This is a genomic window from Pararhizobium sp. DWP1-1-3 (assembly GCF_049896125.1).
In the GTDB taxonomy this organism is placed as follows: domain Bacteria; phylum Pseudomonadota; class Alphaproteobacteria; order Rhizobiales; family Rhizobiaceae; genus Pararhizobium.
Map to the genome: position 1 here is coordinate 115,344 of NZ_JAFCTR010000006.1, position 112,808 is coordinate 228,151.

Consider the following 112,808-nt stretch of genomic DNA (forward strand, 5'->3'; position numbering starts at 1 on the left):
GATGCCGGGCTTCAGCGCTGCGGCAATCGCATCGACATCCGGCAGAAAACCGCTGCCTGCATCGCAGGGCACCAGCTCGATGCCGATGCCGAGCATCGCGAGCGTCGTCTGCTGGTTGAAATAGAAAGGATTGGTCATCAGGACCGTATCGCCCGCACCGGCAATCGCCATGACCGTGCAGATGAAGGCCTGGTTGCAGCCGGACGTGACGTGGATGTTGCCGGTTTTGACCGAGGCGCTGTAGAGGCCGGAGACATGCTCGGCATAAGCATTGCGCAACACCTCTTCGCCTTCGATCGCGCCATAGCCGGTGAAGGCGGGGGAGGCGGCTGCCTCGCCCAGCCATTGCAGCATATCCGGATGGGCAGGATAGCCGGGTACGGCCTGGCTGAGATCGATCAGCGGTCCGCGCGAACCGTCATAGGCCTTGGCCCAGGCGAGCACGGACGGCACGGGCGGCGGCGAGAGCTTGGCGATCAGCGGATTGAAATGCGGCATCGGCTTGTCCTGTGGTTCTAAGGCTTCGGCGGTTCTTACGATTTGGTTCGGCGTTTCGGCGCCGGCTCCGGACGCCTGGTGCGGGCGGGAGAGGAGACGGGCTGGAAGCTGTCCTTGGCGGGTAGGCGTTCGGGGGCGCTGACCTTGTGGGTCCGGGCGCGGATGATGGTGCGTGCCGAGGTCTGTAGCTCCGGCATGGGGTCGTTTTCAAGGGCTGAAAACAGCCAGTCGATGAAGACCTTGACGATCGGTGCCGCACGGACCTCGTTGCGGCAGGCGACGTAGAAGGCATCGTTGGCCGGAACTGTCAGATCGAACGGCGCAATCAGTTCGCCCTTGGCGATCAGGCTGCCGGCGGTGATCGTATCGCCGAGCGCCACACCCTGATTGTGCAGGGCTGCCTCCGTCGATAGCCGGGCGTCGCTCATGAAATGCTGGCGGCCGCGCTGGATGCCAATGCCGTCGGCGGCGGCAAGCCAGGTGTTCCACTCGCGCCCGTCATCGCCATGCAGGATGACGTGGTCGCGCAGGTCGCGCAGCGAACGTAGCGGCCGCATGTTGAGCAGCGTCGGGCTAACGACCGGAAACAGTTCAAGCCGGCTCCACAAACGCGCCCAGCAGTCCGGCCAGTTTCCGTCGCCATAGAGCAGGCAGATATCGACATCGGCGGAAAACAGGTTGGCCGCATCGTTGGAGGCGATCAGCGTCAGCTGAACGTCCGGAAATTGCTCAGTGAACTGGTGCAGGCGCGGGATCATCCAGAAGGACAGAAGGGCGGGCACGCAGACGATGCGCAACTCGCCGCTGGTGGTCGGCCGTGTCATTGCAGCGGTGGCGGCGGCAATGCCTTCGAATGCGTGGGTGACGGCGGGCAGAAGCAGGGCGCCCTGCGAGGTCAGCTTCAACCGCTTGCCGCCACGCTCGAACAGGGCGGCGTTGAAGGAGAGTTCCAGCGCTCTTATCTGATGGCTGATCGCCCCATGGGTGACGTTGAGTTCGCGGGCTGCAGCCGAAACCGAACCGCGCCGGGCGGTCGCCTCGAAGGCGCGCAAGGGGTTGAGCGGGGGCAGGCGGCTGGACAAGCAATGCGCTCCATGGGTCAACATCGATGTTAGTTTTTCTCACATCAAACGCTATAACAATGTCAATTGATTTTCCAATCAATTTGTTTGCTAATAGGATCAACAAAGGCAAAAGCCTGGGGAACATGCATCCGGTACCATCTCTGGCAAACAGGGGCGGTTTTCCGGCTTTTGGCGGCAAGAGCATCTCACTTTACGCTCGACAACCACCCAAAATCGCACGTCTTCCCGGGCCAACATGAGGTCAAGCGGACATGGCGTGGGATGACAGCAAGCTCAACGAACTGAAGGCGAAGTACGGCGAAGCCCATGGCGGCGAGATGTTCGACCCGACCTTCCGCAAGGTTGCCGACAAGATCTTCTCCAAGAACGGCACGCGCCTTGCCCCTTATTCCGGCATTCCAACATTCCTGATGGCGCCGTATGTGCCTGTCGATGCCAGTGAGCCGGATTTCGGCAATCTGCAGGTCGCCATCGTCGGCATACCGATGGATCTCGGCGTCACCAACCGTCCAGGCTCGCGTTTCGGGCCACGCGCCATGCGCACCATCGAACGTATCGGTCCTTATAATCACGTGCTGGGTTGCGCTCCGGTGCATGACCTGCGCGTCGCCGATATTGGTGACGTGCCGTTCCAGAGCCGCTACCGGCTGGAACTCAGCCATGACGATATCGAAAAGCGCATCAACCAGATCGTCGATGCTGGCGTGGTTCCGTTGTCGGTCGGCGGCGACCACTCGATCAGCCATCCGATCCTCAAGGCCGTCGGCAAGAAGCGGCCGGTCGGCATGATCCATATCGACGCCCATTGCGATACCGGCGGCGCCTACGATCTGACCAAGTTCCACCACGGCGGCCCGTTCCGCAACGCGGTGCTCGACGGCGTGCTCGATCCGACCCGCACGATCCAGATCGGCATTCGCGGCTCCTCGGAATATCTCTGGGAGTTCTCCTACGAGTCCGGCATGACCGTCATTCATGCCGAGGAAGTCACCGGCATGGGCATTCCGGCGATCATCGAGAAGGCCAAGAAGATCGTCGGCGACGGCCCGACCTATCTGTCCTTCGACATTGATAGCGTCGATCCGAGCTTTGCGCCGGGCACCGGCACGCCGGAAATCGGTGGTCTCACCACCCGCGAAGTGCTGGAGCTGATCCGTGGTTTGAAGGGCCTGAACCTGGTCGGCGGCGATGTCGTCGAAGTCGCGCCACAGTATGATTCGACCACCAACACAGCGCATGTCGGCTCGCAGGTCCTGTTCGAAATCCTCAGCCTCATGGTGTTCAGCCCGTTCGTCAACGGCACGCGGGACTAAGGGGGCGGTTACTTCCCTTCTCCCCGCCGGGGAGAAGGTGGCCCGAAGGGCCGGATGAGGGGGCGGGCGGCTCGATACTCGATGCACAGCCCCCTCATCGCCTCGCATGCGCTCGGCACTTCTCCCCGCCGGGGAGAAGAGGCAGCAACCAATATTTTCTTCGTCCCGCTTATGGGGTGAGGAGCAAAAGCCACATACTCCGCCGTGCCTATCGCAAACACCAAAATCGACAAGGGGAATACAATGGCCAAACTCTCAAGCTTCAAATCCGGTCTTACCGCCGCTCTCATGCTCAGCGGTGCCGTTCTCGGGTTCGCATCTGCCGCCAATGCCGATGCCATCGACGACATCACCAAGGCTGGCGTGCTCAATGTCGGCGTCTTCGCCGACTTCCCGCCCTTCTCCTCGGCCAGCGCCGACATGAGCCTCAAGGGCTATGACATCGACGTCGCGCAATACATCGCCGACGCCCTCAAGGTGAAGCTGGTTCCGGTGCCGGTTACTGGCCAGAACCGCATCCCGTATCTGACCGAAAAGCGCGTCGATATGCTGGTCAGCGTCGGCTTCAGCAAGGAACGCGCCGAAGTGATCGATTTCGCCGCTGCCTATGCGCCTTACTACATCGCCGTAATCGGCCCGGCCGCCATGGAAGTGAAGGGTAAGGAAGACCTTGCCGGCAAGAGCATCGCCGTCAATCGCGGCACACTGGAAGACACGTCGCTGACGGAAGCAGCCCCCAAGGATGCCGACATCAAGCGTTTCGACAACTACAACTCGGTGATCCAGGCCTTCATCTCCGGCCAGACCGAACTGATGGTCGTCGGCAACGATGTCGGCGCACAGGTTCTCGCCCGTCAGGAAGCCCTGAAGCCGGAACAGAAGTTCCAGCTCCTGACGTCGCCGTCGCATCTGGCGCTCAACAAGGGCGAAGACCGGCTGAAGGCGGCGATCAACGACGCGGTTGCCAAGATGCTGGCCGATGGCAAGCTGAACGCAAGTTCGGAAGCGTGGCTGAAAGTGCCGCTCAATCCTGAAAACCTGAAGGATTGATCCTTTGGGCTATGTGCTCGAGTTCGGCTGGCTGAGCGACGCGGTCTCGCTGATCGCCAGCGGTGCAGCCATGACGGTGTTCCTGATCGCGGTGTCGGCTGTTGCCGGCATCGTCCTCAGCGTTCTGGGTGCCGCCGGGCGGCGCAGCCGCCATGCGTGGCTGCGCCGTGCCATCGCCGGCTATGTCGAGCTCATCCGCAACACGCCGTTTCTGGTGCAGCTGTTCTTCATCTATTTCGGCCTGCCGAGCCTCGGCATCCGCCTCGACCCTGTCGTTGCCGCCATCCTGGCTATGACCCTGAACATGACCGCCTATACGACGGAAATCGTCGGCGCCGGTCTCGATGCGGTGCCGAAAGGGCAGAAAGAGGCAGCGCTTGCCCTCGGCTTGCGGCCGCGCCAGGTGTTCATCAAGATCGTGCTGCCGCAGGCGCTGAAGGTGATCTTCCCGGCGCTCACCAGCCAGATCGTCATCATGATGCTGGAATCGGCCGTCGTCTCGCAGATCGCCGTGCGCGAACTGACCTATGAGGCCGATCTCCTGCAGGCCCGGACGTTCCGCGCCTTCGAGACCTATTTCATCGTCACGCTCGTCTATCTCGCCTTAAGCATCGGCCTGCGCCGTCTGCTTGTCGCCAGTGGCAACCGTTTCCTTTCCGGAGGCGTGTCGTGATCGAATTCACCCTCTGGGACATCATCCGCAATCTGCTTCTGGCGGCGCGCTGGACCATCCTGCTGTCCGCAGTCGCCTTTGCCGGCGGCACCATCGTCGGCCTGCTGATCCTGTTCATGCGCATTTCCAAGCGGCGCTGGGTACAGCGGTTCGCCGAATATTACATCGGCCTGTTTCAAGGCACGCCGCTTCTGATGCAGCTGTTCCTGCTGTTTTTCGGCCTGCCGCTGCTCGGTCTGCGCATCGAACCCTGGACGGCTGCGGTTCTGGGCTTGACGCTCTGCGCCAGCGCCTTTCTGGCGGAAATCTGGCGTGGCGGCGTACAGGCCGTGCCGCTTGGGCAATGGGATGCCGGCAGCAGTCTGGGATTGCATTATCTCAAGCAATTGCGGCTGATCATCCTGCCGCAGGCCTTTGCGATGACGCGGGCGCCGACGGTCGGCTTTCTGGTGCAGCTGATCAAGAGCACAGCCTTGACATCGATCATCGGATTTGAGGAACTGGTCCGGACTTCGAATGCGATCAACAATGCAACCTTCGAGCCGTTCAAGGTCTATGGCTTCGTTGCGCTGATCTATTTCGCCTTGTGTTTTCCGCTGACGCGTTACGCCAAGATGCTGGAGCTTCGCGCGCTAAAACACTGATCAATCCGTAGTCCGGGGCTTGCAAGCCGGACTAAAACTTGGGAACAGACCGGGAGCCATAAACGCGGCACCGGCATAAACAGGAGAACCACGATGACAGACTTTCTGAAACAGAATATCGGCCGCCGCGCCGTGCTTGGTGCGGGCCTTGCCGGTGCATCGATGCTGGCCATGCCGTCGATCCTGCGCGCGCAGGAAAAGTCGCTGAAGGTCGGCGTCTATGGCGGTTATTTCAAGGATTCGTTCGACAAGAACATCTTTCCTGATTTCACCAAGGCGACCGGCATTGCCATCGAAGCGATTGCCGAGCCGACCGGAGAAGCCTGGCTGGTGCAGCTCGATCAGGCCGCCAAGGCTGGCCAGGCTCCGGCCGACGTCTCGATGATGTCGCAGGTGGCGATGCTGAAGGGGCAGGCGACCGATCTCTGGGCGCCGCTCGACATGTCCAAGATCCCGAACGGCTCCAACCTCATCGACCGTTTCGTCAACAAGTATCCGGACGGCCGCGTTGCCGGTATCGGTGCCGTTTCCTGGTACATCACGCTGGTCACCAACACCGACGTCTACAAGGAAGCGCCGACCTCCTGGCAGGCATTCTGGGATCCGGCAAATGCCGACAAGCTCGGCCTCCTGGCGCTGGTCTCCAACTCCTTCCTGCTCGAAGTGACGGCAAAGACGTTCTTCGGCGGCACCAATGCGCTGGATACGGAAGAAGGCGTCCAGAAGGCGTTCGACAAGCTGGCCGAAGTCAAGCCGAACGTGCGGCTGTGGTATCGCGACGAGGCCCAATTCGAGCAGGCGCTGAAGTCGGGCGAAATCCCGATGGGCCAGTATTACCATGACGTCACTGGCCTGGCCGCTGCCGACGGCAACCCCGTCCGCTCGACCTTCCCGAAGGAAGGCGGCATTCAGGATAGTGGTTGCTGGGCGTTGTCGCGCGCTTCGACCAAGGTTGCTGAGGCCCATGAGTTCATCAACTATATGAGCCAGCCGTCGATCCAGGCGATCCTGTCGCGCAAGGTCGGCACCTCGCCGACGGTCAAGCGCGAGCTGACGGACCTGACGGATGCGGAATTCGCCGCCGTGTCGTCCGACATCGAGCCGATCATTCCGCGCTACGATCTCTACCAGACGAAGTCGGATTGGCTGAACCAGAAATGGACCGAACTGATCGTCGGTTGATCTGGGCTCAGAGGGTGGACTACCCCCCTCTGTCGGCGACGCCGACATCTCCCCCTCAAGGGGGGAGATTGGCCGCTTGCACTGTGCTTCCCTTACTCAATGGCAAAAAGGGAAAAGAATGATCTCCCCCCTTGAGGGGGAGATGTCACGAAGTGACAGAGGGGGGGGTGGTCCCCACTCGGTGGGCTTTTTGAGACGCAATAAGGGAAACTCATGTCAGGCCTCGTCCTCAACAATGTCACGAAGGAATTCGGGACTTTCACCGCGGTCAACAATGTCGAACTGACGGTGCCGCATGGCACGTTCGTCTGCATGCTGGGACCATCCGGGTGCGGCAAGACCACGCTTTTGCGGATGATCGCCGGCCTCGACCTGCCGACCGGTGGCACGATCCAGCTTGACGGCGAAGACATCACCCATGTTCCGACCCACAAGCGCAATCTCGGCATGGTGTTCCAGTCATTGGCGCTGTTTCCGCATCTGACTGTCGGCGAGAATATCGCCTACCCCTTGCGCATTCGCGGCGCCCCGAAGGAAGACCAGAAGAAGCGGGTCGACGAGCTTCTGTCGATGATCCATCTTGGCGGTTATGCCGACCGGCCGGTCTCCAAACTTTCCGGCGGCCAGCGCCAGCGCGTGGCGATCGCACGGGCATTGGCGATCTCACCGAAACTGTTCCTGCTCGACGAACCGCTCTCGGCGCTCGATGCTAAGCTGCGCGAGGCGATGCAGGTGGAATTGCGCCAATTGCAGCAGCAGCTCGGCATCACCACCATCGTCGTCACCCATGACCAGCGCGAGGCTATGACCATGGCCGATACGGTCGTGGTGATGAAGGGCGGCGAAATTCGCCAGGCCGCGTCACCGATCGAGATTTACCGCCGCCCGGCCGATACGTTCGTTGCCGACTTCATCGGTTCTACCAATCTGCTTGAGGCCGAAGCCGACAGCACCGGCCACGTTACGGTGCTCGGCCAGCCGGTTTCCGGTGTGTCCCTTGGCGCCGGTACCCGCAAGGCGACGCTGTCGATCCGGCCGGAAGACGTGCATCTGACGGCGCCCGGCAATGGCGCGCTGTCCGGTACCGTCACCTTCGTGCGCGATCTCGGCGGCACGATCGAAACCTTTGTCGATATTGCCGGCCGCCAGATCGTCGCGGTCTCGACGCCGCGCGCCCGGCCCGACGTCACCGTCGGCCAGCCGGTCGGCGTGGTGCTTTTGCCAGACGTCTGCGTGGTGCTGGCCAAATGAGACGCGAAGCCCCGCAAAAACTGGGCGATTACGGCCCGCTGTTCTTCCCGGCGATGATGCTGATCGTCTTCTTCGTCGTGCCGTTCGCGACGATGATCGCCGTCTCGTTCTTCCAGCGCCAGCAAGGCGGTTTCTACGTGCCGGCCTTCGAGCTTGCCAACTACCAGCGGTTCCTCAGCCTGTTCTTCGCCAATGTGCTGGGCTTCTCGCTGATGCTCGCGGTGACGGTGGCGATCTGCTGCATCGTGCTCGCCGTCCCCTTCACCTATCTGCTGACGCGGATGACGCGGAAGGTGCAGATCGTCTGGCTGGTGGCGCTGCTGTCGGTTCTGTCGCTGTCTGAGGTCATTATCGGCTTTGCCTGGTCGACGCTGTTTTCGCGTACCGCCGGGATCACCAATCTGCTTGTCATGGCGGGCATCATGAGCGAGGCAAAGGCGCTGCTGCCGAGTTTTGGCGCGGTGCTGACCGGCATGGTCTATCAGGCCTTTCCCTATACGGTTCTGGTGCTTTATCCCGCGCTCGTCCGGCTTGATCCGACGCTGACGGAGGCGGCCCGCACGCTCGGCGCTTCGCCCATCAAGGCGTTCTTCACGGTCGTCATTCCCGCCCTTCGCAACACCATTACGGCGACGCTGATCATGGTGTTCATCTTCGCGCTCGGTTCCTATCTGCTGCCGCAGCTGCTCGGCCGGCCGCAGCATTGGACGCTGTCGGTGCTGATCACCGATCAGGCGATCTACCAGTCGAACATGCCATTTGCAGCGGCGATGGCGGTGTTCCTGGTGCTGGTGACGCTTGGGCTGGTGGCGTTGACTGTTCTTGCCGGACGCAAGGGAGAAACGGCATGACCGGTGCGCTCAGCAAAGTCTATTTCTTCCTGATCGGCCTGTTCCTGGCCGCCCCCATGATCGTCGTTGCCGGCGTCTCGGTGAATGCCAAGCAGACGCTGGCTTTTCCGCCGAAGGGTTTTTCGCTCTCCTGGTACGGCGAGATCTTCCTCAATCCGGAATGGCGCAACGCGTTGTTTGCCTCGCTGACGCTGGCCATCCTGTCGGCCGCGCTGGCCGTTGCCATTGCCTTGCCGCTCGCCTGGTTTCTGTGGCGTCGGATTGCGCCATGGGCCAATATCTTCCAGCTTCTCGGCATTGCTCCGTTCACGCTGCCACCGGTGATCACCGCCCTTGGTTTGCTGACCTTCTGGGCAACGACCGGTTTTTACGGCCAGCCTTGGACGGCCGTCGTCAGCCACGCGATCTTCTTCGTGACGCTGCCGCTGGTCACGCTGTCGCTCGGCTTTACCGCGATCGACCGGTCGCTGGTCGAGGCTGCGGCAACGATGGGCGCCGATGACCGGACGATCTTCCGCACCGTCGTGCTGCCATTGATCCTGCCCTATATCGTCTCGGGTTATGCATTTGCCTTCGTGCTGTCGCTCAACGAGTATATCGTTGCCTACATGACCGTCGGCTTCACCATGGAAACGCTGCCGATCAAGATCTTCAACGCGTTGCGCTACGGCTACACACCGACCATGGCATCGGTGACCATTCTTTTCGTCGCAACGGCGGCGGTCATCTTTTCCCTTGTCGCGCGGTTCGGCGATCTGCCGAAACTGCTCGGCGCCATGTCATCGGACGATACATGATCACGCTCGCCGCCCTGCAGATGAAATCGGAAAGCGGCGATACCGCCGCCAATCTCGCCCGCATCGAACAGGCGGCGCGGGAGGCTCAGGCCAAGGGCGCAAGCCTTTTGATCACGCCGGAACTCGGGCTGACCGGCTATGGCGCCGGTGACATCATCCGCGAACTGGCGGAGCCTGCGGATGGTCCGCTGGTCAAGCAGTTACAGCATATTTCGACTGAAACCGGCATTGCTGTTATCGCCGGCTTTGCCGAGAAGGCGGATGGCACCATTTTCAACAGCGCCGTTTATGTGGATGGTTCGGCTGCGCCCGTAATTTACCGCAAGTCCAATCTTTACGGTGATTACGAGCGGGGGCTGTTTTCGGCTCCTGAACCGGGCACCGTCTTGTTCGATCACCGTGGTGTAAAATGCGGCATGCTGATCTGCTACGATGTCGAGTTCCCGGAAAACGTCCGGCGCCTGGCGCTTGCCGGTGCCGATGCCGTGCTGGTGCCGACGGCGCTGCCGGCCGGCTATTCCGGAACCTTTATTTCCGATCATATGATCCAGACGCGCGCCTTCGAAAACCAGGTGTTCGTCGCTTATATCAACCATTGCGGCGCCGACGAGCGGTTTACCTTTGCCGGGTCGTCGCGGATTGCCGCGCCCGATGGCAGCCTTCTGGCCAATGCGCTTCCCCATGGCGAAACGTTGATGGTCGTTACCATCGACCCGGCCGATTTCAAGGTTTCCAGAAGCGAGAATACCTACCTGACGGACATGCACGTTTCCGCGTAAGTGCCACCGCGATGTGCTCTGCAGTTCGCTTTTTGGATGGCTGAGGAAACCATCCGGCCTGAGAAATCGTATCTCTCCAAACACAAGGAGAGAATGATGAAACGGTTTCTGGCAGTGCTTGTTGTTCCGTTGGCTCTGTTTTCGGCCATGCCGGCATTCGGGCAGGACACGATGATGGAGCGGTTCTTTCGCGGCAAGGTCACGGCCACTGGATCGTTTTCCGCCATCAACGGTGTCAAACGGCAGTTCGACGTGGTTTTGACCGGCCGGGTGCGGGGCGATACCCTGACCGTGCGCGAGGATTTCGTCTATTCCGACGGCGAGCGTGACCGCAAGACCTGGCGTTTCGTGCGCACTGGCCCTGCCACATATTCGGGAACGCGCGAAGATGTCGTCGGCACGACGACGCTGCGGGTCGATGGCAATACGGCGCGGTTCACCTATCTCGTCGATCTGGAGCCCGGCCCAGGCAAAAACATAGTCCGTTTCTTCGACAGGATGGTTCTTGCCGACGATGGCCGCAGCATCACCAATACGGCGACGGTGTGGAAATATATCTTCCCGGTGGCGCGGGTGAAGGTCGATTTCAAGCGTTGACGGTCACTGCGAAAAGCGCCAGAGCGGCGGTTCGGTGATATGCCGGGCAAGGTGATCGACAAAGGCCCGTACCTTCGGCGAGATGTGCCGTGTCGGTGGATAGACCGCCTGGATCGTATAGGGCACGGGGCTGGCGTCCAGCGGCACGGCGATCAGCAGACCCTTGCGCAGGCTATCGGCAACGATGAACATCGGCAACAGCACGAGGCCGAGACCGGCGATCGCCATATCGCGCATCGCCTCGCCATTGTTGGCGACGATGCGGCTGCGGATCGATATCGAGACGGGCGCGCCGCCTTTTTGGCCGTTCTGGAACTGCCAGAGACGGGCCGCGTGAACATTGGCGTAGTCGAGGCAATCATAATCGGACAGTTCCGCCACGGTCCTGGGCAGTCCCTTGGTTGCGGCGAAATGCGGGCTGCAGCAGACAATGCGCGGGTCGGAGCAGAGCTTGCGGGCAATCAGGCTCGAATCCGCCAGCGTGCCGATGCGCAGGCCGACATCGAAACCGCTGCCGGTAATATCGCTCATCTGGTCGTCAAACTCGATGGCCACCTGCAGGTTGGGATGGGCAAGGGCGAAATCGGCGATGATACGGCTGAGATACATCGTGCCGAAGCTCATCGGAGCGGCAATCCGCAATCGGCCCCTCAACCCTGTTTGCCTTTCCGAGACACCATCCGTGACATCGATGATCTCTCGGACAAGCGGCTGGATACGTTCGGCAAAGCTGCCGGCGCTTTCCGTCGGTGTTAGCTTGCGCGGCCCACGCTGGAAAAGTTCCACGTCAAGCGCCTGTTCAAGATCGGAAATCCGTTTGCTGACGACGGACTTGGACAAGTTCAGCCGGGCCGCCGTCGTGGTGATGCTGCCGCTATCCATCACGTCAAGGAAGGTCATCAGATCGTCGAAACGCCAGTCCATGCTGGGACACCCATCAGTTTTGCGTGGTCATGGTTCCAAATTGTCGAACTCGGCGTTCGTTTGATGCCGTCTTTATAGAACCATGCAGATGAACGATATTCCGGTCAACAGAGACATTCACCTCAAGGAGGCATCTATGAGCTTGCAACTGACAGGAATTCACCACCTCACCGCGATCACCGCCAATGCCAAGGAGAACCTGCGTTTCTACACGCAGGTGCTCGGCATGCGGCTGGTCAAGAAAACTGTGAATCAGGACGATACCACCGCCTATCACCTGTTCTACGCCGACGGCGAGGCGACACCGGGCACGGACCTGACCTTCTTCGACTGGCCCGTCAACCGGGAGAGCCGCGGAACCCACAGCGTTTCGCGCACCGGCCTTCGCGTCGGCAGCCCGGAAAGCATCGAATGGTGGAAGGCCCGGTTTGGCGAGTTGAGCATTGCGTCCGGCGATGTCATCGAGATCGACGGCCGCCTGTCGCTCGATTTCGAGGATGGCGAAGGCCAGCGGTTCCGGCTGATCGACGATGGCGGGCTTGCGCCGTCGCATCCGTGGGGCCGCAGCCCGGTTCCCGCCGAACACCAGATCAAGGGGCTTGGCCCGATCACGATGAGCGTTCCGGACATCACCAATACGCAATTGGTGCTGGAGCAGGTGATGAACATGACCAAGCAGCGCCAGTACCCGTCGCCGGATGGCAATGGCGAGGTGCATGTGTTCTCGATGGGTGAGGGTGGTCCGGCCGCCGAACTGCATGTTGCGGTTCAGCCCGGCCTGCCGGCAGCCCGCCAGGGTGCCGGGGCCGTTCATCACGTCGCGTTCCGCGCTCCGGATGAGGCTGCGTTGCACGCATGGACCGAACGGCTGGAGGGTTTCCGGCTGCCTTCGAGCGGCGAGGTCGAGCGGTTTTACTTCCGCTCGCTCTATTTCCGCGAGCCGAACGGCATCCTGTTCGAAATCGCCACCGACGGTCCCGGCTTTGCCGTGGACGAGCCGATGGAAACCTTAGGCGAAGGCCTGTCGCTGCCGCCGTTCCTAGAGCACAAGCGCGTCCAGATCGAGGCACGGCTGAAGCCGCTGATCTGACCATTGAAACCAAGCCGGGAGCACAACTCCCGGCTTTTTTGTCTGTACTTTTCCGTATTTCGCACCATTCTTCCGGCAAAGCAAAAGGAACACTTGCGCATGACAAAACTGATCGGAATTTCCGGAAGCCTGCGAAAGGCATCGTTCAACACCGCTCTTTTGAAAACAGCCATGACGCTTGCGCCTGATGGTGTGACGTTTACATCCGGCACCATCGAGGGCATTCCGCTCTATAATGCCGATGTTGAGCGCGAAGGCGTGCCGGAGGCCGTGCAACTGCTGAAGGACCAGATCGCCGCTGCCGATGGGGTCATCCTGTTCACCCCGGAGTACAACAATTCGATGCCAGGCGTGTTCAAGAACGCTATCGATTGGGTGAGCTCGTCGATGACCGGTGCGCCGAATGTGTTTGCCGGACGCGCCTTCGCCATTGCCGGGACATCGCCGGGCCCGTTCGGTACGCTTCTCAGCCAGAACGCCTGGCTGTCCGTTTTGCGCACGCTCGGTGCCGACCTCTGGTCCGGAAAAAGGCTGATCCTGCCGAAAGCGGGCTCGCTGTTCGACAAGGACGGTCATCTGATCGACGAAGAGGCCAAGGCGAGGCTGAAGGCCTTTGTCGATGCTTTTGCAAGTTATGTTGCGGAAAGATCCAAGTAAGGTTTTGCGGGGGGCGTCAGTCTTCGCTGAAGGCTGGCAAACCGCAATCTCTGCAGATTCACTCTCTGCTTATTATTTTTGGCACCCAATTTCCTCCGTCATGCTCGCCCTTGTGGCGGGCATCCAGCCAGTTCAAGTCCTTGAACTGAAATGGTCGTTTGACCCGACGGACGTCGGGTCGCTGGATCCCCGCCACAAGGGCGAGGATGACGGAGAGTGGGGTGTCGCTCTCGCCAGATAATCGTTTCAGGGTTCGTTACCGGTCTTTACGGGGTCAGTCGGCGATTGTTCTCAGCCATTCCCGCACAGCGTCGGCATCCATGGGGCCGATCTCGTGTCCGGCATTCAGGGTGACGGTCGAAAGTGTTGCGCCCGCTCCGCGCAACACGCCTTCCAGCGGCGCTGCATAGCGGGAATAGCCGTCGGTCTTTCCCGTTACCAACAGGATGTCGGTGCCGGAAAGATCTGCTTCCGGCACGGTGTCCAGCGGGTTCATCATCCGCAACAACGCCGCCTGGCGGATCAGCCCGGGATGCAGCAGCATGGTGGCGATCAGCATGTTGGCGCCGTTGGAATAGCCGACGAAAACCATCTTGTCGCGGTCAAGGCCATAGGCCGAAACAGCCCCGTCGATCATCGCAACGAAGGCTTCCACTTCCGACGCAATATCCTTCTGGTCGAAGGTAACGGGCGTGAGCCTGCGGAAGAACCGCGGGTGACCTTCCTCGGTGCTGCGGCCTCTGAGGCTGAGCAGCAAGGCATTCGGCGCGATCTGGCGGCCGAGCGGCAACAGGCTGGTTTCGTTGGCGCCGCTGCCGTGCAGCAGGACCAGCGTGGTGCCGTCTGGGTTATCCGCCTGGTGCAGGCGGTGGATGAACGGCAGGTCGCGCTCTGTGAAGCGCTCCTCGCCGGGCAGTCCGAATTGCGGCAGCATGACGAGATTGTCTTGCAAATTGCCGCCGAAATGCTCGGGCACGAACAGTTTCGTTCCCAGCGTCTGCGGGCTTTCATCGACCGTCATGCCGGGCGCATCGGTGGCGAATTCGAACAGTGTTCCGCCCGGCTCGCGGACGTAGAGCGAATAGAAATATTTGCGGTCATGAGCGTTGATCTCGCCTGCATCTTCCGCCTCGAGCTGCGTGCGCAGATCCTTGACCGCTGCCTCGCTGGTGGCGCGGAAAGCGATATGATCGATGGTGCCGGTACCGGGCGCCGCCGTCCAGAAACCACCTGCATCGCGCACGTCGATGATATCGCCGGACTGCGAGACAAGGCGCCGGATCGCATCCGCCCTGTCTGCCTCGGCAAAGCCGAAATGCCGGGTGACGAAAGCGGCCGTGCCGTCGGGCGTCGCCGTCAGGATCGTTGCGCCGCGCAGCCGCCGGATCGCATCTTTCTGCGGAATGTCGCTGGTCGCATGGAGGGCAGGGGTGGCCACGGCGTCGCTGCCGACAAGCTTGACGATGACGCCGTCCGGATCCTTCAGCCGGATGACGGGCTCGCCGAATTCATGCGTCGGGCCGGTCGCCGTGACATTGTAGCGCAGCGCCCGGGTGAGCCAGAAGCCGATGCTTTCAGGCGCAATGGCAAAGGCGACCTCGCTCGGCTGGCCATGGCCGACGCGGCCGGGCGCTCCATCTTCCCAGACCAGGAACGATATCAGCGATCCCGGTGAGCCTGCGTCATCGCCGTAGAAGAGATGCAGCTGTGCCGCATCCTCGAAACCCGCCGTCCGCTTGACGAGCCGAAGACCGAGAAAGCCGGCATAGAAATCGACATTCGGCTGCACTTTGCGGGTGATCAGGGTGATGTGGTGGATGCCGCTTGTCATGTCTTCAAATCCATTGCTTTGACTGCACAGAAGCAGCAAACAGAGTGCTGCGCCAGCGCTTCTGCGTGAACAGATTGTCCACCGTATAAATGCTCCAACGGTCAACCGTCGCAGCCGCTCTCAGCTGATGTCCGGTCTATCCTTTGCAAGGAATGCCTTGAATGCATCGGCGTAGTCCGGATGCCAGCGCGATAGTGGCGGACGGTTTTCGATGATATCACCGGCGGCCCAGAGGATGCGCTTTTCGTCAATCGGACGCGCAACGTCATTGTCCGGACAAAGAATGTAGAAATCGCCGTCTTCAAGGCTTCGCATCATGAAATCGACCGTCTCCTGCGCGGTCCAGGCGGCATCCGGCTTTTCGGTGCGGCCGTTTGCGGTCAGCCCGGTATAGACGAAGCCGGGGATCAGCAGATGGGCGGTGATGTTGCCGTCGGGCGTATTGCGCAACTCGTGCTGCAGCGCTTCGGTAAAGGCTTTGACGCCGGCTTTTGCGACATTGTAGGCGGGATCGCCGGGCGGGGTGGTGATGCCCTGCTTGGAGCCGGTGTTGATGATCAGACCGGTCTGGCCGTGGGCAATCATCGCGGGTGCAAAGATGCGCGAGCCGTTGATGACACCCCAGAGATTGACCGCGAACACTTTTTCCCACGCATCCTGCGAGCCGAAAACCGCACTGCCGGGTTGGATGCCGGCATTGTTCATCAGCACATGCACAGGGCCGAAGCGTGCGGTTGCCGCAGCTTCCAAAGCCTTGAGAGAATCGGTGCTCGATACATCCGTCGCGATCGCAACAACGCTGCCGGGGCCATGCGGTGAGATGGCTGCCGTTTCCCGGGCGGCTTTGTCCAGACGCTCACCCGGCAGGTCAGCAAGAACGACGTTCATGCCCAGTCCGGCAAAGCGCCTGGCGGCGGCAAATCCTATCCCGGATGCTGCTCCGGTCACGACGGCGACATGGTAATTGGCGAAGGCTGGATGATTCATTTGCTCTTCCGTCTCGTTCATGCGCTGATGATCGGGCTTGTCGGCCCGAGCTTGAGCGGAAAACTAGGCGCGCGATGCGGATAAGTCTACCGCTGCCTTGAAAACGCCCCTTGCCGGAACCCGACGAGGCTGTAATTTTCTTGAGAAATCAACGCTCTGATTTCCTGCCCCGAATCATGCATAGAGGATCCGAATGGCCGCGCCTAAAACCCGGAACAACCGACAAACGCCATGCGAACAATGTCCTTTGCGTGCCCTCCCACATTTCCGCGAGTTCAAGCCGGATGAACTGGAGTTCGTTTCCAACTTCAAGACCGGCGAACTGGCCGTCGATGCGGGAACAACGATCCTGGTGGAGGGATCGCACAGCGCTCATCTTTTCACGGTTCTGTCCGGTTGGGGCTTCCGCTATAAAATGCTCGATGACGGACGCCGGCAGATCCTCAACTACATGATGCCGGGAGATCTGATCGGGCTGCAGGGCAGCCTGATGGGCGAGATGCAGCATTCGGTCGAGGCGCTTTCGCCGGTGACATTGTGCGTTTTCGAACGCGACAAGCTCGGTACGCTCTACCGGAACTATCCCGACCTTGGCTACGATCTCACCTGGATTGCCGCCCAGGAAGAACGCATCCTCGATGAAAATCTCCTCAGCATTGGGCGGCGCTCTGCGCTCGAACGCGCAGCTTATCTGCTGGCCTTTCTCTATCAACGTGCCAGGGCATGCAACCTCTTCAAGGGCGAACGCGTGTCCATTCCGATCACGCAGCAACATGTGGCCGATACGCTCGGGCTTTCCATTGTTCACACCAATAAGACTCTGAAGAAACTTGGTGAGCGCAAGCTGATTCGCTGGGCCGACCGGGGGTGCGATATCCTGGATGACGAGGGGTTGATGAAAATATCGGGCTGGGAGGGATATCGCGAAAAGCTCCGCCCCTTCATATGAGGTTCGGGCGGCATATGAGGTTCGGGCGGCGCGGATCACTATCGTCGCGGGACGTGTCTTATTTAAATGCCCTCTCCGCCTTCTTGTCATACTTGTCGCTCTCAAGGCCTGCGCTCGAACCGTGCAGGGCGATTTTCGGACAGGAGCCCTACCGGTGACGCCCAAGGAAATCCCAGTGTCGATCAAACGTGTCCTGGTGCTGGAAGACAATTTCATCATCGCCATGGAAGCCGAGGATATTCTGAAATCGATCGGCATCGACCATGTCGAGATTGCCGTCAATATTGCCGAGGCGCAGGCTCTGATCGAGAAACAGTCTTTCGATTTTGCCTTTCTGGATGTCAATCTGGGTTCGCAAACAAGCTTCGACTTCGCCGGAAGCCTGATCGAACATGGCGTAGCCTTCGGTTTTGTCAGCGGCTATGGCGACGACTTCACTTTTCCCGCAACCTTGCGCGACATATCCCGCATCACCAAGCCTTTCAACGAAAGCTCGATGGCCGGTCTGCTTGCCACGGCGAGCGCCAGCCGGCTTTAAGCCGCCGTCCCCGCAGATGTTTTCCAGCACGGCCGTCCGGTTGAGCCTTCTATCGCTCAACCTGCGGTTTTCGCTATGCTTATGGAAGAAATCCGCATAGCTTCCTTTTGCCGCCAATGCGGTGAGGGGCACATTTGCTCATCTTGTAACGAATGATTTCCGTCAAACCCAACCGCTTGTCATCGGTGCGGTGTGCGTATATTGAGGGGCCACAATAAATGGTTCAGCTTGAATATCGGAATGAGCGGACTGAGATGGATAAAAAACTAAAGCCCCATTGGTCCGGCTGGTGGCTGGTTTCGTTCGCAGCCCTGGCCCTCACTTCTTGCGAGGGCGAGACCAAGCCCGCGGAAACGGTCAAAACGACTGTCCGGGCGCAGAACGCCGAATTTGTCGATCACCGGCAGACGGTGACGCTGACCGGTGAGATCGTTGCCCATGTCCAGACCAATCTCTCCTTTCGCGTCAGCGGCCAGATAACGGAATGGCTGGCCGATGTCGGTTCGCATGTGACAGCCGGGGAGGTTTTGGCCCGGATCGATCCCAGCGAACAGAAAGCCGATGTCGAGGCGGCCGAGGCGGCGGTGCGGGCTGCAGAAGCGCAGGTCACGCAGGCTTCCGCGTCATTCGAGCGGCAGAAGTCGCTGCTGGCGAAGAATTCGACAACACAAGAAGCCTTCGATCAGGCGCAGACGGCTTTGCAGACGGCCCAGGGATCGCTCGAATCGTCGAAGGCATTGCTGGGTACCGCCCGCGATGCGCTCTCCTATACGGAACTGAAGGCCGATGCCGATGGCATCGTCACCGTGCGCAACGCCGAAACGGGCCAGGTGGTTCAGGCAGCGCAAACCATGTTTTCCGTCGCACGGGACGGGCCTCGCGATGCGATCTTCGATGTTTACGAATCGCTGCTGTTCGAAAAGCCGGCCGAGCCGAAAATTCAGCTGGCGCTGGTCAGCGATCCCTCGGTCAAGACAGAAGGAGTGATCAGCGAGGTCTCGCCGACGATCGATACCACGACCGGAACCGTGCGCGTCAAGATCGCCATGGATACGACGCCCGATCGCATGACGCTCGGCGCCCCGGTGACCGGATTTGCCAGCTCCAAGCCGGCCAAGCTGATCATCCTGCCCTGGACCTCGCTGTCTGCACTGGATGGCCGGCCAGCAGTCTGGGTCGTAGACGGCAAGGATGGCACGGTCAGCCGCAAACCCGTGAAAGTGGCCTCCTACGAGACGGGCCGTGTGCTTATTTCCGAAGGCATTGCCAAGGGTGAAACCGTCGTGATCGAGGGCGCCAAGATGCTGCGCCCCGGCCAGTCAGTCGATGTCATCAAGGAGCAGGCGCAATGAACCGGATCCTGCTGGGGCTGCTGTCCGTACCAGTCATGCTTCTGATCCTTGCGGGGTGCCAGAAAAAGGAAGAGAAGGGCGAACCGGTCATTCGCCCGGTTCTGTCGCAAATCGTGGTTCCCCAGCGCCTGCCAGCGCCCAGTTTTGCCGGAACGGTACAACCGAAGGTCCAGACAAATTTCGGGCCGCGTGTGACGGGCCTCCTGGTCGCTCGCGATGTCGATATCGGCGATACCGTCACCCGCGGCCAGCTTCTGGCGGCACTCGATCCGACAGCGCTGGAATTGGCCGTCGGATCGGCGCGGGCTGATCTGGCCAATGCGCAAGCGACGCTTGCCAATGCCGTTTCGGTCGAGCGGCGCACGAAAGCGCTGTTCAAGATCGGCACGGAAACGCAGGCATCGGTGGAAAGTACCGAACAGGCGAGCGCTGCGGCCGAAGCGTCGGTCGTCCAGTCGCGCGCGGCTTTGTCGAAGGCCGAAGAGCAGCTTTCCTACGCCAAGGTCAAGGCCGCCTTCGACGGTGTGGTTACACAGACAGGGGCGGAAGTTGGCCAGGTGGTCGCAGCCGGCGCCACTGTCGTAGCTGTTGCCCGGCCGGATGCAAGGGACGCGGTGGTGGATGTTCCGGATGGCAATGCGCTTTTGCCGGTGGGTACGCCGTTTCTGGTGTCCCTGCAGATCGACCCGGCCATCACGGTCGACGGCGTGGTTCGCGAGGTCGCACCGGCAGCGGATCCTGCAACGCGAACGCGCCGCGTCAAGATCGCGCTGGAAAACCCACCAGCCGCTTTCCGGCTCGGAACAACGATCACCGCCACTCTCAAGCAGACCATCGTCGAGCAGCTGGTTCTGCCGTCAACCGCGATCCTGGTGCGCGACGGCAAATCCTATGTGTGGGTGGTCGATGAGGGGGGCGCGACGGTCAAGACGCGCGAAGTGGTCACCGGGCCGCAGGCCGGCAACGGGATCGTCATCACGTCCGGCATCGAGGCCGGTGTTCGGGTTGTGACGGCCGGTGTTCATAGCCTCGAGGACGGCCAGAAGATCAAAGTCGAAGACGAGGCGCAGTCATGAAGAAATTCAACCTGTCGGACTGGGCGCTCGATCACGCATCGATGGTCTGGTATTTCATGATCGTCTTCGGCCTGCTCGGCTTTTTCTCCTACCTGAGCCTTGGCCGCGAAGAGGATCCGTCCTTTACCATCAAGACCATGACGATCTCGGCGCAATGGCCGGGCGCCTCGGTCGAGGAAACCACCCTTCAGGTGACTGAGCGGATCGAGCGCAAGCTCGAGGAACTGGAATCGCTCGATTACACGCGCAGTATCACCACGCCGGGCCAGACGCTCGTCTTCGTCAATCTGAAGGATACGACGAAGGCGCGGGATGTCGCCTCGATCTGGCTGACAGTGCGCAACATGATCGGCGATATTCGCGGAGAGTTTCCCTCCGGTGTCGTCGGGCCATCCTTCAACGACCGCTTCGGTGACGTATTCGGCAATATCTATGCGTTTACCGCCGATGGTCTGACCCAGCGGCAATTGCGCGATTACGTCGAGACCGCGCGCCGCGAAATCCTGACGGTCCCGAATATCGGCAAGGTCGATATCGTCGGCGCGCAGGACGAGGTGATCTATCTCGAATTTTCGACCCGCCAATTGGCGGCTCTCGGCATCAACCAGAACGATGTGGTTGCCACGCTGCAGGCCCAGAACGCGATTGCGCCTTCGGGCGTCGTGCAGGCTGAGGGCGAGCGTGTCAGCGTTCGCGTCAATGGCCAGTTCTCGTCGGAGGACAGCCTGAGGGCCGTCAATCTGCAGGTCAACAACCGCTTTTTCCGCCTTACCGATATCGCCACCATCAGCCGAGGCTATACCGATCCGCCGTCGGCTTTGTTCCGGTACAATGGCCAAGCGGCAATAGCCCTTGCCATCGGCATGAAGCAGGGCGCCAATCTTCTGGATTTCGGCGATCACGTCGAGGCAAAGATAAGCCAGGTGGAAGCCGAGCTGCCTGTCGGTGTCGGGGTGCATCTGGTCTCCGACCAGCCGGTGATCGTCGAGGAAGCGGTATCCGGCTTTACCCGTGGCCTCGCTGAGGCCGTCGTCATCGTTCTTCTCGTCAGTTTCGTCAGTCTCGGCGTGCGGGCGGGCCTCGTGGTTGCCCTGTCGATCCCGCTGACACTGGCCATAACCTTCGTCGTCATGTCCTATTTCGGCATATCGCTGCAGCGGATTTCGCTCGGGGCGCTGATCATTGCGCTCGGGCTTCTCGTCGATGATGCGATGATCGCCGTTGAGATGATGGTGGCGCGGCTGGAAACGGGCGATTCGCTGCGCAAGGCGGCGACTTATGTCTACACGTCAACGGCGTTTCCGATGCTGACGGGTACATTGGTCACCGTTGCCAGCTTCATTCCCGTCGGCCTCAACAACAGCGCCGCCGGCGAATTCACCTTCACGCTCTTTGTCGTCATTGCCGTCTCGCTTGTGGTCTCCTGGATCGTCGCGGTGGTTTTTGCGCCGCTGCTCGGCGTGACCATCCTGCCCAAGACGATGAAGCAGCACTATGACCAGAAAGGCCGGGTTGCGCGGATGTTTTCCCGTGTGCTCGGCTGGTGCATGCGCTGGAAATGGACGACGATCGCCTTGACGGTGGTGGTCTTTGCCATCTCGCTGTTCGGCATGACCCGCGTCCAGCAGCAGTTCTTCCCGTCGTCTGACCGGCTTGAGCTGATCGTCGACTGGTCTCTGCCGCAAAACGCCTCGATTACCGATACCGACGCGCAGATGGCGAAGTTCGAGCAGGACAAGCTTGTCGGCAATCCCGATGTCGAGCGCTTTTCGACCTATGTCGGGCAGGGTGCGGTACGCTTCGTTCTCTCGTTCGATGTCCAGCCGCCGGATACGTCGTTCGGCCAGACGATCATCGTCACCAAGAGCTTGGAAGTCCGCGACAGGCTGCGGGCCGATCTGCAGAAATATCTGAAGGAAACCTTCGTCGGCACCGATGCCTATGTGAAGCTGCTCGACATCGGCCCGCCAGTCGGACGGCCGGTGCAGTACCGGGTCAGCGGACCGGATATCGGCAAGGTGCGCGAGCTGGCGCTGGAATTCGGCAGCGTGCTTGGCCGCAACCCGCTGCTCGGCGATGTCGTCTACGACTGGAACGAGCCGGCCCGCGTCATCAAGGTCGATGTCTTGCAGGACAAGGCCCGCCAGCTGGGCGTCACCTCGCAGGATATCGCTTCGGCTCTCAACGGCATCGTCGGTGGAACGACGGTGACGCAGGTTCGCGACGATATCTATCTGATCGACGTCGTTGCCCGAGCCAAGGCGTCCGAGCGGCAGTCGATCGAGCTGCTGCGGGACTTGCAGCTGCCCGGAACCAACGGCAATTCCGTGCCTTTGGCAGCTGTTGCAAGCTTTCGCTACGAAATGGAACAGCCGGTCGTCTGGCGCCGGTCGCGATTGCCGACGCTGACCGTCAAGGCCGGCATTGTCGATGCAACGCAGCCGGCGACGATCGTCGCGCAGCTGTCCAAGGACGTGAACGTCTTTGCCGAAAAACTGCCGGCCGGATACAAGATTGATGTCGGCGGCAGCGTCGAGGAAAGCGGCAAGAGCCAGGCGCCGATCGCCGCCGTCGTGCCGCTGATGCTGTTCGTGATGGCAACGATCCTGATGATCCAGCTGCAGAGTTTTTCGCGACTGTTCCTGGTCTTTGCCGTGGCACCGCTGGCGCTGATCGGGGTGGTGGCGGCACTGCTGTTCAGCAATTCGCCGATGGGCTTCGTCGCCATTCTCGGCATCCTGGCGCTGATCGGCATTCTCATTCGAAACTCGGTAATCCTGGTGGTGCAGATCGAACATCTGCGCACCGAAGGTTTAGCGCCGTGGCAAGCGGTGCAGGAGGCGACCGAGCACCGGATGCGGCCGATCATGCTGACGGCAGCGGCCGCCAGCCTGGCGCTGATCCCGATCGCCCGGGAAATCTTCTGGGGGCCGATGGCCTATGCCATGATGGGCGGCATCATTGTCGGTACCGTCCTGACACTGCTCTTCCTGCCGGCGCTGTACCTCGCCTGGTTCCGCATCAAGCCGCCGGAAAAGACCGAGGAAGTCACGCTCGAAGGATCGGCAGTCGCGACCACGGATGACTCCGTGCCGGTCTGACACGGCGTTTCTGCTTCGCCTACAGCATCACCACCGTCAGTTCCGTCTTGTCATAGGCGAAATCGAGCGGTGTGGTTCCGGTGTGTTCCAGCACCAGCCAGTCGTTGGCATTGAGGATCGCCATGCCGATGGCGCAATTGCCGTAGGAGGCGGAGGCTGCATCGTTGTCGTTGATGCTGGCAATGACCGTCGTGCCGTTGACCTTGACGGTGACGGAAAAGGCGCCGGTTGGATTGGCCTCAATGCCAAGGCAGATCAGATAGGGGCCTGCGATCGGGACGATCAGGCGGCTGCCGCCGCCCGCCACGGCGGCACCCAGCGCGAAACCGCCCTGGTTGATGCTCAAGGTGGAAAAGCCGGTCTGCGAGCCGGAAGCGGGCGTCAGCACGCCGCCGCCGCGCGTGGCGCGTACCAATGGCCGCTGCGGCATGCGGACATGGCCCTGCGCGGTGATGCTCAACGCCGATTTCCAGGACGCACCGTCAGCACTGACCTTGACACCGAACTCGTCCGAGCCGGTCAGGCCCATTTCCGCGCGGCCGGACCAGCCCGTCTGGAACAAAAGGCTTGCCGTATCGCCTGCCGCCGCCTTGTTGACCTTGATCTGATGCCCGCTCCCGTCATGGCTCAACAGCGTGGCGGCGGCTGCGACAGCGAGCCGGTTGGTGCTGTCGGCGGTGGTGTTGATACCGAGAAACGCCGGCGTGCCGATCGCGTCAAAGACGGCCCAGTCGCTGCCGTTGTGAACTTTCAAGCGGTCCTCGGCCGCAAACCAGCCGCGCCAGCCGTCCTTGGGCGTGATGAAGATCCAGTCACCGTCCTGGCGGAAGGCAAGCTTGCCGCTCTTTCCCACCCAGGCGGCGACCGGGGACGCCGTGACATTGAAACACGTTCCTTCCTGCGGATCGGATGGCGGGGTCGAGAGCGAGGCGGTGATCGTCAACTGGGTCAGCGCATCGAGCCGCTGCAGGGCTTCATTGTGGGTGACGTGCTTCTGCGCCTGGGACGGCAGGATATAGGGCAGTTCCAGGTTGACGGTTGTTTCGCTCATCGGGTCCGTTCTCCTTTGCGGGTGAGGAGAAGGGTAGACGCTGGCGGAGCAGAGGGGACGGCCGGTTCGCTCGGCCGTTGTTTTTCAAAGGGGAATGACGCTGCTCTTGCCCGTCAATCCCCGGCTGCCATCGAGATTTGCCACCGGCAACGGCCGCTGATGGTCAGTCCTTGCCACGTGAGACGAAAAAGGGATTGGCGAAATCGACGTCGGATGTCTGGTTGCGCTTGCCGTAGATGAGTGGATTGCCATCCATCGTCAGCGTTTCGCCGCCGGCCGCGCGCAAGACGGCGTCGCCGGCTGCGGTATCCCATTCCATCGTGCGGCTCAGCCGCGGATAGATATCGGCCAGTCCCTCGGCGAGCAGACAGAATTTCAGCGACGAGCCGATGGATTCGTAATCGGTGATGCCGTGCTCAGCGAGATAGGTCATGGTTTCCCGGCTGTTGTGCGAGCGGCTAGCCAGTGCCACCAGCCTGTCGCCCCGGCTGCGGCAGCCGATGATGGTCGGTGGGCCGATAGCGCGCTGGCCGGAAACGACGGATTTTTTCGCCTTGTTGCGGGTGGCGGCATAGAGAATGCCGATTGCCGGTGCGTAGACGACGCCGACGACGGGCTCGCCCTTTTCGATCAGCGCGATATTGACGGTGAAGTCGTCGTTGCGGCCGACGAATTCCTTGGTGCCGTCGAGCGGATCGACAAGGAAGAACGACTGGCCTTCGATATCGGGGATATGGCCGGCTGCCACTGCTTCTTCAGCGACCACGGGGATATCGGGAAATGCGGAGGCCAGAATGTCGAGAATGATCTTTTCGGCGCTCTCGTCGGCATCGGTGACGGGGGAACAGTCGGCCTTGTAGCTGACTTCCGGTCCGGCATGATAGACGTCGAGGATCGCTTTCCCCGCAGCCACCGCCGCCTGTTCCAGAATGTCGAGCATTTGTGCTTCCTGTGCCTTCCTGCCGTCCACGGCCATAATCTCCCATATCCCGCAGATGTTGAATTCCAACATCCGGAACGCGCATCATACATCCGCATTCCTTACCGGTCTTTTCAAGATTCGCGCGTGAAATTTTCTCGACTGTGCTGCATTTGGCACTGCGTCCTGGGTCCCGTTCGGATAGAGCTGCGACAGCGCGGCGCATCTGGCCGGTCTGTGCCAAGGTAGTCTTTGCGCTCGCCCTGGCATATGCAAATGTGCGTTGCAACATGGTTAGGTGAGTTGGGACTGGCATGCGGTATTCGGCATTTTCCATTGTTAAAAATGCACTGACGGGCAACGTCAACTGGAAGCCGGCCTGGCGTCAGCCGGAACCGAAACCGTTTTACGATATCATCATCGTCGGTGGTGGCGGACATGGGCTGGCGACGGCCTATTATCTCGCCAAGGAATTCGGCCTGAAGAACATTGCGGTGCTGGAAAAGGGCTATCTTGGCTCCGGCAATGTCGGCCGCAACACCACCATCGTTCGCTCCAACTACATGCTGCCCGGCAATGAGCCGTTCTACGAGTTTTCGATGAAGCTCTGGGAAGACATGGAGCGGGAGCTCAACTACAACGCCATGCTGTCGCAGCGCGGTATCATCAACCTCTTCCATAATGACGGCCAGCGCGACGCCTATATCCGCCGCGGCAATGCCATGTGGATGGAGGGTGTTCCGGCCGAGTTGCTCGACCGCGCTGCCTTGAGGAAGATGCTGCCCTTCCTGAATTTCGATCATGCCCGGTTTCCGATCATGGGCGGCCTGTTGCAAAAGCGCGGCGGCACGGCGCGTCACGATGCGGTTGCCTGGGGCTATGCCCGCGCCGCCGACCGTCTTGGCGTCGATCTCATCCAGAACTGCGAGGTCACCGGCATTCGCCGCGACAATGGCGTTGTGACGGGTGTCGAGACATCACGAGGGTTCATCGGCTGCGGCAAGCTTGGGCTGGCGGCTGCAGGCAACACCTCGCGCGTCGGGCAGATGGCGGACCTGAAGCTGCCGATCGAAAGCCATGTGCTGCAGGCCTTTGTCACCGAGGGGCTGAAGCCTGCCATCGATCATGTCATCACCTATGGCGCCGGGCATTTTTACATCTCCCAGTCGGACAAGGGCGGCCTGGTGTTCGGGGCCGAGATCGACGGCTATAATTCCTATGCCCAGCGCGGCAATCTGGCGACGGTCGAGCATGTCATGGAAGAGGGGGTGACGATGATCCCCGGCCTGTCGCGCGTGCGTGTGCTGCGTTCCTGGGGCGGGGTGATGGACATGAGCATGGACGGCTCGCCGATCATCAGCCACACACCGGTCGACAATCTCTACCTGAACTGCGGCTGGTGCTACGGCGGCTTCAAGGCAACGCCGGCCTCCGGCTTTTGTTTTGCGCATCTGATTGCAAAGAACGAAACCCACCCGGTTGCCCGTTTCCTGCGCCTCGATCGCTTCGAGCGCGGCTATCCCATCGACGAACACGGCGCTGGCCCCCAGCCCAACCTGCATTGAGACCTGAAAGTATGGCGAGCCTCATTCACTGCCCGCATTGCGGCGTCCGGCCGAAGGAAGAGTTTTCGATCCGTGGCGACGCGTCGCTGGTCCGTCCCGATCCGGAAGCGTCCGACGAAGCCTGGAACGACTATGTTCATATCCGCAGCAACCCGCGCGGACGCTACCGCGAACACTGGCAGCACGTGGCCGGCTGTAGGCGCTGGCTGGTGGTCGAACGCGATACGTTCACCCACGAGGTTTTTTCGGTCACGGATGCGGCGTCTGATGCGCGGGAGGCTGGCCGATGACAGCCTATCGCCTTGCCTCCAGCGGTCTGGTCGATCGCAACGCGCCGCTTGATTTCCGGTTCGATGGCCGGAATCTGACGGGATTCTCCGGTGATACGCTCGCCTCTGCGCTGCTTGCCAGTGATCAGCTTCTGGTCGGCCGCAGCTTCAAATATCACCGGCCGCGCGGCATCGTCACGGCCGGACCTTCGGAGCCGAATGCGTTGGTGACCATCGGCAATGGCGCCAGCAGCGACCCGAACACCAAGGCGACTGTCGCCGAACTCTATTCGGGCCTCGACGCCCGCAGCCAGAACCGCTTTCCATCGCTGAAATATGATTATGGTTCAGTAAACGGCCTGTTGTCGCCATTCCTTGGTGCCGGTTTCTACTACAAGACGTTCATGTGGCCGGCGGCCTTCTGGGAGAAGGTTTACGAGCCGATCATCCGCAAGGCGGCCGGGCTCGGGCGCGCGGTCCTGGAGAGAGATCCGCAATCCTATGAAAAATGCTGGGCGCATTGCGACCTGCTGGTGGTCGGCTCCGGTCCGACGGGACTGATGGCGGCATTGACGGCCGGCCGTGCTGGCTTGCGGGTTGTTCTCGCGGACGAGGATTTCAGGCTGGGCGGTTCATTGCTTAGCGAGACGACGCGGGTCGGCGGCACTTCAGCCCCGGATTTTGCCGAAACGGCTTTGGCGGAACTGCGATCCCTGCCGAACGTGACGATGATGGCGCGCACCACCGTTTTCGGCTGGTACGACGACAATGTATTCGGTGCAGTCGAGCGGGTGCAAAAGCATCTGGCCTTGCCGCAGGCCAAGCTACCGGTCGAGCGGCTCTGGCGCATCGTCGCCAAGCGGGCGCTGCTGGCGACAGGCGCCGAGGAACGGCCGCTGGTGTTCGGCGGCAATGACAGGCCGGGCGTGATGATGGCGGGTGCCATGCGCACCTATGCCAATCGTTTCGGCGTTGCCGCCGGAAAATCGGTGGCGATCTTCACCAATGGCAGCGCCGGTTACCGCACGGCCGCCGATCTCGTTGCGCATGGCGTGGACATTGCCGCCATCATCGACAGCCGCGCGGATGTTTCCGATGTCGCGCCGGATGGTGTTCGTGTCATTCATTCGGCCTCTGTGATCGACACCAAGGGGCGCCAGCGTGTCTCCGGCATTGTTGTTGAGCGCTCGGGCTTCGAGCAAACGATTGCCTGCGATGCGATCGGGATGTCTGGCGGCTGGAACCCGGTTATTCATCTTGCCTGCCAGCGCGGTGCCAAGGCTGTCTGGTCCGAGGACTTGAAGACCTTTCTTGCGCCTGACGTCGGCAACGGTCTTGTTGTCGCTGGTGCAGCTGCCGGACGCCACAGCCTGGCCGGCTGTCTGCAGGACGGTGCGGACAAGGCTGCCATAATCGTTGCCGATCTCGGATTTTCGGCTGCTGCCGCCCACACGGCCCCTGCCGTGGATGGAGAGACCGATCCCTCGTTCACGGCGCTGTGGTATTCGCCGGGCGCCAAGGCAAAAGCCTTTGTCGATTTCCAGAACGACGTGCATGTCAAGGATATCGGGCTTGCCCTGCGTGAGGGCTTTGGCCATGTCGAACATGCCAAGCGCTACACGACAAACGGCATGGCGACTGATCAGGGCAAGCTTTCCGGTATCAATGCCACGGGCCTTCTGGCTGCCATGCAGGGCATCAGCCCGGGCGATGTTGGCACCACCACCTTCCGGCCATTCTATACGCCGGTTGCCTTCGGGGCTCTGGCCGGCACATCGCACGATGAGCACGCAGCTCCGGTGCGCAAATCGCCGCTCCATGGTTGGGCGCAGCGAAATGGCGCTATCTTGGTCGATTCCGGCCTCTGGTTTCGACCGGCCTATTTTCCGCGTGGCGGAGAAAAGACCTGGCGTGAAAGCGCGGATCGCGAAGTCCGCAACGTCCGCGAGAATGTCGGCCTCTGCGATGTTTCGACGCTCGGCAAGATCGAGATTTTCGGACCGGATGCAGCGGAATTCCTCAATCGCCTCTATTGCAATCCGTTCCTCAAGCTGCCGGTCGGCAAGGCGCGGTACGGGCTGATGCTGCGCGAGGACGGGATGGTCTATGACGATGGCACCACCAGCCGTTTGTCGCTTGAGCATTTCGTCATGACCACCACCACGGCACTCGCCGGTGGGGTGATGTCCCATATGGAATATTGCGCTCAGGTGCATTGGCCGGATCTCAAAGTCCGCTTCTGCTCATCGACCGATCAATGGGCGCAGATGGCGATTGCCGGACCCAAAACCCGGCTGGTGATGCAGGCTCTCGTCGAGGAGGATATTTCCGACGCGGCGTTCCCGTTTCTTGCTGCCGGGATCGTCACGCTGAAGGGCGGCGTCAAGGCGCGGCTGTTCCGGATCTCGTTTTCCGGCGAACTGGCCTATGAACTGGCCGTGCCTGCGGGGCTCGGCGATGCCGTTGCCGATGCCATAATGGAAGAGGGCAGGGCATATGGAATTTGTGCCTACGGGCTGGAAGCGCTGAATGTGCTGCGCATCGAGAAGGGCCATGTCACCCATGCCGAATTCGATGGCCGGGTAACGCCCGACGATGCGGGCTTCGGACGCATGGTCTCTGCGCAGAAACCGGACTTCATCGGCAAGCGGCTGTCTACCCGCTACGGCCTGACGGCCGCCGACCGCATGCAGATGGTCGGGCTGAAGCCGGTGGAGGCGGACCAGCATATCCGCGCCGGTGCGCATCTGCTGCGCGAGGGCACAAAACCCTCGACGCTGAACGATCAGGGCTATGTCAGTTCCGCCTGCTTCTCGCCGACGCTCGGGCACGACATTGCGCTGGCCTTTCTGAAATCGGGCCGCGAGCGCTATGGCGAGCGTATCGTCGTCTGGGACAAGCTGGCGGGTGCCGAAGTGGTGGCGGAGGTCTGCAACCCGGTCTTCGTCGATCCCGCCAACACAAAGCTGAACTCCTGATGTGGATGCGGACATGACCAGAACCTACATTTCCCACCATCCTCTCGACGGCCTGCTGCCGCCGCAACCCGGCATCCGCGCGGTCGATCACCTGGATGTTCCGCGTGCCTGCGCCATCGCCTCTGTCATGGCGATGGACGGCGAGGAGGCATCGGTGACGGCCGGATTGGCCGCATCGGGCGATGTATCCGTCCGGTTTGCCGGACCCGGCGAATGGCTGGCCCTGTCGCAAGTGGAAACGCCGGAGGGCCTGCACCGCAACCTGTCATTGCTGCTGGCCGAGACGGCCTATGCCGTCGATCAGAGCGACGGCCGCGTCGTTTTCAGGCTGTCGGGCCCCAATGTCCGGCGCATCCTTGCCAAGGGCATTGCTACGGATCTGTATCCCGCAGCGTTTGAGATCGGCACGTCATCGAACGTTCTTTGCGGCCATATCGGCGTCAATCTGGCCCGCACCGGCGAAAATGAGTTCGAACTGATCGTCATGCGCAGCTTTGCCGCGGCGCTCTTTGACGATCTGCGCGTGATGGGGCGGGAATTCGATCTGTCCGCCGGTTTCTCCGCGCCAAGGTAAATGCGGCATCGCGTGACGCTTTTATGGCGCGGTTGAAGTGGCAGATGGCGGGAATGGGCAAGACCTGTTCGCAGGGATATCTTTAACCGGCGCGACTTTGCCGGTACGGTTTCGAAAGCCAAATTCGCTTCATTGAGCGGGACGTTTTTTGCAAGCCGTCCCGAAACCGGAGAATACCCATGAAAAGCCATGCCAGGGTCGTCGTTATCGGCGGCGGCGTCGTCGGTTGTTCGATCCTTTATCACCTGACGAAATTCGGCTGGACCGATGTGGTTCTTCTGGAGCGTTCGGAACTCACCTCCGGCTCGACCTGGCATGCGGCCGGCGGCATGCATACGATCAATGGCGATCCGAACGTCGCCAAGCTGCAGAAATATACGGTCGAGCTCTACAAGGAAATTCAGGAATATTCCGGCCAGGATATCGGTCTGCACATGACCTCCGGCATGATGCTGGCGGCGACCAAGGAGCGGTTCGATTGGATGAAGTCGATCCTCGCCAAGGGCCGCTACATGGGCCTGGATGCCGAGCTTCTGTCTCCCAAGGAAGCGCACGAGCTGATGCCGCTTCTCGATCCCACGCAGTTCGTCGGTGCCGTGTTCGATCCGGTCGAAGGCCATCTCGATCCCTATGGCACTACCCATGCCTATGCCAAATCCGCCAAGAAGAACGGTGCGGATATCTACCTGCACACCAAGGTGGAAGACCTTGTCCAGCGGGAAGACGGCACCTGGCGGGTCATCACCAACAAGGGCGAGATCATTGCCGAGCACGTCGTCAACGCCGCCGGCCTGTGGGCGCGCGAAGTCGGGCGGATGACGGGGCTTGAGCTGCCGGTGCTTGCCATGGAGCACATGTATCTGATCACCGAAGACATGCCGGAAGTCATCGAATTCAACCAGACGCGCGGCAAGGAACTGATGCACTGCGTCGATTTCGACGGTGAGATCTATCTGCGTCAGGAACGCAACGGCATGCTCATGGGCACCTATGAAAAGGCCTGCCGCCCATGGTCGCCGATCACCACTCCGTGGGATTTCGGCCATGAACTGCTGGCCGAAGATATAGAGCGCATTACGCCCGAACTTGAAGTCGGCTTCCGACACTTCCCGGCCTTCAACAATGCCGGCATCAAGAAGATCATCAACGGCCCCTTCACCTTCTCGCCGGACGGCAATCCGCTGGTCGGACCGGTGCGCGGGTTGACCAATTACTGGTCCGCATGCGCCGTCATGGCAGGCTTCAGCCAGGGGGGCGGTGTCGGTTTGGCGCTGGCCAACTGGATCATCTATGGCGATCCGGGTTTCGATGTCTTTGCCATGGACGTGTCGCGCTACGGCGATTTCGCCACGCTTGGCTTCACCAATGCCAAGGTCCGTGAAAACTATTCCCGCCGCTTCTCGATCCGCTATCCGAACGAGGAACTGCCGGGCGCACGCCCGTTCCTGACCACGCCGATCTACGACAAGCTGAAGGACGCCGGTGCCGTGTTCGGTGCTTCCTACGGTCTCGAATCACCGCTGTGGTTTGCGCCGAAGGGCGAAGAGGACAAATTCTCCTGGCGCCGCTCCAACGACTTCGATGTCGTCGGCGCCGAAGCCCGGGCCGTGCGCGACAGTGTCGGTCTGATGGAAACATCGGGCTTTGCCAAATACACCATCACCGGAAGCGGCGCGGAAGCCTGGCTCGACCGGGTGCTGACCTGCCGCATCCCGGCCAAGGGCCGCATGTCGCTGGCGCCGATGCTGAAGGACGACGGCAAGCTGATCGGCGATTTCACGCTGGCCAAGCTCGGCGAGGGGGATTTCCTGCTCATCGGCTCAGGGATCGCCGAAGACTATCACATGCGCTGGTTCGAAAGCCATTTGCCGAAGGATGGTTCGGTCATTTTGAAGGCGCTGAACCTGCAACTGGTCGGCCTGTCGATCGCCGGACCCAACTCCCGTGCGCTGATCTCCAAGCTGACTCATCTCGACATGTCCGACGAAGCGTTCGCCTTCATGGATATTCGCCGGATGGATCTCGGCATGGCGCCGGCGATCGTCGGCCGTGTCAGTTACACGGGCGATCTCGGCTATGAAATCTGGATGAAGCCGGAATATCAGCGCTATCTCTTTGACCTGATCATGGAGGCCGGTGCCGAATTTTCCATCAAGCCGTTCGGCCTGCGGGCGCTCAACGCCCTGCGGGTCGAAAAATCGTTCGGCAGCTGGTCGCGCGAATATCGTCCGCTTTACGGTCCGTTCGAGGCAGGGCTCGGACGATTCGTTGCGTTGAAGAAGGATGCCGACTTCATCGGCAAGCAGGCGGCAGCAAAGGAAAAGGCCGAAGGCGGCACCTTGCGGCTCAGAACCTTCATCATCGACGCCAAGGATGCCGACGTTATCGGCGACGAGCCGATCTCGCTGAACGGCAAGGTCTGTGGTTGGGTGACCTCAGGTGGCTACGCCCATGCCTCCGGCGTTTCGGTCGCGATCGGCTATGTGCCGAAGGAGGTTGCGGACGAAGCCGAGGGGTGGCAAGTCGAATTGCTGGGCGAAATGCTGTCGGCCCGGTTGCAGGCCCAGCCGCTTTTCGATGCCAACGGTTCGCGCATGCGGTCCTGACAGGCTCGATTGTGATCGCGACCTTTCGTAGGCCGAGTTGGCGGCTGAACGGGCCCACCGGGGCTTAGCCATGTTTAACCGTAGAATTCACGGTCTGATGCCCAAAAATAGGGCCTAAACTGCACTATTTTTGTTTTTTCGACTGTTTAAGCGTCAATATCACTAAAATGGGAAAGAAAATCAGGAAAGCATCATTTTACGCTTCACTTTTGGTCTGAAAGCATTATGGAATCCTCTATCGAAAAGGCTCAGAAAGAGCCACGAAAAGAAGAGGTCTGACCTACTAGGATCAGACCCGGGGGATATTGATGGAGTATTTTGTCCAGCAGCTCGTCAATGGGCTGACTCTTGGCTCGATTTACGGTTTGATTGCCATTGGTTATACAATGGTTTACGGCATTATCGGCATGGTCAACTTCGCCCATGGCGATATTTTCATGCTCGGCGGTTTCGCGGCACTGATTGTCTACCTTGTTCTGGTGGGTTTGTTCGGCGGTATTCCGATCGCACTTGCCCTATTCATCATGATCATCGTGGCGATGGTGATGACTGGATTGTGGAACTGGGTCATCGAAAAGATGGCTTACCGCCCGTTGCGCGGCTCGTTCCGCCTCGCGCCACTGATCACCGCGATCGGCATGTCCATCGCACTGTCGAACTTCATTCAGGTGACGCAAGGCCCGCGTAACAAGCCGATCCCGTCGATGGTATCGTCGGTTTACGAGGTGTTCGGCATCTCGATATCGCTGAAGCAGATCATCATCGTGGTGGTGACGGCGGTTCTGCTGACGATCTTCTGGTACATCGTCAATCATACGCCGCTTGGCCGCGCTCAGCGGGCGACCGAGCAGGACCGCAAGATGGCGGCATTGCTGGGTATCGACGTCGACAAGACCATCTCGATCACCTTCATCATGGGTGCGGCATTGGCTGCGGTCGCCGGTACCATGTACCTGATGTATTACGGTGTCATCGTCTTTACCGATGGCTTCACGCCGGGCGTCAAGGCCTTCACGGCTGCGGTTCTGGGCGGCATCGGTTCTCTGCCGGGCGCTGTGCTGGGTGGCCTGATGATCGGTCTCATCGAGTCGCTGTGGTCGGCTTACTTCACCATCGACTACAAGGATGTCGCGACATTCTCGATCCTCGCCATCGTGCTGATTTTCAAGCCGTCTGGTATTCTGGGTCGGCCGGAAGTCGAGAAGGTATAATTTCATGGCAAACATTACCAACACACCTGAGAGCGCCGGCAGCAATCTGATGGCGCGGGCTCTGCGCGAGGGCTTTTACGCCGGCCTCGTGGCACTTGGTCTCTTCGTACTCTTCGTCGGGTTGAAGACCGACCAGAACATCCTGAACGAGCTGATCCTTGTGCAGCGCTGGGGATTGCTCGCAATCTTCGTCGTCATTGCCGCAGTCGGCCGTTTCGTGTCGGTTGCTTATATCCGGCCGTTTCTGGCTCGCCAGAAGGTAACGAATGCCGTCACCGGCCTTCTTCCCGACAGCGTTGCCACGCGTTTCTTTCGCATGCCAATAGTCGTCGTGGCGGCAGTGATCGCCATTTTGTTGATGTTCGCTGCGACCCCGATCACAGCGGCTTTGCCTGCCGTGCTCGCTCCTTGGGTGACGATGATCCGTGCGCTGGCGATCATCTACGTGCTGGCGTTCGGCTTCTTCTATTTTCGGGTCTATATAGCTGCGCATTTCAGCATGTTGGCCATCATTGCCCTTATTTTCTACCCGCCGCTCATGGTGTACTTCTTCGGCTATCAAGGGTCGCTGAAATATGTCGATAACTTCGGCATCCAGATCCTGATCTACGTGATGCTGGCCTGGGGCTTGAACATCGTCGTCGGCCTCGCCGGCCTGCTCGATCTCGGTTATGTCGCCTTCTATGCCGTTGGTGCCTATTCCTACGCATTGCTGTCGTCTTACTTCGGCCTGTCGTTCTGGGTTCTGCTGCCGATGGCCGGCATCTTCGCCGCCCTCTGGGGCATTATCCTCGGCTTCCCGGTTCTCCGCCTCAAGGGCGACTACCTGGCGATCGTGACGCTTGCCTTCGGGGAAATCATCCGGTTGGTTCTGATCAACTGGACCGCGGTGACCAAGGGCACCTTCGGCATCTCCGGCATCGCCAAGGCATCCGTGTTCGGCATCTGGTCCTTTGACGTCAGTGCGACGAACAATTTCGCCAAGGTCTTCGGGTTGCCGATGTCGTCGGCCTATTACAAAATCTTCCTGTTCTATCTGATCCTGGCGCTCTGCCTTTTGACGGCCTTCGTCACCATCCGTCTGCGCCGCATGCCGATCGGCCGTGCCTGGGAAGCCTTGCGCGAAGACGAGATCGCCTGCCGTTCGCTCGGCATCAACACGGTGACGACCAAGCTGACCGCATTTGCCACGGGCGCCATGTTCGGCGGCTTCGCGGGCTCTTTCTTCGCCGTGCGCCAAGGCTTCGTCTCGCCGGAATCCTTCGTCTTCCTCGAATCGGCAATCATTCTTGCCATTGTGGTACTTGGCGGGATGGGATCGCTTGTCGGCATCGCGGTTGCAGCGACGGTGATGATCGGTGGTACGGAGTTGCTGCGCGAAATGACGATATTGAAGCAAATCTTCGGCCCGGATTTCACGCCGGAACTTTACCGCATGCTGATTTTCGGCCTGGCCATGATCATCGTCATGGTCTGGAAGCCGCGCGGTTTCGTCGGCACACGTGAACCCACGGCCTTCCTGCGCGAACGCAAGAGCGTCTCCGGCAGCTTTACCAAGGAAGGGCACGGCTGATGGCCCTTGAGACAGATACAATGACGAAAGATCCAATCCTCAAAGTCGACCATCTATCGATGCGCTTCGGCGGCCTGATGGCCATTAACGACCTGTCGTTCGAAGCCTATCGCGGCGATATCACCGCCCTGATCGGTCCGAACGGGGCCGGCAAGACCACGGTGTTCAACTGCATCACCGGTTTCTACAAGCCGACGATGGGCATGATCACGATGCGGCAGAAGGCGGGCAAGGAATATCTGCTCGAACGCATGTCGGATTTCGAGGTCAACCGCGATGCCAAGGTAGCCCGGACCTTCCAGAACATCCGGCTGTTTTCAGGCCTGACGGTGCTGGAAAACCTGCTGGTCGCGCAACACAACAAGCTGATGCTGGCCTCTGGCTATACCATCCTCGGTCTTTTGGGCTTTCCTGCCTACAAAAAGGCTGCGGCTCAGTCGATCGAGCAGGCCAAATACTGGCTCGACAAGGCAAATCTGACCGACCGTGCCGACGATCCGGCCGGCGATCTGCCCTACGGCGCCCAGCGCCGTCTGGAAATCGCCCGCGCCATGTGCACCGGCCCCGAATTCCTTTGCCTCGATGAACCGGCCGCCGGTCTCAATCCGCGCGAATCGCTGGTGCTCAACGAGTTGTTGCGCAGCATCCGCAAGGACACCGGGACCTCGATCCTTCTGATCGAGCACGACATGTCCGTTGTCATGGAAATCTCCGACCATGTCGTCGTCCTGGAATACGGCCAGAAGATTTCGGATGGCAATCCGGACCATGTGAAGAACGATCCGAAGGTTATTGCGGCCTATCTCGGTGTTGAAGATGATGAGGTCGAAGAGGTGATCGAACAGATCGAGGAAATCGCCGTCGCTGCGCCGGGAGACACGCCCAAATGAGCGATAACCTTCTGCATGTAAAAGACGTCGAAACCTATTACGGCAATATCCGGGCGCTCGGCGGGGTCGAAGTTGAAGTCAAGCGCGGCGAAATCGTCTGCATGATCGGGGCCAATGGCGCCGGAAAATCGACGCTGATGATGACGATCTGCGGTAGTCCGCAGGCAAGGGCAGGCTCGGTAACCTTCGATGGGCAGGATATCACCCATATGCCGACGCACGAGATCGCCCGGTTGCGGATCGCGCAGTCGCCGGAAGGCCGCCGGATCTTTCCGCGCATGACGGTCTATGAAAATCTTCAGATGGGCGCGAGCCTGGATAATCTGAAATATTTCAACGACGACGTCGAAAAGATTTTCACGCTGTTTCCGCGTCTCAAGGAGCGTCAGTCGCAGCGCGGCGGAACGCTTTCCGGCGGCGAGCAGCAGATGCTGTCGATCGGCCGTGCGTTGATGGCGCGTCCGAAGCTGCTGCTTCTCGACGAGCCGTCTCTCGGTCTTGCGCCGCTGATCGTCAAGGGCATCTTTGCTGCGATCAAGAAGCTCAACGAAGAGGAAGGGCTTACGGTTTTCCTCGTCGAGCAGAACGCGTTTGCGGCCTTGAAGCTGTCTCACCGTGGTTATGTCATGGTCAACGGCAAGGTGACGATGAGCGGCAGCGGCAGGGAATTGCTGGCCAATCCGGAAGTGCGCGCCGCCTATCTCGAAGGCGGTCATCATTGATGGCATTCCGGCTCGTGTCAGAGGTTTCGTTGGACCCGGGCCGGCTTGCATATCCGACATGTTGGAGCGTTCGCATGCGGTCTGAAAACCGCCTGGCGCTTTGAAAGGGAGAAACGGGATGCACGGCATTCTCTACGAAGAACCTTCGGTTCTGCATTTCGCGCTGATCACGGTCGTCATGGGCGGCTGGACGGCGTGGCGCACGGGAAAGAGCGCTGCCGAAGGCTGGAGCAGCTACGGCGTTCTCGTCATCTATACTCTACTCCTGGGTGTGGCGATCCGCTTCATTCATCATGCACTTTTCAACGGCAGCATGTTGACTTTGCAGTACTATGCCGTGGACACGATCATTCTTTTGCTGTTTGCTACGGCAGGCTATCGCTACTACCGTACGCAGCAGATGACCAACAACTACTATTGGCTTTACGAAAAGGTTTCGCCCTTCTCGTGGAAGTCAAAATGACAGAGGGAACCCCGCTGACGCGTCTCGCGCGCTGATGCGGATATAAGAATACCGGCGCGATTATGGTGGGTATCGTGACTGGCTTAAAAAGGCACCCGCTCAATTTTTTTGGGAGTAACAAGATGAAGAAGTCACTTTTGTCAGCTGTTGCGCTGACTGCAATGGTTGCTTTCAGCGGCACTGCATGGGCTGATCTGCTGGTTGGTGTTGCTGGCCCGTTGACGGGTCCGAACGCAGCTTTCGGCGCACAGCTCCAGAAGGGTGCCGAGCAGGCTGCAGCTGACATCAATGCTGCCGGCGGTATCAACGGCGAACAGATCAAGATCGTGCTCGGCGACGACGTTTCCGATCCGAAGCAGGGCGTTTCCGTTGCCAACAAGTTCGTTGCCGACGGCGTCAAGTTCGTCATCGGCCACTTCAATTCCGGCGTTTCGATCCCGGCTTCGGAAGTCTACGCTGAAAACGGCATCTTGCAGATCACTCCTGCGTCCACCAACCCGGTCTTTACCGAACGCGGCCTGTGGAACACCTTCCGTACCTGCGGTCGTGACGACCAGCAGGGCGCCGTTGCCGGTGCCTACATCGCTGCAAACTTCAAGGACGCCAAGGTTGCCGTCGTTCACGACAAGACACCTTACGGCCAGGGCCTTGCTGACCTGACCAAGGCTGCCATGAACGAAGCCGGCGTCAAGGAAGTCGTTTACGAAGGTATCACGGCTGGCGACAAGGACTTCTCGGCTCTGATCGCCAAGATGAAGGAAGCCGGCGTATCGCTGGTTTACTACGGCGGCCTGCACACCGAAGCCGGCCTCATCATGCGCCAGATGGCTGACCAGGGCCTGAAGGCTACCCTGATGTCCGGCGACGGTATCGTCTCGAACGAACTCGCTTCGATCGCTGGCGACGCTGTGAACGGCACGCTGATGACGTTCGCTCCGGATCCGCGCAAGAACCCGGCTGCAAAGGAACTGGTCGAAAAGTTCCGTGCAAACGGCTTTGAGCCGGAAGCCTACACGCTCTACTCCTACTCGGCTCTTCAGGTTATCGCTGAAGCCGCCAAGACAACCGGCGGCAACGACCCGCAGGCTGTTGCCGAGAACATCAAGGGCAAGGGTCCGTTCAAGACCGTTATCGGCGATTTCGGCTATGACGAAAAGGGCGACATCACCCGTCCTGACTACGTCATGTACACCTGGAAGAAGGGTGACGACGGCAAGTTCAGCTACTTCGAAAACGAAAAATAATCGTTTTCGGTTGAGCACCGATTGGTCCATCTGGACCGCGAAAGGCCCGGCGTTGCCGGGCCTTTTTGCGTTCTGTCCGCCGTCTGTGATGATGTTCAGTTTTGGCAAGGCTGTTTCAACAAACCGACGGCTGGATTGATACCGTTGCTATGCTAATTGTCAGCGCAATTCCCCTTTGTCCGGAGCCAGACGATGACCGACAAACCACGCATCCTTGTCACCCGCCGCTGGCCCGATGCCGTCGAGCGTGTGCTTGCCGAGCGGTTCGATGCCCATTTCAACACATCGGATGTGGCGATGGATGCCGATGCGCTCTCCAGCGCGCTACGGTCCTTCGATGCAGTGCTTCCGACGGTGTCCGACCGCCTGCCGGCGCCGTTGTTCGAAGGCGGCGATCTGCGCACAGGGATCCTCGGGAATTTTGGCGTCGGCTACAATCACATCGATATCGCGACGGCCGAACATTACGGCATCGCCGTCACAAACACGCCGGGCGTTCTGACGGATTGTACGGCCGACATCGCCATGTCGCTGCTGCTTTCGGTGGCGCGCCGGGCAGGCGAGGGCGAGCGTCAGGTTCGTGCCGGACAATGGACCGGCTGGCGGCCGACGCACATGATCGGCACCAAGGTGACGGGAAAGACGCTGGGCATCATCGGCTTTGGCCGGATCGGCAAGGCGATGGCGAAACGCTGCCATTTCGGCTTCGACATGGACGTGGTCTTCTACAACAGATCGAAGATCGACCCAGCGGAAGCCGCACGCTATGGCGCACGGCAGCTGGAGGCCGTCGGGGACGTGCTGGCCGCTGCCGATTTCGTTTCGCTGCACTGCCCGGGCGGTGGCGAAAACCGCCACCTGATCAATGGCCAGCGTTTGGCGGCGATGAAACCGGGAGCATACTTGATCAATACGGCGCGTGGCGACGTCGTCGATGAGACGGCGCTGATCCACGCATTGGAAAACGGTATCATCCGGGGTGCCGGCCTAGATGTCTTCGAGGCGGAGCCGAATGTACCCGAGCGGTTGCTTGCTCTGGAAAATGTCGTGCTTCTGCCGCATCTTGGCAGTGCGACCGAGGAAACCCGCACGGCCATGGGCATGAAGGTGGTGGACAATATCACCGCCTTCTTCGAGGGCCGCGAGCCGCCCGACAGAGTGGCTTGACTGGCTATTCCTGGTGCAGCGCGTTCGCCGCCTTGACGGCGGCCGAGGCGCGGTTTTCGACGCCGAGTTTGACGTAGATCTGTTCCAGGTGCTTGTTGACGGTGCGGGCGCTGAGGCCGAGGATTTCGCCGATATCGCGGTTGGATTTGCCCTTGGCGATCCAGAGCAGAACCTGTCCTTCGCGTACTGTCAGGGCAAAGCTCTGGCGGAGAATTTCATCGTCGCTGGTCTGGCTGACACCGGTCAGCCGGAACAGGAATTCGTCGCCGCCGATCGCACCGAGATAGGCGAGTTGCAGCACCGGCTGGCCGTTCTGATGGACCATCAGCGGTCCGTCCTTAGACACGCCGTGTTTCTGCCGTTCTTGCAGCCATTGGCGGACATGGACGGCGAGCGTATCCAGCCCGTCGTCGCGCCCCGTTGCGGCATTGACGAGCCGGGTCGCCTGCGGTGTCGACCACTGGATGGTGCCATTGCTGCGCACGGCGAGCAGATGCCGTCCTGCTGCGTCCAGCGCCACACGTGCACTTTGCGCCGAGCGGGCATTGGCAAGGTGCACCCGGATGCGGGCGCGCAGCTCATCGATATTGATCGGCTTGGACAGATAATCGACGCCGCCGGATTCCAGCGCATGGACGATATGCTCTGTCTCGGTCAGCCCGGTCATGAAGATCACCGGCACTTGCGCTACGGCAGGATTGGTCTTCAGCGTCCGGCAGGTATCGAACCCATCCATGCCGGGCATGACCGCGTCCATCAGGATGACGTCGGGCGTGATGCGGTCAACGACGTTGATGGCGGCGTTTCCGGAGGTGGCAATCAGCACGGAAAACCCGGATTGTTCCAGCGCATCCGTCAGGAAGCCCAGCGTCTCGGGTGAATCGTCCACAATGAGCACGATGTCGCGCGGATGCACGGTTTCATTCACCAGCCGGTCTCCCCTGTTTGTTGATGTTTTGCAGGAAGTTGGCATAGCCGGCAAGGTCGAAAGCCTGGACGTAGGTTTTGACCGCCTCGGTGAATGGCTGATTTTCCTCCTGGCGGGCGAGATCGGCGAGCTTGGCTTCGATACCCCGGACATAACCGATTTCGCCGAGCCGGATCAGCTCCTCGACATGGGCGGCGCCTGGGGTTTTCACCGCAGCCTTGATCGTTGTTTTGACGGGTTGCTGTACCGTGTCGCTATAAATCCATTCGAGTGCGAGGTGCACAGCCAGCTTGTCCTGCAACTGGCGGATATCGAAAGGCTTGGCGAGCGTATCATTGTGGCCGGTATGGCTATCGGCAGCCGTTCCGTCGCCGATATTGGCCGACAGCATGATGACCGGTGCTGTCTGGCCGTGATCGCGCAGGCGTGTCACCAATTGCCAGCCGTTCATGCCGGGCATCGAGATATCGATGAGGAAGAGATCGGGCTTGATCCCCTCGATCAGGGTCAGGCATTCCATGCCTCCGGCCGCCGTCAGCACAACGAAATCGAGCGGCATCAGCACTTCGCGCATCAGGTCGCGATGATCCTCGTTGTCGTCGACCACGACGATGGTGCGTCGCGGGCCGGCGTAAGCGGCGATCTTGCGGATCGAGGGCAGGGAGGCGGTCGGCCGGCTGATCGCCGACAGCATCAGCCGTACCCGGAAGGTGGAGCCCTTGTCGCGCTCGCTATCGACGACGATCTCACCGCCGAGCGTCTGGGTGAGAAGCTGGGTGATGGTCAGCCCGAGGCCAAGGCCGGGCATCGGCCGGATATGCTCGGCCTCGCCGCGCTGGAACGGCTCGAAGATGCGCGGCAGGTCGGCTTGCGAAATACCGCGGCCGGTGTCGGAGACGGTGAAGGTCGCCACCTGGCTGCGATAGGCGACTTCGAAGCGGATGGTGCCGGTATCGGTGAACTTGATGGCGTTCGACAAGAGATTGACGAGGATCTGGCGCAGGCGTTTTTCATCGGTGCGGACATATTGCGGCAGGGCGCTTGCCCGGTCATGCTCGAAAACCAAGCCCTTGGCCTGAGCTTGCGGGCGAAACATGTCGGTGATCTGGTCGAGGAAATCCTGGATGTTGATCTCGTTGGAGTAAACCTGCAAACGGCCGGCCTCGATCTTGGAAATGTCGAGAAGACCATCGATCAGGCCGGAGAGATGGTCGGCGCTGCGCTTGATCACCTTGATCGCCGATTGGCGCGGCGCGGGGATGGTCTCGTCGCGCTCGAGGATCTGGGCATAGCCGAGAACGGCATTGAGCGGGGTGCGCAATTCGTGGCTGAGGCCGACCACATAACGGCTCTTTGCCCGGTTGGCGGCCTCGGCGGTCTCCTTGGCATATTGCAGGGCGGCGTCGGTTTTCTTGTGCGCGGCGATTTCCTTCAGGAGCAGGGTGTTCTGGCGCGAGGATTCTTCTTCGGCCACCAGCCGGCTGTCATGGGCCAGCACATAGAACCAGCAGACGACTCCGGTGACGACGGCAAAGACGAAGAAGACCACGCCGACCGTCCGGTTGATCACCGATGCCGTTTCGGGCGAGGCGGTTCCGGTCTGGTGGGCGATCATCGCCAGGATGATGCCGATGCAGGCGACCGATAGAACGACGGCGATGCCATAGCGGCCGAGCCGTGTGGACAGCGTCTCCATCACCTTTTGCGGCAGCAGGGCCTTGGCCACCACGGCTGTCTGGGCATTGAAGCTCGCATGTGGCTTGCACATGTCGTGGCAGCGGCTATCCAGCGAGCAGCAAAGCGAACAGATCGGCGCGGAATAGGCCGGGCACCAGGCCATGTCCTCGGGCTCGAACGGGTGTTCGCAGATCGAGCAGGTGACGGTCGAGAGTTTCTTCCAGCTCTGGCGCGGCTTGCGGGCAAGGTAATATTTGCCTTTCGTCGCCCAGGCGATGGCGGGGGAGACGACGAACGCGGTGATCAGCGCGATATAGGGCGCCAGCGACGCGGCCATGGCACCCATGACGCCGAAATGGGCGGTCAGCGCGATCAGTGCCGATGCTGTCATGGCGCCGACGCCGACCGGGTTGATATCGTAGAGATGGGCGCGCTTGAACTCGATATTGGGCGGCGCCAGCCCGAGCGGCTTGTTGATGAACAGATCGGCCGAGATGGTGCAGAGCCAGGACATGGCGATGATCGAGAAGATGCCGAGTGTTTCTTCCAAGAGCTTGTAGATGCCGAGTTCCATCAACAGGAGCGCAATCGCCACGTTGAACATCAGCCAGACGACGCGGCCGGGATGGCTGTGGGTGAGGCGGGAGAAGAAATTCGACCAGGCGAGCGAGCCTGCATAGGCATTCATGACGTTGATCTTCAGCTGCGACACGACGACGAAGGCGGCCATCAGCAAGAGGGCTGCATTGTGCCAGGGGATCATGTAGCCAAAGGCGGTCAGGTACATATGGGCGGGATCGGCCGCGTCTTCGACGGGAACGCCTGCGCTGAGGCACAGGACGACGAGGAACGAACCCGCCAAAAGCTTCGGTGCGCCGACGATGACCCAGCCGGCCCCGGCGAGGAATACGGCAAACCGGTGGCGTAGCTTGCTCTGGCCTTCCGGCGGCAGGAAGCGCAAAAAATCCACCTGCTCGCCGATCTGCGCCATCAAGGCGAGGATGACGGCGGAGGCGGCGCCGAATTCGAGCAGCGAGAATGGCGCATAGGAGCCGGGCTCGCCCATCGGCTTGTGCGTGCCGGGAAAGGCAAGCCAGAGGTCGAACTTGCTCCAGTCGGCGAGTGCGATGAAAATGAAGGGCGCGACGTTGAGGATGATCCAGAACGGCTGGGTCAGAAGCTGAAATTTGCTGATCAGCCGCACGCCATGGGTGACCAGCGGAATGACCATGACGGCGCTGATGATATAGCCGATCCAGACGGGGATGCCGAGCGCCAGCTCCAATGCCGCCGACATGATCGAGGCCTCGATGGCAAACAGCATGAAGGTGAACGAGGCATAGATCAGCGAGGTGACGGTCGAGCCGATGTAGCCGAAGCTTGCGCCGCGCGTCAGGAGGTCGATATCCACACCGTGGCGGATGGCATAGCGGCTGATCGGCAGGCCGACGCCGAGCATGACGAGGCTTGCGGCGAGAATGGCGATGATGGCATTGGTCGTGCCGTAGGACAGCGTGATGGCGCCACCGATCGCCTCCAGCGCCAGGAAGGAGATCGCCCCGATCGCCGTCTGCGAGATGCGCTGCGAGGAGAATTGCCGGGCGCTCTTGGCGGTGAAGCGCAGCGCGTAGTCTTCCAGCGTCTGGTTGGCGACCCAGCGATTGTATTCGCGCCGGACCGGAATGATGCGCTGGCGTGCCGTCATGCCTAATTTATATTCCCATTTTCGATATGATCAACGATTAGGCAATCTCCCCCGGCGCGCAATCTTTTGCAAGTGCGAGAATCGGATTGTCTGGGGACCGTCAGAATTGTTTGCAAAAGCGCGTTGAGCGCCGCGTGCCTGCAGACGAAGGCCTCGCATCCGAGCAAAGCGGCGCAGACGCGTGCTGCAGTGCACACTTCGCCCCGGTCTCTACGTCAATTGACGTATACGGAATCCTGACCCCGCAACGGATAGTTGCCGCACGAACGGTACTCGGAAGAGCCGTCGTCAAAAGAACGAGAGGGGTTCACATCATGAAATTCAAATCCCAGATCCTGGGCGCGTTCCTGGCTGGCGCGCTCGCCACGACAGCATTTTCCAGCGTGCAGGCCGCCGAAGACACCATCAAGGTCGGCATCCTGCATTCGCTTTCCGGCACCATGGCAATCTCCGAGACGACGTTGAAAGACGCCATGCTGATGCTCATCGATGAGCAGAACAAGAAGGGTGGCCTTCTCGGCAAGAAACTCGAAGCCGTCGTTGTCGATCCCGCATCCGACTGGCCGCTGTTTGCCGAAAAGGCCCGCGAACTGATCTCCGTCGATAAGGTTTCGGCCGTCTTCGGTTGCTGGACGTCTTCGTCGCGCAAGTCGGTGCTGCCGGTTTTCGAAGAGCTGAATTCGCTGCTGTTCTATCCGGTCCAGTACGAGGGTGAAGAATCCTCGCGCAATATCTTCTACACCGGTGCAGCGCCGAACCAGCAGGCCATCCCGGCCGTCGACTATCTGATGAACACCGAGGGCGTCGAGCGTTTCGTGCTTGAAGGCACCGATTACGTCTATCCGCGCACCACCAACAAGATCCTCGAAGCCTATCTGATCGCCAAGGGCATTCCGAAGGAAGACATCCTGATCAACTACACGCCGTTCGGTTTCTCCGACTGGCAGACGGAAGTGGCCAAGATCAAGGAATTCGGTTCGGCCGGCAAGAAGACCGCCGTCGTCTCGACCATTAACGGCGATGCCAACGTGCCGTTCTACAAGGAACTCGGTAACAAGGGCATCAAGGCAACCGACATCCCGGTCATCGCCTTCTCGGTCGGCGAAGAAGAGCTTGCCGGTCTCGACACCAAGCCGCTGGTCGGCCATCTCGCCGCCTGGAACTATTTCCAGTCCGTCGATGCACCGGCCAATGCCGAATTCATCAAGCAGTGGCATGCGTTTACCAAGAACGACAAGCGCGTCACCAACGACCCGATGGAAGCCGCCTATATCGGCTTCAACGCCTGGGTAAAGGCCGTCGAGGCTGCCGGCACGACCGACACGGACGCGGTTCTCGACACCATCATCGGCACTTCGGTTCCGAACCTTTCGGGCGGCTACTCCACCGTCATGCCGAACCATCACATCACCAAGCCGGTGCTGATCGGTGAAATCCAGGCCGACGGCCAGTTCGAAATCGTCCAGCAGACCCCTCAGGTCGTCGGCGACGAATGGTCGGACTTCCTGCCGGACTCGAAAGACCTGATCTCCGATTGGCGCAAGCCGATGTCCTGCGGCAACTTCAACGTTGCAACGGGCAAGTGCGGCGGCAAGGGTTCCTGATTTTGACGAACACCCGCTGTTTTCATCAAGTTCAGCATATTCCGGCAACGGCCTGATCGCTGTTTCCCAAAATCCATTCTCATAACGTCGTGATCGAAATGCCAATACCCTCCGTCCAGACACCGTCTGGACGGAGGGACCTTCATCTCCCCTTATCTGGCATGTTTTCTGCATGGTTCAGCTGGACGAGGTTCCGGGTACCGGTCCTGTTCGATGTGATCGCCGGGCGAGCGGATTGCGGAAAACTTAAGCAACAGCGCCGGCATCAAGCGTTCGTCAACGCGCGGCTGCCCAAGCCAACGGAACAAGAAGAGCTCATGTATCGCGCCATTCAGACCTTCCTTGTTGCCCTTTGCCTGCTCGTCAGTTGCCTTGCAACGGGCCTGCGTGCGCAGGAAGATATCCGGCCGCTGATCGATGCACTGGGTGCACCGGCCTTCCCGCAGAAGATCGGGGCCGTCAAAGCCCTTGCAGCTTCAGGCAATCCGAAAGTCGGCGACATCCTGCAATATCTCAGTGACGGCAAGCTTTATGCGCCGAAGACCGGCGGCACGGTTTTTCTCGAAGGCCCGTCTGACGGTGCCTATCTCGACGTGCTGACCGGGGCTGCGGTTACCGAGGTTCCCGGAAACCTCGCCAAGATTAGGCTGAACAATGGTTTGCGCGGCGCTATAGGCGCGGCCATGAGCCAGCTGACGCTGCTTAGCCCCGACCGCGCCGCCCGGCTGGCAGCGTCGCACGATCTGCTCAAGGACGCCAATCCCGACAATCTCGACCTGTTGAATTCAGCGCTGACGCAGGAAAAGGACGCCGAGGTCAAGGCGACGATGGAAGCGGCACGTGCCGTCATCCTGTTGAAGACCGATGCCAGTGCCGGAGACAAGAAAGCCGCCATCGATATGATCGCCGCGCGCGGAAACCGCGATGCCTTGACGATCCTGACGGCAGCCATGGACAATGCCCCGGACGAATTGAAGCCGTCCATCGAGCAAAGCATCAGTTCCATCAGAGGCAGCCTTGCCCTGTGGGACGTTGCGCAAAACGTCTGGTACGGACTGTCGCTCGGATCGGTGCTGCTGCTTGCGGCCATCGGCCTTGCCATCACCTTCGGCGTCATGGGCATCATCAACATGGCGCATGGCGAAATGGTCATGCTTGGCGCCTACACGACCTATGTGGTGCAGCAGACGGTCGCTTCCGTCGCCCCCGGCATCACCGATTATTCGCTGGCCTTTGCGGTTCCTGCGGCTTTCCTGTTTACCGGCCTGGTCGGTGTCTGCATCGAGCGCAGCGTCATTCGCTGGCTCTACGGCCGGCCGCTCGAAACGCTGCTTGCCACCTGGGGCATTTCGCTGATCCTGCAGCAGGCGATCCGCACCATCTTCGGCCCCACCAATCGCCAGGTCGATAATCCAAGCTGGATGTCGGGCGTCTTCGAGGTTGGCGGCCTTGCCATCACCTATAACCGCATGTGGATCATCGTCTTTTCGCTCGGTGTCTTCGTGGCGCTGCTCTTGCTGCTGAAACGCTCCAAGTTCGGCCTGCAGATGCGCGCCGTCACGCAGAACCGGCGCATGGCATCCTCGATGGGCATTCGCACACCCTGGGTCGATGCACTGACCTTCGGTCTTGGTTCCGGCATTGCCGGCATGGCGGGCGTGGCACTCAGCCAGATCGACAATGTCTCGCCCAATCTCGGCCAGAACTACATCATAGACAGTTTCATGGTTGTGGTGTTCGGGGGCGTCGGCAATCTCTGGGGCACGCTGGTCGGCGCGCTGACGCTCGGCATCGCCAACAAGTTCCTCGAGCCCTATGCCGGCGCGGTGCTCGGAAAGATCCTCATCCTCATCTTCATCATTCTCTTCATCCAGCGACGGCCGCGCGGCCTGTTCGCGCTCAAGGGAAGGGCGGTCGAACAATGATCACGCAAATGCTTTTCATGAGGCACGAGAAGAAGACGCTCTGGGCCGTGTTCCTGATCCTGCTTGCCGCAGCCCTTGTGCCACTCGCCAATCTCTTGATCCCCGAAGGCAGTGCTTTCCACGTACCCGGCTATCTCGTGCCGCTGCTTGGCAAGTATCTGTGCTATGCGCTTCTGGCCCTGGCGCTGGATCTCGTCTGGGGCTATTGCGGCATTCTTTCGCTCGGCCATGGCGCGTTCTTCGCCCTCGGCGGTTATGCCATGGGCATGTATCTGATGCGCCAGATCGGCGATCGCGGCGTCTACGCCAATCCGCTTCTGCCGGATTTCATGGTGTTCCTCAACTGGCAGGAGCTGCCCTGGTACTGGTACGGTTTCAACCATTTCGCCTTTGCGGCGCTGATGGTTGTTCTGGTGCCCGGTCTGCTTGCCTTCGTTTTCGGCTGGTTTGCCTTCCGCTCCCGCGTCACCGGCGTCTATCTGTCGATCATCACCCAGGCGATGACCTATGCGCTGCTGCTGGCCTTCTTCCGCAACGAGATGGGCTTTGGCGGCAATAATGGCCTCACAGATTTCAAGGAAATCCTCGGCTTCAATGTTCAGGCGGGTGGCACGCGGGCAGCACTGTTTGCCGCAACCGCCATCGCGTTGGCGCTGGCCCTGGTTTTGAGCTCCGCCATCGTCCGCTCGAAATACGGCAAGGTGCTGGTCGGCGTGCGTGATGCCGAAAGCCGGACCCGGTTCCTGGGCTATCGTGTCGAGAACATGAAGCTGTTCATCTTCACCATCTCGGCGATGATGGCCGGTGTGGCCGGCGCGCTTTACGTGCCGCAGGTCGGCATCATCAATCCCGGCGAATTCGCCCCGGCAAACTCGATCGAAGTGGTCATCTGGACCGCAGTCGGCGGCCGCGGCACGCTGATCGGTCCGATCATCGGCGCCATTCTCGTCAATTTCGGCAAAAGCGTATTTACCGCCGCCTTCCCGGAATTCTGGCTGTTCGCGCTCGGTGCGCTGTTTGTCGCAACGACGCTGTTCCTGCCCAAGGGCGTCGTCGGCACGGTCCAGCATTTCCTTGCCCGGCGCAAGGAACAGAAAAAGGCCGATGCTGTCGAACAGGCCTATCAGGACAAGGCCACTGCTAAAGCGGAAAGCCAGATGACGACACTCGAACCCCAGGCTGCGGAGTAACACCGATGGACGAAAAGACCTCCCGCAGCCTTCTCTATCTCGACGGCGTGTCGGTTTCCTTTGATGGCTTCAAGGCGCTGAATTCGCTGTCCTTCGTGGTCGAGCCCGGTGAGCTCAGGGCCATTATCGGCCCGAACGGGGCCGGTAAGACGACGATGATGGATATCATCACCGGCAAGACCCGGCCGGACAGCGGTCAGGTCTTCTTCAACGGCGATATCGATCTGACCAAAAAGGACGAAGCGGATATCGCCCAGCTTGGCATCGGCCGCAAGTTCCAGAAGCCGACGGTGTTTGAAAGCCATACGGTCTGGGACAATATCGAGCTGGCGCTCAACCGGAAACGCGGCGTGTTTTCGACGCTGTTTTACCGCCTGACGCCGGCCGACAAGGCGCGCATCGGGGACATTCTCGAAACGGTGCGCATGACGGCGCGCAAGGACGATCTCGCCGCCAATCTCTCGCATGGGCAGAAACAGTGGCTGGAGATCGGCATGCTTTTGGCGCAGGAGCCGAAACTGCTGCTGGTCGATGAGCCGGTGGCCGGCATGACCGACGCGGAAACCGCCGAAACCGCCATCCTGCTCAAGGAAATCGCCAAGACCCGTTCGGTCGTCGTCGTCGAACACGACATGGGCTTCATCCGCGATCTCGGCGTCAAGGTGACGTGCCTGGCCGAGGGCTCGGTCTTGGCCGAAGGCTCGATCGATTTCGTCAGCAACGATCCGAAGGTGATCGAGAACTATTTGGGACGGTGACGATGCGGTTACCCTCCCCTTGAGGGGGAGGGTCGGCGCGAAGCGACGGGGTGGGGTGATTTTCCGCATCAAACAATGGATCACCCCCACCCGCAGCTTTGCTGCGACCTCCCCCCTCAAGGGGGAGGTGTTACATCGACACTTCAACCGCCCCGACCACTGGGATGGACAAAAGGAAGAAGAGCATGCTGACCGTCGATAACATCAATCTGCACTACGGTGCGGCCCAAGCTCTTCGTGGCGTCTCCATCACCGCTCCGATGGGCAAGATTACCTGCGTGCTTGGGCGCAACGGCGTCGGCAAGACCAGCCTGCTCAGGGCGATTACCGGCCAGCATGGGCCGAGTGCGGGAACGATAACCTTCAACGATACCGTGCTCAACGGCATGGCACCCTACAACCGGGCCAAGCACGGTATCGGTTTCGTGCCGCAGGGCCGCGAGGTCTTTCCATTGCTGACGGTCAAGGAAAATCTGGAGTCGGGCTATGCGCCGGTGGCGCGCAGGGACCGGTTCATTCCCGAGGATATCTTCAACCTGTTTCCGATTTTGCGCACCATGCTCGGGCGGCGGGGTGGGGATCTTTCGGGCGGGCAGCAGCAGCAGCTGGCGATTGGCCGGGCTCTGGTGACGCGGCCGAAAATTCTGGTTCTGGACGAGCCGACCGAAGGCATCCAGCCCTCGATCATCAAGGATATCGGCCGGGCGATCCAGTATCTGCGCGATTCCACCGGGATGGCAATTCTGCTTGTGGAACAATATCTTGACTTCTGCCGGGAGCTTGCAGACCATGTCTACATCATGGATCGGGGCGAGATCGTGCATGAAGGCCCGGCCGAAACGCTGGATACGCCGGAAGCGCGCCGCCACCTGACGGTTTGACGGCGGATGGGAATGGCTGAGGCAGCAGGTATCGCTCCGCAAAGGGCATGGGGCAAGGGACGGCTGGTGGCAAAGCCGTTTGCGGGGCGTAGCCGGCTGGCCGAATTCTATCAGGAAGGTTGCGCCAAGATCAGGCTGCCGGAGACGTTCAATGCGACGATGGAAGCCGTACTGATCAACAGTTCCGGCGGGCTGACCGGTGGCGATCATATGGAATGGTCGTTTGCCGCCGGCGAGGGCACGCATCTGACCCTGACCACGCAGGCCTGCGAGAAGATCTACAAGGCGAGCGCAGGCACCGCTGATGTGACCGCGCAGATTTCGGTCGGCGCAGGAGCAACAGTGCATTGGCTGCCGCAGGAAACCATCCTGTTTGACCGGGCCTCGCTGTCGCGCAGGCTTGAGGTCGATCTCGCTGAAGGGGCTGAATTTCTGGCTGTCGAGGCCGTGCTTCTCGGCCGCAAGGCGATGGGCGAGGCGATGCGCGAAGGCCTGTTTCAGGATCGCTGGCGCATCCGCAAGAACGGAGTTCTGTTGCATGCCGAAAACCTCCGGCTCTCCGGCGATATCGCCGGCCTGACGCAGGAATTGGCGGTGCTCGGCGGACAGGTGGCTTTTGCAACACTCTTCTATACGGGCGCTGATTGCGAGCAGCAGGTCGACACACTGCGGCGCCTGATCGGCGGCATTGGCGGCGGCGTCAGCCGCTATCAGGTGGCGGGCGAGGACAAGCTGATTGCCCGTCTTGTTGCACCTGATGGTTTCGCTCTGAGAAAAATCCTCATCCCGGTCATTTCGCACTTGCGCAAGGGCGCCTCTGTGCCGAAAGTCTGGAACCTGTAATCGACACGCAAGCCTGGTGACCGCGCATGAACCTGACACCCCGTGAAAAAGACAAACTGCTGATTTCGATGGCGGCCATGGTCGCCCGCCGGCGGCTGGAGCGCGGCGTCAAGCTCAATCATCCCGAAGCGATAGCACTGATCACCGATTTCGTCGTCGAGGGCGCCCGCGACGGCCGCTCGGTGCCGGACCTGATGGAGGCCGGCGCCCACGTGATCACCCGCGCCCAGGTGATGGAGGGCATCCCGGAGATGATCCACGACATCCAGATCGAGGCGACCTTTCCGGACGGGACCAAGCTGGTCACCGTGCACGAACCCATTCGCTAAAGGAACGGCCATGCTGCAACTGAGACCCAATTGCGAATGCTGCAACAAGGACCTGCCGCCCGGCAGCCGCGAAGCAATGATCTGCAGCTTCGAATGCACGTTCTGCACGCAGTGCGTTTCCGAGGTTCTGGACGGACAATGCCCGAACTGCGGCGGTGAACTTGTCCGCCGCCCGGTCCGTCCAGCCGCCAAGCTCGGCAAGTTTCCGGCATCCACCGAGCGGGTCTTGAAGGCCGAAGGCTGTGCGCCGATCAAGGCTGCCTGAACAGGAGAGACGATACGATGATCCCCGGTGAAATCCTTGCGGCAGATGGCGAGATCGAATTGAATGCCGGGCTGGACACAGTCTCGCTGGAGGTTTCCAATAGCGGCGACCGTCCGGTACAGGTTGGCAGCCATTATCATTTTGCCGAGACCAATGCGGCGCTGTTGTTCGATCGCGCGGTGGCGCACGGACGGCGCCTCGATATTCCGGCCGGCACGGCCGTTCGCTTCGAGCCGGGGCAGACCCGCAGCGTCACGCTCATTCCGTTTGCAGGCAAGCGCGAGGTCTATGGTTTCCGCCAAAAGGTCATGGGAAAATTATGAGGCGGGCGCTTCCCATGCGGCTGATGGCGTCGAGGTGCCCGTGACGGTGGGCCGAACCGTCATGATCGTTGGAAATGGCCCAGTACAGGAGGGTGCTGCTGCGGTTATCGATGCGGCCGATCTGGTCATCCGCTTCAACGACTGCCGCTCCTGCGGCGCGGGTGGAGATAAGACGGATATCGTCGCCGTCTGCAATACCGGGCGCCCGGCTTTGGCAATGCTGGGTGGCGGCGCGTGGAAGACCAATGCGGCGGTGCGGCAGGCGAGCTCGATCTGGTGCGTTCGCGATGCCGAAAAATTTCAGACGCTGCGGCAGCAACTGGCCGTGACACACCCGGATCTCGATGATCTCTGCGACGACTATACCGATGGTTTTCGCACCTTTGCCAAGGCGACCGGGCGCGCCTTCCACACGGTTCCGGCATCCACGCATGAGCGTGTCGATGCCGGGCTGAAACAGTTCGATGCGGGCGCCTATGTCGTGCCGAGCAGCGGTCTGATTGCGATTGCAGAAGTGCTGGAACATTGGCGCCAGCCGGGCGACCGCGTCGTGCTTGCCGGTTTCGGCCATGCCGGCTGGCAGTGGCACCCGTTCGCGGCTGAAAAGAATCTGGTCGAAGACTATGTTTGCCAAGGGAGGCTGGAGCGTCTCGATCCGTCCATTGCTTATTCTCACGTGAATCCTTACATTTTGACAGAAAGGTAAGGCGGTAAAAATGGCGGAATCTGCGAAAATCACTTCGAAAAACCAGATCACACTCCCTGCGCGTGTCCGCAAAACGCTTGGGATCGGCGTGGGCGACAAGGTGGATTTTGTTGCGACGGCCAACGGCACTTTCGAGCTGCGGTCGCGCAAGGAAACGCTTGCCGGCTTGCGCGGCGTGATAAAACCCGATCAGCCCATATCGGGCGCGGACATCGAAGGCTGGATACAGGAAGCGCGCTCGGCGGGCGGGAAAGTCAGTGATGATTGGAGTTGATACCAACGTCCTGCTGCGCTGGTTGATCGACGCGCAGATGGTGGATGACGATGCACCGGATCAAACACGCGTTGTTGAAGACTTGATCCTTCAGAGCGGAGAACAGTTTTTCGTCAATCATATCGTCATTGCAGAAACGATATGGGTGCTGCGAAACAAGGTGGGTCAAAAGAAGAATATCATACGGGATGTCGTCGAGCGGATTTTGCATTCGGCCAATGTTGTTGTTCTCGATTCCGATGCCGTCAGCAGCGCCTTGAATACATTTATAAATTACCCGGGTGATTTCTCTGACCATCTTATCGGAGAGGTCAACAGGAAAAACGGTTGTCGAACGACAATGACTTTCGACAAGGCAGCATCGAAATCTCCCAATTTTTCTGAACTTCAGAGGTAGAGCATGTCCTACAAAATGTCGCGCGCGGCCTATGCCAGCATGTTTGGTCCCACCACCGGCGACAAGGTTCGGCTGGCCGATACCGAACTGTTCATCGAGGTGGAGAAGGATTTCACCACCTATGGCGACGAGGTGAAATTCGGTGGCGGCAAGGTGATCCGCGACGGCATGGGCCAGAGCCAGGCGACGCGGGCTCAGGGAGCGGTCGACACCGTCATCACCAATGCGCTGATCGTTGACCACACCGGCATCGTCAAGGCCGATATCGGTCTGAAGAACGGCCGGATCGCTGCGATCGGCAAGGCCGGTAATCCGGATACCCAGCCGGGCGTGACCATCATTGTCGGCCCCTCCACCGAGGTAATTGCCGGCGAGGGCAAGATCGTTACGGCGGGCGGCATGGATGCGCATATCCATTTCATCTGCCCGCAGCAGATCGAGGAAGCGCTGATGTCGGGCATCACCACCATGCTCGGCGGTGGTTCCGGCCCGGCGCATGGGACGCTGGCAACGACCTGCACCGGTGCCTGGCATATCGAGCGGATGATCGAGAGTTTTGACGGCTTTCCGATGAACCTGGCGTTGGCCGGCAAGGGCAATGCCTCGCTGCCGGCGCCGCTTGAGGAAATGATCCTGGCCGGTGCGTCCAGCCTGAAGCTGCACGAGGACTGGGGCACGACGCCGGCTGCCATCGACAATTGCCTGTCGGTTGCCGATGCCTTTGACGTGCAGGTGATGATCCACACCGATACCTTGAACGAAAGCGGCTTCGTCGAAGATACGATTGATGCCATCAAGGGCCGCACGATCCATGCTTTTCACACGGAAGGCGCCGGCGGCGGCCACGCGCCAGATATCATCAAGATCTGCGGCCAGTCGAACGTCATCCCGTCCTCGACCAATCCGACCCGGCCTTACACCATCAACACTTTGGCTGAACATCTCGACATGCTGATGGTCTGCCATCACCTGTCGCCGTCCATTCCCGAAGACATCGCCTTTGCCGAAAGCCGGATCCGCAAGGAAACCATCGCGGCCGAAGACATTCTCCACGATATCGGCGCCTTCTCGATCATTTCCTCCGACAGCCAGGCCATGGGCCGTGTCGGCGAGGTGGCGATCCGCACCTGGCAGACGGCCGACAAGATGAAACGGCAGCGGGGACGGCTGGCGCAGGAGACCGGCGAAAACGACAATTTCCGTGTCCGGCGCTATATTGCCAAGTATACGATCAACCCCGCGATCGCGCAGGGGCTTTCCCATGAAATCGGCTCGATCGAACCGGGCAAGCGCGCCGATCTGGTGATCTGGAACCCGGCCTTCTTTGGCGTGAAGCCCGACATGGTCATTCTCGGCGGCATGATCGCGGCCGCTCCGATGGGCGATCCCAATGCTTCCATCCCGACGCCGCAGCCGGTGCATTACCGGCAGATGTTCGGCGCTTTTGGCAAGGCAAGGACAAATTCCTCCGTCACCTTCGTGTCGCAGGCCTCGCTCGATGGCGGTTTGCAGGCGCGCCTTGGCGTCGCAAAGCAACTGATCGCGGTAAAGAACACCCGTGGCGGCATCAGCAAGGCCTCGATGATCCACAACAGCCTGACGCCGCATATCGAGGTCGATCCGGAAACCTATGAGGTCCGCGCCGATGGCGAGCTTTTGACCTGCGAACCCGCGACAGTGCTACCGATGGCGCAGCGCTATTTCATGTTCTAGCGCGGTTGTTGATCGAGAAAGAATGCCGATGTCCTGGAGACGGCCCTTGCGCTGGCTGGCTGCCGTCGTTTTCGCGGCGGCCTTTGCCGTTGTGGCCGGGACATTCGTTCCACGTCCTCTGTGGCCTGCGGCGAAAGCCGATACGGCGACGGGGGAGACGCATCGGATACTTGTACTTGCCAATCCCATCCACACCGACATTGCCATTCCTATCAATGCCGAAACGCTGGCCCGCTTTCCGTTTCTCGGTGAAAACGGCATGCCGGTTGCCCATCCGGATGCGCGCTGGCTGGTGTTTGGCTGGGGTGGGCGGGCGTTCTATATCGAAACGCCGGCTTGGTCCGAGCTGAAGCCGGTGCCGTTGTTCAAGGGGCTGACGCTCGATCGCTCCGTCATCCATGCCGATGTTGCCGGCGGGATCATCGAGCCTGCCGATCATATTGTCAGCTTCGAGATCGGCACGGAGGGATATCAACGCCTGCTGTCGTTCATAGAGGCAAGCTTTGCGCCGGTGGATGGGCGGATTAAGGCAATACCCGATACGGCCTATGGAGAGAACGACCGTTTCTTCGAGGCCAATGGCTGGTTCAGCGCTGTGAGGGGCTGCAATACCTGGACGGCAAAGGCGCTGCGCGAGGCAGGCTTGCGGACAGGCTGGTGGAACCCGTTGCCCGTTTCCCTATCGGCATCGCTGAAGCTGTATAATTGAATTCATTCGATTTTCGTCCCAAGGCATAGGCATGCGCGCGGTGCAGGTCAGCCATGCACTGCGTGTTTTTCGTGCCCTTTGTGCTGCATCGCAGCAGGAGTTGCTGTAGAAAATGTTTCACCTCCTGTGCCGGGTTCCTCCCAAGACCTGCCGCGCAGGGCGTTTGTCTTCAAGGAGTTTCCATCATGATCATTGGCAGAAAAGTGCCGTCCGTTACCTTCCGCACGCGCGTTCGCGACGAGGCCGTTGGCGGTGCCAATCCATTCCGTTGGCAGGATGTTTCGTCTGCGGATTATTTCAGTGGCAAGCGCGTCATCCTGTTCTCGTTGCCGGGCGCATTCACGCCAACCTGCTCGACCTTCCAGCTTCCCGATTTCGAAAAGCTGACCGCCGATTTCCGTGCCGAGGGCATTGACGAGATCTACTGCATCTCCGTCAACGACGCCTTCGTCATGAATGCCTGGGGCAAGTCGCAGAATCTCGAAAACGTCAAGCTGATCCCGGATGGTTCCGGCGAGTTCACCCGCAAGATGGGCATGCTCGTTTCCAAGGACAATCTCGGCTTCGGGATGCGCTCCTGGCGCTACGCCGCTGTCATCAATGACGGCGTCGTCGAACAGTGGTTCGAAGAAGAAGGTTATTGCGACAATGCCGACAGCGATCCCTACGGCGTCTCGTCGCCGCAGAACATCCTTGGCGCGCTGCAGTCGGAAAAGATCGCGGCCTGATTTCTGGCCTGTGTGATCTTCTTGAAATCCGGCGCCGGGCCTGTTTGGTCTGGCGCCGGATTTTTTTGTTGTTACAGTGGCATGAATGAACTTGAAGGCGCGCTGAATGCCCTATCGCTCGACTGAGATCCTGTCGCCCGGCCCGGCCGGCAAGACACCGCTTCACACCATTGCGCTCACCCATGATCAGCGGCATCTGCGCCGCAAACTGCTGCATCTCGACAATGACGATGTGGTGATGCTCGATCTCAAGGAAGCCGTCATGCTGGCCGATGGGGATCTTCTTGTGCTCGACACCGGCGACCATGTGCGCATCGCAGCCGTCGCCGAACCGCTTTATGACATCCGTCCGCGCGATCCGCTTCACCTGATCGAACTTTCCTGGCATCTCGGCAACCGGCACCTTGCAGCCGAAATCCGGCTGGACCGGATCCTGGTCCTGCGCGATCCGGTGATCAAGGCGATGCTGGAAGGTTTGGGCGCGACGGTGGGGGAGGTGACGGAACCGTTCCAGCCGATGCGCGGTGCCTATCATGGCTCCGGCGGCCATTAACATGGACATGGCAGCCACCATCACGCCCATGACTGAGCGTGATGGCACGCAGGCGCTGTTGCGGCTGGTGACATGGTTGTCGCCCGCCTTTCCGGTCGGCGCATTCTCCTATTCCGGCGGGCTTGAACAGGCTGTTCATGACGGTCTGGTCGCCGATGCGCCGGGGCTTGCCCGATGGCTGCAGGCGCTGATCGAGCATGGTTCGAGCTGGAATGATGCCGTGCTGTTGGCCGAGAGCTATCGTGCCTGTGGCGAACCCTTGCGGCTCGCAACAGTGCGGGAACTGGCGGAAGCGCTGGCCGGATCGCGCGAGCGGCACATGGAAACGATGCTGCAAGGGGAGGCCTTTCTGACGGCCGCTGCCCATTGGCCGCATCCGCTTTTGAAGACGTTGACCGGTGCCATTGCCTACCCAGTTGCTGTTGGCGCGGTTGCGGGTGCGCATCGCACCGGGCTGGAGCCGGCGCTTGCGGCTTACCTGCATTCCACCGCGTCCAACCTTGTCTCGGTGGCGATCCGTTGCGGAGTCACTGGACAGACGCATGGCGTCGGTGTGCTGGCCGAACTGGAGCCTATCATTGCCGAGACGGCAGTAAAGGCTTCGCAGAGCACGCTGGACGATCTCGGCTCCGCCACCATCACCGCCGATATTTTGGCGCTGCGCCATGAGACTTTGCATGCGCGGCTCTTCCGGTCCTGACGGTTTCGAGCCCGCTTTCTTGGAAGGAATGTTGCGATGAAATCTGCCAATGGTCCCCTTCGTGTCGGCATCGGCGGGCCGGTCGGTTCCGGCAAGACGGCGCTGACCGACAAGCTCTGCAAGGCGATGCGCGACCACTATTCGATCGCCGTCGTCACCAACGACATCTACACCAAGGAAGATGCCGAGGCGCTGGTACGGATGCAGGCGCTGCCGTCGGACCGGATCGTCGGCGTCGAGACCGGCGGGTGCCCGCATACGGCAATTCGCGAGGATGCGACGATCAATCTGCAGGCCATCGCCGATCTCAACCGCCGCATTCCCGATCTCGACGTCATCTTCATCGAATCCGGCGGCGACAACCTGGCGGCGACCTTTTCGCCCGATCTCGCCGATATCACCATCTATGTCATCTCCGTCTGCCAGGGCGAGGAAATCCCGCGTAAGGGCGGCCCTGCGATCACCCGTTCGGACCTTTTGGTTATCAACAAGAAGGATCTGGCGCCCTATGTCGGCGCCGATCTCGATGTCATGGAGCGTGACGCCAGCCGCATGCGCGCCGATCGGCCGTTCGTGTTTTCCGACATGAAGCGCGGCGAGGGCGTCGAAACGATCGTCGATTTCCTCAGGGTCGAAGGCGGGCTGTAGAGGTCGCGATATTCCAGAACGCAAAAGCCCGGCCGCATGCTTGATGGGGCCGGGCTTTTTCATGCGAATTGCTGGAGCAATTATTCGGCTGCGAGCGCCGGATGGTTGATGACGTTGCCGCCGCGTTTGGGGCCTTCAAGCTTGTTCAGGCGCTCCTGCAGTTCGTTGATCGTCTTGCTCTGATCGGTGACAATATCGGTGAGTGCTGCATTTTCCAGCACTTCCGTTTCCTCATCCTTTTTGCCGACGAAGCGGCCGAAGATCTTGCCGAGCAGGCGGGACAGGTCGTCCATGATCAGGAAGAAGGCCGGCACGACGACGAGTGAGATCACCGTCGAGACGATAATGCCGCCGATCACCGCGATCGCCATCGGCGCGCGGAACGAACCGCCTTCGCCAACGCCCAGCGCCGAGGGCAGCATGCCCGCCGACATGGCGATCGATGTCATGATGATCGGCCGTGCGCGTTTGCGTCCGGCTTCAATCATCGCTTCCGTCCGCTCCATGCCGCGATGCATCATCTCGATGGCGAAATCCACCAGCAGGATGGCATTTTTCGTGACGATACCCATCAGCATCAGGATACCGATCAGCACCGGCATCGACATGGCGTTTTGCGTCAGGATCAAGCCGATCGCCACGCCGCCGATAGCGAGCGGCAGCGAGAACAGGATCGTGAAGGGCTGGATGATGTTCTTGAACAGAAGGATCAATACCACCAGCACCAGCATCAGGCCGAGCAGCATGGCATTGGCGAAACCCGCTTCCATTTCGGCTTGAACTTCGGCGTCACCGCTTTCGAGGAACTCGACGCCGGCCGGCAGCTTGGTTTCCTTGGCTATCTCCTTGAAGCGGTCCGAGGCCGTGTTGAGGGCCACGCCGATCGGCAGGTCCGCACCCATGGTGACGACGCGGTTGCGGTCGTAGCGCTTGATCGAGCTTGGGCCTTCCGAATAGTTGATGTCGGCCACGGTCGAGATCGGCACCAGCGCACCGGCCGCCGTCTGGACTTTCAGGTTGCGGATGGCGGCGAGATCGGTGCGGAAATTCGTATCCACCTGGACACGGATCGGGATTTGCCGGTCATCGAGCGAGATTTTTGTCAGCGCCGCATCGATATCGCCGATCGTGGCGACGCGAACGACGTCGGCGATCTGCGATGTCATGATGCCGAGACGCGACATCTGGTCGGGGCGCGGACGGATCTGCAGTTCAGGCCGCGGCAGGGCGCCGTCGGGGCTGACATTGGCGAGCAGCGGCTCGTTGCGCAGATTGGCTTCCAGCATGGCGACGGCCGTGTTGAGGGCGGCGTCGCTCTTCGAGAGAAGATTGAACGACAGATCCCGTTCGCCACGGTCGTTCAGCTTCAGAATGCGGACGTCCGGAATGGAGCGGACGGCGGCATAGACCTGCTTTTCGATTTCGGCCTGCGGGATGATGCGGCCGGCCGGCGGCAATTTCGGCAGATACGGACCGATCACCGGTATGCGGCCGAAAACGTCGTTGACCACCTTGTTCAGAAGCGAATGGTCGAGCTTTTCCAGCATGACGGTAATCGACGCGCGGCGCAGTTCGAGGTCACCCTTCGGCGAGGCGCCGCCAAGGACGAAGATGCCCGCCACGCCGTCGAGATCCTTGATCCGGGCGTAGATTTCTTCCGTCGTCTTGTCGGTGTCTTCCAGTCGTGCATCCGGCGGCAATTCGACGGACAGGACGATGCGAGACGCATCTTCCGTCGGCAGGAAGCTGCCTGGTACGGTCATCAAAAGCATGACCGATCCAATGACGAAGCCGATGGCGGCCAGCATCGTGGCGTAACGCATATACCAGCGCCGGGTCGTCGTGCTGACCAGCCAGGTATAGCCGCGCATGATCGCGCCGTCGCTGTCATCGTGATGACCGTCGCCGTCGCTGGATTTCATCAGATAGGCGGCCATCAGCGGCGTGATCAGCCGCGCGACCATCAGCGAGAAGAACACCGAGACCGCGACCGTCAGGCCGAACTGGATGAAGTACTGTCCGGGAATGCCGGGCATGAAGGACACCGGCACGAACACCGCGATGATCGTGAACGTCGTCGCGATCACGGCAAGACCGATTTCGTCGGCGGCTTCGATCGCGGCCCTGTAGGGCGTTTTGCCCATCTTGATATGCCGGGCAATATTCTCGATTTCGACGATGGCGTCATCGACGAGAATGCCGGTCGCCAGCGTCAATGCGAGGAAACTGACCAGGTTCAGCGAGAAGCCGAGCATGTCCATGACCCAGAAGGTCGGGACGGCTGACAAAGGCAGGGCCATCGCCGAGATCAGCGTTGCGCGCCAATTGCGCAGGAACAGCATGACCACGGCAACGGCAAGCAGGGCGCCTTCGAGCAGCGTATGGATCGCGGCCTCGTAATTGCCGTAGGTGTAGTAGACCGAATCATCCACCAGCTCGATCGATACGTCCGGGTTTTTCGCCCGCAGTTCCGTCAGCGTCCTGCCGACGGTTTCGGCGACGGAAACCTCGCTTGCCCCCTTGGAGCGGAAGACGGCGAAGGTCACGACCGGCGTGCTGTTGAAGCGCGAAAACGACTTCGGTTCCTCGTATGTGTCGGTCACCTTGCCGAGTTCGGAAAGACGGACGAACCTGCCGTTCGGCATGGCGATCATGGTGTTCGCCAGGCCTTCGACCGAGCGTGCGTCGCCGAGCGTGCGGATCGCCTGCTCGCTACCGCCGACCTGACCGCGGCCGGAGCCGAGGTCGGTGTTCATCTTGCGCAGCTGGTTGTTCACATCAGAAGCGGTGATGCCGTAGGAATTCAGGCGGGCATCGTTGAGTTCGACGCGGACTTCGCGGTCCGCCCCGCCGTAGCGGTCGATCCGGCCGATGCCGGATTTTCCTTGGAGCGCGCGCTTGACCGTATCATCAACGAACCAGGAAATCTCCTCGAGCGTCATCCCTGGCGAGGAGACGGCAAAGGTCTGGATCGCCTGACCTTCGACATCGACCTTGGAGACGATCGGCTCTTCCACCGAGGCCGGCAGATCGCCGCGGATGCGGTCGATCGCGTCCTTGGTGTCCTGAACGGCCTGGTTGGTCGGCACGTCCATCATGAACATCACGGCGGTGTTGGAAACCCCGTCGCTGATGGTGGATGTCACGTGATCGACCCCGGAAATACCGGCAACGGCATCCTCGATTTCCTTGGTGACCTGCGATTCAAGCTCCGCCGGTGCCGCACCGCTCTGGGCCACGCTGATCGAGACGATCGGCACGTCGATATTGGGGAAGCGGGTGATCGGCAGCGTGTTGAAGGATGAATATCCAAGATACATCAACAACACGAAGGCGAGGATCGGCGCAATCGGATTGCGAATTGCCCAAGCTGAAAAATTCATGCCGCTCTTCCCGTCAATTGGTCGCCGTGGCGGCGGATGTCACCGGATTGATCTTGTCACCGTCGCGCACATACGCGCCGGCCTTGGCCACCACCCTGTCACCGGGCTTCAGACCCGTGGTGATCTCGATGAATTCACCATCCTGAATGCCTGTCGTCACTTTTGTCAGGTGAACAACGCCATCATCGACCCGGCGCACGATCGTCTCTTTGCTGCCAACGGTAACGGCCGTCAGCGGCAGGACGATGGCCTGTTTTTCTTCGACGATGATCTGGGCGTCGGCATACATGCCGACCCGGGCTTTTTGCGGCTCATTCAGCGAAATGTAGACGGCGCCCAGGCGGGTCTGCGCGTCGATCATCGGTGAAATCAGCCGGATCTTGCCGTCGATCCTGGTCTTGCCGTCGGCCAGTGTCACCACGGCTTTCTGGTCGATCGCCAGCTTGATGAGGTCGGCCTCGTTGATATCGGCGCGCATTTCCAGCGCGCCGTCGCGAATGATGGTGAACAGCGGTTCGCCGGTGCCATTGGCGATGGCGCCGACCTTGGCGGTCTTTGCCGACACGATGCCGCTGACCGGAGATTTGACCTCGGTGCGGGCGAGGCGCAGGTCCAGGTCCGACATCTGGGCTTCGACAACCTTGATATCGGCCTTGGCGACGGCGATGAACTGTTCGGCAGAGTTCACCCGGGCAAGGGCGGCTGTTGCAGCGGCCTTTTCCTGATCCCGCTGCGCGGTCGAAATGGACCCCGCTTCGGAAAGCTTGCGCGACCGCTCGCTGACCCGCACGGCTTCTTCGGCATTGGCCCGCGCTTCGGCAAGCTGTGCCTCGTATTGTGCGAGCGAAGCGTTGGCCTTGGCCAGGCTTGCGGCGAACTGGCTTTTCTGCAGAATCAGCATGTCCTCGTTGAGGACGACCAGCGTGCTATCGGCTTCCACCCGGTCGCCGACATCGGCGTTCAGCGTACGGATCGACAATCCATCGACCTGCGGCGAGACATAGGTCTCCTCCACGGCCTTGATGGCGCCGGTTGCAACGACACGATCGACGAGCGGTTTGTTCTCGACCTCGGTCACGACGATGGACGGCAATGTCTGCGTCCCCTTCGGCGCGGCGGCCTCCTGCGCCAATGCCGTTCCGGACAGCAAAGTCAGCAGCATTGCAGTGGAAATTCCAAACGCAAACGTCTTTTTACGGGCCATCGGCTACTTTCCTTAAATTCCGGATAATCAGTTCACTGTCGCCGAAAACCTTGCGAGAAGGGATGTTCGCCGTCATGTGCAGGAAGGGGAGGAAACACCGCGTCGATTGCAAATACGTTACGCGTAAATTTTTTTCCCCGCATCCTCCTCAGAATGCCTCGGGCTCTATTTAGTTAGGCCCTTTCGGCTATGCAAGATGATAGAAATAAAGAATGGTGCCTCATTATTTTATTTGTTAGGTGCCATCAATGCAACTTGTGTTTTATGTCTTTTTGTTGCCCAGACGTATTTGCCAAGTGTTGCAAATGAGAAACGCGCGGGACTAGCCCACGCGTTTCAGCCTTCAAGAGATTGTAAAAACGCCTATTTGAGAGCGGCGTCGGTAATTTCGTGGGTGAACGCGCCGGCGGGTTCCTTGCTGATAACGGGATCGGATCCACCCTTCAGAAGGGAATCGACTGTGCGTTTATAGTCGGCGTCGTCCAGTGCGCCATTGGAGCCTGCCGTCAGTTTGGCAACTTCGCTCATCATGCGCTTCTGGTGTTCTTCCGTCTGAGCACCCGTGGCATCGTTTTCAAGGACGATGCCGGCTGCTTCGTCGGTGTGCTCCTCGGCATATTTCCAGCCCTTCATCGAAGCGCGGACGAACTTGACCATCCTTTCCTTGAATGCCGGATCCTTGAGCTTGTCTTCAAGGACGTAGAGGCCGTCTTCCAACGTGGCAACGCCCTGATCCTGATACTTGAAGACGACGAGGTCCTCCGGCTTGATACCGGCGTCGATGACCTGCCAATATTCGTTATAGGTCATGGTGGAGATGCAGGCCGCCTGCTTCTGGATCAGCGGATCGACGTTGAAGCCCTGCTTCAGGACAGTAACGCCTTCCGGGCCGCCATCGGTCTTGAGACCCAGCTGGCTCATCCAGGACAGGAACGGATATTCGTTGCCGAAGAACCAGACGCCGAGCGTCTTGCCTTTGAAATCGGCAGGTGAGGCGACGCCAGATTCCTTCAGGCAGGTCAGCATCATGCCCGAGGACTTGAACGGCTGGGCGATGTTGACGAGGGCGACGCCCTTTTCGCGGGTCGCAAGCGCAGACGGCATCCAGTCGACGACCACGTCGGCACCACCCCCGGCAATGACCTGCGGAGGCGCAATATCAGGGCCGCCCGGCTTGATCTCGACATCGAGGCCTTCGGCTTCATAAAAGCCCTTGTCCTTGGCAACGTAATAGCCGGCGAACTGGGCCTGCGTGACCCATTTCAGCTGCAGGACCACCTTTTCGGCGGCCATCGCGTGGAATGCGGACAGCGAAAAGGCGCTTGCCAGCAGCAATGATGCAAGTCTCGTCTTCATGTCAGTTCCCTTTTTGTTATGCCGGCCCGACCTGAGCCGGCGGCTTTTTTGTTGTGCCCACCCACCACGGATGGGCCTTTCTTAGGCCGTCCGTGAATTTCGCACGGACGGATGCCAGAACGTGACAGCCCGCTCGATGAGCGCGACCATCCCGTAAAACGCGGAGCCAGCCACCGCCGCGACGGCGATTTCGGCCCAAACCATATCGACATTCATGCGCCCCACCTCGGTGGAAATCCTGAACCCCATGCCGACGATCGGGGTGCCGAAGAATTCAGCGACGATGGCACCGATCAGCGCCAACGTGGAGTTGATCTTGAGCGCATTGAAGATGAAAGGCCATGCCGCCGGCAGACGCAATTTGACCAGCGTCTGAAACCAGCTTGCGGCATAGGTATGCATCAGGTCGCGTTCCATCGAACTGGCTGCAGCCAGTCCCGACACCGTGTTCACCAGCATCGGGAAGAAGGTCATGATGACCACCACCGCGACCTTCGACTGCCAGTCGAAGCCGAACCACATGACCATGATCGGCGCGACGCCGATGACGGGCAGGGCGGAGACGAAATTGCCGAGCGGCAAGAGTCCCTTTTGCAGGAAGGGCGACCGGTCGATGGCGATGGCGACGAGAAAGCCGAGACTACAGCCGAGCGCGTAGCCGATGATCACGGCCTTCAGGAACGTTTGCTGAAAATCGGCCCAGAGTATCGGCACCGAGTTGATCAGCCGTGTCCCGATCATCGAGGGCGGCGGCAACAGGACCGATGGAACGTTGAAACCTCGGACAATGCCTTCCCACAGAACCAGGATGCTGACGCCGAACAGCAGCGGCACGGCAAGGCGGACAGCCCGGTTGGCGGGCACGTTCCTGAATTTGCGGCGCACCAGCCATTCATTGGTTGCCCAGGCGGCGAGCCAGAAGGCGATGGCGCCGAATAGAACACCGTAATTCATGGCTTCATCCCCATGCGCTTGAGGACGGCGGTGTGGGCAAAGCCGACGATGATCACCAGGGTCGCGGCAAGGGCCGCTGCCATGAACAGAGCCGACCAGATCTGCACCGTCTGGCCGTAATAGGAACCGGCAAGCAGGCGGGCGCCGAGACCGGACACCGCTCCGGTCGGCAGTTCACCGACAATGGCGCCAACCAGCGAAATGGCGATGGCGACCTTTAGCGAGGCGAACAGATAGGGCATGGACGACGGCCAGCGCAGTTTCCAGAAGGTCTGTGCCGGGCTGGCATAATAGGTGTGCATCAGGTCGAGCTGGATCTGCTCCGGGCTGCGCAACCCCTTCACCATGCCGACGACGATCGGGAAGAAGCTGAGATAGGTGGAGATCAGCGCCTTCGGCAGCAATCCGGATATGCCGATGGCATTGAGCACGACGATGATCATCGGGGCGATGGCTAGGATGGGGATGGTCTGGCTGGCGATCACCCAGGGCATCAGCGAGCGGTCCATGGCGCGGTTGTGGACGATGCCGACGGCCAGCAGAATGCCGAGCACAGTGCCGATGCCGAAGCCGAGCAGCGTCGCCGAGAGCGTAATCCACGCATGGTAGACAAGGCTGCGCTTGGAGGTGATCGGCATCAGGAATGTCGTGTTCCAGATTTCGGCGATCACCTGATGCGGAGCCGGAAGCACCGGCCGTTGCTGGAACATGGTTTTCGGCAGGATTTCGGAGAAGGTGATTTCTGTTCCGGCGCGGGCGGCGGTATCACGCTCGAACGGTGCATTGAGGAAGACCACCGCGACATACCAGATGGCGAGGACAACAAGGAGGATGACCCCCACCGGCATAATCCTGTCTTTGAAAAGGTTCGGCTTTTCCATGCTCAAGCCTTCCCTCCCGTGGGCATCAGCATCAGCCCCATCGACACAACGCCCAACGCGACGCCGGCCAGTTGCGGCAAGGTCATGCGCTCGCCGAAGACGGCAAAGGCGATGACATTGACCAGAAGCAGCTGGGCGACGGCCGATGCCGAAATGGCAAGCCCAAGCCCGCCCTCGCGCATCAGCCGCACCATCATCAGGTTGCCCAGGCAATAGAGGCCGAGCGAGAACAGCAGGATCAGGATGTTGTTGCTGGAGACATAGTACCGCGATGCTGTTGCGGCGCTGAGGAAAATCGCCATGGAGGCGGAGAGCCAGAGGATGAAGGAGAGGTTCATTGGCTTGGCTCGATCTGTAGAAAGGGTGAAATGGCCCGCTCTATGGTGAGAAAAACGTAGTCCGGACCATCAACCACCTGTGCATTGTCGAAGCGCAGGACGGTAAAACCTTGCGTCTGAAGGAACCGGTCACGTTGGCTATCGTGCTTTCTTCCAATTGACGTTTCATGGCTATCGCCATCCACTTCAATCACAATGCGAGCCGACAGCCAGGAAAAATCAGCGATGTAGGGGCCGATTGGAGTTTCGCGGCGGAAACGGGCGCCACGCGCGCGGAAGTCTCGCAGCATATTCCACATTTTTGCTTCCGCTTTGGTCAGTTCGGTGCGTAGTTTCTTGGCCCTCGTTCGAGTTTTTGGGTCGATATTGGAGTGTGGCAAGAAAGACCCCTCCCGGTTCGCTGCGCTCACCACCCTCCCCACAAGGGGGAGGGGGAAACCCGTGGCATCTGCTTCGTCCTCCAGAATCCTCCTAGCGGGCTGAAAGCCTTGATAACTTGACCGGAAGCCCACGTTCCGCACGCCTGTGCGCGTAGGGAGCCTGGGAGCCGCAGCGAGCGCGGTCAAGTCCCTCCCCCTTGTGGGGAGGGGTTGGGGAGGGGCCTTCACCACGATTTCCGCCGCCCTACTCATCATAGCTATGCCCCGCCCTCAATCCCTCGCGTACACGGTGGGCGATCTGCAGGAATTCCGGGGTTTCGCGGATGCCGAGCGGGCGGTCCCTGGGCAGGGTGGATTCGATGATATCGGTGACCCGGCCGGGACGGGGGCTCATGACGACGATCTTGGTGGAGAGATAGACGGCTTCGGGGATCGAGTGGGTAACGAAGCAGATCGTCTTGTTGGTGCGGTCCCAGAGTTTCAGCAGTTGCTCGTTCAGGTGATCGCGGACGATTTCGTCGAGTGCGCCAAAAGGCTCGTCCATCAAGAGAAGATCGGCATCGAAGGCGAGCGCACGGGCGATCGAGGCGCGCTGCTGCATGCCGCCCGAAAGCTGCCAGGGGAACTTTTTGCCGAAGCCCGTCAGGTTCACCAGCTCCAGGGTGCGGTCGATCCGGGCTTTCTGGTCGGCGGTGCTATAGCCCATGATTTCCAGCGGCAGGGCGATGTTCTTTTCGATGGTGCGCCACGGGTAAAGCGCGGCGGCCTGGAAGACATACCCATAGGAGCGGTTCTTGCGGGCGTCTTCCGGCGTCGTGCCGTTGACGGTGATCGAGCCGGAGGTCGGTTTTTCCAGATCGGCGATGACGCGCAGGAAGGTGGTCTTGCCGCAGCCGGAAGGGCCGATGAAAGAGACGAAATCGCCCTTGTTGACGTCGAGATCGACGCCGGTCAGCGCGTTGACGGGGCCGTCATTGGTCTCGAAGGTGAGGCCGAGATCGCGCGCCGAAACGACGGATGCTGGTGTGGTTGTCATTGTGTCCGGTGCGCTCCGCCCTGAATGCCATTGCCTGGAAGATTGGTGTGACGTCATTCGGCTTTCTGCCTCCGATAGTCGTACTTCATATTTTTTGAATGGGGTATGCTGCGCGCGATATCGATGCCGGGGAGATGCGGAAAGGTCTGCCGGACCGGTCCCTGTCTGTGGTGACAGCGTGCGCCGATCCGAATGTGCCGGAGAGCGTCGTGCTGTTGCTGGAGACTTCCGTTTCGCTCTAATTCTGGTGTTGCGTGAGCGGGCTCATCATACCGCCCTTGGCCCGCCGGCCGGCGACAGAGTGCCATGCTGGATGGGGGACACATCATTTGCATTTCTTCAGAGGCCCCCAGCGTGTCCCGTCCTTGAAAGCGATGGTGTAATCCTTGCGTGTGCGCAGGATCTCGACACTCTCGTCCGCTTCGCCGCTTTCGCCCTCGGCACTGCATGAGACTGTCGCGGCAAAGGATGTACCGTTTTTCGTCACAGGACCCTTGAAGCTGCAAGAGGATGCTGCCGTGGTGATGCCTTCGTTGGTCAGCAGGAAGAAATTGTCCGATCCGGTGGATTCTCCGGTCTTGGAATAGGCGCAACCATCCTTGTTGCCGTAATCGCCATCGAGGAAAGTCTCGCTCGCGATAGCCGGTGCGGCCATCGAAAAGCTGGCGAAAAGCAACACAGCCATGCGGGTTGCGGCGCTCACCTTCACACCCCGCTTGCCGGAATGCCGGTGCGCTGGACCTTGCGCGGCGCGGTAATGTCCTTCCAGGTCGAGAGCGCCTTGTTGACGGCCGTAAAGGGTTCGCGGCTGACGAACTTGCCCTGGCCTTCCCGCGTCTTGATCGTCGATTCCTCGATGGCGACGACACCGCCCGTCAGCGTGTAGCGCGGCAGGCCGGTGACCTGCTTGCCCTCGAAGACGTTGTAATCGATCGCCGACTGCTGGCTTGTGGCTGAAATCGTCTTTGAGCGTTTCGGATCCCAAACGACGAGATCGGCATCGGCGCCGACGAGGATCGCGCCTTTTTTCGGATACATGTTGAGGATCTTGGCGATATTGGTCGAGGTGACGGCGACGAACTCGTTCATGGTGATGCGGCCGGTGGCGACGCCATTCGTCCAGAGCATCGGCATCCGGTCTTCAAGCCCGCCGGTGCCATTGGGGATTTTGGTGAAATCGCCGACGCCAAAGCGCTTTTGTGCGGTGGTGAAAGCGCAGTGATCGGTCGCGACCACCTGCAGGGAACCGGCGGCCAGGCCTGCCCAGAGACTGTCCTGATGCTGTTTGTTGCGGAACGGCGGCGACATGACGCGGCGGGCGGCGTGATCCCAATCGGGATTGGCATATTCGCTTTCATCCAGTGTCAGGTGCTGGATCAGCGGTTCGCCATAGACGCGCATGCCATTTTGCCGGGCGCGGCGGATGGCTTCATGGGCCTGTTCGCAAGAGGTGTGGACCACATAGAGCGGGCTGCCTGCCATGTCGGCGATGATAATGGCGCGGTTGGTGGCTTCGCCCTCGACGGCCGGGGGCCGCGAATAGGCGTGGGCTTCCGGGCCATTGTTGCCGTCTGCCAGAAGTTTCGCCTGCATCTGGGCAACAATATCGCCGTTCTCTGCATGCACCATCGGCAACGCACCAAGCTCGGCGCAGCGCTGGAACGAGTGGAACATCTCGTCGTCATCCACCATCAGCGCGCCCTTGTAGGCCATGAAGTGCTTGAACGAGTTGATGCCCTTGTCCTGAACGATGGTCTGCATCTCGTTGAAGACTTGCTCGCTCCACCAGGTGATCGCCATGTGGAAGGAGAAATCACAGTTGGCCCGCGACGTCTTGTTGTCCCACATGGTGAGTGCTTCGAGCAGCGACTGGCCGGGGGCGGGCAGGGCGAAGTCGACGACCATCGTCGTGCCGCCGGAGAGCGCTGCCCGCGTGCCGCTCTCGAAATCGTCAGAAGAATAGGTGCCCATGAACGGCATTTCGAGATGGGTGTGCGGATCGATGCCGCCGGGCATGACATAACAACCGGTCGCATCCAGCGTCTCATCGCCTAGGAGGTTTGGCCCGATCTCGACAATCCTGCCGCCATCGATCTTGACGTCGGCCTTGTAGGTGAGGTCGGCGGTGACGATGGTGCCGTTTTTGATGACTGTGGTCATTGCTATCTCCCAATATTAAACGGTCTTATGCATCCCGCTCGATGACGATAGTTTTGCTCAATATCGCTGTTTTTTCACCTGTTCCGGAGCCTGTTGCGATTACGCGTATCCCTGAGCCAGGTTGGCTAACTAGAAAAACTGCAGCATCTTCGATGTGTTCGAATTTGTGAGCATGAGCATCCTCATTTGACGGGCGCCCCGGTAGGAAACATTTGTAGACAGGGACAACGTCGTGGTGTCCGAGGATCGCCTGGGCTTGGCGACCAGTAATCTTGCAATAAATCTTCACCCCACAATCCCCGCAGTCTCCACCACCGCATGGAACAGCACATCGCACCCGGCAGATGCCCATTCCTTCGATATTTCCTCCGCCTCGTTGTGGCTCAAACCACCGACGCAGGGGCACATGACCATGGTGGCGGGGGCGACCTTGGAGGCCCAGCAGGCGTCGTGGCCGGCGCCTGAGATCAGGTTCATGTGGCTGTAGCCGAGCTTTTCGGCGGCGGTGCGAACGGCGGTGACCAGCGTCGGATCGAAGGTGACTGGCTCGAAATGGCCGATGGCTTCGATTGAACAGCCGACGCCGAGCGCATCGGTGATCTTCGGCGCTTCGGCCTCGATCTTGGCGCGCATCCGGTCGAGCTTGGCCTTGTCGGGAGAGCGGATATCGACGGTGAAGACGACCTTGCCTGGTAGCACGTTGCGCGAATTGGGCGAGAAGAACACCTGGCCGACACCGCCGACGGCGCCCGGCTGGTTTTCCATGGCAACACCCTGAACCATCTCGATGATCCGCGCCATGGCAAGGCCGGCGTTGACGCGCAGGTTCATCGGGGTCGAGCCGGTATGCGCCTCACGGCCGGTCAGCGTGAATTCCAGCCACCAGAGGCCCTGACAGTGCGTCACCACGCCGATGGTCTTTTCTTCCGCCTCGAGGATCGGGCCCTGCTCGATATGATACTCGAAATAGGCGTGCATTTTTCGGGCGCCGACCTCTTCGTCGCCCTGCCAGCCGATCCGTTTCAGCTCGTCGCCATAGGTCTTGCCTTCTGGGTCCTTGCGGCCATAGGCGTAGTCGAGCTCGTGGATGCCGGCAAAGACGCCGGAGGCCAGCATGGCCGGTGCGAAACGTGCGCCTTCCTCGTTTGCCCAGTTGGTGACGACGATCGGGTGTTTCGTCTTGATACCCAGATCGTTCATGGTGCGCACGACTTCCAGCGCGCCAAGCACGCCAAGCACGCCGTCATATTTGCCGCCGGTCGGCTGGGTGTCGAGATGCGAACCGACATAGACGGGCAGGGCGTCGGGATCGGTGCCGGGGCGGGTGGCAAACATCGTGCCCATCTTATCGACGCCCATGGTCATGCCGGCGTCTTCACACCATGTCTGAAACAGGTGGCGGCCTTCGCCGTCTTCGTCGGTCAATGTCTGGCGATTGTTGCCGCCGGCAATGCCAGGGCCGATCTTGGCCATATCCATCAGTGAATCCCACAGACGGTCGGCCTTGACGCGCATGTTCTCGCCCGGTGCATGAGCCATGACGGTTCTCCTCATTCTTTTTAAGGGAGGCAGATTTGGCTGCGCATCCCGTCGTTCCCGTGGTCAAATCGGGGCATCTGGTTTTTTCGATTGCCCTACGATCAGCCGTTGCGTTTGCGTTTGAACTGACTGATAATTTGACCGGTTGGTAAAACATTACAACTTCCGTTGCCGCACTCAAGGTGGAAAAACAGAAAAAACGTCAGCGCCGTCCGAATTTTTGGATCCTGCTGTTTTCGGACGTTTTAAAGGCCGCGCACCCGTGGCGATTGCTGAGAAGACTGGGGGAAAGATGGTACTTCCGAGGGCAGCCCGAACGCAAAGGCGAACCCGCATCCAGGAGGAGAAGGAAGAACTGATTCTGGAGGCGGCGCTGGACGTGTTCGCCACCCACGGTTTTCGCGGCAGCACCATCGACCAGATCGCCGATGTGGCGGGCATGTCGAAGCCCAACCTGCTTTATTATTTCCGCACCAAGGACGCGATGCACAGGGCGCTGATCGATCGGGTGCTGGACAGCTGGCTCGATCCGCTGCGCGAGTTCGATGCGGAGGGGAGCCCGGTTTCGGAAATCCGCAGCTATATTCGGCGCAAACTGGAAATGGCGCGGGATTTTCCGCGCGAAAGCCGGTTGTTCGCCAATGAAATCCTGCAGGGTGCGCCGCACATCGAAGATGAGTTGAAAGGCCCTTTGAAATCGCTCGTCGATGAGAAGGCCGAGGTGATCCGCAGTTGGGCCAAGGCCGGCAAAATTGCCAAGTGCGACCCCTATCACCTGATCTTCGCCATCTGGTCGACGACCCAGCATTATGCGGATTTCGACGTTCAGGTGCGCGGGGTGCTCGGCGAGGAGCGCTCGGGCGAGGGGCGTTTCGAAGATGCGGCGCGATTTCTCGAGCAGTTGTTCGTCAGCGGCCTGGAAATCAGGGACGGCAGCACCTGACTGACGACGATCCACATTCAGCCTGTCAGACCGCCGGGCTCTCCGGCTGTTTTCCTGCTGCGAGCATGGCTTCCACCTCCTCCGCGCTCTCGACGATCAGCGTTTCGAGCGTGCCGGCGCGGCCGCGAATGGAGATGTTGTAGCTTTCCCGGTTGTCCACCTTCAGCCCGGCATAGCGGACCAGATCGGCTGAAACGGCAAGCTGGGCGTCATATTCCTTGGCAAAGCCTTCCAGGCGGCTTGCCGCGTTGATCGTGTCGCCGACAGCGGTCAGCGACGAGGCCTTGCCATAGCCGATCTGGCCGATAATCGCCGGACCGGCATGCATGCCCATGGCGATGCGCAACGGTTTGTCCAGTTCGCTCATGAAGTTGCGGTTGAGCACATCGATCCCCTTGGCGATGCGCGCCGTCGCCGTCAGCGCCTGGGCGCAGGCTTCCTCGATGCTGTTATTCAGCCCGAAGATTGCAAGCGCGCCATCACCGATGAATTTGTCGATGACGCCGCCCGACTCTTCCACCGCTTCCCCGATGGTCTCGAAATAACGGTTGAGCAGGAAGACCGTATCAAAAGGCAGCTGTTTCTGGGCAAGCAGGGTGAAATCGCGAAGATCGCAAAACAAGACGGCGATATGACGTTCGCGGCCGGCGGCCTGCTGCTCTGTCGGTTGGGCTTTCAGGCCGACATTGTCGCCGCCCAGGATGGGGGAGATCGACAGATTGTGGCTCGGCCGCAGCTGGCAGGCGAGCCGCACATTGTCGGGTGCGCGGATACGCGTCAGCGTCGCCTGTTCGGCATCGCTGGCCGGCGGCTGGCGCTCCAGACCCTCCGTCACCCGCACCCGGCAGGTCGAACAGCGTCCACGTCCGCCGCAGATCGACAGATGCGGGATACCGGCGGCACGGCTTGCCTCGAGCACACTGAAACCTTTTGCGACCGAGATGGCCCGGTCCGGGTAGGTGACGCGAATTTTTCCGCGCACAGGAATGGCGCGCAGGGTCAAGGTCCCGGCGATCATTGCGATCAGGCCGGCAACGATGGACGTCCTGATTTGCCCGATCATTTCGGGCGGGGTGCGGTGTGGCATAAACCAGGTTGTCGATGGCAGCCCGACCTCCAGCGATCGGGCGCCGACGGCAAAACCGAGCAGAGCGAGCATCGGAACGAGCACGGCGAAGGAATAGAAAAACAGGAAATAGCGCGGATACCAACTGCGGCCCCGCATCCAGAACCAGGCGCCCAGGCACCCATGCGTCCATGCGAAAATCAAAGCCAGCGATTGCCGTGTCGCGTTGAAGGGGTTCGACCAGAGCGCTGGCAACACTTGATAATAGCCGTCGCCGTAACCCGTGAGCATCCACTCGACCCGCGTGCTGACCACATGGCTGACGATGAGAAAGGGAAAGGTGAGGCCGAAGATGATTTTCAGCGCTTCCCGCACCGGCATGCGCAGAGTCTGACGGCGATAAAGGCTTTCAAGGGCGAGCACGAAGTGCACGAGCAGCGAACCGTACAGGAGCACCGTTCCCGGCCAGCTGCGCCAGACAGAGTTGAAAATCCGGCGCGCCGCTTCCATGGCTTCGACGGAGATGAGACCCAGGGCGTGGTTTGAAAAATGCGTGAGCAGAAACAGGCCAAGGCAGGCGCCCGTCAGGAGATGCAGCCTTTTGCGGGTACGTGAGGAGGCGATCTTCAAGCAGACATCCGGTGTTGGCGGCAAAGCCGCATCTTCGTCCCTTCTTATTGACGAGTTCGCGGTAAGGGGCAACGCACGTTTTTGTGGACGCACCGTTGCCATGCCGTGCGCAATCGGCAGTCTGCCGGCACTGTCTTGAAATCCGCTGCATTTCGCAGCGCTGACCGACGATCAGCCGCCCTGCCTTTCGACGGGGCGGCTGATATTCTTGCAGAGGAAGATTATTCGGCGGCCTGATTGGCCATCGGGTTGTTCGGGTGGGTCGTCCAGTTAGCATAGTTCGGATCGACCACCTTGCCGGTGCGCTCGTCGAGCATTCCGGGCTCCAGACCCACCATGGTGATGCAGTCCTGCACGGGACAGACGTTGACGCAGAGATTGCAGCCGACGCATTCGTCTTCCATCACCTCGAAATGCCTTTTGCCATCGACAAACTGGGTGATCGCCTGATGCGAGGTATCCTCGCAGGCGATGTGGCAGCGGCCGCACTTGATGCAGGAATCCTGGTCGATCTTTGCCTTGGCGATGTAGTTGAGGTTGAGATACTGCCAGTCGGAAACGTTGGGCACGGCGCGGCCGCAGATATCGTCGAGGTCGCGATGTCCTTTTGCATCCATCCAGTCCGAAAGCCCCGTGATCATCTCCTGGACGATCTTGAAGCCGTAGGTCATGGCCGCCGTGCAGACCTGCACGTTGCCGGCGCCAAGGACGAGAAATTCGGCCGCGTCGCGCCAGGTGGTGATGCCGCCGATGCCGGAGATCGGCAGTCCGTAGGTTTCTGGATCGCGGGCGATCTCGGCCACCATGTTGAGCGCGATCGGCTTGACCGCCGGGCCGCAATAGCCGCCGTGACTGCCCTTGCCGTTGATCGATGGTTCCGGCGAGAAGGTATCGAGATTGACCGAGGTGATCGAATTGATCGTGTTGATCAGCGAGACGGCGTCGGTGCCGCCGGATTTGGCGGCGCGCGCGGGCTTGCGGATGTCGGCGATGTTCGGGGTCAGCTTGGTGATGACCGGCATGCGGGTATACTGCTTGCACCAGCGCACGACCATCTCGATATATTCCGGCACCTGTCCGACCGCAGCGCCCATGCCGCGTTCCGACATGCCGTGCGGACAGCCGAAATTGAGTTCGATGCCGTCAGCGCCGGTTTCTTCCACCAGCGGCAGGATCGATTTCCAGGCGTTTTCCTCGCATGGCACCATGATCGAGGCGATCAGGGCGCGATCCGGCCAGTTCATCTTCACCTGCTTCATTTCGCGCAGGTTGGTATAGAGGTCGCGGTCGGTGATCAGTTCGATATTGTTGAGACCGAGCAGACGGCGGTCGGCACCCCAGATGGCGCCATAGCGCGGGCCGTTGACATTGACGACCGGCGGGCCTTCCTCGCCCAGCGTCTTCCAGACGACGCCGCCCCAGCCCGCCTTGAAGGCGCGCTCGACATTGTAGGCCTTGTCGGTTGGCGGTGCCGAAGCCAGCCAGAAGGGGTTCGGAGACTTGATGCCGACGAAATTGTTGCACAGATCAGCCATGGTTCATTCTCCCCTTCAAGCGACGGCAACAGCCGGCTGCGATGCAGCGGCGAGCACGTGGTTGATCGATTCGGCGGCGTCGCGGCCCATGGCAACAGCGGAAACCGTCAGGTCCTCGCCGCCCAGTACACAGTCGCCACCCGCCCAGACACGGTCGAGCGAGGTGCGGCCTTGGGCATCGACGACGATGCGGCCGGACTGCAGGGTGATGATGCCGAGACCGTCGGCCTCGAACGTCTGGCCGATGGCCTTGAGCACGTGATCGGCGGTGATGACGCCGGTCTCGCCGGTTGTCGTCAGCCGGCCGTCGGCAATAGCCGTATAGTCGAGTTCGATCCCGGCAACCTTGCCATCACGGGCAATGATGCGCTTGGGCTGCAGCCAGTGGCGGATGGTAACGCCCTTGGCGGCAGCCAGATCCTGCTCGAACACGGAGGCGTTCATATGCTCCTTGCCGCGGCGATAACAGATGGTCACCTCCTCTGCGCCGAGCAGCTTGGCCTGAACGGCCGCATCGACGGCCGTCATGCCGCCGCCGAGCACCACGACGCGGCGACCGATGGCGATGTCGGCCTTGGTTTGCGATTGGCGCAGTGCCGCGATAAAATCGACGGCATCCTCGACACCTTCTGCGGTTTCGCCTTCGGCCCTCAGCGCATTGACGCCGACAAGGCCAAGACCGAGGAACACCGCATCATGCTTGGCCAGCATGTCGCTCAGCGAGAAATCACGTCCGAGCATCATGCGATTGCGGATATCGATACCGCCGATGGCAAGCACGTAATCGACCTCGGCCTGGGCGAAATCATCGACGGCCTTGTAGGTGGCGATGCCGTATTCATTGAGGCCGCCTGCCTTTTCTCGGGCATCGTAAATGGTGACGTCATGGCCCTTGACGGCCAGGCGGTGAGCGCAGGCAAGACCGGCCGGGCCGGCACCGATGACGGCGATGGATTTTCCGGTCGGTGCGGCACGCTGGTAGAACTGCCGGTTTTCGCGCATGGCAATATCGGTCGCATAACGCTGCAGCCGTCCGATCTCGACCGGCCGGTGCTCGGCCTCGTTGCGCACGCAGGCCTGTTCGCAGAGCGTTTCGGTGGGACAGACGCGAGCGCACATGCCGCCGAGGATGTTCTGGTCGAAGATGGTGTTTGCCGACCCGATGGGGTTTCCAGTCGATATCTGCCGGATGAACAGCGGGATATCGATGGAGGTGGGACAGGCCGTCATGCAGGGCGCGTCGTAGCAGAAATAACAGCGGTCGGAGGCGACCAGTGCTTCATGCTCGTCCAGCGGCGGGTGCAGATCGGAAAAATTCTTCTCGTATTCGACGGGTGACAGGCGCCCGCTCAGTATTCCAGTTTCAGTCGTTCCCATTTTTTGCTCCCAAATGTCGCGCCTCAGGATGTTGAAACGGTAACACGCTTTATTTTTTTATCAAACGGTAAAATTTTAAATGAAAATCGCTGGAATCCCAGCATCGTAGGGGTTTCAAGGGGGCTGAAAAGGCAAGTCTTATGGTCTGTGTTTGACAGAAGCCTGGAAAAAGTGTCAGCACATCGTTCAGGGAGTACGGACAATGGCGCGCAGACCGGACGGTAATAACAGGCTCGATGACGCCGCGCGTGCGGGCTGGCTCTATTATGTCGCCGGGCGTACGCAGGACGAAATCGCCTCCACGATGGGCATCTCGCGCCAGTCGGCCCAGCGGCTCGTTTCTCTGGCAATGGCCGAACGTCTGATCAAGGTTCGCCTCGACCACCCGATCGCCGCCTGCCTGGAACTCGGGCTTCGCCTCAAGGAAAAATTCGACCTGTGGCAAGTGGACATCGTGCCGAGTGACCCCGGGTCTTCATCGACGACGGTCGGCATTGCGGAAGCGGGGGCGGCCGAGATCGAGCGCTGGCTGAAATCGGTCGATCCGATCATCCTGGCGATCGGCACGGGGCGAACGCTGAAGGCGGCGATCGACCAGCTGCCGGCGATGGAATGTCCGCAGCATCGCATCGTCTCGTTGACCGGCAATATCGGTCTGGATGGATCAGCTGCTTATTACAACGTCATCTTCTCGATGGCGGATGCCGTCAAGGCCCGGCATTTTCCGATGCCGCTGCCGGTTCTGGTGTCTTCACCGGAGGAGCGGGAGCTGCTGCACAATCAGGCGCTGGTCAAATCTGCCCTGCAGCTCGGTTCCGAAGCCAATGTCGCCTTTGTCGGTGTCGGTGAACTCGGCCAGGACGCGCCCTTGTGCGAGGATGGCTTTTTGGCGCGCGACGAGATGATGCAGCTGATGGACGAGGGGGCTGCGGGTGAAATCTGCGGCTGGATGTTTGATCGCGACGGGCGGATGCTGTCCGGCAGTATCAACGAGCGTGTTGCCAGCGTGCCCTTGCCGTCGCGTGATTCGGCGACCGTCATCGGCATCGCCAAGGGCCAGCGCAAACAGGTTGCTTTGCGGGCCGCTCTGACGGGGCGAGTGATCAACGGCTTGATCACGGACGAGGCAACGGCCCAGTTTTTGCTCGCCAATTGAGCGTCTAGACAGAAATTTTCACAAGCAAAATCAAACAGGCCATCGGACGTTTCTGCACTGCAGCAACGAATGCCGATTGACATTTTTCGCGGATATGTGAGTAATTGCCCACGAGCAAGGCAAATGCTCATAACTCTTCTGGGAGGAAGATATATGAACTTGAAAACTTTCCTGCTGGGCACATGCTCGGCAATCGTCATCGCGGGTTTCGCCCAGGCAGAAACTCTCACCATTGCCACGGTGAACAACAGCGACATGATCCGCATGCAGGGGCTGACGGACGATTTCACCAAGGCCAACCCCGACATTCAGCTCGATTGGGTAACGCTCGAGGAAAACGTGTTGCGCGAACGCGTCACCACGGATATCGCCACCAAGGGTGGCCAGTACGACGTGCTCACGATCGGCACCTATGAAGTTCCGATCTGGGCCAAGCAGGGCTGGCTCCTGCCGCTCGACAAGCTCGGCGCCGACTACGACGTCGACGATCTGCTGCCTGCCATCCGCTCGGGCCTGACCGGGGAGGACGGCAAGCTCTACGCTGCACCGTTCTACGGTGAAAGCTCGATGGTCATGTACCGCAAGGACCTGATCGAAAAGGCCGGTCTGAAGATGCCCGATGCCCCGACCTGGGAATTCATCGGTGAGGCAGCCCGCAAGATGACCGATCGTGCCGCCGGCATCAACGGCATCTGCCTTCGCGGCAAGGCTGGCTGGGGCGAAAACATGGCGTTCCTGACCGCCACCTCCAACGCCTTCGGCGCCCGCTGGTTCGACGAGAACTGGAAGCCCCAGTTCGATCAGCCGGAGTGGAAAAACGCGCTTGAGATGTATGTCAAGCTGATGAACGATGCCGGTCCCCAGGGTGCTTCGTCCAACGGCTTCAACGAAAACCTGGCGCTGTTCCAGCAGGGCAAGTGCGGCATGTGGATCGATGCCACTGTCGCCGCGTCCATGGTAACCGATCCGAAAGGCTCCACGGTCGCCGACAAGGTCGGCTTCGCTCTCGCTCCGGATACGGGCCTTGGCAAGCGTGGCAACTGGCTTTGGGCATGGAGCCTTGCCGTTCCGGCAGGTACCCAGAAGGCGGAAGCTGCCGAGAAGTTCGTGTCCTGGGCAACCAGCAAGCACTATCTCGACGTGGTCGCTGCCAAGGAAGGCTGGGCAAACGTTCCTCCGGGTACGCGTACCTCGCTCTACAACAACCCCGAGTACCAGAAGGCGGCGCCGTTCGCCAAGATGACGCTCGAAAGCATCAATGCCGCCGACCCGAAGAACCCGTCCGTCAAGCCCGTGCCTTACGTCGGTGTTCAGTTCGTCGCCATCCCGGAATTCCAGGGTCTCGGCACGACGGTCGGTCAGCTGTTCTCGGCGGCTCTCGCCGGTCAGATGACGGTTGATGATGCGCTGGCGCAGGCACAGCAGGTAACCACCCGCGAAATGACCCGCGGCGGTTACATCAAGTAGGTTCCTTCCCAAGGACAGGCAGCCCGGACTACCATCCGGGTTGCCAACTCTAACCTGGCGTCGTCCGCTGTGAAGTCTATTGGTCACCGCGTCTGACGTCAGGCTTTTCCAAAAAGACGACCAAGGCGGCCGGCTTGCTGCCCTCCCGGCGGGGCGGGTGTCCGGACCGGCATCAGAGGGAGGGTGTTGAAATGGCTACGCAGAATACGCGGGCGCTTGCGCGCTGGATGATGGCCCCGTCTGTCGGGCTTCTCCTGATCTGGATGATCGTGCCACTGGCCATGACGCTGTGGTTCTCGTTCCAGAACTACAACCTGCTCAACCCCGGCAATGTCAGTTTCGCTGGCCTGTTCAATTATCAGTATTTCTACACGGATCCTGCTTTTTTCCAGTCCATCTGGAACACGCTGCTCATCGTGGGCGGCGTGCTTTTTATCACGGTCATCGGCGGCGTCGCCATTGCGCTGATGCTCGATCAGCCGATGTGGGGGCAGGGGCTTGTCCGCATCCTGGTGATCTCACCGTTCTTCGTCATGCCGCCGGTTGCGGCGCTGGTCTGGAAGAACATGATCATGCATCCGCAATATGGCGTGTTTGCCGATATCAGCCGCTTCTTCGGACTGCAGCCGATCGACTGGTTCGGTCAGTATCCGCTGTTTTCGATCATCATCATCGTCGCCTGGCAATGGCTGCCCTTTGCAACGCTGATCCTTTTGACCGCCCTTCAGTCGCTTGACGGCGAGCAGAAGGAAGCCGCCGAAATGGATGGCGCCGGCTTCGTTAACCGCTTCATCTACCTGACGGTGCCGCATCTGGCCCGCTCGATCACCGTCGTCATCCTGATCCAGACGATCTTCCTTCTGGGGGTCTATGCCGAAATCCTCGTTACCACCAATGGCGGTCCGGGTTACGCATCGACCAACCTGCCGTTCCTGATCTACCGCACCGCTCTGCTCGGCTACGACGTCGGCGGCGCTTCGGCCGGCGGCATTATCGCAGTCATCCTCGCCAATATCGTCGCCTTCTTCCTGATGCGCGCCGTTGGCAAGAACCTCGACAAATAGTTAACGCAGTTCCTGACGGAAAACCGCTTCACACTTTTCCTGGAACAGCTTTTTAAGGGAGGCAAGACCATGGCACGTGCCGTTTCGACCAGAAGAACCGTCTTCTTCACCATCGTCGCCTGGATCATCGCACTCGTGATCTTCTTCCCGATCCTTTACACGATCATCACCTCGTTCAAATCCGAGACCGAGGCGATCCAGGGGTTCAATCTCGTTCCCTCGGGCACGGTCGAAAGCTACGGCGCCGTGCAGGCCCAGAGTAATTATTTCAAGTTCTTCCTGAACTCGGTCATCCTGTCGCTTGGCTCGACGCTGCTCGCGCTGCTGATTTCGGTACCGGCCGCATGGTCGATGGCCTTTTCGCCGACCAACAAGACCAAGGACATCCTGATGTGGATGCTCTCCACCAAGATGATGCCGGCTGCAGCCGTCATGGTGCCGATCTATCTGCTGTTCCGCGACTTCGGCTTGCTCGACAGCCGCTTTGGCCTCACCATCATGCTGACGATGATCAACCTGCCGATCGTCGTTTGGATGCTCTATACCTACTTTCGCGAAATTCCCGGTGAGATCCTGGAAGCCTCGCGGATGGATGGTGCATCGCTCTGGGGCGAGATCGTCTACGTGCTGACGCCGATGGCGGTGCCTGGTATCGCCTCGACCATGCTGCTCAACATCATCCTTGCCTGGAACGAAGCGTTCTGGACGATCCGGCTGACCACCACCAATGCGGCGCCGCTGACGGCTTTCATAGCCTCGTTCTCCAGCCCGCAAGGTCTGTTCTGGGCAAAGCTGTCGGCAGCTTCGACCCTTGCCATCGCACCGATCCTGATCATGGGCTGGTTCTCACAAAAACAACTTGTCCGCGGCCTGACTTTTGGCGCCGTGAAGTAACGCACAGAAAAGACTTGGGAGGCACGCATGGGCAATATTCAGCTGAAAAAGGTCAACAAGAGCTTTGGCGCGACGCAGGTCATTCCCGGTATCGACCTGACGATCAACGAGGGCGAATTCGTCGTCTTCGTCGGTCCCTCGGGCTGCGGAAAATCGACCTTGCTGCGTCTGATCGCCGGTCTTGAGGATACGTCGTCAGGCACGATCGAGATCGACGGACGCGACGTCACGGGAATGGCACCGGCCAAACGTGGACTGGCCATGGTGTTCCAGTCTTACGCGCTCTACCCACACATGACGGTGCGCAACAATATCGCCTTCCCCCTGAAGATGGCGAAGATGGATCAGGGTGTGATCGACAAGAAGGTGACGGAGGCGGCGCGCGTCCTCAACCTCACCAACTATCTCGACCGGCGCCCCGGCCAGCTTTCCGGCGGCCAGCGCCAGCGTGTTGCCATCGGCCGCGCCATCGTGCGCGAACCCTCGGCCTTCCTGTTCGACGAGCCGCTCTCCAATCTGGACGCGGCCTTGCGCGGCACGATGCGGCTGGAAATCAGCGAGCTGCATCATCAGTTGAAGACGACGATGATCTACGTCACCCACGACCAGGTCGAAGCCATGACCATGGCCGACAAGATTGTCGTGCTCAACGCCGGCAATATCGAACAGGTCGGTTCGCCGCTCGATCTCTATCACCGGCCGGACAATATCTTCGTCGCCGGCTTCATCGGTTCGCCGCGGATGAACTTTGCCACCGGCGAATTCTCGAAGCCGCATAACGCACATACGATCGGTGTTCGTCCGGAGCATCTCAAACTCTCGACGGAATCCGGGGCTTGGCGTGGCACCGTCGGCGTCGCCGAACATCTTGGATCGGATACCTTCCTGCACATTCATGTCGATGGCATCGGGCTGGTGACAGCCCGTGTCGGCGGCGATTTTGCAGTCAAGCATGGCGACAAGGTCTTCCTCACACCGGAAGAGGGCCGCGTGCACAAATTCACGGACAAGGGACTGGCAATTCGATGACACGGCTCAAAGGTAAAAGCGCTCTGATCACCGGATCGGCGCGCGGGATCGGACGCGCCTTCGCGGAGGCTTACATCCGCGAAGGCGCTACCGTTGCGATTGCCGATATCAATCTCGAGCGCGCCACCCTAACGGCCGCCGAGCTTGGACCTTCGGCCTATGCGGTCCAGATGGACGTGACCAGCCAGGCGTCGATCGACGCGGCGGTTGCGGCGGTGGCCGCAAAGGCGGGTGGCCTCGATATCCTCGTCAACAATGCAGCCCTGTTCGATCTGGCACCGATCGTCGAGATCACCCGCGAAAGCTATGACAGGCTGTTTACGATCAATGTCTCCGGCACGCTGTTTACCCTGCAGGCTGCTGCAAAGCTGATGATCGCGCAGGGACGCGGCGGCAAGATCATCAACATGGCAAGCCAGGCGGGGCGCCGGGGCGAAGCTCTTGTCGGCGTCTATTGCGCCACCAAGGCGGCGGTCATCAGCCTGACCCAATCGGCAGGGCTGGACCTCATCAAGCACGGTATCAACGTCAATGCGATTGCGCCCGGCGTTGTCGATGGCGAGCATTGGGATGGTGTCGATGCAATGTTTGCCAAGTATGAAAATCGCCCGCTCGGCGAGAAGAAGAGGCTTGTCGGTGCCGAAGTTCCGTTCGGACGCATGGGCACGGCCGAAGACCTGACGGGAATGGCGGTCTTCCTCGCCTCCGCAGACAGCAACTATGTCGTTTCGCAGACCTACAATGTCGATGGCGGCAACTGGATGAGCTGAGTTCACAGCTCGTCGAAAGGAATGAACATGACGACCAAACTCTCGCTCGCCAATCTTACCGCCATCAAGGCGACCGCCGCGATCCCGGCCTATGACCGATCCGCGTTAAAGGCTGGCATCGTCCATTTTGGCGTTGGCAACTTCCACCGCGCCCATCAGGCGATCTATCTCGATGATCTGTTCAACACCGGCAGCGACCACGACTGGGCGATTGTCGGGGCAGGGGTTTTGCCATCGGACGAGGCGATGCGGGAAAAGCTCGAAGCACAGGATTTCCTGACGACGGTGGTCGAGCAGGACAACAACAAGAGCGCTGCGCGCGTCACGGCGCCGATGATCGACTATCTGCGGCCGGGTAATGCCGCAGCGACGATTGCCGTGCTTGCCGATCCGGCGATCCGCATCGTCTCGCTGACGATCACCGAGGGCGGATATTTCATCGATCCGGCATCGGGCGTGTTCAATCCCAGACATCCGGCCATCGTTGCCGACAGCCAGAACCCGAATGACCCGAAAACCGTGTTCGGCTTGATCATTGCCGGTTTGAAAGCCCGCAAGCACAAGGGCATCGTGCCGTTCACGGTGATGTCCTGCGACAATATTCCGGGAAATGGCGAAGTCACGCATGCGGCCGTGTCCGGCCTTGCGAGCCTGTCCGATCCGTCCTTTGCCGAATGGATCGAGGCCAATGTCGCCTTTCCAAGCGGCATGGTCGATCGCATCACCCCGGCGACCAGCCCGCGTGAAGTCGGCATTGTTGCCGATGATTACGGTATCGACGATAACTGGCCGGTCTTCTGTGAAGAGTTCAAGCAGTGGGTTCTTGAAGATCATTTCCCCGCTGGCCGCCCGGCGCTTGAAAAGGTCGGTGTCCAGTTCGTGCCGGATGTCGGCCCTTACGAGCATATGAAGATCCGTATCCTCAATGGCGGCCATGCAGCGATTGCCTATCCGGCAGCGCTTCTCGATATCCATTTCGTCCATGAGGCGATGGAGGACAAGACGGTCTGCGCCTTCCTGGCGAAGCTCGAACAGGATGAGATCATCCCGGTCATCCCGCCGGTGCCGAATACCGACCTGAACGCCTATTTCAAAAAGGTCGAGTCGCGGCTGTTCAATCCGAAGATCGCCGACACCATCCCGCGCCTGGCGCAGGACGGTTCCAACCGGCAGCCGAAATTCATCCTGCCGACGACGGCTGACCGGCTGCAGCGTGGCGAGGATGTCGTCGGCCTTGCGCTGGTATCGGCGCTCTGGTGCCGCTATTTTGCGGGAACCTCCGATAGCGGCAAGCCGATCGCCTTCAACGATGCCAGCGCCGACCGGCTTCATGCGGCGGCGATCAAAGCTAAGGACGATCCACAGGCCTTTCTTGCGCTTTCGGACATCTTCGGCGATGTTGCGCAATCAACGCTGTTCCAGAAACGGTTCGCGCATGCGCTGCGGACGCTTTGGGACAAGGGCACGCGGGCGACGCTGCAGCTCTATCTCGACGGAAAACTTGGAGAATGACCTCATGACGCTTCAGCCCCAGGGTAACGTCGTGGCCGGATACTGCGGCCGCTCCGGCGGGCAAGCGGTGGTCTGACGCCTATGAATACGCATCCGCCAAAACTGGTGATTTTCGATTGCGACGGGGTTCTGGTCGATAGCGAACCTTTGTCGCTTGATGTGCTGGTGCGTGTGTTGCGCAATGCCGGTGTCGATATGGATGCCGAAGAGGCAACGGAGCGGTTTCTCGGCAAGAGCCTGAAGACCATGTCGGACATCCTGCATGACGATTACGGCCTTGCGGTGGACGATCATTTTCTGGAGCAGATGCGCCTTGATCTCTACAAGCGGTTTCAGCAGGAACTACAGCCTGTAGCGGGCATATCCACGGCACTCGATCAGCTCGATCTTCCCCGATGCGTCGCCTCGTCAAGCCAGATGGAGCGTATCCGGCTTTCGCTGACCATCACCGGGCTGATCGACAAGCTTGAGCCCCATCTGTTCAGCTCCAGCATGGTGAAGCACGGCAAACCGGCACCGGATCTCTTCCTGCATGCCGCTGCCGAGATGGCAACGCCGCCGGAAAACTGCATCGTCGTCGAAGACAGTCCTGCCGGGATCGAGGCGGCCAAGGCAGCAGGCATGCGGGTTTTTGCCTTTGCCGGCGCCTCGCACGCAAAGTCCGAGCGGCATCTGGAATCATTGCGGCGGCTTTCGCCTGACGTGCTGTTTGACGACATGCGGGAATTGATCCATTTTGTCCGTAAAGAACAAAGGGATGGGAACGCAGGGCTCTGATGGCTGATTTGATCGTTGCTGTCGACGTCGGAACCGGCAGCGCTCGCGCTGGTATTTTCGATCGGCATGGCAGACAACTGGCCCGCGCGGACTATCCGATCGCGATGAACCGGCCTGAGGAAAACCACGCCGAGCACGATTCCGAAAACATCTGGGCCGCCGTCTGCATCGCCGTCAAGACCGCCCGCGCCAAGGCCGGAGTGCCTGCCGAATCCATTGCCGCAATCGGTTTCGACGCAACCTGCTCGCTCGTCGTGCGCGACAGGGACGGAGCGCCTTTATCGGTCAATCGCAAGGGCGATCCGCGATGGGACACCATCGTCTGGCTCGACCACCGGGCGCTGAAGCAGGCCGATTTCTGCACGGCCACCGAACATCCGGTGCTCAACCATTCCGGCCGCGTGATGTCTCCGGAAATGGAGATGCCGAAACTGATGTGGCTGAAGCAGAACCTGCCGCAGCAATGGGAGAAGGCCGGATATTTTTTCGATCTGGCCGATTTCATGTCCTGGCGGGCAACTGGCAATGCCGCCCGGTCGCGTTGCACGCTGACGGCCAAATGGAATTATCTTTCGCACAAGGAAAATGGCTGGCAGGACGGGTTCCTGACAACGATCGGGCTTGAGGACTTGCGCGAGCGTGGCGGTTTGCCGGATAAGACGCTGCCGGTCGGGCAGTCGGTCGGCCATCTGACGGCAGCGGCTGCGGCCGAACTCGGTCTGCATGAGGATTGCGCGGTGGCGACGGGGCTGATCGACGCCTATGCCGGCGCCATCGGTGTGCTGGGCGCGTTTGCCGGCGAACCGGACAGGCTGGAGCGGCAGCTTGCCCTGATCGCCGGGACCTCCAGCTGCATTGTCGCCTTTTCCCAGGAGATGAAGCCGGGTTTTGGCATGTGGGGGCCGTATTTCGAGGCGGCGTTTGCCGGCAGCTGGTTGATCGAGGGCGGTCAATCGGCAACCGGTGCACTGCTTGATCACGTGGTTCGCAGTCACAGTTCCGGCGGCGAACCGGATGCCGAAGTTCACGCTAGAATCGTTCTTCGCATTCAGGAACTGCGCGCTGCCTATGGCAACGATTTTGCAGCGCGCCTGCACGTTCTGCCGGATTTTCATGGCAATCGCTCGCCACTTGCCGATCCGCATGCGCTTGGCGTCATCAGCGGCCTGACGCTGGATAGTTCGTTCGACGCGCTGTGTCGGCTTTACTGGCGCACCTGTGTGGCGATTGCGCTCGGGATCCGCCACATTCTCGAAATGATGAAACAAGCAGGTTACGATCTCGACACGCTGCATGTGACCGGGGGCCATGTGCGCAATGTGCTTTTGATGGAGCTTTATTCCGACGTCACCGGCTGCACGGTCGTCGTGCCGGAAACCAACGATGCCGTTTTGCTCGGTACGGCCATGGTGGCCTCTGTCGCGGGCGGTCTCTATCCGGACCTTCGCGCCGCCGGACCGGCGATGTCGCCCGGCGGCCATGAGCAATATCCGAACGCGGACATGCGGGAAATCTATGACCGTGATTACCGCAAATTCCTCAGCCTCTACAGGCATCGGGCCGAGCTGGAAGCGCTCTGAAAGCGGCCGAATTTATATTTTCAAAAAAGTTCAGTTCGATCGGAACCTTTCGTGTGCCGGCCCGTTTCCATGATGTCTGGATAGCGGTTCACATCGCCCCCAATGGGAACCCCAATATATATTCCAGCATCAGCTCACACGCCCCCTCGGTGAGTTGTCAATATCAGCCAGTGCCTTCCCCGGCGCTGGCTGTTTTTTTTGCCATTTTTGCGGTGGTAATCGGGGGCATGCCCAGCCTACCGCATCATATCATCGTTGATGATTTCGTATTCACGGGATGGGATAGTCAGGCGGTACTCGATGCGATCGGGTGCTGTGAGGTACATCGCCTTGCCGCCGATCGCCACCGGCACGACACGCTCCAGCACGGTGCGCGCAAATGTGTGCTCGTCCGCCTCCCGCTGTGTCGCCGCTGGCGGCAGATCCTCGACCCAGGCAAGCTCGATGGCCGCATTTTCGTCCAGGATCGTCTCGAAACAATCGATGGTCAGGGAGTTGAGGCCTGCCGAGATCGCGCCGTAAGAGGCCGAGTTTACGATGAGTTCGTGTAGCGCGAGGCCGATATGCAGCGTCGCGTTGGGAGAGAGATGCGCATTGATGCCGGTGATGGAGATCGGCCTTTGGGAATCCGGCCAGTAGGCGCTGAATTGCCGCTCTGTCAATGCAAACAGATAGGCCCCGCGCCAGCTGGAATCGGTGACGAGGTCTTGCGAATAGGACAGCGACTGGATACGGCCGCGAAATTTGGTGAGGAAATAGTCGAGCGACAGCGCTTGACGGGCTGTCTGTGTCGCAATGCCCTGAATGATCGCCAGCAGGTTTTTTGAGCGATGGCTGAGTTCGCGCAGCAGGGTCTTCAAGATCCGCTCGCGGTGCCTTGTCTCAGAGATATCGGTGATCACCGAGAGAATTCCGGTCATGTCCGCCGTCTCGATACGTTCGATATCGATGCGGTATGTCAGCACACCGGCGGCGGCGGTTACATCAACTTCCGTCGATATGGGCGTGTTGTTGCCGGCGACGCTGCGTTTCAGGGCAATCAGACGGGCGCCGTCATCCGCGCCAAACACGGTTTCGTCTGCCTGTGTTGCCGTTGCCAGCAGTTGCAGTCCTTCAGGCAGGTTTCCGGACAGAATGGTGTCGAGATTGTCGGACTGGTAGACAAAGCCGGAGCCTGATTTCTTCAAAACCAGCTCCATCAAAACCTTGCTTACCGTGGCGCCGGTCATGATCGGGGCTGAATTGCCTGCATTGCCCACGCGAAGCGCCTTCCATTTTCTGATCAGTTCTCCGTGCAAGTCCAGCATTCAGAACAAGCGGTGGATCCAATCGGCATTCTGACCGGAAATGGGGCCGGCTCTCTTGCCTGTATGTTACACGGGATGCCGATTGACCCCGTGCCGTTGTCGAGACTGTTCAGTCGTCGTTCGTGCAAAACCGACCTCAGGCAGCAGCAGCCTTTGTGGATTCGTTGAAGAACAACGCTTGGGAGATCAATGCCTTGACCATGTCCGGATTGAATGGCTTGGTGACCAGAAAGGTTGGTTCCGGCCGTTCGCCGGTCAACAGGCGCTCGGGAAACGCCGTGATGAAAATCACCGGAATGGCGGTGTTCTTCAGAATATCGTTGACGGCATCAATACCGGAGCTGCCATCGGCCAGCTGGATGTCGGCAAGCACCATGCTTGGCCGTGTTGCCTTGAACAGGGCGACTGCTTCGTCACGCGTACGGGCAATGCCGGTCACCGTGTGACCCAGGCTTTCCACCATCTGTTCGATGTCGATCGCGATCAGCGGCTCGTCCTCGATGATCATGATATCGGTCGCGACCTGGCGGGAAATCTCTTCGGATGCGCGCTCGAGCAACTGGTTCATGCCGCTTTCTGTCGTATCGAGCACTTCGGCGGCTTCGCTTGTGCGAAAGCCTTCCACGGACACGAGAAGAAAAGCCTGGCGGGCGAGCGGCGATACCGAAGCAAGATTGATCGAAGCGCGCTTTTCCCAGGCAAATGGCGAAACCGGTTCCGGAATCAGAACGGATGATGAGCCGAAGAGCTTGGTATACAGCTGGAACAAGGCAACCCTGTCACTGCTGGCTTCGGGAAAAATGCTGACGTCCGTGATCAGCGCCTCCAGAACGGCTGCGACATAGGCGTCGCCCGACGTCTGCGATCCTGTCAATGCGCGGGAATATCGGCGCAGATAGGGCAGAAACGGAGCGATCCGGGTGGATAGTGACATGTAAAAACTCCCTCAATCTGGCCGAGCTTGTGGCCATGACAGCAAACAAACGCGACGCGAAAAAAAAGGTTCCTTTTCGCGGAACATTTTTTTTCGCCGCGCATTATGCTGCCATATGAATATTGAAGGTATCTGGCATTGATGACGGACAAAATTGGGGCAGGGCGTGACGCCGTGAGGTCAGCGCGTACCGATAATCCTAACGCGCAGATTGCGACCAAGCTCCGCGCGCTTTATCTTTCAGTTCAGGAAGAAGCTATTCCGGACCGCTTTCTCGACCTGCTTGAGAAGCTTGACGCGGTTGAGCGCAAGTCGATGCCGGGTGTGGCAGAATGAGCGGCGCCATGACTTCTGAGGAACCCAGTTTCAAGCGTGAGATGCTCGCAGCGCTTCCAAGCCTGCGCGCCTTTGCCATGTCGCTGATCGGCAGGCACGACCGCGCCGACGATCTGGTCCAGGATACCATCATGAAGGCGTGGGCAAAGCAGGACCATTTCGAGATGGGTACGAATATGAAGGCTTGGCTTTTCACCATCCTTCGCAACGAGCTTTACAGCCAGATGCGCAAGCGCGGCCGGGAGGTTCAGGACAGCGACGGGTATTTTACCGAGTCTCTTGCCCAGCACCCTGCACAGTATGGTTCGCTGGATCTCCAGGATTTCAAGCGGGCGCTGGAAACGCTGCCGCCGGATCAGCGCGAGGCGATCATCCTCGTCGGAGCCTCCGGGTTTTCCTATGAGGAAGCTGCGGAAATATGCGGCTGCGCGCTTGGTACGATCAAGAGTCGCGTCAATCGGGCACGTCAGCGATTGCAGGATATTCTGCAGGTGACCGGTGAGAACGAATATGGACCGGATGCCACCTCGGCGCCCATAACGTCGCGTGCTTTTATCTCCTGACAATCAAGATCGTTGGCATCAACCAAATCTTTCCTGCGAGGTTTGGTAGATGCAAAGTGTTATCCTGCAGATTGCACCGCGGGGTGCAATCGTGCAGAAACTGCACAGGCGCATCGCAGCGCCAAGGCTGACGGACGAGATTTTGGCACTGCCTGGCCGGGTATGGAATTTATGATTGATGAGACTAGTGATTTGCAGCCGGCGGTGGCGGCAGCTTTGGCCTCAGCCCAGAGGCTTGCGGTCCTGCACGCGGTCATTCCGGACATGGCCGAACCAGACGCCGATTTCCGCGATCTCGCCGATATAGCCGCCGGTCTCTTCGATGCACCGGTTGCACTGGTCACTCTTGTCGATGCCAAGGATCAATGGTTCAAGGCGGCCAGTGGCATCAGTGAGCCACGGGCGCCGTCGGCTGATTCCTTTTGTGTGCACACCATCGCGGGCGCTTCCGATGGCGCACTGGTGGTTGCTGATGCCACTGCAGACCCTCGTTTTTCCAACCAGCCGCGCGTTGTCGGTGAGCCCTTTCTGCGATTTTATGCAGGGGTTCCCTTGGTTATCGGCAATCAATCGGTGGGCACCATCTGTGTTTTCGATGTCAAGCCGCGCGCCGACCTGGCGCCGCAACTTATTGTTCAGCTGCAACGGCTGTCACGCATAGCTTCGGCTCTTTTTACCCTCAAGCACGAGGCGCGACAGCGCGCTCTGAAGGAAGCAGCGCTGTCGCGCGAAGAGCAGCGGCATGCGATGGCCCTGGATGCGGCCAATGTCGGGAGCTGGTTGTGGAATATCCGCTCGGGCAATGTCTCCTGCAATGAGCCGATGCTGCGCATGTTCGGCATGCCCTTCGCCAAGAGCGTGCAGGCACGGGACATATTTGGCGCTATTCATCCGGACGACCGCGTGGCGACGCTCTCGAGGCTGCGGTCTGCGATGACGCAGGACCAGGAATATGACGGGACCTTCCGTGTGGCGTCATCGGGACGCTGGCTGCTGGGCCGTGGCCGCGTTCACGAGCGCGACGCCAAGGGCAAGCCAACGGTTTTTCTGGGTATCAATATCGATGTGACCGAGCAGCAGGGCGCGACCCAGCGCACCCGGCTTTTGCTCCGCGAGCTTAATCATCGCGTCAAAAACACGCTCGCCATGCTGCAGTCGTTGGCGCGCCAAACATTGCGGCAGACAAGCGATCCGCAGGAATTCATGACCGCCTTCGCGGGGCGCCTACAGGCCATTTCCGAAGCGCATGGGCTGCTTTCGGACCATGAATGGGGCGAAATTCGCCTCTCTGCATTGCTGGCAAAACAGCTGGCACCGCATGTCCGCGACTATGAAGAGCAGATCGAGATCCACAAGGACGAGATCCTGCTCGGGCCGGATCAAGCGGTCGGGCTGGGGCTGGTTCTGCACGAGCTGGCAACCAATGCCGCGAAATACGGATCGTTGTCGGTTTACGGCGGCAGGGTGGTGTTGACTGCCCGCAGTGTCGATGAGGATGGCCGTCGTGTTTTGCACATGACGTGGACAGAGGTCGGCGGTCCCCCGGTCGGGGAGCCCTCACGGCGCGGTTTCGGCTCGATCCTGATCGAGCGGAGCCTGGACAAGGTCATGGGAAGTTCGGTGAAGATCGAGTATCTGCCGGCAGGCCTGACGGCGATTGTCCGCCTGCCGCTGTAACCGTTTCTTCCTGCCTGCCTCAGGACCGGTCGCGGTCACCCGATTTTCGCATCAGCCCGAGAACGGTGCCAACACCGACGGCAAGGCCTGCGGCCAGAAGCGGCTGCCGGCGGAACAGCGTCAATGCAGTGGCAATGGCAAACGTTGTCTGCGCCTGCGAGCGGCGCCGCTTTTCGGCTGCGAGACGCTTATCGCGGGCATTGAGCGCATACATGATGCCAATGATGACAAGCCCAATGAGGATGGAAACACCGGCAAGGATAAGGGTGGCTTTAAGAGGCGTATATAGTGCACTGAGATAGATGGCGCCTGCCGCCATTGCAAAGATGTAAGCCGTCAGGAAGGACAGCGCCACGATGGCCCACATCGCACCATTACGCTTGTAGCGCGCTACGGTAACGCTGACATCCGTCACGACAAGAGCCGAAAGCATTGCGGCCAGAGGACCCATTTTATTCTCCAGGAGGCGGATGGCACAAAGGCTGGCTGACAACCGAGTTGTTCGCCAGCCTTCGACAGGAATGCAGACGACCGCCCTGATGGACTGCCGCCTGCCTGGAAAGGTTCGTCTAGCGGCGGATCAGCGCGGCAACCAGCAGGCCGAGTGCAGCAGCGGCGCCCAGTGTGGCAACCGGGTGCTGGCGCACGGTCTGGCGAACCTGCTTTTCCGTTACCGAGTAACGGCTGCGCAGTTCGGCAAACAATGCCTCGCCATTTTCCAAAAGGTCCTGAAGGCCGGCTTCCGCTTGATCACGGGCATCGTGGGCGCGACCACGAACATCCTTGGAAGCTTCGTATGCTCTTGAACGCACATCTTTCGATGCGTCAGCACCGCGCTGCGAGAGGAGCTTGGCCAGCGATGCGATGTCGTCGCGGATTTCGCTGATCTGATCTTCGATCGGGGCATCGAGGAGGCTGCCATTGCGCTTCTTTGCGCCGGAAAAGAGACCTGGGGCCATGAAGAAACTCCTTCGTGCTTCGGGACTATTGGTTCAGGTTCGTCCCGGTGTGCGGTAGTGCCGACAAATGACATGATCGCCGTGTCAGCGGTTCGCCACAATAACGCGCAAATTGGAGTTTGGTTCCATCGTCAGTGCGATCTAGGCTGCCGTGTGGGGCAGAACGAACGGGACGTTGCCTTCCGGTGTTGCATTGACCCGCATGGCGCAGCCGAACACCGCTTCCATCACGGCGTCGGTCATCACCGCGTTCGGATGTCCCGTCGCATGGACACGCCCCGCCTTCATCATGATCATCCGGTCGGCGAACATCGCGGTCAGATTGAGGTCGTGCATGATGGCGATGACGCCGCCGCCGCGTTCGCAGAAATTCTTGGCCAGCCGCATGATGGTCAGCTGGTGGCGAATGTCGAGGCTGGACACCGGCTCGTCCAGCAGCAGGAAGGCGGGCTCGCCGTGCTGGACCGGCTCCCAGATCTGGCACAGGGCGCGCGCAAGCTGCACACGCTGCTGTTCGCCGCCGGACAGTTCCTGGTAGAACCGGCCGGCAAACCCGGACAGATCGACGGCTTCGAGCGCATCGCGGGCAATCCTGTCGGTATCGGCCGCATCGGACTTTGCCCCAACTGACAGCCCCATGCGGACGATTTCGCGCACGGTGAAGGGAAAGGAAATGACGGTGGATTGCGGCAGCACGGCCCGTTTCAATGCCAGTTCCCAGGGTTTCAGCGTCGCGATGTTGTGACCGTTGATGCTGACGGTGCCGTCATAGGGCAGTTCACCGGCGATCGCCTTGAGGCTGGTGGTCTTGCCGGAACCGTTGGGGCCGACGATTGCCGTCAGTTGTCCGGCCGCAGCTTCGATGCTGACACCGTGCAGCACCTGCGTGCCGGAAAGCCGGACGGAAAGATTGCTGGCCTTGATCATGGTCTAAAGCCCCATATGGGAGCGCCCGCGCAGCAGGATCCACAGGAAGAACGGCGCGCCGGCAAAAGCAGTGATGATGCCGATCGGCAATTCGGCCGGCGGGACGATGGTGCGGGCGATCATATCGGCAAAGATCAGCAAGGTGCCGCCGAGCAGCGCCGATGCGGGCAGAAGATACCGGTGATCGGGACCGATCAGCATCCGCAGAACATGCGGAACGACGATGCCGACAAAGCCGATACCGCCGCTGACGGCAACCGAAGCGCCGGTCGAGGCCGCAACGCTGACAATGGCGATGTTCTTCAGCCGCTGGACCGGAATGCCCATGTGGAACGCTGCGGCTTCTCCCAGCGTCAAGGCGTTCAGTCCACGCGCCAGGAAGGGAACGACCGCGAGCGACACGAGGATGATCGGACCGGCCGACAGGATTTTCATCCAGTTGGCTCCGGCCAGAGAGCCGAGGCCCCAGAAAGTCAGGTCGCGCAACTGCTTGTCGTCGGCGATGAAAATCAGCACGCCGGTGACGGCACCGGCCAGGGCTCCGAGCGCGATGCCTGCCAGCAGCATGGTGGCGACCGATGTCTGGCCGCTACGGGTGGCGATCTTGTAGAGCAGCAACGTGGTGATGAGACCGCCGATGAAGGCCGCGACCGGCAGAGCGTAAAAGCCGAAGATCGCAAACAGCGGGCCGAAAAACGAACTGCCGAGAACGATCAGCAGGACGGCGCCGAGGCTTGCGCCGGAGGAGACGCCGACCAGTCCGGGGTCTGCCAGCGGATTGCGGAACAGGCCTTGCATCACGGCGCCCGAGACGGCAAGCGAAGCGCCGACCAAAAGGCCGAGCACCGCACGCGGCAGACGAATATCGAGGATGATGATCCGATCGCGGACGCTCAAAGCCTGCTCGGCGCCTTCCATTCCCACCAGCCAACGCAGAACGTTGCCGAGCGAGGCATCGGCAGCACCGGTCATGATCGAGGCTAAAAATATTGCGGCTGCGACGGCGATGAGCACGAGGATCAGCATTTGGGCGAGCCGCGAACGGTCGCCCAAATGCCAATCGGATTTCAAGCGCGACGCAAAAGACTGCGACCGGCCATCACCCGCAACCATTTCACTGCGAGGCATTCGGTTTTTTTCCGTAGATGGCGGCGTTGAGTTCGCGCACCGTGCTTGCCGTGCGCGGTCCGAAGCCGAGCATATGCAGGCCGTCCATGCGGATGATTGCGCGGGTCTTCGCCGCTGGGGTCAGGCTCAGCGCCGGATGGCCAAACAGTTCGTCGTCGCTGGCGGCATGGCCGCCGCTGCGTGTCATCATCAAGACGATATCGGGTTTGGCTTCGATGATCGCCTCGTCGGTCAGCGGCTTGTAGCCCTGGAACGTGCCGGTGGCGTTGATGGCCCCGGAAAGCGCGATGATGCCGTCGGCAGCCGTGTCTTTGCCGGACGCCATGATCTTGCCGCCCTGCGTGCTGAGGATGAAGATCACGCGCTTGCGCTCGCTTTCCGGCCGTTTGGCAGCATCTGCTACGGCCGCGTCGAGATCGGCCTTGACCTGATCGGACAGAGCGGTGGCTTTTTCGGGGACCCCAAGGAAATCGCCCACAGCTTTTATCTTCAAGAGAATGCCGTCGCGATCATAGGTTTCCGGAACAGTCTGGAAAGGGATTTTTGCGTCTTTCAGAACCGCGAGAGCCTCGGGCGGGCCACTGCCTTCCACGGCGATGATGGCGCTCGGGTTGATGGCAATCACGCCTTCCGGCGACAATTGCCGCATGTAGCCGACATCGGGAAGCTTGGTTGCCGCTTCCGGATAGAGGCTGGTCGAGTCGCGGCCGACGAGCTTTCCTTCTTCGCCGAGTGCATAGATGATCTCGGTGATGGCACCACCAACGGAAACGAGCCGGGACGTGTCGGGCTTCTGCATTTCCTGGGCGACAGCCGTACGGATGAAGGAAGCTCCATCCGGCAGGGCGGTCGGCAGCACGAAGGGGGTAGAGACCGCGAAGATCGCCAGGGCCAGTTCCCAGGAACGCAGCCGGCGGAAATCATAGGGAGCTTTCATGACCGTTCCTTCAGGCCGCTTCGGTGATGTCGAGCCGGGCAAGGTTTTCCATGACGGTGCGCCATTCCTCGCGCTCGGCAAAGCCTTCCTTACGCTTGCCGAAGAACTGGATGACCATGTCTCCCTTGGCATCGAGCGCTTCGAGCGAAGTCACGTGGCCGTCGGCCGTCGGCTTGCGAACCGCCCAGATTTCGGCGAGGTGATCACTGCGCAGGTGCAGATGCAATGTCGGGTCCATGATATTGAGCCAGGGACCCATGGTCTGGATATTGGCAACCGGACCGGAATGGATCTGGATGATGCCGTGATTGCCGACGAAACACATGATCGGCACTTCGATCCTGGCCGATTGGCGCAGCATCTCTTCGACGGCTTCGGGCTGCAGTTTCCAGGCAAAATCGTCACCGACCGACTGCAGCGCCTGGCGGCGGCCGAGCTTCAACTTGCGCAGCAATCCATGGAACTGATGCGTATCGGTCATCTTGCTCCATTCGTCGCGCAACGTCGCCACATCGACCGATTCGGTACCGCCATCGGCAATGCGTTCGACCTTGGTCTCGGGGATGAACTCCTGCGACTGATCCTCGAGCCGGAACGCTTCGACGATGCTGTGATAGGCGTCGAGATTGGATGCCGGGCGCAGGTGTACCTTATGGACGGCCGTTCCCTGCTTGTCGAAGAACTGCAGGCTACGGCGGACGTCGTCGCCATCGATCTTGGTCACGGCAAAGCCATGTGCCCAGGCGCCCGGGAAGATGCGCAGGTCGATATTCTCTCCAAGCACGATCGAGGCGTGTTTGCCGGGAGTGATGTTCTCGAACACGCCGATCTTCTCGTGAACGGCACTGTCGTTGCGGGTCAGTGCCATCACTTCCCCAAGTTCCGCTGCCCGTTCCAGAAAGCGATTGGCGCCGCCATCGATCCGAATGCTGGTCAGGCCGCATTCGGCGGCAACCAGGGCTGCTTCCGAAATACCGAGCTGAGCGGCGATATCGCGCTCGCGCATCTTAGGATTGGCGGCCCGGTAGGCACGGATTTCGATCGGGGTCGGACGGGGTGTCTGGGTCATGTGTGTAGCCTATTTGTTCAGAATAAGTTTGCCCTGGCGGGTGATCTTCATGCGGTAGATCGCGCCTTCATGTGCAATGAGAATTTCGTTTCCGCCCCGAAAAAGCTCGCGGCTTTCAACGATGCGCTGTGTCTGGCCGACCGGCACGGCAACCGGCACGGCATCTGGTTCATTTGGTGTCACCGGTTTCCGGTCCTGATCGTGACGGCCGAAACAGGGGATTTACCCCCTTCTTTGGCCGGGTCGTTGTGATTAGTATCTTGACTTCATTACTCATCTTTTATTATGGACGCAATACAGGATTTGCAGTCAAGATTAATCGCCGAGCCGAAATGTGCCGCGTGCGGGTGGGTTCCCAAACAGCCGGTCTCACCCCGATGCGCCACTCTTGAGAATGGATGGACTATGATGAAATTTGTTCGCCTGCTGCCGCTAGCTACCCTGGCCGCCTTATCTTCGGGTTCGGCTGCCTTGGCGCAGGATGCGGGAGCGCCCGGTAACCTGTCGATCGAGATCAACGATCTCACGCCGTCCGATAAAGGCTGCAAGTTGACATTCGTGGCGGCAAACGAGCTGCCGCAATCGCTGTCCAAGGTTTCCTTCGAATTCGTGCTTTTCGATGCCAAGGGACTGGTCGAGCGAATGGCGGTTCTCGATTTTCGAGATCTGCCGGCTGGAAAGACCAAGGTTCGGCAATTCGATCTGCCCGGAACGAAATGCGAGGCGGTCAAGAGCCTGCTGATCAACGACGCTCCGGTTTGCGCTGGCGATGGTGTTGCCAAGGATGCCTGCATGAAGGCGCTGAAGACAGGGTCAAAATCGCCTGTCGAACTGAAGGGCTGATGCGGGGTTCGCATCGGTATCTGCGATGAACACTCTTATCAAATGGACCGGGGCGATCCTCCTTTCGCTTTTGGCGCATGCAGGCGCAACCCAACTGTTCGAGCCGAACGAGAAACCGCTCGATCTAGCGCTGGTTGCGGGCGGTGAAGCCATGGAGGTGGCCGTTCTCGGTAACGCCTTTGAAGAGACGGTGCTGGCCGGTGATCCCAGCGAAGTAATCGAACCGGAGGAAGTCGAGCCCGAGGAGGTCGAGCCTGAGCCGATGGAAGTGGCAGAGATAGCGCCCGTTCCATCCGAGGTGACTGCGGCGGCGCCGACGGACATCGTTCCCACCGAAGCCGATGTCATTCTCCCGGCCGAGGAAATTGTGCCGGCTACCGCCGAACAGCCGGAGATCACGGCAACTGTTGCGCCGGTGGAGACCGTCATTCCGGAGGAAAAGCCGGAAATCAAACCGGAACCTGAAAAGAAGCCTGAGCCGAAGAAAGAGCCGGAGAAGGAAAAACCGAAGAAGAAGGTTGTCCGCAAGAAGGCCGGCGATGCCGGAAAACAGGTCGAGACCGTGAGCAAAGGTCAGGCCGATGGCGTCGAAGGCGCCGTCGCCACAGCAAGCACCGGTAAAAAGGGAAAGGTCGCGCAGGCTTTCGGAAATGCGGCCGAAAGCAATTACAAGGGTAAGGTACGCACGAGAGTGCAGCGGTATTTCCGCTATCCCAAATCGGCAGATAGCTCGGGGACGGTAACGGTGGGCTTCACCATATCAAGCGGCGGAGGTGTATCGAGTTTGCGAATTCTCCGGGGATCCGGTTCGCCCGCGCTTGACGAAGCGGCCCTGAATGCTGTTCGAAAAGCTGAACCTTTCCCCAAAATTCCTGCAGATGCGAACCGCAGTAGCTGGCAGTTCATTTTACCGCTCCAATTTGGCCGTCGATAGCGCTGGCAGGATTTTTTTCGAAAGCATCATGGGTTTGCCGCATGAAGGCGCTGCGGCGAAACGCTCCAGATAATATGATAAAAAAACTCATGTTTATACTTTACTCTGTTTATCAAGTTAAATAGGGTTCCCGCACGATCAGCCGAACGGCCGATTCCGAAACACGCGGAGACTGACATGGGTGACAAACGGCAGCAGCTCAAGCCGAAGCAGAAGCAGAGCCGGGAGGCCGAGACGCGCAATGTGCCGGCTTCCAGCAAGGCGCAGGAAACACGGCTGGAGGGGCGCAGTTTCCTTTACGTGGGCGGCCGCGATTGCCAGGTGGCGCATTTGCGCCAGATCGCCAGTTCGCATGGCGCCGAGCTGATCCATCATGACGGCGGTTTGCGCGAGGCAGTGTCCCGCATCGACAATATCCTGCCCTCCGTCGACTGCGTTTTCTGCCCGATCGACTGTATCAGCCATGATGCGTGTCTGCGGGTAAAGACCGGCTGCAAGAAGTGGGGCAAGGCCTTCGTGCCCCTGCGCAACGGCAGCAAGTCGAGCCTGGAACGCGCTTTCCTGGACCTGAAGGCAGCCCGCAGCAACGCTAGCTGACTTGCCGCTCGGATCGATATCCGGGCGCATGTCAGCCGCCCGAATCCTCTGGAGAAGAAGACATGAGCAATGAGCGTCCCGATCAGTACATGATGATCGGACTGCACAAGCTGGCCTCGCAATCTGGCGACGGTTTGGTGCCGGAACTGTACGAGTTGCTGTCACGCCGTGCGCGCAGGGTTGAAGACAATCCGAACGTCACGGAATTTCCGGTCTGGCAGGCGCGGCCGCCGACGCGCTCCGTTTTGGGGCTTGCACCTGAGCCGAGAGATAATATCCTGCCATTCCCTTCCGGTGCTGCCGCTACAGTGCAGACCAAAGATCAAGCTTGAGGATACCCGCATGTTTTTCGCCATGAACAGGTTCAGGATCGCGATCGGCCACGAAACGGCGTTCGAAGACGTCTGGAAGAACCGCGATTCCAGCCTTGCGGAAAATCCCGGTTTCAAGGAATTCAAGCTGTTGCGCGGCGATACCGTTGCCGACGAAGGCTACACCTTGTTCGTGTCGAGTTCGATCTGGGAAAGCCGCGACGCCTTCATCGACTGGACGAAGTCCGAAAACTTCCGCGCAGCCCATAAAAATGCGGGTGATAACCGCGCGATGTATCTCGGGCCGCCGAAGTTCGAGGGTTTCTCTGTCGTCGAAGGCGCTTAACCTTCCTTCCGCATGAAGAATGCGCCGGTGGCGACGGAAACCCAGCCGAGCATCATCAACACGCCGCCTGTCGGCGCCGACATCGGAAACAGCCCGTGGCCGAGGAAGTGGCGCGCCGTCAGGTCGGCTGCGAACAGGGCCGTTCCGGTTGAAAGCAGCAGGGCTGAAATCGCTGCTGTGCGCATGACCGGCCAGGCGGCGTAAAGCGCGATCAGGGCAGGGGCATGTGCCAGGCACATCGCCGAGGCGCCACCGAGCAGGCGCGGATCGGCTCCGTGTGACGCGGCTGCAGCGCTGATGACGCCGGAAAGGCCCATCAGGCCGGCAATGAAAAGGGTAACCGTCCGAAACTGCCCGCTCTGCATGTCTATTCGTCCTTGTTTTGCATGTGATGGGCAAGCCGTGTTACCGGCTCCAGAATGATGGAGCGCAATTGCGGATGTGACACCGTCTCTTCCAGCGCCAGGTTGAAACAGAGCAGCCATTCGTCACGCTCCTCAGCGCCGATCGCGGCGCCGAAATGCCGGCTCCTGAGCCTCGGATGGCCACGTTTATCGGTATAAAGCGGCGGTCCGCCGAGCCAGCCGGTCAGATACTCGTAGAATTTCTCTTCGCTGCCGGAAAGGTCGTCCGGATGGATCGCCCGGCAACGGGCGGCTTGCGGCAATGTATCCATCAACTGGTAGAAACGGTGAGTGAGCGCCCGCACGGTCGTGTCGCCGCCAATGGCGTTGTAAAGTGTTTCCGTCTGCCCGTCCGTCATCATCGCTTCCCTGATTGATGGACGTTCTAGCGTGTCGTGCTTTGCCGTTCCAATCGTTTTTCACAGGGCTTGCCAGGTTGCGTCGATTGACCGCGTCGGCATCATCAGCGCGCAAATCATCTTGACAAACCGTCCAGACGGTATCTTATTGGCTCATGTCCATCGCCCATCACCGACGCAAGCAACCGGAATTGGTCCGCCAGCAACTGCTGGACGTGGCTGCACGCCTGTCATTGGAGCAGGGGGCTACGGGCGTGACGCTCGATGCCGTGTCGCAGGCCGCAGGCGTCAGCAAGGGTGGGCTGCTGCATCATTTCCCCAACAAGATGGCGCTTCTGAATGGCCTCTTCGACGATCTGACCGGGAAACTCGACCGAGCGATCGCGGAGGAGATGCGCAACGACCCGATCGCCCATGGCCGTTTCACCCGTGCCTATCTGTCCATCGTTTTTGCCTTGGAGGATGAAGTGGATGCGCAGGGCTGGCAGGTCCTGACCGTTGCGCTTTTGTCCGAGCCGCAATTGCGCGAGCGCTGGCGGGTATGGGTGGCGGATCACGCCGACGAATTTGTCGGCACCGATTCCTCACCCGGATGCCTGCTGGCGCGGTTTGCGGCCGATGGTCTGTGGCTGGCGGATATCCTCAAAAGCCACGATGTCGATCTGCCCATGCGTCAGGCCATGCGGGCGCAACTCGTCGCACTTTCCCAGCAATAACCGACTATCGGAGCCCCACATGAACCCCGCAATGCTCTATGCCGTGCTCGTGATTGCCATCGTTTTCGAGGTGCTCGGCACATCGGCCATGCAGGCTGCCCAGCACTTCACCAAACTGGTGCCGACGCTGATCATGGTGGTCTGCTATGCCATCGCCTTCTATTTCCTGTCCTATACGTTGCGGGTCATTCCCGTCGGGATCGCCTATGCGATCTGGAGCGGTCTCGGCATCGTGCTGATTTCGCTGGTCGGCTATTTCGTCTTCGGGCAGAAGCTGGATCTGGCCGCCATTCTCGGGCTCGGATTGATCATTGCCGGCGTCGTCGTGCTCAACGTCTTCTCCAAATCCACCTTTCACTAAACCTGTCCCGTCGTCAGATTTTCACTTGCAAAAGCCTCGGGCGGATTCTATCGCTGGAAATTGAAAGCGGTTTCAATTTTATCGAGCGCTGATGAATGCGGCGTCGAAAGAAGGATTGGTCATGACCATCAGGGCAGTTGTCTGGGGCGAAAATATCCACGAGCAGACCAATGAGGTCGTGCGAAATATTTATCCGAACGGCATGCACAACACGATTGCCGCAGCGCTGAATACGGATACTTCGATCGAAGCGACGACGGCGACATTGCAGGAGCCGGAACATGGCCTGAGTGTCGAGCGCCTGGCAAAGACTGATGTTCTGCTCTGGTGGGGCCACAAGGATCATGGCGCCGTATCCGACGAAATCGTCGAGCGGGTCGCCAAGCGCGTCTGGGAAGGCATGGGCCTGATCGTTTTGCACTCCGGCCATTTCTCAAAACCGTTCAAGCGGCTGATGGGCACGCCCTGCGCGCTGAAGTGGCGTGAAGCAGGCGAGCGCGAGCGGCTGTGGGTGATCAATCCGCGCCATCCGATCGCCGAAGGTCTGGACGAGAATTTCGTGCTGGAAAACGAGGAAATGTACGGCGAGCAGTTTTCCGTGCCGGAACCGCTTGAAACCGTGTTCATCTCCTGGTTTGCCGGCGGTGAGGTGTTCCGTTCGGGGCTCACCTGGCGCCGTGGTGCCGGTAATATCTTCTATTTCCGCCCCGGCCACGAGACCTATCCGACCTATCACGACGCCAACGTCCACAAGGTTCTGCGCAACTCGGTCAAGTGGGCCTACAATCCACAGGGCACCTACAGCGCCATCCACGATGCGCCGAACGTGCCGGTCGAAAAGGCACTGGAGCCGATCGTCGAGCGTGGCCCAAAACTGCATCAGGCCGGCGAAGAGGGGTACAAGTGATGAAGCCGATCCGTCTTCTCGTTCTCGGCACGGGTGGCATGGCCAATACGCATGCGATGAATTTTGCCACGATGAGCGGCGTCGAACTCGTCGCTGCCGTCGATGTCGATCAGGTCCGGGTGCAGGCGTTTGCCTTGCGTCATGCGATCGTCAAGACATTCACCTCGCTGGATGAGGCGATTGCCTGGGGCGAGTTCGATGCCGTCACCAATGTGACGCCCGACAAGATCCACTATCCGACGACGCTCAAACTTCTGGCTGCCGGCAAGCATGTGCTGTGCGAAAAACCGCTGGCCGAGGACTATGCCAAGGCCGACGAGATGGCGACGGCTGCGGAAAAATCCGGTCTGGTGACGATGGTCAACCTCACCTACCGCAATGTCGCCGAAGTGCAGAAAGCCAGGCAGATGGTTCTGGCCGGCGAGATCGGCAAGGTGCGCCATATCGAGGCGTCCTACTTGCAGAGCTGGCTGGTGTCCAAGGCGTGGGGCGACTGGGCGACGGAATCGCAATGGCTCTGGCGGCTATCGACCAAGCACGGCTCGAACGGCGTGCTCGGTGATGTCGGCATCCATATCCTCGATTTTGCCGGCTTTGGCGCGGCCACCGACGTCGAGCATATTTTCGCCCGGCTGAAGACCTTCGACAAGGCCCCCGGCAACAGGATCGGCGAATACGATCTCGATGCAAACGACAGCTTCACCATGACGGCCGAATTTGCCAATGGCGCGATGGGTGTTGTCCATGCCAGCCGCTGGGCCGTCGGCCATCTCAACGAGCTGCGTCTGCGCATGCACGGCGATAAGGGCGCTATCGAGGTGATCCACACGCCCGATGGTTCGACGCTCAAGGCTTGCCTGGGCGACGACATCGAAAAGGGCATCTGGAAGGACATCGATGCGGGAACCGTGTTGACCAACTACGAACGCTTCATCGACGCGGTCCGTGCCGGAAAGACGGTCGAACCGGGCTTTCGCCATGCTGCCGACCTGCAGAAGGTTCTCGATCTCGCCATGGTCACCGAGAAGGAACGCCGCGAACTTAAGGTTTAAAGGTTCTTCACGGCGGCGGTCGAATTGCGGATGACCAGTTCGACCGGCCAGACCTCGCGCAGGTTCTCGGCCGGTGTTCCCTGTAGCATGTCGAGCACCATTTCGCCGATCCGCGCCCCCGCCGCGCGGATCGATGATCGCGTCGTTGACAGCGCCGGTGAGAGATGGTCCGGGCTGATATAGGGAAAGACGTCGTCATGGGCGATCAGCGAGATATCCTCGCCGACGGTCAGGCCGGCAATGCGGATCGCCCGCATGGCACCCAGCGCCGACATCATCGATCCGGCGATCACGGCCGTCGGCCGGTCCTTTAGCTTCAGCAGACCCTGCATCAGCCGGTAGCCCATCTCGTCGGTGAACTCGCCATGCCCGCAGAGTGCCGGATCGATTGTAACCCCACGGTCGCTCAGCGCCGTCTGATAGCCGTCCTGCCGGTGTTCGGCAAAAATCCGGCCGCGATAGCCGTTGAGCAGGGCGATGCGGCGATGGCCGAGATCGAGCAGATGGCTGGTCGATTGCCGTACCGCCCCGAAATTATCTATGTCCAGCCAGCCGAAACTGCCGTCGCAATAGGTGCGTCCATGCACGATGAAGGGCAGGCGCAGCGAGTTGAGCAGCGCAATGCGCGGATCATCGATAAAAGGCGAATGCAGGATGACGGCATCGACGCGCTTGCTGGCGGCAAGACGCCGGTAGGTGGCAAGCTCGGCCTCGGGCGAATCCACCGTCGAGACGAGGATGTCGATTTCCTCCTGCTGCAGCCGCCCGCCAAGCCCGCCCATGAATTCGCTGGTGTGCGGGCCGAACTCGCCCCCGCCCTTCAACACGATGCCGATGGCGCCGACCCGGCCCGTCGCAAGCCCCAATGCGCTGGTGTTTGGCCGGTAGCCATATTCGAGCGCTGCCTTCAACACCCGTTCGCGGGTTGCCTGCTTGACTTCGGGATAACCGCTCAAGGCGCGGCTGACCGTCGTCTGCGACAGTGCCAGCCGGTTTGCGAACTCCTTGAGGTTCATGGGGAATTTCCTGTTGTCTGTCGTCTCAGTGTAGGTGGCTTCAGGGTTGTGTCAAAGGAACTATGCCCGGCACGCCCTCGCGAATCCGCCGGGAGAAATCCGGTCCGATGGCTGAGGCCTGCGCCCGCGCACTGATGGCGCCGCCGCTTTGAAGTTGCTTCAGTGTGAAGCCGGGGGTGAACCCGTTCACATCGATGATGTAGGAGGGCAGGTAGCCCGAAAAGATCAGCCGGTAATCCAGCGGCAGGGCACCGGAGACGATATGGTTGATCATGGCGAAAACGATCGTCGTGCAGTTGGCCGTGATCGTATTGTAATATTGCGGTGTCTCGTTGAGACCATTGGCCGTATCGACATAGGACAGGAAGAGCGAGCGCATCGCCGGCTTTGGAATATTGAGGCGGTAGAGATAGACGTCTTCCTTGCGTATATTGGTACGCACTCCGACGATATCGCGTTCGTCGGCGGCAATGACGCTCATCTCGAATTCCTTGAAGAACCCGCCGACCTCCGAAAAGCTCTCATTGCGCTCCTTGCGGATTTCCACTGAAAACGTGACGAACTGGCCATCCTCGAAACCGAAGGACACCAGCGTATGGGCAATCGCCGGGCTCGACCAATAGGAGAGCAGCAGATCGACCGAGGCAAGCTTATCGAGGTTATAGGTGCGGTTTTCCCAATGCACCGTGTAATCTGCCGGAGATCGCCAGTCGAAATTGCGGACATTGGCGAGCGTGACCTCCGGGCCGTTGACGACGCCGGAGACGATATGCGCGACCTCGTCGGCCCAATCGCGATTGTTGCTCGCCGGTATGGCGTTCCACCAGAACAAAAGGCCGGCTATCATCAAGGGATAGAGCAGAGCCGCAACCCGGGAGTGCCAGCGGACATAGGCATAGAGCGCGACAAGCGAGAGGATGGCCCAAAGCGCTGCGAGCAAAATCCTGACGAGGGCTGGGCCGGGTGCCTGATAGGACAACGCCATCGCCCCCCAGACTGCAAAGCCGAGAATGGCAAGTGTCGAGATCACCCGGATGACGATGCCAAGGATATGAAAGCGGAGGCGTTCAACAGGTTCGCTCATCGATCAGCGGCCGTCATGGACGCTACCGTTGCAAGCTCTCGACGCGGTTCCATGCCCATGCGGGCCTCCTTGGTTTTACCTGCCTGCAATGCCAGATTTCCGGGCAGGAAGACATTCGATTTTTTCTGGTTCCTGCATTTTCAAAGAGAAAACTCTTTACGTTCTGCAGGTTTTTCCGGGGCCGAACCTTAAGCTGGACGATCAAGTAAGCCGTTATACCACCATTGTTTTTCGGTTGTTGAAATTTGCATAAGCCGCATTGTTATTTGTCATATGATTGACTAGCATCCCATTCTTGACCAACCGGACAAAAATTGGCTGACGCCAACAGACGTATCAGGCAGGACGGGATTTTTTGAATGCAGGCGGTTTTCGACGGCCACAATGATGTGTTGCTGAGACTGTGGAGTAATGCCAAAAAAGGCGCTGACCCGGTTGTCGAGTTTTCCGAGGGAACAACGGAAGGCCATATCGATGGCCCCCGGGCCAGGAAGGGCGGTCTCATCGGCGGACTGTCGGCGATCTACATCCCGTCTGATCATCTCGTCTTGAAGACCCCTGACGAAAATGGCCATTATGCGACCGAGCTGTCCGAGCCGCTGGAGCGGCGGCCCTCCCTCGATATCGCGCTGGAATTTGCCGCCATCGCCCTGCGGCTTGACCGCGCCGGCGCCTGGAAGCTTTGCCGTTCGACCGCCGATATTCGCGCGGCGATGGAAAACGATATCTTCGCCGCAGTGCTCCACATGGAAGGCTGCGAGGCGATCGGCGCCGATCTTACCGCGCTTGAAACATTCCACGCCGCCGGATTGCGTTCGCTTGGCCCTGTCTGGAGCCGCAACAACATCTTCGGACACGGCGTGCCGTTTGCCTTTCCGATGGACCCGGACACCGGGCCGGGCCTGACCGAGGCCGGCTTCGGCCTTGTGCGCGAATGCAACCGTCTCGGCATTCTCATCGATCTCGCCCATATTACCGAGAAGGGGTTCTGGGACGTGGCGAAAACCACCGACCAACCGCTGATCGCCAGCCATTCGAATGCCCATTCCCTCACCACCGTTGCCCGCAATCTGACCGATCGCCAGCTGGACGCCATCCGCGACAGCAAGGGGCTGGCCGGGTTGAACTACGCGACGACCATGTTGCGGCCCGACGGTCTGGAAAATGCCGATACGCCGTTGTCCGAAATGGTCCGTCATGTCGATTATATGGTCGAACGCATGGGTATCGATTGCGTGGCGCTTGGATCCGATTTCGATGGTGCAACCATTCCGGAAGGCATAACCGACGCGGCTGGCAACCAGAACCTGATTGCTGCCCTGCGGGACGCCGGATATGGTGACGCGGAACTGACAAAAATATGCCGGGAAAACTGGCTGAGGGTTTTGGCTCAAGCCTGGCACGAAGCCGCTTGAACCAAAAAGAGAAGGCCCATCGCGGGCTTAAAAAAGGGAACAGAGAGATGATGCATTCACTGAACAAGCATGTCCGCATGTTGACGGCCGGCGCCGCCATGTCGCTGATCTTGATGGCGGCCGCGCCCGCATTCGCCGAAACGCCGGCCGACACACTGGTCGAAGGCTGGGCGATCGACGACATCATCACCATGGATCCGGGCGAAGCCTTCGAGCTTTCGACCGCCGAAGTTACCGCCAATACCTATAGCTATCTCGTTCGCCTCGATATCAACGACACGTCCAAGGTCGTTGGCGATCTCGCCGAGAGCTGGACTGTTTCGGATGACGGCCTGACCTACACGTTCAAGCTGAAGCCCGACACGAAATTTGCCTCCGGTAACCCCGTGACGGCCGAGGATGTCGCTTACTCCATCGAACGCGTCGTCAAGCTCGACAAGAGCCCCGCCTTCATTCTCACGCAGTTTGGTCTGACCGGCGACAACGTCACGGAAAAGGCCAAGGCGACGGATGCCGGCACGTTCACCTTCACCGTCGACAAGGCCTATGCACCGAGCTTCGTTCTCAACTGCCTGACCGCAACGGTCGGCGCGGTCGTCGATAAGAAGCTGGTGCTCGAACACGTGGCTGCCGTCACGCCATCGGCCGAATACAAATACGACAACGATTTCGGCAATGAATGGCTGAAGACCGGTTACGCCGGATCGGGTGCCTTCAAGCTGCGCGAATGGCGCGCCAACGAAGTCGTCGTCATGGAACGCAACGACAATTATTACGGCGAAAAGACCCCGCTCGCCCGCGTCATCTACCGCCACATGAAGGAAAGCTCCGGCCAGCGCCTGGCGCTGGAAGCTGGCGACATCGACGTGGCGCGCAATCTCGAGCCGGGCGATTTCGACGCCGTTTCAAAGAATGCCGAGCTTGCCACCACCAATGCCCCGAAGGGTACGGTCTATTACTTCAGCCTCAACCAGAAGAACGCCAACCTGGCCAAGCCGGAAGTGGCCGAAGCGTTCAAGTATCTGGTCGATTACGATGCGATCGGCTCGACCCTGATCAAGGGTATCGGCGAAATCCATCAGAGCTTCCTGCCAAAGGGCGTTCTGGGCGAGCTACCGGAAAACCCCTATAAGCTCGACATCGCCAAGGCCAAGGAACTGCTGGCCAAGGCCGGCCTTGCCGATGGTTTCTCGGTGAGCATGGACGTGCGCAACACCCAGCCGATCACGGGTATTGCCGAATCGATCCAGCAGACGCTGGCCCAGGCCAACATCAAGATGGAAATCATCCCCGGCGACGGCAAGCAGACGCTGACCAAGTACCGCAACCGCACGCACGACATCTATATCGGCCAGTGGGGCCAGGATTACTTCGATCCGAACTCGAATGCCGAAACCTTCACCGTCAACCCGGACAATTCCGACGAAGGCAAGAACAAGACGCTCGCCTGGCGCAACACGTGGGACGTTCCGAAGGAATGGACGGAAGAGAGCAAGGCTGCTCTGCTCGAAAAGGATGCCACCAAGCGTGCCGAGATGTACAAGGACCTACAGAAGAAGGTGCTTGAAAAGAGCCCGTTCGTGGTCATCTTCCAGCAGACCGAAGTTGCAGGCATCCGCGCCAACGTGAAGGGTTTCAAGCTCGGTCCGAGCTTCGATACCAACTACGTCTTCACGGTTTCCAAGGATTGAGCCGGAGATAGCCGGTGAGTATTCTCGAAACAGTACCAAAGGCCGGGCGCTCACGCGCCCGTGCCAACGGTTGGGCCAAGAGCATCCTGCGCTTCCTGGTCATCATCGTCACGACCTATCTCGGTCTTCTGGCTGTGACATTCTTCATCGGCCGCGTCATCCCGATCGATCCCGTGCTCGCCGTTCTCGGCGACCGGGCGCCGGCGCATGTCGTCGAGCGAACCCGTGAGCTGATGGGCTTCAACAAGCCGCTTTATGAGCAGTTCTTTATCTATGTGCGCGATGCGCTGACCGGCAATTTCGGCACCTCGGTTCTGACGACCAATCCGGTCATGGCCGATATCCGCCGCGTCTTTCCCGCCACGCTTGAGCTTGCAACGCTGGGCACCATCATCGGCAGCCTGATCGGCGTGCCGCTTGGTGTGCTCGCTGCCGTCAAGCGCGGCTCGATCGCCGACCAGATCGTTCGCGTCGTCGGTCTTGTCGGCTATTCCGTGCCGATCTTCTGGCTGGCTCTGCTGTCGCTTCTGTTCTTCTATGCCAAGCTGCGCTGGGTCGCCTATCCGGGCCGTATCGATATCGTCTACGAATACAGTTTCACCCCGATCACCGGCCTTTATCTGCTGGACTCGCTCTGGCAGGGACAGTGGGATGTGTTTCGCGACGTGTTCCGCCACATCATCCTGCCGGCTGGCCTGCTCGGATATTTCTCGCTCGCCTATATCAGCCGCATGACACGCAGCTTCATGCTCAACGAGCTCAGCCAGGAATATATCGTCGCGGCGCGCGCCAAGGGTCTGTCGGAAACCCGCATCATCTGGGGGCACGCGCTTCGCAATGCCGCCGTGCCGCTGGTGACGGTGATTGCGCTCTCCTATGCCGGGCTTCTCGAAGGCTCTGTCTTGACGGAGACGGTGTTTGCGTGGCCGGGGCTTGGGCTCTACATCACCAACTCGCTGCAGAATGCCGACATGAACGCGGTTTTGGGCGGCACCATCATTATCGGTTCCGTCTTCATCGCCATCAATATCCTGTCCGATCTTCTCTACCGGACGCTTGACCCGAGGACGCGCGCGCGATGAGCCAGTCCACCCTTCAAACCACTCCCATGACCCGCCGCCAATGGCTGATGTCCGACAGGCCGCAATCGCGCCTGCAGGCGCGTCTTGGCCGTGCCTACATGACCTGGCAGCGGTTTTCCGCCAACAAGCTGGCCGTTGCCGGGCTCTGCATCATCCTGCTGCTGATCCTGATTGCGATCTTTGCCGATGTGCTCGCACCACATTCGCCCGTCATCGGCAATCTCGGTGGCGCGCGTCTTTTGCCGCCCGGAAGTCCGGGTTATCTGCTCGGCACCGATGATCAGGGCAGGGACATTCTCTCGCGCCTGCTGCATGGATCGCGGCTGACACTTTTGGTCATCGTGCTCGTGGCGATCATAGCAGCTCCCATCGGCCTTCTGGTCGGCGCCGTCTCCGGCTATGCCGGCGGCTGGGTCGATGCGGTGCTGATGCGGATCACCGATATCTTCCTCGCGTTTCCGAAGCTGGTGCTGGCCCTCGCGTTCGTTGCCGCCATGGGGCCGGGCATCCAGAACGCGATCATCGCCATCGCCATCACCTCCTGGCCGCCCTATGCCCGTATCGCCCGTGCCGAAACGCTGAGCGTGCGCAATTCCGATTACATTGCTGCCGTGCGGCTGATGGGGGCTTCGCCGTTCCGCATCGTGCTTCGGCATGTCATGCCGATGTGCATGTCGTCGCTGATCGTGCGTGTGACGCTCGATATGGCAGGGATTATTCTGACGGCCGCCGGTCTCGGCTTCCTTGGCCTCGGCGCGCAACCACCGCTACCGGAATGGGGCGCGATGATCGCATCCGGCCGCCGCTTCATTCTCGACCAGTGGTGGGTCGCCACCATGCCCGGCATCGCCATCCTGATCGTCAGCCTCGGCTTCAATCTTCTGGGTGACGGCCTGCGCGATGCGCTCGATCCGAAGGAGAGCGGCCAATGAGCACGATGCTGACGGTCGATGATCTCCGGGTCTCGTTTCCCACCCGCACCGGTCTGATCGAGGCGGTGCGCGGCGTCTCCTTTACGCTTGGCCGCGAACGGCTCGGCATTGTCGGCGAAAGCGGCTCGGGAAAATCGCAGACGGGCAGGGCGATCATGGGGCTGACGCCCGCGCATGCGAAGATTTCGGCGAAGACGTTGAATTTCGACGGCATCGACCTGTTGACGGCGCCGGCCAAGGTCAGGCGATCCTTGCGCGGCAGCCGTATCGCCATGATCCTGCAGGACCCGAAATATTCGCTCAATCCGGTGATGAGCATCGGCCGCCAGATCGTCGAGACGCTACGCACGCATGAAAATGTCGGCAAGCGCGAGGCACGTGACCGCGCCATTGCCATGCTCGAAGCTGTGCAGATCCGCGATGCCGGCCGTGTTTTCGATCTACATCCACACGAGGTCTCCGGCGGTATGGGCCAGCGGGCGATGATCGCCATGATGCTGATTGCCGGTCCGGAATTGCTGGTCGCCGACGAGCCGACATCGGCGCTCGACGTCACGGTGCAGCTCGAAGTGCTCGG

109 protein-coding genes and 2 pseudogenes (2 of these 111 cut by a window edge) are annotated in these 112,808 nt (G+C 60.2%); 75 read left to right on the top strand and 36 right to left on the bottom strand.

Annotated elements, in window-relative coordinates; all coding sequences use genetic code 11:
• Together ACP7BS_RS14680 and ACP7BS_RS14685 are read right to left on the bottom strand one after the other, a co-directional pair.
• Window positions 1-498, bottom strand: the 5' end (the start) of a protein-coding gene (locus ACP7BS_RS14680) for an aminotransferase (RefSeq protein ID WP_426238695.1). The gene continues 681 nt to the left of window position 1, outside the view; only the first 498 of its 1,179 coding nucleotides appear in the window; the start codon lies at window positions 496-498; its stop codon lies off the left edge, out of view.
• A gap of 35 nt (window positions 499-533) precedes the next feature.
• The gene (locus tag ACP7BS_RS14685) at window positions 534-1,580 is read right to left on the bottom strand and encodes a LysR substrate-binding domain-containing protein (RefSeq protein WP_426238696.1); all 1,047 of its coding nucleotides are present in this window, start codon (window positions 1,578-1,580) and stop codon (window positions 534-536) included.
• A gap of 254 nt (window positions 1,581-1,834) precedes the next feature.
• Between ACP7BS_RS14685 and speB the strand changes: the two genes are divergently transcribed.
• The 10 genes from speB (at window position 1,835) to ACP7BS_RS14735 (ending at window position 10,720) form a co-directional block, all read left to right on the top strand.
• The gene (gene speB, locus ACP7BS_RS14690; RefSeq protein WP_426238697.1) at window positions 1,835-2,896 is read left to right on the top strand and encodes an agmatinase; all 1,062 of its coding nucleotides are present in this window, start codon (window positions 1,835-1,837) and stop codon (window positions 2,894-2,896) included.
• A gap of 243 nt (window positions 2,897-3,139) precedes the next feature.
• Entirely contained in the window at window positions 3,140-3,946 is an 807-nt protein-coding gene (locus tag ACP7BS_RS14695) for a transporter substrate-binding domain-containing protein (protein ID WP_426238698.1), read from the top strand.
• Between the two features lie 4 nt (window positions 3,947-3,950).
• Window positions 3,951-4,619, top strand: a complete 669-nt coding sequence (locus ACP7BS_RS14700; protein WP_426238699.1) for an amino acid ABC transporter permease — start codon at window positions 3,951-3,953, stop codon at window positions 4,617-4,619.
• Window positions 4,616-5,263 (top strand): amino acid ABC transporter permease, encoded by a 648-nt coding sequence (locus ACP7BS_RS14705; RefSeq protein WP_426126564.1) that lies wholly within the window; start codon window positions 4,616-4,618, stop codon window positions 5,261-5,263. Before ACP7BS_RS14700 ends, ACP7BS_RS14705 begins: the two co-directional genes overlap by 4 nt.
• A gap of 93 nt (window positions 5,264-5,356) precedes the next feature.
• A complete protein-coding gene (locus ACP7BS_RS14710; protein WP_426238700.1) occupies window positions 5,357-6,445 on the top strand; it encodes an ABC transporter substrate-binding protein in 1,089 nt (362 codons plus the stop codon).
• Between the two features lie 213 nt (window positions 6,446-6,658).
• On the top strand, window positions 6,659-7,696 hold the full coding sequence (locus tag ACP7BS_RS14715; RefSeq protein WP_426238701.1) for an ABC transporter ATP-binding protein: 1,038 nt from the start codon (window positions 6,659-6,661) through the stop codon (window positions 7,694-7,696).
• Window positions 7,693-8,547 carry an ABC transporter permease gene (locus tag ACP7BS_RS14720; RefSeq protein ID WP_426226829.1) on the top strand — a complete coding sequence of 285 codons (855 nt, stop codon included), beginning with the start codon at window positions 7,693-7,695 and terminating at the stop codon, window positions 8,545-8,547. Before ACP7BS_RS14715 ends, ACP7BS_RS14720 begins: the two co-directional genes overlap by 4 nt.
• Window positions 8,544-9,344: an ABC transporter permease gene (locus ACP7BS_RS14725; protein ID WP_113312632.1), complete on the top strand. Its 801-nt coding sequence runs from the start codon at window positions 8,544-8,546 to the stop codon at window positions 9,342-9,344. The genes ACP7BS_RS14720 and ACP7BS_RS14725 overlap by 4 nt, the downstream gene beginning before the upstream one ends.
• A complete protein-coding gene (locus tag ACP7BS_RS14730) occupies window positions 9,341-10,123 on the top strand; it encodes a carbon-nitrogen hydrolase family protein (protein ID WP_426238702.1) in 783 nt (260 codons plus the stop codon). Before ACP7BS_RS14725 ends, ACP7BS_RS14730 begins: the two co-directional genes overlap by 4 nt.
• A 96-nt stretch (window positions 10,124-10,219) precedes the next feature.
• A complete protein-coding gene (locus tag ACP7BS_RS14735; RefSeq protein ID WP_426238703.1) occupies window positions 10,220-10,720 on the top strand; it encodes a DUF3833 family protein in 501 nt (166 codons plus the stop codon).
• 3 nt (window positions 10,721-10,723) lie between these two features.
• On the opposite strand, the gene ACP7BS_RS14740 is transcribed toward ACP7BS_RS14735, so the two are convergent.
• Window positions 10,724-11,644: a LysR family transcriptional regulator gene (locus tag ACP7BS_RS14740; protein WP_426238704.1), complete on the bottom strand. Its 921-nt coding sequence runs from the start codon at window positions 11,642-11,644 to the stop codon at window positions 10,724-10,726.
• Window positions 11,645-11,780: 136 nt separating this feature from the next.
• Here ACP7BS_RS14740 and ACP7BS_RS14745 point away from each other — a divergent pair, with 136 nt between their 5' ends.
• Together ACP7BS_RS14745 and ACP7BS_RS14750 are read left to right on the top strand one after the other, a co-directional pair.
• Window positions 11,781-12,734 carry a ring-cleaving dioxygenase gene (locus ACP7BS_RS14745; RefSeq protein WP_426238705.1) on the top strand — a complete coding sequence of 318 codons (954 nt, stop codon included), beginning with the start codon at window positions 11,781-11,783 and terminating at the stop codon, window positions 12,732-12,734.
• Between the two features lie 99 nt (window positions 12,735-12,833).
• The gene (locus ACP7BS_RS14750; protein ID WP_426238706.1) at window positions 12,834-13,391 is read left to right on the top strand and encodes an NADPH-dependent FMN reductase; all 558 of its coding nucleotides are present in this window, start codon (window positions 12,834-12,836) and stop codon (window positions 13,389-13,391) included.
• Between the two features lie 274 nt (window positions 13,392-13,665).
• Here the strand turns inward: ACP7BS_RS14750 and ACP7BS_RS14755 are convergent, their stop codons facing one another.
• On the bottom strand, window positions 13,666-15,222 hold the full coding sequence (locus tag ACP7BS_RS14755; RefSeq protein ID WP_426238707.1) for a VOC family protein: 1,557 nt from the start codon (window positions 15,220-15,222) through the stop codon (window positions 13,666-13,668).
• 120 nt (window positions 15,223-15,342) lie between these two features.
• Complete coding sequence (locus ACP7BS_RS14760) at window positions 15,343-16,209, bottom strand: SDR family NAD(P)-dependent oxidoreductase (RefSeq protein WP_426238708.1); 867 nt, start codon at window positions 16,207-16,209, stop codon at window positions 15,343-15,345.
• 193 nt (window positions 16,210-16,402) lie between these two features.
• Here ACP7BS_RS14760 and ACP7BS_RS14765 point away from each other — a divergent pair, with 193 nt between their 5' ends.
• The 5 genes from ACP7BS_RS14765 (at window position 16,403) to ACP7BS_RS14785 (ending at window position 23,225) form a co-directional block, all read left to right on the top strand.
• Window positions 16,403-17,158, top strand: coding sequence for a Crp/Fnr family transcriptional regulator (locus ACP7BS_RS14765; RefSeq protein ID WP_426226846.1), 756 nt, complete (start codon window positions 16,403-16,405; stop codon window positions 17,156-17,158).
• A 175-nt stretch (window positions 17,159-17,333) separates the two neighbouring features.
• On the top strand, window positions 17,334-17,696 hold the full coding sequence (locus tag ACP7BS_RS14770) for a response regulator (RefSeq protein ID WP_426238709.1): 363 nt from the start codon (window positions 17,334-17,336) through the stop codon (window positions 17,694-17,696).
• Window positions 17,697-17,950: 254 nt separating this feature from the next.
• Window positions 17,951-19,048, top strand: coding sequence for an efflux RND transporter periplasmic adaptor subunit (locus ACP7BS_RS14775; protein ID WP_426238710.1), 1,098 nt, complete (start codon window positions 17,951-17,953; stop codon window positions 19,046-19,048).
• Window positions 19,045-20,124, top strand: coding sequence for an efflux RND transporter periplasmic adaptor subunit (locus ACP7BS_RS14780; protein WP_426238711.1), 1,080 nt, complete (start codon window positions 19,045-19,047; stop codon window positions 20,122-20,124). The genes ACP7BS_RS14775 and ACP7BS_RS14780 overlap by 4 nt, the downstream gene beginning before the upstream one ends.
• Window positions 20,121-23,225, top strand: a complete 3,105-nt coding sequence (locus ACP7BS_RS14785) for an efflux RND transporter permease subunit (protein WP_426238712.1) — start codon at window positions 20,121-20,123, stop codon at window positions 23,223-23,225. Before ACP7BS_RS14780 ends, ACP7BS_RS14785 begins: the two co-directional genes overlap by 4 nt.
• Window positions 23,226-23,244: 19 nt before the next feature.
• Here the strand turns inward: ACP7BS_RS14785 and ACP7BS_RS14790 are convergent, their stop codons facing one another.
• Both ACP7BS_RS14790 and cysQ read right to left on the bottom strand, forming a co-directional pair.
• A complete protein-coding gene (locus ACP7BS_RS14790; protein WP_426238713.1) occupies window positions 23,245-24,276 on the bottom strand; it encodes a DUF2793 domain-containing protein in 1,032 nt (343 codons plus the stop codon).
• A gap of 163 nt (window positions 24,277-24,439) precedes the next feature.
• On the bottom strand, window positions 24,440-25,216 hold the full coding sequence (cysQ, locus tag ACP7BS_RS14795; protein WP_426226857.1) for a 3'(2'),5'-bisphosphate nucleotidase CysQ: 777 nt from the start codon (window positions 25,214-25,216) through the stop codon (window positions 24,440-24,442).
• Between the two features lie 293 nt (window positions 25,217-25,509).
• On the opposite strand from cysQ, the gene ACP7BS_RS14800 reads away from it, so the two are divergent.
• The 13 genes and pseudogenes from ACP7BS_RS14800 (at window position 25,510) to ACP7BS_RS14860 (ending at window position 40,457) form a co-directional block, all read left to right on the top strand.
• A complete protein-coding gene (locus tag ACP7BS_RS14800; protein ID WP_426238714.1) occupies window positions 25,510-26,760 on the top strand; it encodes a sarcosine oxidase subunit beta family protein in 1,251 nt (416 codons plus the stop codon).
• A gap of 11 nt (window positions 26,761-26,771) precedes the next feature.
• Entirely contained in the window at window positions 26,772-27,050 is a 279-nt protein-coding gene (locus ACP7BS_RS14805; protein ID WP_426238715.1) for a sarcosine oxidase subunit delta, read from the top strand.
• Complete coding sequence (locus ACP7BS_RS14810; RefSeq protein WP_426238716.1) at window positions 27,047-30,007, top strand: sarcosine oxidase subunit alpha family protein; 2,961 nt, start codon at window positions 27,047-27,049, stop codon at window positions 30,005-30,007. The genes ACP7BS_RS14805 and ACP7BS_RS14810 overlap by 4 nt, the downstream gene beginning before the upstream one ends.
• 13 nt (window positions 30,008-30,020) lie before the next feature.
• Complete coding sequence (locus tag ACP7BS_RS14815) at window positions 30,021-30,581, top strand: sarcosine oxidase subunit gamma (protein ID WP_426238717.1); 561 nt, start codon at window positions 30,021-30,023, stop codon at window positions 30,579-30,581.
• 179 nt (window positions 30,582-30,760) lie between these two features.
• On the top strand, window positions 30,761-33,187 hold the full coding sequence (locus ACP7BS_RS14820) for a GcvT family protein (RefSeq protein WP_426238718.1): 2,427 nt from the start codon (window positions 30,761-30,763) through the stop codon (window positions 33,185-33,187).
• 308 nt (window positions 33,188-33,495) lie between these two features.
• Complete coding sequence (locus ACP7BS_RS14825; protein ID WP_426226869.1) at window positions 33,496-34,398, top strand: branched-chain amino acid ABC transporter permease; 903 nt, start codon at window positions 33,496-33,498, stop codon at window positions 34,396-34,398.
• Between the two features lie 4 nt (window positions 34,399-34,402).
• Window positions 34,403-34,711 (top strand): annotated as a pseudogene (locus ACP7BS_RS14830) (DUF3382 domain-containing protein); the annotation flags it as partial.
• A 180-nt stretch (window positions 34,712-34,891) separates the two neighbouring features.
• A pseudogene (livM, locus tag ACP7BS_RS14835) lies at window positions 34,892-35,971 on the top strand (high-affinity branched-chain amino acid ABC transporter permease LivM); the annotation flags it as partial.
• Complete coding sequence (locus ACP7BS_RS14840) at window positions 35,971-36,861, top strand: ABC transporter ATP-binding protein (RefSeq protein WP_426226871.1); 891 nt, start codon at window positions 35,971-35,973, stop codon at window positions 36,859-36,861. The pseudogene livM and the gene ACP7BS_RS14840, both read left to right, overlap by 1 nt.
• Entirely contained in the window at window positions 36,858-37,583 is a 726-nt protein-coding gene (locus ACP7BS_RS14845; RefSeq protein ID WP_426238719.1) for an ABC transporter ATP-binding protein, read from the top strand. Before ACP7BS_RS14840 ends, ACP7BS_RS14845 begins: the two co-directional genes overlap by 4 nt.
• A gap of 118 nt (window positions 37,584-37,701) precedes the next feature.
• A complete protein-coding gene (locus ACP7BS_RS14850; RefSeq protein ID WP_426226875.1) occupies window positions 37,702-38,046 on the top strand; it encodes a DUF6867 family protein in 345 nt (114 codons plus the stop codon).
• A 122-nt stretch (window positions 38,047-38,168) separates the two neighbouring features.
• Window positions 38,169-39,290 carry a branched-chain amino acid ABC transporter substrate-binding protein gene (locus tag ACP7BS_RS14855; protein ID WP_426226876.1) on the top strand — a complete coding sequence of 374 codons (1,122 nt, stop codon included), beginning with the start codon at window positions 38,169-38,171 and terminating at the stop codon, window positions 39,288-39,290.
• Between the two features lie 192 nt (window positions 39,291-39,482).
• A complete protein-coding gene (locus ACP7BS_RS14860) occupies window positions 39,483-40,457 on the top strand; it encodes a 2-hydroxyacid dehydrogenase (RefSeq protein ID WP_426238720.1) in 975 nt (324 codons plus the stop codon).
• A gap of 4 nt (window positions 40,458-40,461) precedes the next feature.
• Here the strand turns inward: ACP7BS_RS14860 and ACP7BS_RS14865 are convergent, their stop codons facing one another.
• A complete protein-coding gene (locus ACP7BS_RS14865) occupies window positions 40,462-41,385 on the bottom strand; it encodes a response regulator (RefSeq protein ID WP_426238721.1) in 924 nt (307 codons plus the stop codon).
• Window positions 41,378-44,767, bottom strand: coding sequence for a hybrid sensor histidine kinase/response regulator (locus ACP7BS_RS14870; RefSeq protein WP_426238722.1), 3,390 nt, complete (start codon window positions 44,765-44,767; stop codon window positions 41,378-41,380). The genes ACP7BS_RS14865 and ACP7BS_RS14870 overlap by 8 nt, the downstream gene beginning before the upstream one ends.
• 314 nt (window positions 44,768-45,081) lie before the next feature.
• On the opposite strand from ACP7BS_RS14870, the gene urtA reads away from it, so the two are divergent.
• From urtA to ureG, 18 genes are all read left to right on the top strand, one after another.
• On the top strand, window positions 45,082-46,371 hold the full coding sequence (gene urtA, locus ACP7BS_RS14875) for an urea ABC transporter substrate-binding protein (protein ID WP_426126614.1): 1,290 nt from the start codon (window positions 45,082-45,084) through the stop codon (window positions 46,369-46,371).
• A 317-nt stretch (window positions 46,372-46,688) separates the two neighbouring features.
• The gene (gene urtB / locus ACP7BS_RS14880) at window positions 46,689-48,296 is read left to right on the top strand and encodes an urea ABC transporter permease subunit UrtB (RefSeq protein ID WP_426238723.1); all 1,608 of its coding nucleotides are present in this window, start codon (window positions 46,689-46,691) and stop codon (window positions 48,294-48,296) included.
• 8 nt (window positions 48,297-48,304) lie between these two features.
• Complete coding sequence (gene urtC / locus ACP7BS_RS14885; RefSeq protein ID WP_426238828.1) at window positions 48,305-49,486, top strand: urea ABC transporter permease subunit UrtC; 1,182 nt, start codon at window positions 48,305-48,307, stop codon at window positions 49,484-49,486.
• A gap of 5 nt (window positions 49,487-49,491) precedes the next feature.
• Window positions 49,492-50,244 carry an urea ABC transporter ATP-binding protein UrtD gene (gene urtD / locus ACP7BS_RS14890; RefSeq protein ID WP_426238724.1) on the top strand — a complete coding sequence of 251 codons (753 nt, stop codon included), beginning with the start codon at window positions 49,492-49,494 and terminating at the stop codon, window positions 50,242-50,244.
• Between the two features lie 185 nt (window positions 50,245-50,429).
• A complete protein-coding gene (gene urtE / locus ACP7BS_RS14895) occupies window positions 50,430-51,125 on the top strand; it encodes an urea ABC transporter ATP-binding subunit UrtE (protein ID WP_426238725.1) in 696 nt (231 codons plus the stop codon).
• Window positions 51,126-51,137: 12 nt separating this feature from the next.
• Window positions 51,138-51,968: an urease accessory protein UreD gene (locus ACP7BS_RS14900; RefSeq protein WP_426238726.1), complete on the top strand. Its 831-nt coding sequence runs from the start codon at window positions 51,138-51,140 to the stop codon at window positions 51,966-51,968.
• Between the two features lie 26 nt (window positions 51,969-51,994).
• Window positions 51,995-52,297, top strand: coding sequence for an urease subunit gamma (locus tag ACP7BS_RS14905; RefSeq protein WP_037099076.1), 303 nt, complete (start codon window positions 51,995-51,997; stop codon window positions 52,295-52,297).
• Window positions 52,298-52,307: 10 nt separating this feature from the next.
• The gene (locus ACP7BS_RS14910; protein WP_113312663.1) at window positions 52,308-52,562 is read left to right on the top strand and encodes a DUF1272 domain-containing protein; all 255 of its coding nucleotides are present in this window, start codon (window positions 52,308-52,310) and stop codon (window positions 52,560-52,562) included.
• A gap of 17 nt (window positions 52,563-52,579) precedes the next feature.
• Entirely contained in the window at window positions 52,580-52,885 is a 306-nt protein-coding gene (locus tag ACP7BS_RS14915; RefSeq protein WP_426226893.1) for an urease subunit beta, read from the top strand.
• Between the two features lie 40 nt (window positions 52,886-52,925).
• On the top strand, window positions 52,926-53,591 hold the full coding sequence (locus ACP7BS_RS14920; RefSeq protein ID WP_426238727.1) for a Urease operon accessory protein: 666 nt from the start codon (window positions 52,926-52,928) through the stop codon (window positions 53,589-53,591).
• Window positions 53,592-53,601: 10 nt separating this feature from the next.
• Window positions 53,602-53,865, top strand: a complete 264-nt coding sequence (locus ACP7BS_RS14925) for an AbrB/MazE/SpoVT family DNA-binding domain-containing protein (RefSeq protein WP_426226897.1) — start codon at window positions 53,602-53,604, stop codon at window positions 53,863-53,865.
• Window positions 53,852-54,262: a PIN domain-containing protein gene (locus tag ACP7BS_RS14930; RefSeq protein WP_426238728.1), complete on the top strand. Its 411-nt coding sequence runs from the start codon at window positions 53,852-53,854 to the stop codon at window positions 54,260-54,262. The genes ACP7BS_RS14925 and ACP7BS_RS14930 overlap by 14 nt, the downstream gene beginning before the upstream one ends.
• Before the next feature lie 3 nt (window positions 54,263-54,265).
• The gene (gene ureC, locus ACP7BS_RS14935; RefSeq protein ID WP_426226900.1) at window positions 54,266-55,975 is read left to right on the top strand and encodes an urease subunit alpha; all 1,710 of its coding nucleotides are present in this window, start codon (window positions 54,266-54,268) and stop codon (window positions 55,973-55,975) included.
• A 28-nt stretch (window positions 55,976-56,003) separates the two neighbouring features.
• Window positions 56,004-56,684, top strand: a complete 681-nt coding sequence (locus ACP7BS_RS14940; protein WP_426238729.1) for a TIGR02117 family protein — start codon at window positions 56,004-56,006, stop codon at window positions 56,682-56,684.
• A gap of 188 nt (window positions 56,685-56,872) precedes the next feature.
• Complete coding sequence (locus tag ACP7BS_RS14945) at window positions 56,873-57,412, top strand: peroxiredoxin (protein ID WP_426238829.1); 540 nt, start codon at window positions 56,873-56,875, stop codon at window positions 57,410-57,412.
• Between the two features lie 106 nt (window positions 57,413-57,518).
• Window positions 57,519-57,965 carry an urease accessory protein UreE gene (ureE, locus tag ACP7BS_RS14950; RefSeq protein ID WP_426238730.1) on the top strand — a complete coding sequence of 149 codons (447 nt, stop codon included), beginning with the start codon at window positions 57,519-57,521 and terminating at the stop codon, window positions 57,963-57,965.
• 28 nt (window positions 57,966-57,993) lie between these two features.
• Window positions 57,994-58,665: an urease accessory protein UreF gene (locus tag ACP7BS_RS14955; protein WP_426238830.1), complete on the top strand. Its 672-nt coding sequence runs from the start codon at window positions 57,994-57,996 to the stop codon at window positions 58,663-58,665.
• Between the two features lie 36 nt (window positions 58,666-58,701).
• Window positions 58,702-59,313 (top strand): urease accessory protein UreG, encoded by a 612-nt coding sequence (ureG, locus tag ACP7BS_RS14960; protein WP_426238731.1) that lies wholly within the window; start codon window positions 58,702-58,704, stop codon window positions 59,311-59,313.
• Between the two features lie 80 nt (window positions 59,314-59,393).
• Here the strand turns inward: ureG and ACP7BS_RS14965 are convergent, their stop codons facing one another.
• From ACP7BS_RS14965 to ACP7BS_RS15015, 11 genes are all read right to left on the bottom strand, one after another.
• On the bottom strand, window positions 59,394-62,696 hold the full coding sequence (locus ACP7BS_RS14965; protein WP_426238732.1) for an efflux RND transporter permease subunit: 3,303 nt from the start codon (window positions 62,694-62,696) through the stop codon (window positions 59,394-59,396).
• Between the two features lie 13 nt (window positions 62,697-62,709).
• On the bottom strand, window positions 62,710-63,900 hold the full coding sequence (locus ACP7BS_RS14970) for an efflux RND transporter periplasmic adaptor subunit (protein WP_426238733.1): 1,191 nt from the start codon (window positions 63,898-63,900) through the stop codon (window positions 62,710-62,712).
• A 363-nt stretch (window positions 63,901-64,263) separates the two neighbouring features.
• On the bottom strand, window positions 64,264-65,256 hold the full coding sequence (locus ACP7BS_RS14975) for an ABC transporter substrate-binding protein (RefSeq protein WP_426238734.1): 993 nt from the start codon (window positions 65,254-65,256) through the stop codon (window positions 64,264-64,266).
• A gap of 81 nt (window positions 65,257-65,337) precedes the next feature.
• On the bottom strand, window positions 65,338-66,210 hold the full coding sequence (locus tag ACP7BS_RS14980; protein ID WP_426238735.1) for an ABC transporter permease: 873 nt from the start codon (window positions 66,208-66,210) through the stop codon (window positions 65,338-65,340).
• Window positions 66,207-67,091, bottom strand: a complete 885-nt coding sequence (locus ACP7BS_RS14985; RefSeq protein ID WP_426238736.1) for an ABC transporter permease — start codon at window positions 67,089-67,091, stop codon at window positions 66,207-66,209. Before ACP7BS_RS14985 ends, ACP7BS_RS14980 begins: the two co-directional genes overlap by 4 nt.
• A 2-nt stretch (window positions 67,092-67,093) precedes the next feature.
• Window positions 67,094-67,429: a hypothetical protein gene (locus ACP7BS_RS14990; RefSeq protein WP_426238737.1), complete on the bottom strand. Its 336-nt coding sequence runs from the start codon at window positions 67,427-67,429 to the stop codon at window positions 67,094-67,096.
• The gene (locus ACP7BS_RS14995; protein ID WP_426238738.1) at window positions 67,426-67,839 is read right to left on the bottom strand and encodes an endonuclease domain-containing protein; all 414 of its coding nucleotides are present in this window, start codon (window positions 67,837-67,839) and stop codon (window positions 67,426-67,428) included. The genes ACP7BS_RS14990 and ACP7BS_RS14995 overlap by 4 nt, the downstream gene beginning before the upstream one ends.
• Window positions 67,840-68,053: 214 nt before the next feature.
• Entirely contained in the window at window positions 68,054-68,845 is a 792-nt protein-coding gene (locus tag ACP7BS_RS15000) for an ABC transporter ATP-binding protein (RefSeq protein WP_426238739.1), read from the bottom strand.
• Between the two features lie 325 nt (window positions 68,846-69,170).
• Window positions 69,171-69,548, bottom strand: a complete 378-nt coding sequence (locus ACP7BS_RS15005; RefSeq protein ID WP_426238740.1) for a hypothetical protein — start codon at window positions 69,546-69,548, stop codon at window positions 69,171-69,173.
• A 2-nt stretch (window positions 69,549-69,550) separates the two neighbouring features.
• Window positions 69,551-71,005 carry a dihydropyrimidinase gene (gene hydA / locus ACP7BS_RS15010; RefSeq protein ID WP_426238741.1) on the bottom strand — a complete coding sequence of 485 codons (1,455 nt, stop codon included), beginning with the start codon at window positions 71,003-71,005 and terminating at the stop codon, window positions 69,551-69,553.
• Window positions 71,006-71,290: 285 nt separating this feature from the next.
• Window positions 71,291-72,544, bottom strand: a complete 1,254-nt coding sequence (locus ACP7BS_RS15015) for a Zn-dependent hydrolase (protein WP_426238742.1) — start codon at window positions 72,542-72,544, stop codon at window positions 71,291-71,293.
• Between the two features lie 292 nt (window positions 72,545-72,836).
• On the opposite strand from ACP7BS_RS15015, the gene ACP7BS_RS15020 reads away from it, so the two are divergent.
• Complete coding sequence (locus ACP7BS_RS15020) at window positions 72,837-73,487, top strand: TetR family transcriptional regulator C-terminal domain-containing protein (protein WP_426226928.1); 651 nt, start codon at window positions 72,837-72,839, stop codon at window positions 73,485-73,487.
• Window positions 73,488-73,512: 25 nt separating this feature from the next.
• Here ACP7BS_RS15020 and ACP7BS_RS15025 read toward each other — a convergent pair whose 3' ends face one another.
• From ACP7BS_RS15025 to ACP7BS_RS15035, 3 genes are all read right to left on the bottom strand, one after another.
• Window positions 73,513-75,183 carry an adenylate/guanylate cyclase domain-containing protein gene (locus tag ACP7BS_RS15025; protein ID WP_426238743.1) on the bottom strand — a complete coding sequence of 557 codons (1,671 nt, stop codon included), beginning with the start codon at window positions 75,181-75,183 and terminating at the stop codon, window positions 73,513-73,515.
• A gap of 221 nt (window positions 75,184-75,404) precedes the next feature.
• Window positions 75,405-76,718 (bottom strand): NAD-dependent dihydropyrimidine dehydrogenase subunit PreA, encoded by a 1,314-nt coding sequence (gene preA / locus ACP7BS_RS15030; RefSeq protein ID WP_426238744.1) that lies wholly within the window; start codon window positions 76,716-76,718, stop codon window positions 75,405-75,407.
• Window positions 76,719-76,733: 15 nt separating this feature from the next.
• Entirely contained in the window at window positions 76,734-78,095 is a 1,362-nt protein-coding gene (locus ACP7BS_RS15035; RefSeq protein WP_426238745.1) for an NAD(P)-dependent oxidoreductase, read from the bottom strand.
• Between the two features lie 202 nt (window positions 78,096-78,297).
• On the opposite strand from ACP7BS_RS15035, the gene ACP7BS_RS15040 reads away from it, so the two are divergent.
• The 9 genes from ACP7BS_RS15040 (at window position 78,298) to ACP7BS_RS15080 (ending at window position 88,344) form a co-directional block, all read left to right on the top strand.
• A complete protein-coding gene (locus ACP7BS_RS15040) occupies window positions 78,298-79,251 on the top strand; it encodes a sugar-binding transcriptional regulator (RefSeq protein ID WP_426238746.1) in 954 nt (317 codons plus the stop codon).
• Window positions 79,252-79,404: 153 nt separating this feature from the next.
• Entirely contained in the window at window positions 79,405-80,718 is a 1,314-nt protein-coding gene (locus ACP7BS_RS15045; protein WP_426238747.1) for an ABC transporter substrate-binding protein, read from the top strand.
• 191 nt (window positions 80,719-80,909) lie between these two features.
• Window positions 80,910-81,782: a carbohydrate ABC transporter permease gene (locus ACP7BS_RS15050; RefSeq protein ID WP_426238748.1), complete on the top strand. Its 873-nt coding sequence runs from the start codon at window positions 80,910-80,912 to the stop codon at window positions 81,780-81,782.
• A 69-nt stretch (window positions 81,783-81,851) separates the two neighbouring features.
• Entirely contained in the window at window positions 81,852-82,676 is an 825-nt protein-coding gene (locus ACP7BS_RS15055; protein ID WP_426238749.1) for a carbohydrate ABC transporter permease, read from the top strand.
• 27 nt (window positions 82,677-82,703) lie between these two features.
• Window positions 82,704-83,705, top strand: a complete 1,002-nt coding sequence (locus ACP7BS_RS15060; RefSeq protein WP_426238750.1) for an ABC transporter ATP-binding protein — start codon at window positions 82,704-82,706, stop codon at window positions 83,703-83,705.
• Window positions 83,702-84,475, top strand: coding sequence for an L-iditol 2-dehydrogenase (locus tag ACP7BS_RS15065; RefSeq protein ID WP_426226943.1), 774 nt, complete (start codon window positions 83,702-83,704; stop codon window positions 84,473-84,475). The genes ACP7BS_RS15060 and ACP7BS_RS15065 overlap by 4 nt, the downstream gene beginning before the upstream one ends.
• A 27-nt stretch (window positions 84,476-84,502) precedes the next feature.
• A complete protein-coding gene (locus tag ACP7BS_RS15070) occupies window positions 84,503-85,987 on the top strand; it encodes a mannitol dehydrogenase family protein (protein ID WP_426238751.1) in 1,485 nt (494 codons plus the stop codon).
• A gap of 81 nt (window positions 85,988-86,068) precedes the next feature.
• Complete coding sequence (locus ACP7BS_RS15075; RefSeq protein WP_426238752.1) at window positions 86,069-86,764, top strand: HAD family hydrolase; 696 nt, start codon at window positions 86,069-86,071, stop codon at window positions 86,762-86,764.
• Window positions 86,764-88,344 (top strand): FGGY-family carbohydrate kinase, encoded by a 1,581-nt coding sequence (locus ACP7BS_RS15080; protein ID WP_426238753.1) that lies wholly within the window; start codon window positions 86,764-86,766, stop codon window positions 88,342-88,344. Before ACP7BS_RS15075 ends, ACP7BS_RS15080 begins: the two co-directional genes overlap by 1 nt.
• Before the next feature lie 236 nt (window positions 88,345-88,580).
• On the opposite strand, the gene ACP7BS_RS15085 is transcribed toward ACP7BS_RS15080, so the two are convergent.
• Both ACP7BS_RS15085 and ACP7BS_RS15090 read right to left on the bottom strand, forming a co-directional pair.
• Window positions 88,581-89,543, bottom strand: a complete 963-nt coding sequence (locus ACP7BS_RS15085) for an HWE histidine kinase domain-containing protein (protein WP_426238831.1) — start codon at window positions 89,541-89,543, stop codon at window positions 88,581-88,583.
• Window positions 89,544-89,787: 244 nt separating this feature from the next.
• On the bottom strand, window positions 89,788-90,585 hold the full coding sequence (locus tag ACP7BS_RS15090; RefSeq protein WP_426238754.1) for a response regulator: 798 nt from the start codon (window positions 90,583-90,585) through the stop codon (window positions 89,788-89,790).
• Between the two features lie 141 nt (window positions 90,586-90,726).
• On the opposite strand from ACP7BS_RS15090, the gene ACP7BS_RS15095 reads away from it, so the two are divergent.
• From ACP7BS_RS15095 to ACP7BS_RS15105, 3 genes are all read left to right on the top strand, one after another.
• Window positions 90,727-90,921, top strand: a complete 195-nt coding sequence (locus tag ACP7BS_RS15095; protein ID WP_426238755.1) for a NepR family anti-sigma factor — start codon at window positions 90,727-90,729, stop codon at window positions 90,919-90,921.
• A gap of 8 nt (window positions 90,922-90,929) precedes the next feature.
• On the top strand, window positions 90,930-91,484 hold the full coding sequence (locus ACP7BS_RS15100; protein ID WP_426228472.1) for an RNA polymerase sigma factor: 555 nt from the start codon (window positions 90,930-90,932) through the stop codon (window positions 91,482-91,484).
• Between the two features lie 171 nt (window positions 91,485-91,655).
• Window positions 91,656-93,161 (top strand): sensor histidine kinase, encoded by a 1,506-nt coding sequence (locus ACP7BS_RS15105; RefSeq protein ID WP_426238756.1) that lies wholly within the window; start codon window positions 91,656-91,658, stop codon window positions 93,159-93,161.
• 19 nt (window positions 93,162-93,180) lie between these two features.
• Here ACP7BS_RS15105 and ACP7BS_RS15110 read toward each other — a convergent pair whose 3' ends face one another.
• The 7 genes from ACP7BS_RS15110 to hemP all read right to left on the bottom strand — a co-directional run bounded on the left by ACP7BS_RS15110 (window position 93,181) and on the right by hemP (window position 98,328).
• On the bottom strand, window positions 93,181-93,612 hold the full coding sequence (locus tag ACP7BS_RS15110) for a hypothetical protein (RefSeq protein WP_426238757.1): 432 nt from the start codon (window positions 93,610-93,612) through the stop codon (window positions 93,181-93,183).
• Window positions 93,613-93,730: 118 nt separating this feature from the next.
• On the bottom strand, window positions 93,731-94,120 hold the full coding sequence (locus ACP7BS_RS15115) for a hypothetical protein (protein ID WP_426238758.1): 390 nt from the start codon (window positions 94,118-94,120) through the stop codon (window positions 93,731-93,733).
• 141 nt (window positions 94,121-94,261) lie between these two features.
• Window positions 94,262-95,047, bottom strand: a complete 786-nt coding sequence (locus ACP7BS_RS15120) for a heme ABC transporter ATP-binding protein (protein WP_426226957.1) — start codon at window positions 95,045-95,047, stop codon at window positions 94,262-94,264.
• Window positions 95,048-95,050: 3 nt separating this feature from the next.
• A complete protein-coding gene (locus tag ACP7BS_RS15125) occupies window positions 95,051-96,175 on the bottom strand; it encodes a FecCD family ABC transporter permease (RefSeq protein ID WP_426238759.1) in 1,125 nt (374 codons plus the stop codon).
• Window positions 96,162-97,112 carry a heme/hemin ABC transporter substrate-binding protein gene (locus ACP7BS_RS15130; protein ID WP_426238760.1) on the bottom strand — a complete coding sequence of 317 codons (951 nt, stop codon included), beginning with the start codon at window positions 97,110-97,112 and terminating at the stop codon, window positions 96,162-96,164. Before ACP7BS_RS15130 ends, ACP7BS_RS15125 begins: the two co-directional genes overlap by 14 nt.
• A 10-nt stretch (window positions 97,113-97,122) precedes the next feature.
• On the bottom strand, window positions 97,123-98,181 hold the full coding sequence (locus ACP7BS_RS15135; protein ID WP_426238761.1) for a hemin-degrading factor: 1,059 nt from the start codon (window positions 98,179-98,181) through the stop codon (window positions 97,123-97,125).
• A 9-nt stretch (window positions 98,182-98,190) separates the two neighbouring features.
• A complete protein-coding gene (hemP, locus tag ACP7BS_RS15140; RefSeq protein ID WP_426228474.1) occupies window positions 98,191-98,328 on the bottom strand; it encodes a hemin uptake protein HemP in 138 nt (45 codons plus the stop codon).
• A gap of 261 nt (window positions 98,329-98,589) precedes the next feature.
• On the opposite strand from hemP, the gene ACP7BS_RS15145 reads away from it, so the two are divergent.
• The 5 genes from ACP7BS_RS15145 to ACP7BS_RS15165 all read left to right on the top strand — a co-directional run bounded on the left by ACP7BS_RS15145 (window position 98,590) and on the right by ACP7BS_RS15165 (window position 101,212).
• A complete protein-coding gene (locus ACP7BS_RS15145; RefSeq protein WP_426238762.1) occupies window positions 98,590-99,024 on the top strand; it encodes a hypothetical protein in 435 nt (144 codons plus the stop codon).
• Window positions 99,025-99,049: 25 nt separating this feature from the next.
• Window positions 99,050-99,958: an energy transducer TonB gene (locus tag ACP7BS_RS15150; RefSeq protein ID WP_426238763.1), complete on the top strand. Its 909-nt coding sequence runs from the start codon at window positions 99,050-99,052 to the stop codon at window positions 99,956-99,958.
• A 177-nt stretch (window positions 99,959-100,135) separates the two neighbouring features.
• Complete coding sequence (locus ACP7BS_RS15155; protein ID WP_426226967.1) at window positions 100,136-100,555, top strand: DUF2325 domain-containing protein; 420 nt, start codon at window positions 100,136-100,138, stop codon at window positions 100,553-100,555.
• Window positions 100,556-100,617: 62 nt separating this feature from the next.
• Window positions 100,618-100,887, top strand: coding sequence for a hypothetical protein (locus tag ACP7BS_RS15160; protein ID WP_426238764.1), 270 nt, complete (start codon window positions 100,618-100,620; stop codon window positions 100,885-100,887).
• A gap of 10 nt (window positions 100,888-100,897) precedes the next feature.
• Window positions 100,898-101,212, top strand: coding sequence for an antibiotic biosynthesis monooxygenase family protein (locus ACP7BS_RS15165; RefSeq protein WP_426238765.1), 315 nt, complete (start codon window positions 100,898-100,900; stop codon window positions 101,210-101,212).
• Here the strand turns inward: ACP7BS_RS15165 and ACP7BS_RS15170 are convergent.
• Window positions 101,209-101,577, bottom strand: a complete 369-nt coding sequence (locus ACP7BS_RS15170; RefSeq protein ID WP_426238766.1) for a DUF423 domain-containing protein — start codon at window positions 101,575-101,577, stop codon at window positions 101,209-101,211. The genes ACP7BS_RS15165 and ACP7BS_RS15170 overlap by 4 nt on opposite strands.
• 2 nt (window positions 101,578-101,579) lie before the next feature.
• Window positions 101,580-101,975 carry a group II truncated hemoglobin gene (locus tag ACP7BS_RS15175; protein WP_426238767.1) on the bottom strand — a complete coding sequence of 132 codons (396 nt, stop codon included), beginning with the start codon at window positions 101,973-101,975 and terminating at the stop codon, window positions 101,580-101,582.
• 155 nt (window positions 101,976-102,130) lie between these two features.
• On the opposite strand from ACP7BS_RS15175, the gene ACP7BS_RS15180 reads away from it, so the two are divergent.
• The 4 genes from ACP7BS_RS15180 to ACP7BS_RS15195 all read left to right on the top strand — a co-directional run bounded on the left by ACP7BS_RS15180 (window position 102,131) and on the right by ACP7BS_RS15195 (window position 105,011).
• Window positions 102,131-102,691 carry a TetR/AcrR family transcriptional regulator gene (locus ACP7BS_RS15180; RefSeq protein WP_426238768.1) on the top strand — a complete coding sequence of 187 codons (561 nt, stop codon included), beginning with the start codon at window positions 102,131-102,133 and terminating at the stop codon, window positions 102,689-102,691.
• Window positions 102,692-102,710: 19 nt separating this feature from the next.
• Window positions 102,711-103,052 carry a DMT family transporter gene (locus ACP7BS_RS15185; RefSeq protein WP_426226977.1) on the top strand — a complete coding sequence of 114 codons (342 nt, stop codon included), beginning with the start codon at window positions 102,711-102,713 and terminating at the stop codon, window positions 103,050-103,052.
• Window positions 103,053-103,173: 121 nt separating this feature from the next.
• Entirely contained in the window at window positions 103,174-103,959 is a 786-nt protein-coding gene (locus ACP7BS_RS15190; protein WP_426238769.1) for a ThuA domain-containing protein, read from the top strand.
• Between the two features lie 8 nt (window positions 103,960-103,967).
• Entirely contained in the window at window positions 103,968-105,011 is a 1,044-nt protein-coding gene (locus tag ACP7BS_RS15195; RefSeq protein WP_426238832.1) for a Gfo/Idh/MocA family protein, read from the top strand.
• On the opposite strand, the gene ACP7BS_RS15200 is transcribed toward ACP7BS_RS15195, so the two are convergent.
• Window positions 105,008-106,027, bottom strand: coding sequence for a substrate-binding domain-containing protein (locus ACP7BS_RS15200; protein ID WP_426238770.1), 1,020 nt, complete (start codon window positions 106,025-106,027; stop codon window positions 105,008-105,010). The genes ACP7BS_RS15195 and ACP7BS_RS15200 overlap by 4 nt on opposite strands.
• A gap of 40 nt (window positions 106,028-106,067) precedes the next feature.
• Window positions 106,068-107,111, bottom strand: a complete 1,044-nt coding sequence (locus ACP7BS_RS15205; RefSeq protein ID WP_426238771.1) for a DUF4105 domain-containing protein — start codon at window positions 107,109-107,111, stop codon at window positions 106,068-106,070.
• A gap of 359 nt (window positions 107,112-107,470) precedes the next feature.
• Here ACP7BS_RS15205 and ACP7BS_RS15210 point away from each other — a divergent pair, with 359 nt between their 5' ends.
• The 5 genes in view from ACP7BS_RS15210 to ACP7BS_RS15230 are tightly spaced (at most 47 nt apart) and all read left to right on the top strand, a layout consistent with a single transcriptional unit that may run on beyond the window.
• On the top strand, window positions 107,471-108,526 hold the full coding sequence (locus ACP7BS_RS15210; protein WP_426238772.1) for a dipeptidase: 1,056 nt from the start codon (window positions 107,471-107,473) through the stop codon (window positions 108,524-108,526).
• A gap of 47 nt (window positions 108,527-108,573) precedes the next feature.
• Window positions 108,574-110,217 carry an ABC transporter substrate-binding protein gene (locus tag ACP7BS_RS15215; protein ID WP_426238773.1) on the top strand — a complete coding sequence of 548 codons (1,644 nt, stop codon included), beginning with the start codon at window positions 108,574-108,576 and terminating at the stop codon, window positions 110,215-110,217.
• A gap of 14 nt (window positions 110,218-110,231) precedes the next feature.
• Complete coding sequence (locus tag ACP7BS_RS15220; RefSeq protein WP_426238774.1) at window positions 110,232-111,299, top strand: ABC transporter permease; 1,068 nt, start codon at window positions 110,232-110,234, stop codon at window positions 111,297-111,299.
• Window positions 111,296-112,231 (top strand): ABC transporter permease, encoded by a 936-nt coding sequence (locus ACP7BS_RS15225; RefSeq protein WP_426226992.1) that lies wholly within the window; start codon window positions 111,296-111,298, stop codon window positions 112,229-112,231. Before ACP7BS_RS15220 ends, ACP7BS_RS15225 begins: the two co-directional genes overlap by 4 nt.
• Window positions 112,228-112,808: the 5' portion of an ABC transporter ATP-binding protein gene (locus ACP7BS_RS15230; protein WP_426238775.1), read on the top strand. Its footprint extends 253 nt past the window's final position; the window shows 581 of its 834 coding nt (coding positions 1-581); its start codon is at window positions 112,228-112,230; its stop codon lies beyond the right edge, outside the window. The genes ACP7BS_RS15225 and ACP7BS_RS15230 overlap by 4 nt, the downstream gene beginning before the upstream one ends.

Excerpts from the sequence above, each read along its gene's own strand:
- ACP7BS_RS15200 (WP_426238770.1), bottom strand. The coding sequence starts at position 106,027 with ATGAACCTCAAGGAGTTCGCAAACCGGCTGGCACTGTCGCAGACGACG.
- ACP7BS_RS15115 (WP_426238758.1), bottom strand. The coding sequence starts at position 94,120 with ATGGCCCCAGGTCTCTTTTCCGGCGCAAAGAAGCGCAATGGCAGCCTC.
- ACP7BS_RS14765 (WP_426226846.1), top strand. The coding sequence starts at position 16,403 with ATGGCCGCGCCTAAAACCCGGAACAACCGACAAACGCCATGCGAACAA.
- ACP7BS_RS15070 (WP_426238751.1), top strand. The coding sequence starts at position 84,503 with ATGACGACCAAACTCTCGCTCGCCAATCTTACCGCCATCAAGGCGACC.
- ACP7BS_RS14800 (WP_426238714.1), top strand. The coding sequence starts at position 25,510 with ATGCGGTATTCGGCATTTTCCATTGTTAAAAATGCACTGACGGGCAAC.
- ACP7BS_RS14760 (WP_426238708.1), bottom strand. The coding sequence starts at position 16,209 with ATGAATCATCCAGCCTTCGCCAATTACCATGTCGCCGTCGTGACCGGA.
- urtD (WP_426238724.1), top strand. The coding sequence starts at position 49,492 with ATGGACGAAAAGACCTCCCGCAGCCTTCTCTATCTCGACGGCGTGTCG.
- ACP7BS_RS14755 (WP_426238707.1), bottom strand. The coding sequence starts at position 15,222 with ATGACAAGCGGCATCCACCACATCACCCTGATCACCCGCAAAGTGCAG.
- ACP7BS_RS15150 (WP_426238763.1), top strand. The coding sequence starts at position 99,050 with ATGAACACTCTTATCAAATGGACCGGGGCGATCCTCCTTTCGCTTTTG.
- ACP7BS_RS14710 (WP_426238700.1), top strand. The coding sequence starts at position 5,357 with ATGACAGACTTTCTGAAACAGAATATCGGCCGCCGCGCCGTGCTTGGT.
- ACP7BS_RS15215 (WP_426238773.1), top strand. The coding sequence starts at position 108,574 with ATGATGCATTCACTGAACAAGCATGTCCGCATGTTGACGGCCGGCGCC.
- ACP7BS_RS15045 (WP_426238747.1), top strand. The coding sequence starts at position 79,405 with ATGAACTTGAAAACTTTCCTGCTGGGCACATGCTCGGCAATCGTCATC.
- ACP7BS_RS15205 (WP_426238771.1), bottom strand. The coding sequence starts at position 107,111 with ATGAGCGAACCTGTTGAACGCCTCCGCTTTCATATCCTTGGCATCGTC.
- ACP7BS_RS14840 (WP_426226871.1), top strand. The coding sequence starts at position 35,971 with ATGGCCCTTGAGACAGATACAATGACGAAAGATCCAATCCTCAAAGTC.
- ACP7BS_RS15040 (WP_426238746.1), top strand. The coding sequence starts at position 78,298 with ATGGCGCGCAGACCGGACGGTAATAACAGGCTCGATGACGCCGCGCGT.
- hydA (WP_426238741.1), bottom strand. The coding sequence starts at position 71,005 with ATGACCACAGTCATCAAAAACGGCACCATCGTCACCGCCGACCTCACC.
- ACP7BS_RS15135 (WP_426238761.1), bottom strand. The coding sequence starts at position 98,181 with ATGACCCAGACACCCCGTCCGACCCCGATCGAAATCCGTGCCTACCGG.
- ACP7BS_RS15145 (WP_426238762.1), top strand. The coding sequence starts at position 98,590 with ATGAAATTTGTTCGCCTGCTGCCGCTAGCTACCCTGGCCGCCTTATCT.
- ACP7BS_RS14925 (WP_426226897.1), top strand. The coding sequence starts at position 53,602 with ATGGCGGAATCTGCGAAAATCACTTCGAAAAACCAGATCACACTCCCT.
- ACP7BS_RS15060 (WP_426238750.1), top strand. The coding sequence starts at position 82,704 with ATGGGCAATATTCAGCTGAAAAAGGTCAACAAGAGCTTTGGCGCGACG.
- ACP7BS_RS14825 (WP_426226869.1), top strand. The coding sequence starts at position 33,496 with ATGGAGTATTTTGTCCAGCAGCTCGTCAATGGGCTGACTCTTGGCTCG.
- ACP7BS_RS14910 (WP_113312663.1), top strand. The coding sequence starts at position 52,308 with ATGCTGCAACTGAGACCCAATTGCGAATGCTGCAACAAGGACCTGCCG.
- ACP7BS_RS14870 (WP_426238722.1), bottom strand. The coding sequence starts at position 44,767 with ATGACGGCACGCCAGCGCATCATTCCGGTCCGGCGCGAATACAATCGC.
- ACP7BS_RS14980 (WP_426238735.1), bottom strand. The coding sequence starts at position 66,210 with ATGAATTACGGTGTTCTATTCGGCGCCATCGCCTTCTGGCTCGCCGCC.
- ACP7BS_RS15185 (WP_426226977.1), top strand. The coding sequence starts at position 102,711 with ATGAACCCCGCAATGCTCTATGCCGTGCTCGTGATTGCCATCGTTTTC.
- ACP7BS_RS14735 (WP_426238703.1), top strand. The coding sequence starts at position 10,220 with ATGAAACGGTTTCTGGCAGTGCTTGTTGTTCCGTTGGCTCTGTTTTCG.
- ACP7BS_RS14720 (WP_426226829.1), top strand. The coding sequence starts at position 7,693 with ATGAGACGCGAAGCCCCGCAAAAACTGGGCGATTACGGCCCGCTGTTC.
- ACP7BS_RS15160 (WP_426238764.1), top strand. The coding sequence starts at position 100,618 with ATGAGCAATGAGCGTCCCGATCAGTACATGATGATCGGACTGCACAAG.
- ACP7BS_RS15125 (WP_426238759.1), bottom strand. The coding sequence starts at position 96,175 with ATGCCTCGCAGTGAAATGGTTGCGGGTGATGGCCGGTCGCAGTCTTTT.
- urtB (WP_426238723.1), top strand. The coding sequence starts at position 46,689 with ATGTATCGCGCCATTCAGACCTTCCTTGTTGCCCTTTGCCTGCTCGTC.
- ACP7BS_RS14845 (WP_426238719.1), top strand. The coding sequence starts at position 36,858 with ATGAGCGATAACCTTCTGCATGTAAAAGACGTCGAAACCTATTACGGC.
- ACP7BS_RS14970 (WP_426238733.1), bottom strand. The coding sequence starts at position 63,900 with ATGGCCCGTAAAAAGACGTTTGCGTTTGGAATTTCCACTGCAATGCTG.
- ACP7BS_RS14750 (WP_426238706.1), top strand. The coding sequence starts at position 12,834 with ATGACAAAACTGATCGGAATTTCCGGAAGCCTGCGAAAGGCATCGTTC.
- ACP7BS_RS14740 (WP_426238704.1), bottom strand. The coding sequence starts at position 11,644 with ATGGACTGGCGTTTCGACGATCTGATGACCTTCCTTGACGTGATGGAT.
- ACP7BS_RS14930 (WP_426238728.1), top strand. The coding sequence starts at position 53,852 with ATGATTGGAGTTGATACCAACGTCCTGCTGCGCTGGTTGATCGACGCG.
- ACP7BS_RS15090 (WP_426238754.1), bottom strand. The coding sequence starts at position 90,585 with ATGTCACTATCCACCCGGATCGCTCCGTTTCTGCCCTATCTGCGCCGA.
- ACP7BS_RS14905 (WP_037099076.1), top strand. The coding sequence starts at position 51,995 with ATGAACCTGACACCCCGTGAAAAAGACAAACTGCTGATTTCGATGGCG.
- ACP7BS_RS15100 (WP_426228472.1), top strand. The coding sequence starts at position 90,930 with ATGACTTCTGAGGAACCCAGTTTCAAGCGTGAGATGCTCGCAGCGCTT.
- ACP7BS_RS15050 (WP_426238748.1), top strand. The coding sequence starts at position 80,910 with ATGGCTACGCAGAATACGCGGGCGCTTGCGCGCTGGATGATGGCCCCG.
- ACP7BS_RS15190 (WP_426238769.1), top strand. The coding sequence starts at position 103,174 with ATGACCATCAGGGCAGTTGTCTGGGGCGAAAATATCCACGAGCAGACC.
- cysQ (WP_426226857.1), bottom strand. The coding sequence starts at position 25,216 with ATGCTCGACATTCTGGAACAGGCGGCGGTGGCTGCGGGGAAAGCGATC.
- ACP7BS_RS15000 (WP_426238739.1), bottom strand. The coding sequence starts at position 68,845 with ATGACAACCACACCAGCATCCGTCGTTTCGGCGCGCGATCTCGGCCTC.
- ACP7BS_RS14850 (WP_426226875.1), top strand. The coding sequence starts at position 37,702 with ATGCACGGCATTCTCTACGAAGAACCTTCGGTTCTGCATTTCGCGCTG.
- ACP7BS_RS14785 (WP_426238712.1), top strand. The coding sequence starts at position 20,121 with ATGAAGAAATTCAACCTGTCGGACTGGGCGCTCGATCACGCATCGATG.
- ACP7BS_RS14965 (WP_426238732.1), bottom strand. The coding sequence starts at position 62,696 with ATGAATTTTTCAGCTTGGGCAATTCGCAATCCGATTGCGCCGATCCTC.
- ACP7BS_RS15095 (WP_426238755.1), top strand. The coding sequence starts at position 90,727 with ATGACGGACAAAATTGGGGCAGGGCGTGACGCCGTGAGGTCAGCGCGT.
- ACP7BS_RS15130 (WP_426238760.1), bottom strand. The coding sequence starts at position 97,112 with ATGAAAGCTCCCTATGATTTCCGCCGGCTGCGTTCCTGGGAACTGGCC.
- ACP7BS_RS14985 (WP_426238736.1), bottom strand. The coding sequence starts at position 67,091 with ATGGAAAAGCCGAACCTTTTCAAAGACAGGATTATGCCGGTGGGGGTC.
- ureG (WP_426238731.1), top strand. The coding sequence starts at position 58,702 with ATGAAATCTGCCAATGGTCCCCTTCGTGTCGGCATCGGCGGGCCGGTC.
- ACP7BS_RS14990 (WP_426238737.1), bottom strand. The coding sequence starts at position 67,429 with ATGAACCTCTCCTTCATCCTCTGGCTCTCCGCCTCCATGGCGATTTTC.
- ACP7BS_RS15065 (WP_426226943.1), top strand. The coding sequence starts at position 83,702 with ATGACACGGCTCAAAGGTAAAAGCGCTCTGATCACCGGATCGGCGCGC.
- ACP7BS_RS14900 (WP_426238726.1), top strand. The coding sequence starts at position 51,138 with ATGGCTGAGGCAGCAGGTATCGCTCCGCAAAGGGCATGGGGCAAGGGA.
- ACP7BS_RS14775 (WP_426238710.1), top strand. The coding sequence starts at position 17,951 with ATGGATAAAAAACTAAAGCCCCATTGGTCCGGCTGGTGGCTGGTTTCG.
- speB (WP_426238697.1), top strand. The coding sequence starts at position 1,835 with ATGGCGTGGGATGACAGCAAGCTCAACGAACTGAAGGCGAAGTACGGC.
- ACP7BS_RS15210 (WP_426238772.1), top strand. The coding sequence starts at position 107,471 with ATGCAGGCGGTTTTCGACGGCCACAATGATGTGTTGCTGAGACTGTGG.
- ACP7BS_RS14820 (WP_426238718.1), top strand. The coding sequence starts at position 30,761 with ATGAAAAGCCATGCCAGGGTCGTCGTTATCGGCGGCGGCGTCGTCGGT.
- ACP7BS_RS14975 (WP_426238734.1), bottom strand. The coding sequence starts at position 65,256 with ATGAAGACGAGACTTGCATCATTGCTGCTGGCAAGCGCCTTTTCGCTG.
- ACP7BS_RS14915 (WP_426226893.1), top strand. The coding sequence starts at position 52,580 with ATGATCCCCGGTGAAATCCTTGCGGCAGATGGCGAGATCGAATTGAAT.
- ACP7BS_RS14745 (WP_426238705.1), top strand. The coding sequence starts at position 11,781 with ATGAGCTTGCAACTGACAGGAATTCACCACCTCACCGCGATCACCGCC.
- ACP7BS_RS14790 (WP_426238713.1), bottom strand. The coding sequence starts at position 24,276 with ATGAGCGAAACAACCGTCAACCTGGAACTGCCCTATATCCTGCCGTCC.
- ACP7BS_RS14780 (WP_426238711.1), top strand. The coding sequence starts at position 19,045 with ATGAACCGGATCCTGCTGGGGCTGCTGTCCGTACCAGTCATGCTTCTG.
- ACP7BS_RS14855 (WP_426226876.1), top strand. The coding sequence starts at position 38,169 with ATGAAGAAGTCACTTTTGTCAGCTGTTGCGCTGACTGCAATGGTTGCT.
- ACP7BS_RS15085 (WP_426238831.1), bottom strand. The coding sequence starts at position 89,543 with ATGGAGCTGGTTTTGAAGAAATCAGGCTCCGGCTTTGTCTACCAGTCC.
- ACP7BS_RS15080 (WP_426238753.1), top strand. The coding sequence starts at position 86,764 with ATGGCTGATTTGATCGTTGCTGTCGACGTCGGAACCGGCAGCGCTCGC.
- urtC (WP_426238828.1), top strand. The coding sequence starts at position 48,305 with ATGCTTTTCATGAGGCACGAGAAGAAGACGCTCTGGGCCGTGTTCCTG.
- ACP7BS_RS15075 (WP_426238752.1), top strand. The coding sequence starts at position 86,069 with ATGAATACGCATCCGCCAAAACTGGTGATTTTCGATTGCGACGGGGTT.
- ACP7BS_RS15170 (WP_426238766.1), bottom strand. The coding sequence starts at position 101,577 with ATGCAGAGCGGGCAGTTTCGGACGGTTACCCTTTTCATTGCCGGCCTG.
- urtA (WP_426126614.1), top strand. The coding sequence starts at position 45,082 with ATGAAATTCAAATCCCAGATCCTGGGCGCGTTCCTGGCTGGCGCGCTC.
- ACP7BS_RS15155 (WP_426226967.1), top strand. The coding sequence starts at position 100,136 with ATGGGTGACAAACGGCAGCAGCTCAAGCCGAAGCAGAAGCAGAGCCGG.
- ACP7BS_RS15110 (WP_426238757.1), bottom strand. The coding sequence starts at position 93,612 with ATGGGTCCTCTGGCCGCAATGCTTTCGGCTCTTGTCGTGACGGATGTC.
- ACP7BS_RS14860 (WP_426238720.1), top strand. The coding sequence starts at position 39,483 with ATGACCGACAAACCACGCATCCTTGTCACCCGCCGCTGGCCCGATGCC.
- ACP7BS_RS14940 (WP_426238729.1), top strand. The coding sequence starts at position 56,004 with ATGTCCTGGAGACGGCCCTTGCGCTGGCTGGCTGCCGTCGTTTTCGCG.
- ACP7BS_RS14715 (WP_426238701.1), top strand. The coding sequence starts at position 6,659 with ATGTCAGGCCTCGTCCTCAACAATGTCACGAAGGAATTCGGGACTTTC.
- ACP7BS_RS15225 (WP_426226992.1), top strand. The coding sequence starts at position 111,296 with ATGAGCCAGTCCACCCTTCAAACCACTCCCATGACCCGCCGCCAATGG.
- ACP7BS_RS15020 (WP_426226928.1), top strand. The coding sequence starts at position 72,837 with ATGGTACTTCCGAGGGCAGCCCGAACGCAAAGGCGAACCCGCATCCAG.
- ACP7BS_RS14955 (WP_426238830.1), top strand. The coding sequence starts at position 57,994 with ATGACTGAGCGTGATGGCACGCAGGCGCTGTTGCGGCTGGTGACATGG.
- ACP7BS_RS14805 (WP_426238715.1), top strand. The coding sequence starts at position 26,772 with ATGGCGAGCCTCATTCACTGCCCGCATTGCGGCGTCCGGCCGAAGGAA.
- ACP7BS_RS14815 (WP_426238717.1), top strand. The coding sequence starts at position 30,021 with ATGACCAGAACCTACATTTCCCACCATCCTCTCGACGGCCTGCTGCCG.
- urtE (WP_426238725.1), top strand. The coding sequence starts at position 50,430 with ATGCTGACCGTCGATAACATCAATCTGCACTACGGTGCGGCCCAAGCT.
- ACP7BS_RS15175 (WP_426238767.1), bottom strand. The coding sequence starts at position 101,975 with ATGACGGACGGGCAGACGGAAACACTTTACAACGCCATTGGCGGCGAC.
- preA (WP_426238744.1), bottom strand. The coding sequence starts at position 76,718 with ATGGCTGATCTGTGCAACAATTTCGTCGGCATCAAGTCTCCGAACCCC.
- ACP7BS_RS15055 (WP_426238749.1), top strand. The coding sequence starts at position 81,852 with ATGGCACGTGCCGTTTCGACCAGAAGAACCGTCTTCTTCACCATCGTC.
- ACP7BS_RS15015 (WP_426238742.1), bottom strand. The coding sequence starts at position 72,544 with ATGGCTCATGCACCGGGCGAGAACATGCGCGTCAAGGCCGACCGTCTG.
- ureC (WP_426226900.1), top strand. The coding sequence starts at position 54,266 with ATGTCCTACAAAATGTCGCGCGCGGCCTATGCCAGCATGTTTGGTCCC.
- ACP7BS_RS15180 (WP_426238768.1), top strand. The coding sequence starts at position 102,131 with ATGTCCATCGCCCATCACCGACGCAAGCAACCGGAATTGGTCCGCCAG.
- ACP7BS_RS14725 (WP_113312632.1), top strand. The coding sequence starts at position 8,544 with ATGACCGGTGCGCTCAGCAAAGTCTATTTCTTCCTGATCGGCCTGTTC.
- ACP7BS_RS15105 (WP_426238756.1), top strand. The coding sequence starts at position 91,656 with ATGATTGATGAGACTAGTGATTTGCAGCCGGCGGTGGCGGCAGCTTTG.
- ACP7BS_RS14730 (WP_426238702.1), top strand. The coding sequence starts at position 9,341 with ATGATCACGCTCGCCGCCCTGCAGATGAAATCGGAAAGCGGCGATACC.
- ACP7BS_RS14810 (WP_426238716.1), top strand. The coding sequence starts at position 27,047 with ATGACAGCCTATCGCCTTGCCTCCAGCGGTCTGGTCGATCGCAACGCG.
- ACP7BS_RS15035 (WP_426238745.1), bottom strand. The coding sequence starts at position 78,095 with ATGGGAACGACTGAAACTGGAATACTGAGCGGGCGCCTGTCACCCGTC.
- ACP7BS_RS15165 (WP_426238765.1), top strand. The coding sequence starts at position 100,898 with ATGTTTTTCGCCATGAACAGGTTCAGGATCGCGATCGGCCACGAAACG.
- ACP7BS_RS14695 (WP_426238698.1), top strand. The coding sequence starts at position 3,140 with ATGGCCAAACTCTCAAGCTTCAAATCCGGTCTTACCGCCGCTCTCATG.
- ureE (WP_426238730.1), top strand. The coding sequence starts at position 57,519 with ATGCCCTATCGCTCGACTGAGATCCTGTCGCCCGGCCCGGCCGGCAAG.
- ACP7BS_RS15120 (WP_426226957.1), bottom strand. The coding sequence starts at position 95,047 with ATGATCAAGGCCAGCAATCTTTCCGTCCGGCTTTCCGGCACGCAGGTG.